Annotated in this window: 116 protein-coding genes and 3 tRNA genes (1 of these 119 cut by a window edge); 64 read left to right on the top strand and 55 right to left on the bottom strand. The window is 70.3% G+C overall.

The window, feature by feature from the left end; all coding sequences use genetic code 11:
* The 4 genes in view from acs to ACFUCU_RS11335 are tightly spaced (at most 8 nt apart) and all read left to right on the top strand, a layout consistent with a single transcriptional unit that may run on beyond the window.
* On the top strand, window positions 1-35 hold the 3' portion of the coding sequence (acs, locus tag ACFUCU_RS11350; RefSeq protein WP_377972663.1) for an acetate--CoA ligase. Its footprint begins 2,014 nt before the window's first position; only the last 35 of its 2,049 coding nucleotides appear in the window; the start codon falls outside the window, past its left edge; it ends in the stop codon at window positions 33-35.
* 8 nt (window positions 36-43) lie between these two features.
* Entirely contained in the window at window positions 44-1,228 is a 1,185-nt protein-coding gene (sfnG, locus tag ACFUCU_RS11345; protein ID WP_377972662.1) for a dimethylsulfone monooxygenase SfnG, read from the top strand.
* Window positions 1,228-2,583, top strand: a complete 1,356-nt coding sequence (locus ACFUCU_RS11340; RefSeq protein ID WP_377972660.1) for an O-acetylhomoserine aminocarboxypropyltransferase/cysteine synthase family protein — start codon at window positions 1,228-1,230, stop codon at window positions 2,581-2,583. The genes sfnG and ACFUCU_RS11340 overlap by 1 nt, the downstream gene beginning before the upstream one ends.
* Window positions 2,583-3,077, top strand: coding sequence for a CoA-binding protein (locus ACFUCU_RS11335; protein WP_377972658.1), 495 nt, complete (start codon window positions 2,583-2,585; stop codon window positions 3,075-3,077). Before ACFUCU_RS11340 ends, ACFUCU_RS11335 begins: the two co-directional genes overlap by 1 nt.
* A 7-nt stretch (window positions 3,078-3,084) precedes the next feature.
* Here ACFUCU_RS11335 and ACFUCU_RS11330 read toward each other — a convergent pair whose 3' ends face one another.
* The 4 genes from ACFUCU_RS11330 to ACFUCU_RS11315 form a co-directional block, all read right to left on the bottom strand.
* Complete coding sequence (locus ACFUCU_RS11330; protein WP_364136364.1) at window positions 3,085-3,831, bottom strand: hypothetical protein; 747 nt, start codon at window positions 3,829-3,831, stop codon at window positions 3,085-3,087.
* Window positions 3,828-4,376 (bottom strand): RNA polymerase sigma factor, encoded by a 549-nt coding sequence (locus ACFUCU_RS11325; protein WP_364136362.1) that lies wholly within the window; start codon window positions 4,374-4,376, stop codon window positions 3,828-3,830. The genes ACFUCU_RS11330 and ACFUCU_RS11325 overlap by 4 nt, the downstream gene beginning before the upstream one ends.
* Window positions 4,377-4,466: 90 nt before the next feature.
* Complete coding sequence (locus ACFUCU_RS11320) at window positions 4,467-4,934, bottom strand: hypothetical protein (protein WP_364136360.1); 468 nt, start codon at window positions 4,932-4,934, stop codon at window positions 4,467-4,469.
* A 430-nt stretch (window positions 4,935-5,364) separates the two neighbouring features.
* A complete protein-coding gene (locus tag ACFUCU_RS11315; protein WP_377972656.1) occupies window positions 5,365-6,654 on the bottom strand; it encodes an adenylosuccinate synthase in 1,290 nt (429 codons plus the stop codon).
* 363 nt (window positions 6,655-7,017) lie between these two features.
* Between ACFUCU_RS11315 and ACFUCU_RS11310 the strand changes: the two genes are divergently transcribed.
* Window positions 7,018-8,238, top strand: a complete 1,221-nt coding sequence (locus ACFUCU_RS11310) for a cobalamin-independent methionine synthase II family protein (RefSeq protein ID WP_377972654.1) — start codon at window positions 7,018-7,020, stop codon at window positions 8,236-8,238.
* A gap of 160 nt (window positions 8,239-8,398) precedes the next feature.
* The gene (locus ACFUCU_RS11305; protein WP_364136354.1) at window positions 8,399-9,028 is read left to right on the top strand and encodes a uracil-DNA glycosylase; all 630 of its coding nucleotides are present in this window, start codon (window positions 8,399-8,401) and stop codon (window positions 9,026-9,028) included.
* A gap of 147 nt (window positions 9,029-9,175) precedes the next feature.
* Here the strand turns inward: ACFUCU_RS11305 and ACFUCU_RS11300 are convergent, their stop codons facing one another.
* Window positions 9,176-9,601, bottom strand: a complete 426-nt coding sequence (locus ACFUCU_RS11300) for a DUF3151 domain-containing protein (RefSeq protein WP_364136352.1) — start codon at window positions 9,599-9,601, stop codon at window positions 9,176-9,178.
* A 2-nt stretch (window positions 9,602-9,603) separates the two neighbouring features.
* Complete coding sequence (gene fbaA, locus ACFUCU_RS11295) at window positions 9,604-10,623, bottom strand: class II fructose-bisphosphate aldolase (protein WP_290256778.1); 1,020 nt, start codon at window positions 10,621-10,623, stop codon at window positions 9,604-9,606.
* A gap of 161 nt (window positions 10,624-10,784) precedes the next feature.
* On the opposite strand from fbaA, the gene ACFUCU_RS11290 reads away from it, so the two are divergent.
* Entirely contained in the window at window positions 10,785-12,026 is a 1,242-nt protein-coding gene (locus tag ACFUCU_RS11290; RefSeq protein ID WP_377972651.1) for an N-acetylglucosamine-6-phosphate deacetylase, read from the top strand.
* A 21-nt stretch (window positions 12,027-12,047) separates the two neighbouring features.
* On the opposite strand, the gene ACFUCU_RS11285 is transcribed toward ACFUCU_RS11290, so the two are convergent.
* Window positions 12,048-12,710, bottom strand: coding sequence for a TrmH family RNA methyltransferase (locus tag ACFUCU_RS11285; RefSeq protein ID WP_377972649.1), 663 nt, complete (start codon window positions 12,708-12,710; stop codon window positions 12,048-12,050).
* Between the two features lie 52 nt (window positions 12,711-12,762).
* On the opposite strand from ACFUCU_RS11285, the gene ACFUCU_RS11280 reads away from it, so the two are divergent.
* Window positions 12,763-13,626: an HAD-IIA family hydrolase gene (locus ACFUCU_RS11280; protein WP_290256781.1), complete on the top strand. Its 864-nt coding sequence runs from the start codon at window positions 12,763-12,765 to the stop codon at window positions 13,624-13,626.
* Between the two features lie 4 nt (window positions 13,627-13,630).
* On the opposite strand, the gene ACFUCU_RS11275 is transcribed toward ACFUCU_RS11280, so the two are convergent.
* The 4 genes from ACFUCU_RS11275 to pyrE form a co-directional block, all read right to left on the bottom strand.
* Window positions 13,631-14,668, bottom strand: coding sequence for a thioesterase domain-containing protein (locus ACFUCU_RS11275; RefSeq protein WP_377972648.1), 1,038 nt, complete (start codon window positions 14,666-14,668; stop codon window positions 13,631-13,633).
* 87 nt (window positions 14,669-14,755) lie between these two features.
* Window positions 14,756-15,298 (bottom strand): hypothetical protein, encoded by a 543-nt coding sequence (locus tag ACFUCU_RS11270; protein WP_290256783.1) that lies wholly within the window; start codon window positions 15,296-15,298, stop codon window positions 14,756-14,758.
* Between the two features lie 84 nt (window positions 15,299-15,382).
* The gene (locus ACFUCU_RS11265) at window positions 15,383-16,156 is read right to left on the bottom strand and encodes a GAF and ANTAR domain-containing protein (protein WP_377972646.1); all 774 of its coding nucleotides are present in this window, start codon (window positions 16,154-16,156) and stop codon (window positions 15,383-15,385) included.
* Window positions 16,157-16,263: 107 nt separating this feature from the next.
* Window positions 16,264-16,848, bottom strand: a complete 585-nt coding sequence (gene pyrE / locus ACFUCU_RS11260) for an orotate phosphoribosyltransferase (RefSeq protein WP_364136340.1) — start codon at window positions 16,846-16,848, stop codon at window positions 16,264-16,266.
* Between the two features lie 156 nt (window positions 16,849-17,004).
* Between pyrE and acsA the strand changes: the two genes are divergently transcribed.
* The 9 genes from acsA (at window position 17,005) to ACFUCU_RS11215 (ending at window position 24,637) form a co-directional block, all read left to right on the top strand.
* Window positions 17,005-18,828 carry an acetate--CoA ligase gene (gene acsA / locus ACFUCU_RS11255; protein WP_377972645.1) on the top strand — a complete coding sequence of 608 codons (1,824 nt, stop codon included), beginning with the start codon at window positions 17,005-17,007 and terminating at the stop codon, window positions 18,826-18,828.
* The gene (gene pdhA / locus ACFUCU_RS11250; protein WP_377972644.1) at window positions 18,825-19,823 is read left to right on the top strand and encodes a pyruvate dehydrogenase (acetyl-transferring) E1 component subunit alpha; all 999 of its coding nucleotides are present in this window, start codon (window positions 18,825-18,827) and stop codon (window positions 19,821-19,823) included. Before acsA ends, pdhA begins: the two co-directional genes overlap by 4 nt.
* Entirely contained in the window at window positions 19,820-20,800 is a 981-nt protein-coding gene (locus ACFUCU_RS11245; protein ID WP_377972643.1) for an alpha-ketoacid dehydrogenase subunit beta, read from the top strand. Before pdhA ends, ACFUCU_RS11245 begins: the two co-directional genes overlap by 4 nt.
* A gap of 7 nt (window positions 20,801-20,807) precedes the next feature.
* The gene (locus ACFUCU_RS11240; RefSeq protein WP_377972642.1) at window positions 20,808-22,235 is read left to right on the top strand and encodes a 2-oxo acid dehydrogenase subunit E2; all 1,428 of its coding nucleotides are present in this window, start codon (window positions 20,808-20,810) and stop codon (window positions 22,233-22,235) included.
* A gap of 23 nt (window positions 22,236-22,258) precedes the next feature.
* Complete coding sequence (locus tag ACFUCU_RS11235) at window positions 22,259-22,501, top strand: phosphopantetheine-binding protein (protein ID WP_364136330.1); 243 nt, start codon at window positions 22,259-22,261, stop codon at window positions 22,499-22,501.
* Window positions 22,502-22,519: 18 nt separating this feature from the next.
* On the top strand, window positions 22,520-22,792 hold the full coding sequence (locus tag ACFUCU_RS11230) for an SHOCT domain-containing protein (RefSeq protein ID WP_377972640.1): 273 nt from the start codon (window positions 22,520-22,522) through the stop codon (window positions 22,790-22,792).
* On the top strand, window positions 22,789-23,370 hold the full coding sequence (locus ACFUCU_RS11225; RefSeq protein WP_377972638.1) for a sulfocyanin-like copper-binding protein: 582 nt from the start codon (window positions 22,789-22,791) through the stop codon (window positions 23,368-23,370). Before ACFUCU_RS11230 ends, ACFUCU_RS11225 begins: the two co-directional genes overlap by 4 nt.
* Window positions 23,371-23,440: 70 nt before the next feature.
* The gene (locus ACFUCU_RS11220) at window positions 23,441-23,881 is read left to right on the top strand and encodes a DUF6153 family protein (RefSeq protein ID WP_377972876.1); all 441 of its coding nucleotides are present in this window, start codon (window positions 23,441-23,443) and stop codon (window positions 23,879-23,881) included.
* Window positions 23,882-24,010: 129 nt separating this feature from the next.
* Complete coding sequence (locus ACFUCU_RS11215) at window positions 24,011-24,637, top strand: DUF305 domain-containing protein (protein WP_377972637.1); 627 nt, start codon at window positions 24,011-24,013, stop codon at window positions 24,635-24,637.
* A gap of 3 nt (window positions 24,638-24,640) precedes the next feature.
* Here ACFUCU_RS11215 and ACFUCU_RS11210 read toward each other — a convergent pair whose 3' ends face one another.
* Window positions 24,641-25,894 carry an FAD-dependent oxidoreductase gene (locus tag ACFUCU_RS11210; protein WP_377972636.1) on the bottom strand — a complete coding sequence of 418 codons (1,254 nt, stop codon included), beginning with the start codon at window positions 25,892-25,894 and terminating at the stop codon, window positions 24,641-24,643.
* Window positions 25,895-26,101: 207 nt separating this feature from the next.
* On the opposite strand from ACFUCU_RS11210, the gene nadE reads away from it, so the two are divergent.
* Window positions 26,102-26,926, top strand: coding sequence for an ammonia-dependent NAD(+) synthetase (gene nadE, locus ACFUCU_RS11205; protein WP_377972635.1), 825 nt, complete (start codon window positions 26,102-26,104; stop codon window positions 26,924-26,926).
* Between the two features lie 4 nt (window positions 26,927-26,930).
* Here the strand turns inward: nadE and ACFUCU_RS11200 are convergent, their stop codons facing one another.
* On the bottom strand, window positions 26,931-27,704 hold the full coding sequence (locus tag ACFUCU_RS11200) for an IclR family transcriptional regulator (protein ID WP_377972633.1): 774 nt from the start codon (window positions 27,702-27,704) through the stop codon (window positions 26,931-26,933).
* Between the two features lie 225 nt (window positions 27,705-27,929).
* On the opposite strand from ACFUCU_RS11200, the gene ACFUCU_RS11195 reads away from it, so the two are divergent.
* Genes ACFUCU_RS11195 through ACFUCU_RS11180 form a run of 4 tightly spaced genes read left to right on the top strand, consistent with a single transcriptional unit; the run spans window position 27,930 to window position 30,798 of the window.
* Complete coding sequence (locus ACFUCU_RS11195) at window positions 27,930-28,652, top strand: CoA transferase subunit A (protein ID WP_290256799.1); 723 nt, start codon at window positions 27,930-27,932, stop codon at window positions 28,650-28,652.
* 34 nt (window positions 28,653-28,686) lie between these two features.
* Window positions 28,687-29,382 (top strand): CoA transferase subunit B, encoded by a 696-nt coding sequence (locus tag ACFUCU_RS11190; RefSeq protein ID WP_364136316.1) that lies wholly within the window; start codon window positions 28,687-28,689, stop codon window positions 29,380-29,382.
* Window positions 29,379-30,563: an acetyl-CoA acetyltransferase gene (locus ACFUCU_RS11185; protein WP_377972631.1), complete on the top strand. Its 1,185-nt coding sequence runs from the start codon at window positions 29,379-29,381 to the stop codon at window positions 30,561-30,563. Before ACFUCU_RS11190 ends, ACFUCU_RS11185 begins: the two co-directional genes overlap by 4 nt.
* Entirely contained in the window at window positions 30,550-30,798 is a 249-nt protein-coding gene (locus ACFUCU_RS11180; RefSeq protein WP_377972630.1) for a hypothetical protein, read from the top strand. Before ACFUCU_RS11185 ends, ACFUCU_RS11180 begins: the two co-directional genes overlap by 14 nt.
* Before the next feature lie 151 nt (window positions 30,799-30,949).
* Here ACFUCU_RS11180 and ACFUCU_RS11175 read toward each other — a convergent pair whose 3' ends face one another.
* The 3 genes from ACFUCU_RS11175 to ACFUCU_RS11165 form a co-directional block, all read right to left on the bottom strand.
* Window positions 30,950-31,495, bottom strand: a complete 546-nt coding sequence (locus tag ACFUCU_RS11175) for an NAD(P)H-dependent oxidoreductase (protein ID WP_377972629.1) — start codon at window positions 31,493-31,495, stop codon at window positions 30,950-30,952.
* A 92-nt stretch (window positions 31,496-31,587) separates the two neighbouring features.
* A complete protein-coding gene (locus ACFUCU_RS11170; RefSeq protein ID WP_377972627.1) occupies window positions 31,588-32,448 on the bottom strand; it encodes a 3-hydroxyacyl-CoA dehydrogenase family protein in 861 nt (286 codons plus the stop codon).
* 11 nt (window positions 32,449-32,459) lie between these two features.
* Entirely contained in the window at window positions 32,460-33,671 is a 1,212-nt protein-coding gene (locus ACFUCU_RS11165; RefSeq protein ID WP_377972625.1) for an MFS transporter, read from the bottom strand.
* Window positions 33,672-33,765: 94 nt separating this feature from the next.
* Between ACFUCU_RS11165 and ACFUCU_RS11160 the strand changes: the two genes are divergently transcribed.
* The 5 genes from ACFUCU_RS11160 to ACFUCU_RS11140 all read left to right on the top strand — a co-directional run bounded on the left by ACFUCU_RS11160 (window position 33,766) and on the right by ACFUCU_RS11140 (window position 40,456).
* Window positions 33,766-34,338: a TetR-like C-terminal domain-containing protein gene (locus tag ACFUCU_RS11160; RefSeq protein WP_377972623.1), complete on the top strand. Its 573-nt coding sequence runs from the start codon at window positions 33,766-33,768 to the stop codon at window positions 34,336-34,338.
* A gap of 39 nt (window positions 34,339-34,377) precedes the next feature.
* Window positions 34,378-35,433 carry a zinc-dependent alcohol dehydrogenase family protein gene (locus ACFUCU_RS11155; RefSeq protein ID WP_377972622.1) on the top strand — a complete coding sequence of 352 codons (1,056 nt, stop codon included), beginning with the start codon at window positions 34,378-34,380 and terminating at the stop codon, window positions 35,431-35,433.
* A 124-nt stretch (window positions 35,434-35,557) separates the two neighbouring features.
* A complete protein-coding gene (locus ACFUCU_RS11150) occupies window positions 35,558-38,350 on the top strand; it encodes a PEP/pyruvate-binding domain-containing protein (RefSeq protein WP_377972620.1) in 2,793 nt (930 codons plus the stop codon).
* A gap of 93 nt (window positions 38,351-38,443) precedes the next feature.
* Entirely contained in the window at window positions 38,444-39,463 is a 1,020-nt protein-coding gene (locus tag ACFUCU_RS11145) for an alpha/beta hydrolase (RefSeq protein ID WP_377972618.1), read from the top strand.
* A gap of 45 nt (window positions 39,464-39,508) precedes the next feature.
* Window positions 39,509-40,456, top strand: a complete 948-nt coding sequence (locus ACFUCU_RS11140) for an alpha/beta fold hydrolase (RefSeq protein WP_377972616.1) — start codon at window positions 39,509-39,511, stop codon at window positions 40,454-40,456.
* On the opposite strand, the gene ACFUCU_RS11135 is transcribed toward ACFUCU_RS11140, so the two are convergent.
* Window positions 40,440-41,189, bottom strand: coding sequence for a glycosyltransferase family 2 protein (locus ACFUCU_RS11135; protein WP_377972615.1), 750 nt, complete (start codon window positions 41,187-41,189; stop codon window positions 40,440-40,442). The genes ACFUCU_RS11140 and ACFUCU_RS11135 overlap by 17 nt on opposite strands.
* A 155-nt stretch (window positions 41,190-41,344) precedes the next feature.
* On the opposite strand from ACFUCU_RS11135, the gene ACFUCU_RS11130 reads away from it, so the two are divergent.
* On the top strand, window positions 41,345-41,548 hold the full coding sequence (locus ACFUCU_RS11130; RefSeq protein ID WP_009357211.1) for a cold-shock protein: 204 nt from the start codon (window positions 41,345-41,347) through the stop codon (window positions 41,546-41,548).
* 350 nt (window positions 41,549-41,898) lie between these two features.
* Entirely contained in the window at window positions 41,899-42,504 is a 606-nt protein-coding gene (locus ACFUCU_RS11125) for a PAS and ANTAR domain-containing protein (RefSeq protein WP_290256814.1), read from the top strand.
* A gap of 48 nt (window positions 42,505-42,552) precedes the next feature.
* Here ACFUCU_RS11125 and ACFUCU_RS11120 read toward each other — a convergent pair whose 3' ends face one another.
* Window positions 42,553-44,529: an amino acid transporter gene (locus ACFUCU_RS11120; protein WP_290256815.1), complete on the bottom strand. Its 1,977-nt coding sequence runs from the start codon at window positions 44,527-44,529 to the stop codon at window positions 42,553-42,555.
* A 386-nt stretch (window positions 44,530-44,915) separates the two neighbouring features.
* On the opposite strand from ACFUCU_RS11120, the gene ACFUCU_RS11115 reads away from it, so the two are divergent.
* From ACFUCU_RS11115 to ACFUCU_RS11080, 8 genes are all read left to right on the top strand, one after another.
* The gene (locus ACFUCU_RS11115; protein WP_290256816.1) at window positions 44,916-45,014 is read left to right on the top strand and encodes a potassium-transporting ATPase subunit F; all 99 of its coding nucleotides are present in this window, start codon (window positions 44,916-44,918) and stop codon (window positions 45,012-45,014) included.
* A 7-nt stretch (window positions 45,015-45,021) separates the two neighbouring features.
* Window positions 45,022-46,689, top strand: coding sequence for a potassium-transporting ATPase subunit KdpA (gene kdpA, locus ACFUCU_RS11110; protein ID WP_364136290.1), 1,668 nt, complete (start codon window positions 45,022-45,024; stop codon window positions 46,687-46,689).
* Window positions 46,686-48,812: a potassium-transporting ATPase subunit KdpB gene (kdpB, locus tag ACFUCU_RS11105; protein ID WP_364136288.1), complete on the top strand. Its 2,127-nt coding sequence runs from the start codon at window positions 46,686-46,688 to the stop codon at window positions 48,810-48,812. Before kdpA ends, kdpB begins: the two co-directional genes overlap by 4 nt.
* A 9-nt stretch (window positions 48,813-48,821) precedes the next feature.
* Window positions 48,822-49,451: a potassium-transporting ATPase subunit C gene (locus ACFUCU_RS11100; RefSeq protein WP_364136286.1), complete on the top strand. Its 630-nt coding sequence runs from the start codon at window positions 48,822-48,824 to the stop codon at window positions 49,449-49,451.
* A 12-nt stretch (window positions 49,452-49,463) separates the two neighbouring features.
* On the top strand, window positions 49,464-52,124 hold the full coding sequence (locus ACFUCU_RS11095) for a DUF4118 domain-containing protein (RefSeq protein WP_364136284.1): 2,661 nt from the start codon (window positions 49,464-49,466) through the stop codon (window positions 52,122-52,124).
* Window positions 52,121-52,795, top strand: a complete 675-nt coding sequence (locus tag ACFUCU_RS11090) for a response regulator (RefSeq protein ID WP_364136282.1) — start codon at window positions 52,121-52,123, stop codon at window positions 52,793-52,795. The genes ACFUCU_RS11095 and ACFUCU_RS11090 overlap by 4 nt, the downstream gene beginning before the upstream one ends.
* Before the next feature lie 65 nt (window positions 52,796-52,860).
* Window positions 52,861-53,370: a MarR family transcriptional regulator gene (locus ACFUCU_RS11085; RefSeq protein WP_364136280.1), complete on the top strand. Its 510-nt coding sequence runs from the start codon at window positions 52,861-52,863 to the stop codon at window positions 53,368-53,370.
* A gap of 174 nt (window positions 53,371-53,544) precedes the next feature.
* Window positions 53,545-55,305, top strand: coding sequence for a diguanylate cyclase (locus ACFUCU_RS11080; RefSeq protein ID WP_377972611.1), 1,761 nt, complete (start codon window positions 53,545-53,547; stop codon window positions 55,303-55,305).
* 27 nt (window positions 55,306-55,332) lie between these two features.
* Here ACFUCU_RS11080 and ACFUCU_RS11075 read toward each other — a convergent pair whose 3' ends face one another.
* Window positions 55,333-56,466: an acyl-CoA dehydrogenase family protein gene (locus ACFUCU_RS11075; RefSeq protein ID WP_377972609.1), complete on the bottom strand. Its 1,134-nt coding sequence runs from the start codon at window positions 56,464-56,466 to the stop codon at window positions 55,333-55,335.
* A gap of 266 nt (window positions 56,467-56,732) precedes the next feature.
* Between ACFUCU_RS11075 and ACFUCU_RS11070 the strand changes: the two genes are divergently transcribed.
* The 3 genes from ACFUCU_RS11070 to ACFUCU_RS11060 all read left to right on the top strand — a co-directional run bounded on the left by ACFUCU_RS11070 (window position 56,733) and on the right by ACFUCU_RS11060 (window position 59,963).
* Window positions 56,733-58,487, top strand: a complete 1,755-nt coding sequence (locus tag ACFUCU_RS11070) for an AMP-binding protein (RefSeq protein ID WP_290256825.1) — start codon at window positions 56,733-56,735, stop codon at window positions 58,485-58,487.
* Window positions 58,488-58,492: 5 nt separating this feature from the next.
* Window positions 58,493-59,008 (top strand): MarR family winged helix-turn-helix transcriptional regulator, encoded by a 516-nt coding sequence (locus ACFUCU_RS11065; protein WP_377972874.1) that lies wholly within the window; start codon window positions 58,493-58,495, stop codon window positions 59,006-59,008.
* A gap of 97 nt (window positions 59,009-59,105) precedes the next feature.
* On the top strand, window positions 59,106-59,963 hold the full coding sequence (locus ACFUCU_RS11060) for a response regulator transcription factor (RefSeq protein WP_377972607.1): 858 nt from the start codon (window positions 59,106-59,108) through the stop codon (window positions 59,961-59,963).
* Window positions 59,964-60,012: 49 nt separating this feature from the next.
* Here the strand turns inward: ACFUCU_RS11060 and ACFUCU_RS11055 are convergent, their stop codons facing one another.
* Window positions 60,013-61,407 (bottom strand): MFS transporter, encoded by a 1,395-nt coding sequence (locus ACFUCU_RS11055; protein ID WP_377972605.1) that lies wholly within the window; start codon window positions 61,405-61,407, stop codon window positions 60,013-60,015.
* Window positions 61,408-61,574: 167 nt separating this feature from the next.
* Between ACFUCU_RS11055 and ACFUCU_RS11050 the strand changes: the two genes are divergently transcribed.
* Window positions 61,575-62,207, top strand: a complete 633-nt coding sequence (locus tag ACFUCU_RS11050; protein WP_366171954.1) for a class I SAM-dependent methyltransferase — start codon at window positions 61,575-61,577, stop codon at window positions 62,205-62,207.
* 16 nt (window positions 62,208-62,223) lie between these two features.
* On the opposite strand, the gene ACFUCU_RS11045 is transcribed toward ACFUCU_RS11050, so the two are convergent.
* The 7 genes from ACFUCU_RS11045 to ACFUCU_RS11015 form a co-directional block, all read right to left on the bottom strand.
* The gene (locus ACFUCU_RS11045; RefSeq protein ID WP_364136266.1) at window positions 62,224-63,594 is read right to left on the bottom strand and encodes an EAL domain-containing protein; all 1,371 of its coding nucleotides are present in this window, start codon (window positions 63,592-63,594) and stop codon (window positions 62,224-62,226) included.
* 251 nt (window positions 63,595-63,845) lie between these two features.
* On the bottom strand, window positions 63,846-64,349 hold the full coding sequence (locus ACFUCU_RS11040; RefSeq protein WP_377972603.1) for a hypothetical protein: 504 nt from the start codon (window positions 64,347-64,349) through the stop codon (window positions 63,846-63,848).
* 55 nt (window positions 64,350-64,404) lie between these two features.
* The gene (locus ACFUCU_RS11035; protein ID WP_290256831.1) at window positions 64,405-64,935 is read right to left on the bottom strand and encodes a MarR family winged helix-turn-helix transcriptional regulator; all 531 of its coding nucleotides are present in this window, start codon (window positions 64,933-64,935) and stop codon (window positions 64,405-64,407) included.
* A gap of 189 nt (window positions 64,936-65,124) precedes the next feature.
* Window positions 65,125-65,901: an enoyl-CoA hydratase gene (locus tag ACFUCU_RS11030; protein WP_377972602.1), complete on the bottom strand. Its 777-nt coding sequence runs from the start codon at window positions 65,899-65,901 to the stop codon at window positions 65,125-65,127.
* Window positions 65,898-66,878 (bottom strand): 3-hydroxyisobutyrate dehydrogenase, encoded by a 981-nt coding sequence (mmsB, locus tag ACFUCU_RS11025; protein ID WP_377972600.1) that lies wholly within the window; start codon window positions 66,876-66,878, stop codon window positions 65,898-65,900. Before mmsB ends, ACFUCU_RS11030 begins: the two co-directional genes overlap by 4 nt.
* Window positions 66,871-67,953, bottom strand: a complete 1,083-nt coding sequence (locus ACFUCU_RS11020; protein ID WP_377972599.1) for an enoyl-CoA hydratase/isomerase family protein — start codon at window positions 67,951-67,953, stop codon at window positions 66,871-66,873. The genes mmsB and ACFUCU_RS11020 overlap by 8 nt, the downstream gene beginning before the upstream one ends.
* Window positions 67,953-69,452 carry a CoA-acylating methylmalonate-semialdehyde dehydrogenase gene (locus ACFUCU_RS11015; protein ID WP_290256837.1) on the bottom strand — a complete coding sequence of 500 codons (1,500 nt, stop codon included), beginning with the start codon at window positions 69,450-69,452 and terminating at the stop codon, window positions 67,953-67,955. The genes ACFUCU_RS11020 and ACFUCU_RS11015 overlap by 1 nt, the downstream gene beginning before the upstream one ends.
* 155 nt (window positions 69,453-69,607) lie before the next feature.
* On the opposite strand from ACFUCU_RS11015, the gene ACFUCU_RS11010 reads away from it, so the two are divergent.
* On the top strand, window positions 69,608-70,414 hold the full coding sequence (locus ACFUCU_RS11010) for an exodeoxyribonuclease III (protein WP_377972597.1): 807 nt from the start codon (window positions 69,608-69,610) through the stop codon (window positions 70,412-70,414).
* A 31-nt stretch (window positions 70,415-70,445) separates the two neighbouring features.
* Window positions 70,446-71,381 (top strand): hypothetical protein, encoded by a 936-nt coding sequence (locus tag ACFUCU_RS11005; RefSeq protein WP_377972595.1) that lies wholly within the window; start codon window positions 70,446-70,448, stop codon window positions 71,379-71,381.
* A 36-nt stretch (window positions 71,382-71,417) separates the two neighbouring features.
* Here the strand turns inward: ACFUCU_RS11005 and ACFUCU_RS11000 are convergent, their stop codons facing one another.
* The 14 genes from ACFUCU_RS11000 to ACFUCU_RS10935 all read right to left on the bottom strand — a co-directional run bounded on the left by ACFUCU_RS11000 (window position 71,418) and on the right by ACFUCU_RS10935 (window position 79,661).
* Window positions 71,418-72,476 carry a LacI family DNA-binding transcriptional regulator gene (locus ACFUCU_RS11000; RefSeq protein ID WP_377972593.1) on the bottom strand — a complete coding sequence of 353 codons (1,059 nt, stop codon included), beginning with the start codon at window positions 72,474-72,476 and terminating at the stop codon, window positions 71,418-71,420.
* A 149-nt stretch (window positions 72,477-72,625) separates the two neighbouring features.
* Entirely contained in the window at window positions 72,626-72,880 is a 255-nt protein-coding gene (locus tag ACFUCU_RS10995) for a hypothetical protein (protein ID WP_364136252.1), read from the bottom strand.
* Window positions 72,881-72,899: 19 nt separating this feature from the next.
* On the bottom strand, window positions 72,900-73,790 hold the full coding sequence (locus ACFUCU_RS10990; RefSeq protein ID WP_290256842.1) for a carbohydrate ABC transporter permease: 891 nt from the start codon (window positions 73,788-73,790) through the stop codon (window positions 72,900-72,902).
* Complete coding sequence (locus ACFUCU_RS10985) at window positions 73,787-74,827, bottom strand: carbohydrate ABC transporter permease (RefSeq protein WP_290256843.1); 1,041 nt, start codon at window positions 74,825-74,827, stop codon at window positions 73,787-73,789. The genes ACFUCU_RS10990 and ACFUCU_RS10985 overlap by 4 nt, the downstream gene beginning before the upstream one ends.
* Before the next feature lie 6 nt (window positions 74,828-74,833).
* Window positions 74,834-76,126, bottom strand: a complete 1,293-nt coding sequence (locus tag ACFUCU_RS10980) for an ABC transporter substrate-binding protein (RefSeq protein ID WP_377972591.1) — start codon at window positions 76,124-76,126, stop codon at window positions 74,834-74,836.
* 142 nt (window positions 76,127-76,268) lie between these two features.
* Complete coding sequence (locus ACFUCU_RS10975) at window positions 76,269-76,880, bottom strand: hypothetical protein (RefSeq protein WP_377972589.1); 612 nt, start codon at window positions 76,878-76,880, stop codon at window positions 76,269-76,271.
* A complete protein-coding gene (locus ACFUCU_RS10970) occupies window positions 76,877-77,503 on the bottom strand; it encodes a DUF6286 domain-containing protein (RefSeq protein WP_377972872.1) in 627 nt (208 codons plus the stop codon). The genes ACFUCU_RS10975 and ACFUCU_RS10970 overlap by 4 nt, the downstream gene beginning before the upstream one ends.
* 38 nt (window positions 77,504-77,541) lie before the next feature.
* Window positions 77,542-77,910, bottom strand: a complete 369-nt coding sequence (locus tag ACFUCU_RS10965) for a hypothetical protein (protein ID WP_377972588.1) — start codon at window positions 77,908-77,910, stop codon at window positions 77,542-77,544.
* Window positions 77,907-78,098, bottom strand: a complete 192-nt coding sequence (locus tag ACFUCU_RS10960; protein ID WP_377972586.1) for a hypothetical protein — start codon at window positions 78,096-78,098, stop codon at window positions 77,907-77,909. The genes ACFUCU_RS10965 and ACFUCU_RS10960 overlap by 4 nt, the downstream gene beginning before the upstream one ends.
* A complete protein-coding gene (locus tag ACFUCU_RS10955) occupies window positions 78,095-78,553 on the bottom strand; it encodes an Asp23/Gls24 family envelope stress response protein (RefSeq protein WP_377972584.1) in 459 nt (152 codons plus the stop codon). The genes ACFUCU_RS10960 and ACFUCU_RS10955 overlap by 4 nt, the downstream gene beginning before the upstream one ends.
* A gap of 80 nt (window positions 78,554-78,633) precedes the next feature.
* Window positions 78,634-79,098 (bottom strand): hypothetical protein, encoded by a 465-nt coding sequence (locus tag ACFUCU_RS10950; protein ID WP_377972583.1) that lies wholly within the window; start codon window positions 79,096-79,098, stop codon window positions 78,634-78,636.
* Window positions 79,099-79,278: 180 nt separating this feature from the next.
* Window positions 79,279-79,354, bottom strand: a tRNA-Phe gene (locus ACFUCU_RS10945).
* Between the two features lie 48 nt (window positions 79,355-79,402).
* A tRNA-Asp gene (locus tag ACFUCU_RS10940) sits at window positions 79,403-79,476 on the bottom strand.
* Between the two features lie 112 nt (window positions 79,477-79,588).
* A tRNA-Glu gene (locus ACFUCU_RS10935) sits at window positions 79,589-79,661 on the bottom strand.
* A gap of 194 nt (window positions 79,662-79,855) precedes the next feature.
* Between ACFUCU_RS10935 and ACFUCU_RS10930 the strand changes: the two genes are divergently transcribed.
* A complete protein-coding gene (locus ACFUCU_RS10930; protein WP_377972581.1) occupies window positions 79,856-80,890 on the top strand; it encodes a PHP domain-containing protein in 1,035 nt (344 codons plus the stop codon).
* Window positions 80,891-80,909: 19 nt separating this feature from the next.
* Here ACFUCU_RS10930 and ACFUCU_RS10925 read toward each other — a convergent pair whose 3' ends face one another.
* Entirely contained in the window at window positions 80,910-81,512 is a 603-nt protein-coding gene (locus ACFUCU_RS10925; RefSeq protein ID WP_377972579.1) for a LysE/ArgO family amino acid transporter, read from the bottom strand.
* A 68-nt stretch (window positions 81,513-81,580) separates the two neighbouring features.
* Between ACFUCU_RS10925 and ACFUCU_RS10920 the strand changes: the two genes are divergently transcribed.
* The 4 genes from ACFUCU_RS10920 to ACFUCU_RS10905 all read left to right on the top strand — a co-directional run bounded on the left by ACFUCU_RS10920 (window position 81,581) and on the right by ACFUCU_RS10905 (window position 85,644).
* Window positions 81,581-82,462: an ArgP/LysG family DNA-binding transcriptional regulator gene (locus ACFUCU_RS10920; RefSeq protein ID WP_377972577.1), complete on the top strand. Its 882-nt coding sequence runs from the start codon at window positions 81,581-81,583 to the stop codon at window positions 82,460-82,462.
* A gap of 89 nt (window positions 82,463-82,551) precedes the next feature.
* On the top strand, window positions 82,552-83,544 hold the full coding sequence (locus tag ACFUCU_RS10915; protein ID WP_377972575.1) for a DMT family transporter: 993 nt from the start codon (window positions 82,552-82,554) through the stop codon (window positions 83,542-83,544).
* Window positions 83,545-83,553: 9 nt separating this feature from the next.
* Window positions 83,554-83,988, top strand: a complete 435-nt coding sequence (locus ACFUCU_RS10910) for a metallopeptidase family protein (protein ID WP_377972574.1) — start codon at window positions 83,554-83,556, stop codon at window positions 83,986-83,988.
* Between the two features lie 195 nt (window positions 83,989-84,183).
* Window positions 84,184-85,644 (top strand): C40 family peptidase, encoded by a 1,461-nt coding sequence (locus ACFUCU_RS10905; protein WP_377972572.1) that lies wholly within the window; start codon window positions 84,184-84,186, stop codon window positions 85,642-85,644.
* 13 nt (window positions 85,645-85,657) lie between these two features.
* On the opposite strand, the gene ACFUCU_RS10900 is transcribed toward ACFUCU_RS10905, so the two are convergent.
* From ACFUCU_RS10900 to ACFUCU_RS10885, 4 genes are all read right to left on the bottom strand, one after another.
* Complete coding sequence (locus ACFUCU_RS10900) at window positions 85,658-86,407, bottom strand: ABC transporter permease (protein WP_377972871.1); 750 nt, start codon at window positions 86,405-86,407, stop codon at window positions 85,658-85,660.
* 172 nt (window positions 86,408-86,579) lie between these two features.
* Window positions 86,580-87,554 carry an ATP-binding cassette domain-containing protein gene (locus tag ACFUCU_RS10895; protein WP_377972571.1) on the bottom strand — a complete coding sequence of 325 codons (975 nt, stop codon included), beginning with the start codon at window positions 87,552-87,554 and terminating at the stop codon, window positions 86,580-86,582.
* Between the two features lie 80 nt (window positions 87,555-87,634).
* A complete protein-coding gene (locus tag ACFUCU_RS10890) occupies window positions 87,635-88,771 on the bottom strand; it encodes an outer membrane lipoprotein carrier protein LolA (RefSeq protein WP_377972569.1) in 1,137 nt (378 codons plus the stop codon).
* A 66-nt stretch (window positions 88,772-88,837) separates the two neighbouring features.
* Window positions 88,838-89,875, bottom strand: coding sequence for a universal stress protein (locus ACFUCU_RS10885; RefSeq protein ID WP_364136219.1), 1,038 nt, complete (start codon window positions 89,873-89,875; stop codon window positions 88,838-88,840).
* Window positions 89,876-90,182: 307 nt separating this feature from the next.
* On the opposite strand from ACFUCU_RS10885, the gene ACFUCU_RS10880 reads away from it, so the two are divergent.
* On the top strand, window positions 90,183-90,854 hold the full coding sequence (locus ACFUCU_RS10880; RefSeq protein ID WP_377972567.1) for an FAD-binding protein: 672 nt from the start codon (window positions 90,183-90,185) through the stop codon (window positions 90,852-90,854).
* A 25-nt stretch (window positions 90,855-90,879) separates the two neighbouring features.
* Here the strand turns inward: ACFUCU_RS10880 and ACFUCU_RS10875 are convergent, their stop codons facing one another.
* Window positions 90,880-91,515, bottom strand: a complete 636-nt coding sequence (locus ACFUCU_RS10875) for a copper resistance protein CopC (protein WP_377972565.1) — start codon at window positions 91,513-91,515, stop codon at window positions 90,880-90,882.
* A gap of 113 nt (window positions 91,516-91,628) precedes the next feature.
* On the opposite strand from ACFUCU_RS10875, the gene ACFUCU_RS10870 reads away from it, so the two are divergent.
* A complete protein-coding gene (locus ACFUCU_RS10870) occupies window positions 91,629-93,071 on the top strand; it encodes an NCS2 family permease (RefSeq protein ID WP_290256863.1) in 1,443 nt (480 codons plus the stop codon).
* Between the two features lie 170 nt (window positions 93,072-93,241).
* The gene (gene hutG / locus ACFUCU_RS10865) at window positions 93,242-94,234 is read left to right on the top strand and encodes a formimidoylglutamase (RefSeq protein WP_377972564.1); all 993 of its coding nucleotides are present in this window, start codon (window positions 93,242-93,244) and stop codon (window positions 94,232-94,234) included.
* Between the two features lie 58 nt (window positions 94,235-94,292).
* On the opposite strand, the gene ACFUCU_RS10860 is transcribed toward hutG, so the two are convergent.
* Window positions 94,293-95,597 carry a cation:proton antiporter gene (locus ACFUCU_RS10860; protein ID WP_377972562.1) on the bottom strand — a complete coding sequence of 435 codons (1,305 nt, stop codon included), beginning with the start codon at window positions 95,595-95,597 and terminating at the stop codon, window positions 94,293-94,295.
* Between the two features lie 191 nt (window positions 95,598-95,788).
* On the opposite strand from ACFUCU_RS10860, the gene ACFUCU_RS10855 reads away from it, so the two are divergent.
* A complete protein-coding gene (locus ACFUCU_RS10855; RefSeq protein WP_290256866.1) occupies window positions 95,789-96,043 on the top strand; it encodes a hypothetical protein in 255 nt (84 codons plus the stop codon).
* Window positions 96,044-96,130: 87 nt separating this feature from the next.
* Here the strand turns inward: ACFUCU_RS10855 and ACFUCU_RS10850 are convergent, their stop codons facing one another.
* The 4 genes from ACFUCU_RS10850 to ACFUCU_RS10835 all read right to left on the bottom strand — a co-directional run bounded on the left by ACFUCU_RS10850 (window position 96,131) and on the right by ACFUCU_RS10835 (window position 100,873).
* Window positions 96,131-96,367 carry a hypothetical protein gene (locus ACFUCU_RS10850; protein ID WP_290256867.1) on the bottom strand — a complete coding sequence of 79 codons (237 nt, stop codon included), beginning with the start codon at window positions 96,365-96,367 and terminating at the stop codon, window positions 96,131-96,133.
* 190 nt (window positions 96,368-96,557) lie between these two features.
* Window positions 96,558-98,150, bottom strand: coding sequence for a histidine ammonia-lyase (gene hutH, locus ACFUCU_RS10845; RefSeq protein ID WP_377972560.1), 1,593 nt, complete (start codon window positions 98,148-98,150; stop codon window positions 96,558-96,560).
* 9 nt (window positions 98,151-98,159) lie between these two features.
* Window positions 98,160-99,887 (bottom strand): urocanate hydratase, encoded by a 1,728-nt coding sequence (gene hutU, locus ACFUCU_RS10840; protein ID WP_377972558.1) that lies wholly within the window; start codon window positions 99,885-99,887, stop codon window positions 98,160-98,162.
* Window positions 99,888-100,048: 161 nt separating this feature from the next.
* Window positions 100,049-100,873, bottom strand: coding sequence for an IclR family transcriptional regulator (locus ACFUCU_RS10835; RefSeq protein WP_290256870.1), 825 nt, complete (start codon window positions 100,871-100,873; stop codon window positions 100,049-100,051).
* A 270-nt stretch (window positions 100,874-101,143) separates the two neighbouring features.
* On the opposite strand from ACFUCU_RS10835, the gene ACFUCU_RS10830 reads away from it, so the two are divergent.
* Genes ACFUCU_RS10830 through ACFUCU_RS10815 form a run of 4 tightly spaced genes read left to right on the top strand, consistent with a single transcriptional unit; the run spans window position 101,144 to window position 102,949 of the window.
* Window positions 101,144-101,437, top strand: coding sequence for a hypothetical protein (locus ACFUCU_RS10830; RefSeq protein ID WP_290256871.1), 294 nt, complete (start codon window positions 101,144-101,146; stop codon window positions 101,435-101,437).
* 43 nt (window positions 101,438-101,480) lie between these two features.
* Window positions 101,481-101,672, top strand: a complete 192-nt coding sequence (locus ACFUCU_RS10825; protein WP_290256872.1) for a helix-turn-helix domain-containing protein — start codon at window positions 101,481-101,483, stop codon at window positions 101,670-101,672.
* A gap of 56 nt (window positions 101,673-101,728) precedes the next feature.
* Window positions 101,729-102,307 (top strand): hypothetical protein, encoded by a 579-nt coding sequence (locus tag ACFUCU_RS10820; protein WP_377972555.1) that lies wholly within the window; start codon window positions 101,729-101,731, stop codon window positions 102,305-102,307.
* A 51-nt stretch (window positions 102,308-102,358) separates the two neighbouring features.
* Entirely contained in the window at window positions 102,359-102,949 is a 591-nt protein-coding gene (locus ACFUCU_RS10815) for a DinB family protein (protein ID WP_290256874.1), read from the top strand.
* On the opposite strand, the gene ACFUCU_RS10810 is transcribed toward ACFUCU_RS10815, so the two are convergent.
* The gene (locus tag ACFUCU_RS10810) at window positions 102,946-103,398 is read right to left on the bottom strand and encodes a hypothetical protein (protein ID WP_377972553.1); all 453 of its coding nucleotides are present in this window, start codon (window positions 103,396-103,398) and stop codon (window positions 102,946-102,948) included. The genes ACFUCU_RS10815 and ACFUCU_RS10810 overlap by 4 nt on opposite strands.
* 171 nt (window positions 103,399-103,569) lie before the next feature.
* Between ACFUCU_RS10810 and ACFUCU_RS10805 the strand changes: the two genes are divergently transcribed.
* Together ACFUCU_RS10805 and ACFUCU_RS10800 are read left to right on the top strand one after the other, a co-directional pair.
* Window positions 103,570-104,205, top strand: coding sequence for a hypothetical protein (locus tag ACFUCU_RS10805; protein ID WP_377972552.1), 636 nt, complete (start codon window positions 103,570-103,572; stop codon window positions 104,203-104,205).
* The gene (locus ACFUCU_RS10800) at window positions 104,202-104,345 is read left to right on the top strand and encodes a hypothetical protein (protein WP_290256877.1); all 144 of its coding nucleotides are present in this window, start codon (window positions 104,202-104,204) and stop codon (window positions 104,343-104,345) included. The genes ACFUCU_RS10805 and ACFUCU_RS10800 overlap by 4 nt, the downstream gene beginning before the upstream one ends.
* On the opposite strand, the gene trxA is transcribed toward ACFUCU_RS10800, so the two are convergent.
* Entirely contained in the window at window positions 104,342-104,707 is a 366-nt protein-coding gene (trxA, locus tag ACFUCU_RS10795; RefSeq protein ID WP_377972550.1) for a thioredoxin, read from the bottom strand. The genes ACFUCU_RS10800 and trxA overlap by 4 nt on opposite strands.
* Before the next feature lie 134 nt (window positions 104,708-104,841).
* On the opposite strand from trxA, the gene ACFUCU_RS10790 reads away from it, so the two are divergent.
* The 6 genes from ACFUCU_RS10790 to ACFUCU_RS10765 all read left to right on the top strand — a co-directional run bounded on the left by ACFUCU_RS10790 (window position 104,842) and on the right by ACFUCU_RS10765 (window position 107,967).
* On the top strand, window positions 104,842-105,153 hold the full coding sequence (locus ACFUCU_RS10790; protein WP_377972549.1) for a rhodanese-like domain-containing protein: 312 nt from the start codon (window positions 104,842-104,844) through the stop codon (window positions 105,151-105,153).
* A 2-nt stretch (window positions 105,154-105,155) separates the two neighbouring features.
* Entirely contained in the window at window positions 105,156-105,503 is a 348-nt protein-coding gene (locus tag ACFUCU_RS10785) for a metal-sensitive transcriptional regulator (protein WP_377972547.1), read from the top strand.
* Between the two features lie 83 nt (window positions 105,504-105,586).
* Complete coding sequence (locus ACFUCU_RS10780) at window positions 105,587-105,889, top strand: rhodanese-like domain-containing protein (RefSeq protein WP_377972545.1); 303 nt, start codon at window positions 105,587-105,589, stop codon at window positions 105,887-105,889.
* A 181-nt stretch (window positions 105,890-106,070) separates the two neighbouring features.
* Window positions 106,071-106,679 (top strand): rhodanese-like domain-containing protein, encoded by a 609-nt coding sequence (locus tag ACFUCU_RS10775; protein WP_377972544.1) that lies wholly within the window; start codon window positions 106,071-106,073, stop codon window positions 106,677-106,679.
* Window positions 106,676-107,437: a sulfite exporter TauE/SafE family protein gene (locus tag ACFUCU_RS10770; protein WP_377972542.1), complete on the top strand. Its 762-nt coding sequence runs from the start codon at window positions 106,676-106,678 to the stop codon at window positions 107,435-107,437. The genes ACFUCU_RS10775 and ACFUCU_RS10770 overlap by 4 nt, the downstream gene beginning before the upstream one ends.
* Before the next feature lie 146 nt (window positions 107,438-107,583).
* Window positions 107,584-107,967 (top strand): STAS/SEC14 domain-containing protein, encoded by a 384-nt coding sequence (locus ACFUCU_RS10765; RefSeq protein ID WP_377972540.1) that lies wholly within the window; start codon window positions 107,584-107,586, stop codon window positions 107,965-107,967.
* 40 nt (window positions 107,968-108,007) lie between these two features.
* On the opposite strand, the gene ACFUCU_RS10760 is transcribed toward ACFUCU_RS10765, so the two are convergent.
* Complete coding sequence (locus ACFUCU_RS10760; RefSeq protein ID WP_290256885.1) at window positions 108,008-108,214, bottom strand: DUF4177 domain-containing protein; 207 nt, start codon at window positions 108,212-108,214, stop codon at window positions 108,008-108,010.
* Window positions 108,215-108,340: the final 126 nt, after the last annotated feature.

Here is a 108,340-nt window from a genome sequence, read left to right as displayed (position 1 = left end):
TCCGCGAACGCAGCACAGAACCCTCCCGGAAGTAAGGAACACCATGACCGAGAACAGCACCGTCGCCCGCCTCTCCGAACCGCTCAAGTTCGCCTATTGGGTCCCCAACGTCTCCGGTGGCCTGGTGGTCTCCACCATCGAACAGCGCACCGGCTGGGACTTCGATTACAACAAGAAGCTGGCCCGCATCGCCGAGGTTTCCGGTTTCGAGTACGCCCTGACCCAGACCCGCTACGCCGCCTCCTACGGCGCGGACAAGCAGCACGAGGCCACCTCGTTCAGCCTGGGCCTGCTGGCCGCCACCGAGCGGCTGAAGGTGATCGCCGCCGTCCACCCCGGCATGTGGCACCCCGGCGTCCTGGCGAAGTACCTGATCACCGCGGATCACATCTCCAACGGCCGCGCCGCCGTGAACATCGTCTCCGGCTGGCTCAAGGCCGAGTTCGAAAACTTCGGCCTCGAGTGGCTGGAGCACGACGAGCGCTACGTCCGCACCGAGGAGTTCATCCGGGTGCTCCGCGGCCTGCTGACCCAGAAGAACTTCAGCCAGGCCGGCAAGTACTACAACATCACCGACTTCACCCTGCAGCCGGCCCCGGTGGACGTCCCGGGCCGCGCGCACCCGGAGATCTTCTTCGGCGGCAACTCCACCGCGGCACAGGCCACGGCCGGCCGCGTGGCGGACTGGTACTTCTCCAACGGCAAGGACCTCGAAGGCTTCAAGGAGAACATCGCCGGCGTCGTCGCCGCGGCCGGCGAAGCCAGGCGCGGGACCGGCGGCGCCCTCGGTTTCCCGCGGTTTGGCCTGAACGGCTTCGTCATCGCCCGCGATTCCGAAAAGGAGGCCCGCGAGACCCTCCGCGAGATCGTCGCCAAGGCGCACAAGCCCGCCGTCGAGGGTTTCCGGGACGCCGTCCAGGAGGCCGGGGCGTCCACCAAGGACGGCAAGGGCATGTGGGCGGACTCCAGCTTCGAGGACCTGATCCAGTACAACGACGGCTTCAAGACCCGGCTGATCGGCACCCCCGAACAGATCGCGGAACGGATCGTCAAGTACAAGAAGATCGGGGTGAACCTGCTCCTGACCTGCTACCTGCACTTCCAGGAGGAGGTGGCCGCGTTCGGCAAGGACATCCTACCGATCGTGCGCGAACTCGAGGCCGACCTGGCCCGCAAGCACGGCACCGAACTTTCCACCCCTGCCACCAAGATTGAGGTGAACGCGTAATGGCCGACCGTACCTTCGGATTCCGCACCCGAGCCCTGCACGCCGGCGGCACTCCCGACGCCGAACACGGCGCCCGGGCCGTGCCGATCTACCAGACCACGTCTTTTGTCTTCAAGGACACCCAGGACGCGGCCAACCTCTTCGCCCTGCAGAAGTACGGCAACATCTACTCCCGGATCGGCAACCCCACGGTGGCCGCGTTCGAGGAGCGCGTCGCCTCCCTGGAAGGGGGCATCGGCGCCGTCGCCACGTCCTCGGGCATGGCCGCGGAGTTCGTCACCTTCGCCGCGCTCACCCAGGCCGGGGACCACCTCGTGGCCTCCTCCCAGCTCTACGGCGGCACCGTGACCCAGCTGGATGTCACGCTCCGCCGCTTCGGCGTGGACACCACCTTCGTCCCCGGCACGGACCCGGCGGACTACGCCGCGGCCATCAGGGAGAACACCAAGGCGATCTTCGTCGAGGTCGTCGCCAACCCCTCCTCCGAAGTCCAGGACCTCGCCGGGCTGGCAAAGGTGGCGCACGACGCCGGCATTCCGCTCGTCGTCGACGCCACCCTGAGCACCCCGTACCTGGTGCGGCCGATCGAGCACGGCGCGGATATCGTGATCCACTCCGCCACCAAGTTCCTGGGCGGGCACGGCACCACCCTGGGCGGCGTCGTCGTCGAAAGCGGCCGCTTCAACTGGGGCAACGGCAAGTTCCCCACCATGACCGAGCCGGTGGCCTCCTACGGCAACGTCTCCTGGTGGGGGAACTTCGGCGAGTACGGGTTCCTCACCAAGCTGCGCTGCGAGCAGCTGCGGGACATCGGTCCGGCCCTGTCACCGCAGTCCGCGTTCCAGCTGCTGCAGGGCATCGAGACGCTGCCGCAGCGGCTGGACGAGCACCTGAAGAACGCCCAGGCTGTGGCCGAATGGCTCGAAGCCGACGAGCGGGTGGCGTACGTGAACTACTCCGGCCTGCCGTCCCACCCGCACTTCGAACGGGCGCGGAAGTACCTGCCGCTGGGCCCGGGGTCCGTGTTCTCGTTCGGCGTCAAGGGCGGCCGCGCCGCGGGGCAGAAGTTCATCGAGGCCCTGCAGCTGGCCTCGCACCTGGCCAACGTGGGCGACTCCCGGACCCTGGTGATTCACCCGGGCTCCACCACCCACCAGCAGCTCAGCCCGGAGCAGCTCGAATCCGCGGGCGTGCCCGAGGACCTGGTCCGCATCTCGGTGGGCCTGGAAGACATCGAGGACATCCTCTGGGACTTGGACCAGGCCCTGGCCGCGGCCTCGAAAGTGCCGGCCGCCGGCGTATCCGCGGAACCGGAAGAACTGCCCGCCGAGGCCTGCACGATTGGAGCGAACTGATGACTGACGCAACCCGCACCTGGACCGGACCGTCCGCGCCGGAGCGGCTGAACCTGCTCCGGCAGGCGAAGTCCATCGCGATTGTGGGCGCCTCGGACAAGCCGTCCCGGGCCAGCTACTTCGTGGCGACGTACCTGCTGTCCTCCACCCGGTACAAGGTCTACTTCGTGAATCCGGTGGTCAAGGAAATCCTGGGCCAGCCGAGCTACGCGTCGCTGGCGGACCTGCCGGAGAGCCCGGACATTGTGGATGTGTTTCGCAAGCACGATGACCTGCCGGGCGTGCTGGACGAGGCGATCGCCGCCGGCGCCAAGACGCTCTGGCTGCAGCTGGGGTCCTGGCATGAGGACGTGGCCAAGGAGGCCGAGGCGGCCGGGCTGAACGTGGTGATGGACCGGTGCGTGAAGATCGAGCACGCCCGTTTCCACGGCGGCCTGCACCTGGCCGGCTTCGACACCGGCGTCATCTCCTCGAAGCGGCAGGTCCTGGCCTAAGCCGGGATCAGCGCTGCCCCGTCCCGTCCGGAACCTCGGGGATGGCCGGGACGGTGGGCAGCGGGCTGACCGGGATGCCCCGGCCGTCGGCGCCGGGGACCACGGGCGTAACCGGCCGCTGCGGCGGGGTCGGCAGCACGCCGGTCCGGCCGACGTCGCGGCCGAGGCCCGGCTGCGTGGCCGAAGTGCTGGGCCGGACCGGTTCGGGGACCGCGCCCGGAGCCGTTGCCTGCAGGGTCGGTGCCGTGACCGTGCCGGCCGGCGCGGGGGCCGGTGCCGGAAGCGCCGGCAGGTCCGACGGCGACGGGCGGACCGACGACGGAGCGGGGGCCGGGGCGTTGCCGGCGGGCTGGAAAATACTGCCCACGGTGTGGCCGACGCTGTCGCGGAAGTCCTGGCTGGCGGCGGCCACGGCACCCGCACCGAGGGTCATGGCACCGACGACGGCGCCGCCCACCAAAGCCATCCGGCGCCGGTTTCCCCGGCTGCGGCGGTGTGCCGCCAGGCTGGCAACGCCCGCGGGGAGCGGGGGCTCCTCGACGGAGGAGGCGGATTCTTCGGAAGAGGCGGCTGCTGCGGGGGCGCCGGCGGCGAGCAGGGCCGCGAGGTCGGCCCGCGGGGCGGGGGCCTGGTCCGGGACCAGGGCCTGGAGGTTTTCCAGGGCGCCGCGGAGTTCGGCGGCAGATTCCAGGCCGGCATCACGGAGCACCGCCTGGATGCTGCCATCCTGCTGGGGTTTGCGGGTGCCGGTCATGATGCTGCGTGGTCCTTTTCTGTTACCAGTTCGCGCAGGGCACTGAGCCCGCGCCGCTGAAGCTGTTTGATGGCACCCGGGCTCTTGCCCATGATGCTGGCCACCTCGTCGATGGCGAGGTCCGCGACGATCCGCAGGACCAGGACTTCCCGTTGCTCCTCGTTGAGCAGGGAGAGTGTGTGGGTCAGGCCCCCGAGCGATCCGAGTGCCTCGTCCTCCGCGGAGACCGTGTGCCGGTCATCCGTCAGGGGGTCGTAAGGGGTGTGGTGCGGGGCCCGCTCCGAGCGGCGGTAGTGGTCCACCAGGCGGGCGTGGGCCACGGAGAAGATAAAGGTCCGCAGCCCCTTGTGGCCGCCGGTGACGCCGCCGAGCCGGGGCAGGATGTCCACGAACACGTCCTGGGTGAGGGCCTCGGCATCGTCGACGCCCTTGGCCCGGAAGTAGCCCAGCACTGCCGGGGACATCACGGTGTAAACGGCGCTGAATCCTGACGGGTCGCCAGCCAAGGCGGCTGACAGTTCGTCATCGCTCAGCTGGTCTGCCAAGAGGCTTTCCTTCCGTTTACTGCTGTGGGGTGCGGCCCCCAAGATCTTAGCGGCCGCACCCCGTCACCTCCGAAAGGAGATGGGCAGTGCTTACTTCTTCACCTGCGGGACATCCACCGACGGGACGGCCGGGACGGCCGGGGTAGCCGGGAGGTCCTTGGCACCCGGGACGGCCGGGGTGGCCACGGTGACGCCGGCGTGGGCCTGGGCCTCTGCGGCGCCCTTGGCGTTGGCGGCGCCGTCGACGGTCACGCCGTCCTTGTCGGCGGAGACGGAGCCCTCGGCGGACTCGTCGGCACCCTTGACGGAGGCGTCGCCCTTGGCGGCACCGTCAACGGCGGGGGCGGACGGCACAGCCGGAACGGCCGGGGTAGCCGGAACGGCGGGCAGCGACGGGGTCGCCGGAACGGCCGGGGTGGCGGGCGTAGCGTTGCTCACTTCAGCCTGCTGGGTGTTCGAGACCTGGGCCGCGTTGGCCAGGCCGATTCCGGAGAAGCCTCCGACCGCGAGAATGGCGGCGCCGACAGCAATCTTGGTGGTCTTGCTAACACTCTTCATGAAAATTACATCCTTTGGTTGTGGAGGGCCGGCGGCGCCCGATGGGGGCGGGCGCCCGCCGGCTCTTACAGTTGGGATCCCGTCGGCACCTGATGGGGGCAGGTGCCCGTCGGATCCTTCCGGCGAAGCCCGCGGCGCCCGATGGGGGCGGGTGCCGTGCGGTAGCTTCGCGGCCGCGCCGCGGAACGTGGTTGGGGTCCAGGTCCCATGCGGCGCTTACATAGGGGTAATCGCCGGGAGGGCCGAAAAGGTTACGCGGATCCGGAAAATTCTTTTGTTTCTTTTTCCCAGGACCGTTCCGCCGCGGATTTCCGGGGTTTTTCTGGAGTTTTCCAGGGTTGCCCCGGGGTTAAACGGCGACGGCGGCGCCCCACCGTTCCGGGCGGGACGCCGCCGTCGGGCGCTCGAAGGGCGTTAGCCCTTAATCAGGTCAGTCGTTGATCAGATCGTTGACCACGATCGTCTGGTCGCGGTCCGGGCCGACGCCGATCGCGGAGAACCGGGTGCCGGAGAGCTTCTCGAGCGCCAGCACGTAGTTGCGGGCGTTCTCCGGCAGGTCGTCCAGGGTGCGGGCGCCGGTAATGTCCTCGGTCCAGCCGGCGAAGTACTCGAAGATCGGCTTCGCGTGGTGGAACTCGGTCTGGGTCATCGGCATCTCATCGTGCCGGACGCCGTCGACGTCGTAGGCCACGCAGACCGGGATCTGCTCGATGCCGGTGAGCACGTCCAGCTTGGTGACGAAGTAGTCGGTGAAGCCGTTGACGCGGGAGGCGTGCCGGGCCAGCACGGCGTCGTACCAGCCGCAGCGGCGCGGGCGGCCGGTGTTGACGCCGAACTCACCGCCGGTCTTCTGCAGGTAGACGCCCATCTCGTCGAACAGCTCGGTGGGGAACGGTCCGGCGCCGACGCGCGTGGTGTACGCCTTGATGATGCCGATCGAGCGGGAAATCCGGGTGGGGCCGATGCCCGAGCCCACGGACGCGCCTCCGGCGGTCGGGTTGGAGGAGGTCACGAACGGGTAGGTGCCGTGGTCGACGTCGAGGAACGTGGCCTGGCCGCCCTCCATGAGGACCACCTTGCCCTCGTCCAGCGCCGTGTTCAGCAGGAAGGTGCTGTCCACGACCAAGGGGCGGAGGCGCTCGGCGAAGGAGAGGAAGTAGTCCACGATCTCGTCCACCTCGATGTCGCGGCGGTTGTAGACCTTGACCAGCAGTTCGTTCTTCTGCCGCAGCGAGCCCTCGACCTTCTGGCGCAGGATGGACTCGTCGAAGACGTCCTGGACGCGGATGCCGAGGCGGGCCACCTTGTCCATGTAGGCCGGGCCGATGCCGCGGCCGGTGGTGCCGATGGCGCGGCTGCCGAGGAACCGCTCGGTGACCTTGTCCAGCACCTGGTGGTAGGGCGCCACGAGGTGGGCGTTGGCGGAGACACGCAGCCGGGACGTGTCCGCCCCGCGGGCCTCAAGCCCGTCGATCTCTTGGAACAGGGCCTCGAGGTTCACCACGCAGCCATTGCCGATCACCGGGATGGCGTTGGGGCTGAGGATGCCGGCAGGAAGGAGCTTCAGCTCGTACTTCTCACCGCCTACGACGACGGTATGGCCGGCGTTGTTGCCGCCGTTGGGCTTGACGACGTAGTCGACGCGGCCGCCGAGAAGGTCGGTGGCTTTACCTTTGCCCTCGTCGCCCCACTGGGCTCCGACGATCACGATTGCTGGCATGGGATCCTCCCCCATTCGTTCGGGCCGTGCTTCGGTCCACCAGGTGGTTCCGCAGTCCGGCACCGTTCATGAGAATGCCCCGACTCTACCGCTGCGGGCAGTCAGGGGCTCTTACCACCCAAGTTTAGCCGACGACGGAGCCGGGGGCGCGTTTTCGGCCGCCACCACGGGCCCGTGACACATTATGGGCATGACTTGCGGGCGGAGCACGGGTGGAATGTAGTGGGAGTGACCATCCCGAGCGGCCGAGGGACCTGGACCGTTGACGCCGCAGCAACCCCGCCGGACCCGGACCGCCCCCAGGGCGGCTGCCGCGGCCGGCCACGGTGCTACCGCCAGGACCGATGGAAAGGAAACCGAGCCATGACCCCTACCTCCGCCCAGAACACCGACCACATCCGCGTCACCCACGCCGGGTCCTTGCCCCGCACCCCGGAGCTGATCGCCGCGAACGAGGCCAAGGAAAAGGACGGGATTACCCCCGAGTTCCTGGACCTGCTGGAAACCTCGGTCAAGGACGTGGTGCAGCGCCAGAGCGATCTGGGCATCGACATCGCCAACGACGGTGAATACGGCCACACTATGTCCAGTTCCGTGGACTACGGCGCCTGGTGGAACTACTCCTTCTCGCGCCTCGGCGGCCTGGAACCGACCAATGTGGACCGCTGGGCCGACGCCCAGGTGCACCGCTCCTCACCGGGCCACATCGTCCTGACGTCTTTCCCGGACCGCCGGGACCGGCAGAAGTTCAACGAGGCCTACAACGACCCGTCCTCGGGCATCCTCTCGCACCGCAAGTCGGTCACCCAGCCCAAGATTGCCGGTCCACTGACCTACACGGGCCAGGACCTGGTGGCCTCCGACGTCGCCAACCTCAAGACCGGCCTCGCCGCGGCAGGCCTGACGGAGGGCTTCGTCGCCTCCCTCTCCCCCGGGTCCTGCGCCCGGGTGGCCAACGAGTACTACCAGAGCGACGAGGAACTGCTCTACGCCTGCGCGGACGCCATGCGCGAGGAGTACAAGGCCATCATTGACGCCGGCCTGACCGTCCAGCTGGACGACCCGTCGCTGGCCGAGAGCTGGGACCAGATCAACCCCGAGCCCAGCCTGGAGGACTACCTGAAGTTCATCCAACTGCGGGTGGAGGCCACCAACTGGGCGCTCCGGGACCTGCCGCAGGAGCAGATCCGGTTGCACGTCTGCTGGGGTTCCTGGCACGGCCCGCACACCACGGACATCCCGTTCCGGGACATCGTCGGCTCGGTGCTGCAGGTCAACGCCGGCGCGTACTCCTTCGAGGCTGCCAATGTCCGGCACGAGCACGAGTGGCGGGTCTGGGAGGACACCAAGCTTCCCGAGGGCAAGTCGATCATCCCCGGGGTCGTCTCCCACGCCACCAACGTCGTCGAGCACCCGGACCTGGTGGCGGACCGGATCGTGCGGTTCGCCGAACTGGTGGGCCGGGAGAACGTGATTGCCTCCACGGACTGCGGCCTCGGCGGCCGCGTCCACCCGCAGATCGCCTTCGCCAAGCTTGAGGCGCTGGGTGAGGGAGCACGGCGGGCCACCAAGCGACTTTGGTGACCGGCGGCCGGCCGGCGGGATCTTGGTAGACTGGTAACGGCCGGACAGGTTTCCGGCCCACACCACATTTCCACACCACATCGGCCGCGGCGCGCCTTCCTTTAGCGCGCCCGCGGCCGGTCTGGCGGCGTTACCAATCCCGCAGGAGACCCAGCACCACATGACAGCCCTGGCCACTGAAAATTTCCGCGAACAGCTCTTTAACCGCCGCTACGAGGCCAATGTCGCCCCGGTCAACGAGCTGTGCGACGCCCTCCAGACCGCCAAGGCCGGCACCACCGTCCCCTACGTCGATCCCGCCCACGACGTGGACGAATGCCGCATCGTGAGCCTGTTCTCCAACATCGGCACCGCGGACCCGTCCGGGTTCATCACCGCCGGCGATTCCGACGCCGCCACCCGCCTGCTGGGCATCCAGTGGAAGCTGGGCCTGCGCCCCGAGTTCGTGATGCCGTGGAATGTCCACCCGTGGCACGTCGAGGGCGAGCCCAACGGCAAATTCACCCCGGACCAGATCGCCGCCGGACTCAAGCCGCTGCTGAAGTTCCTGGCCCTGGTCCCCCGCGCCTCCGTGATCGTCGCCCACGGCACCGAGGCCAACCGGCTGGCCAACCTGCTGCTGAAGACCGAGGTGCCGATGATCTGGCGCCGCGGCCTGAAGACCTACAAGGTGCGTTCGCTCAGCGGCCGCGCCTTCGCCGGCACCCCTGCACGGCAGGAGCAGTACCTTGAGGACATGCGCGTTGCCTACGCGGACGCGATGGCCCGCACCGGCCTGGCGAAGGCCTGATCGTCCCCACCCGCTCCCTAACCTCGCAAGCTCGGCCAGGGAACCCTGCGGGCGTGGGCCCAGATTAAACCGCGACGGCGGGTGTCCACCTTTCGGTGGGAACCCGCCGTCGTCGTCTGGTCCCGGGTCAGCCGGGGCGGCGCAGCGTCAGCCGCGCGCCTCGATGGCGGCCTTGGCCGTGGGATCGGACTCGGCCAGGAACTTCTCGATCCGCTCCGGCTCCTCGGCCTCACCGATCGCGGCGGAGGCCCGGCCGAGCGAGTACAGGGCCCGCAGGAAGCCCTGGTTCGGCTCGTGCTCCCACGGGATCGGGCCGGCGCCGCGCCAGCCGTTGCGCCGGAGGGCGTCCAGGCCGCGGTGGTAGCCTACGCGGGAGTAGGCGTAGGAATCGATGGTCCGGCCCTCTTTCCACGCTTCCTCGGCCAGCACGGCCCAGAGCAGCGAGGACGTCGGGTGCTTCTCCACCAGGTCCAGGGCCTCGTGCCCGGCCTCCAGGCCCGCGGTGACCTCGGTCTCGGCGGGCAGGAGGGTGGGTTCGGGGCCCAGCAGGTTCTTCCGGAATTCGTCCGACACGGTTAGAACGTCTTGCCGGTGGAGCCGAGCTGCTGGGCGGCTTCGACCACGCGGGCGGCCAGGCCGGCCTCGGCGGAGGCGCCCCAGACGCGGGGGTCGTACATCTTCTTGTTGCCGACCTCGCCGTCGATCTTCAGGACGCCGTCGTAGTTGCGGAACATGTGGTCCACCACCGGGCGGGTGTAGGCGTACTGGGTGTCGGTGTCGATGTTCATCTTGATCACGCCGTAGGAGACCGCGTCGGCGATTTCCTTCTCGGAGGATCCGGAGCCGCCGTGGAAGACCAGGTCGAACGGGTTGGCCTTGCCGATCTTGGCGCCCACCTGCTCCTGGATGTCCTTGAGGATCTCCGGGCGCAGCTTCACGCCGCCGGGCTTGTACACGCCGTGCACGTTGCCGAAGGTCAGGGCGGTGATGTAGCGGCCGTTCTCGCCGGCGCCAAGGGCGTCGATCGTGGCGAGGGCGTCCTCAACCGTGGTGTAGAGCTTGTCGTTGATGGCGTTCTCGACGCCGTCTTCCTCGCCGCCGACCGTGCCGATCTCGACCTCGAGGATCATCTTGGCGGCCGCGGTGCGGGCCAGCAGGTCACGGGCGATCTTGAGGTTCTCCTGCAGGGTTTCGGCGGAGCCGTCCCACATGTGGGAGTTGAAGAGCGGGTTGCGGCCGGCCTTGACCTCGGCCTCGGAGGCGGCCAGCAGCGGCAGGACGAAGCCGTCCAGCTTGTCCTTGGGGCAGTGGTCCGTGTGCAGGGCGATGTTGACGCCGTAGTTCTTGGCGACCTCGCGGGCGAATGCGGCGAAGCCCAGGGAGCCAGCCACCATGTCCTTGGTGGAGGCGCCGGACCAGTAGGCGGCACCGCCGGTGGAGACCTGGACGATGCCGTCGGACTCGGCCTCGGCGAAGCCGCGGAGGGCGGCGTTCAGGGTCTGGGAGGAGGTCACGTTGACGGCGGGGAAAGCAAAACCGCCCGTCTTCGCGCGGTCGATCATCTCGGAGTAAATCTCTGGGGTTGCAATGGGCATGCTGACTCCTTAGGTGAATTTCGTCTGCGGGCTGGGCTGACCCCTGGGGTGAACCTCGTCGGCTACGCACCATCCTAGCCATTCCCGCCGGACGGCAGTGGTTCCGCTCACTCCCGGTTGTAACACTGCCCCCGGACCGGAGCGGATAGGGTGGCAGCATCATGCCCGGCCAGCCCACCCGCATCATCCACTCGGCCCGCCTCGTCTCCGGCGGGTCCATCACCGCTGACGCCTGGGTGGCGTTCGCCGGGACCGCGGTCGCGGCCGTCGGGTCCGGGGACGGTTGGCGGGAGCTGGTGCCGAAGGCCGGCGGCGCCCTTTCCGACAACGGGGCCGGGGACGGTCTTGATGCTCCGGGCGCCGGGTGCGCCGTCACGGACGCGGCCGGCCGCTGGCTGACGCCGGGTTTCATCGACCTGCACTGCCACGGCGGGGGCGGCGCCGCGTTCGACGCCGGGGCCGGCGACGGCGGGGCGGCCGCGATCGGCCGGGCCCTGGCCACCCACCACCGGCACGGCACCACCCGACTGGTCCTCTCCCTCGTCACCGCAGCCAGGCCGGACCTGGAAGCCCGGCTCGCCGCAGTCGCCGACGCGGCCGAAACAGACCCGCTCATCCTGGGCGCCCACCTGGAGGGCCCCTTCCTCGCCGACACATTCCGCGGCGCCCACGACCCCGCCCTGCTCCGCGCCCCGGGCCCGGAGGACGTCGCTGCGCTGCTGGCGGCGGGACGCGGCACGCTCCGGCAGTGGACCCTCGCCCCGGAACTTCCCGGCGCCATGGCGGCCCTCCGCACCCTGCTGGACGCCGGCGTCGCGGTCGCCGTCGGACACACCGCCGCCGGGTACGACGCCGCCCTCGCCGCGTTCGACGCCGGCGCTTCCATCCTCACGCACGCCTTCAACGCGATGCCGGGGCTGCACCACCGCGAGCCCGGGCCCGTTGCCGCGGCGTTCCGCTCCCCCGGCGTGACCCTTGAGGTGATCAATGACGGCGTCCACGTCCACCCGGAGATGGTGCGGCTGGCCTTCACCGGAGCCCCCGGCCGGGTGGCGCTGGTCAGCGACGCGATGGCCGCCGCCGGCGCCGCGGACGGTAGCTACGGGCTGGGCACGCTGCCCGTCACGGTGCGCGGCGGCGTGGCGCGACTGGCCGGGACCGGGGACGCGGAGGGCCCCATCGCCGGGTCCACCCTGACGCTTGACGAGGCCCTGCGCCGGGCGGTGCGGGACGCGGGCATCCCGCTGACCGATGCGGTGACGGCGCTGACCGGGACGCCGGCTCGGGCGATCGGCCGGGGCACGGACCTGGGGCTGCTGGCGCCGGGGTACCAGGCGGACGCGGTCCTGCTGGATGAGGACCTGGCCGTCACGGCGGTGTTCGCCGCGGGCCGGCCGATCTAAAGAACGGTCCTTACTGCCGGCCTAGCCCGTGACCTGGTTGAAGACGTGCCGGCGGATCCAGGCGTGCATCGCGATCGCGGCGGCCGAGGCGGCGTTGATGGAGCGGGTGGAGCCGAATTGCTCGATGGAGAGGGTGTCCACCGCGGCGGCGTGCACCTCGGGGGTCAGGCCGGGACCCTCCTGGCCGAACACCAGCACGCAGTCGCGCGGGAGTTCGTAGGTTTCCAGCGGCACCGAGTCCGGGAAGATGTCGATCCCGATGATCGCGAGGTTCTCCCCCTGCGCCCACGCCACGAAGTCCTCCACCGTGGGATGGTGGCGGACGTGCTGGTAACGGTCGGTGACCATGGCGCCGCGCCGGTTCCACCGCCGTCGTCCGATGATGTGCACCTCCTTGGCCAGGAAGGCGTTCGCCGTCCGGACCACGGTGCCGATGTTCATGTCGTGCTGCCAGTTTTCGATGGCGATGTGGAAGTTGTGGCGGCGCGAGTCCAGCTCTGCGACGATCGCCTCGTGCTTCCAGTACCGGTACTTGTCCAGGACGTTGCGGCGGTCCCCGTCGGCCAGCAGGTCCGGGTCCCAGTGGTCCCCCTCGGGCAGCGACCCGGTCCAGGGCCCGACGCCGATCTCCGGTTCCTGCCCGGGTTCAGGCTCTGCTGCTGGCGTTACTTCTGGCTGGGTCACTCCTCAACATTAGACTGGGAGCAGTAGCGGAACACTATCGGCGGAGGGCACCATGGCGGAGCAGTCAGAGCACCACTCAGAGCAGCGGCAGGACGCGGACGAGACCCGTTCCACCGCGTCGGTGTACCGCAGCGGCCAGGACATCGAGTGCTGGCTGACGGACATGGACGGCGTGCTGGTGCACGAGAACCAGCCCATCCCCGGCGCGGCCGAACTGATCCAGCGCTGGGTGGACACCTCCCGGCGCTTCCTGGTGCTGACCAACAACTCGATCTTCACTCCGCGCGACCTCGCCGCCCGGCTGCGCAGCTCCGGCCTGGAGATCCCCGAGGAGAACATCTGGACCTCGGCGCTGGCCACGGCCCAGTTCCTCAAGGACCAGGTCCGCGGCTCCGACTCCGGCAACCGCGCCTACACGATCGGCGAGGCGGGCCTGACGACGGCGCTGCACGAGGCGGGCTTCATCCTCACCGACCAGGATCCGGACTTCGTGGTGCTCGGCGAGACCCGCACCTATTCCTTCGAGGCCATCACCATGGCCATCCGGCTGATCCTGGGCGGGGCACGGTTCATCGCCACCAACCCGGACGCCACCGGCCCCTCCAAGGACGGCCCCATGCCGGCCACCGGGGCGATCGCCGCCCTGATCACCAAGGCCACCGGCCGGGAACCCTACATTGTCGGCAAGCCGAACCCCATGATGTTCCGATCCGCGATGAACCAGATCGACGCCCACTCGGAGACCACGGCCATGATCGGGGACCGGATGGACACGGACATCATCGCCGGCATGGAGGCGGGCCTGCACACGGTGCTGGTGCTCAGCGGCATCACCCACAAGGACGACATCGCCGCCTACCCGTTCCGGCCCAACCAGATCCTGAACTCGGTGGCGGACCTCAAGAACCAGATCTAGGCCGCTAGAACGCCACCTTCCGGCCGCCGCCGGCCGGAAGGGGCAGGATCTGGTCCTGGAGCTGCTCGACCAGCTGCTTGTAGATCCCCGGGTTCCACTGGGGGCTGGCGTGGGCCGGCCGGGCGCCGTCGGTCTGCAGCGAGTCGGAGACCATGTTGCCCGCGAACCGCAGCATCCAGGAGTCCCGGGCCGTCTCGTAGCTGACGGTCTGGTCCGCCGGGTTGCCAATGAACGCCATCCTGGCGTCGCCGAGCTTGCCCACAAACCGGCCCGGATCGAAGTGGTAGATGTAGGCGGACTCGCTCTGGATCAGGACGCTGGACGGCGCGATCGGGGAAAGCTGCTCGAGTGTCTGGTCAACGATCTGGCCCCAAGTGCGCTCGTGTTTGTTGAGCACCCGTTCGCCGAGCTCGTAGCCGCCGCGCAGCACCGTGGGGAACCGGACGCCGCTCTCGTAGAGGAACACCACGCCCTCGAACCAGCTCTGGTCCAGCACGTCGCTGCGGGTTGCGGGGCTGGAGTCCAGCAGGATGAAGGCCACCTTGACGCCGTGCAGTTCAAGCAGCCGGGCGGCCACCTGCACGGCGACCATCCCGCCGAAGCTGTGGCCGTAAAAGTAAAGGGTCTCCAGCTTGTGGGCGCGCACGTGCTCGATCACGGCGATCACGATCTTGTCGATCTCCAGGCCCACGTTGGAGTAGCCGACGGCGGCCAGCTGGCCGCGTTTGTTCATGGCGCCACGCAGGGAGTTCAGGATCCACTGGGCCTCCTCCCAGCTGGTCTTGAAGCCCGGGAAGAGGATCCAGCTGGCGCGCGGGTAGTAGCGTTCGGCGACGTCGTCGGGCACGGTCAGGATCTTGTTCACCCGGCGCTCGGCCTGGACGCGGCGGGTGAAGAGCATGTCCGCGGCGAGGAGTCCCGCGGTGCCGGCGCCGATCAGGAAGTTCCGCCGGGAGAACCGTTCCAGTTCGGCGGCGTGCCGGAGGAGCCGGGCATCCGCCTTCGCGGTTCCGCCCTCCGTCACTTCGGTCTCACGCGGCACACCACAACCGTAACCACTCCGGTGGCCACGGGAAAATGCGCCGATCTAGGGTGTAGGGGGCCGCCGGGTCCGGGGCGCCCGGACAGGTCAGAGGGTTTCGGTTTCGCGGTCGAATTCGCGGCGGGACATCTCGAACCGGATGTCCTCGTAGTGGGCCAGCAGCTCGGAGGCGGCGCCGCGGGCGGGATCGTCGAGCTTGCTGAAGGCGTCGTCCGAGGCCGCCAGCAGTTCGGCGTCCGAGTACCGGCCCAGCGGACGGATTTTGGCGGCGTGGAAGTCGCCGGCGGCGAAGTCCAGGTCCTCGAAGACGCTGCCGGACGCGTCGGCTGAGCACTGCAGTTCCAGCGAGACCCCGGCGGAAAGGGGCGGCGCGCCGGAGAGGTCCAGCTGGCGGCTCTGGCCGTCGATGGCGTTGAGGTCGTGGCGCAGGCCGGCGAGGGCGGCGGATTCGACGAAGGGCGAGCGGGAGAGATCCACGCGGATGTGCCAGGTGAAACCGGAGCGGCGGATGCGCTGGATCAGCTGCAGGAGGGCCGGACGGGTTTCGCGGTTAAGGGTGCCAATAACATCGATCCGGACGATGTCGAGACCGACGTCGAGCTTTACGTGAGCGTTCAGGGATTGGTCCATAGGTACTCCAAAGAAGGTATCTTTGGCCGACGGCTCAACCTCGCCCAGACTATCGGCCGAATACTAGCGGCACAAGTTCCCGGATCAGCCCGCGGCTTGCCGGCCCGGCTCCTGATAGTGGGTCCGGGTGCCGGAACCGCCCACGGACTTCACCAGCGAGGTCGCCACCTCACGGAGTTTGATGTTCCCGTGGTTGGAGGCGTCCGTCAGGATCCGCACCGCGGTCTCCTGGTCGCAGCGGTTCTGGGCCATGACGATGCCGATGGCCATGTCGATCACCGTGCGGGACTCCAGGGTGGCGCGCAGATTGCTGGCGCTGTCCGCGTGCAGCGAGCAGCGCACGGCCATGCGCAGCGCCTGGCTGATCTGCCGGGTGTAGTGGCGGGCCTTGTCGGCTGCCTCGCCGTCGAACTTGTGCGGGACGTCGGAGTACAGGTTCAGCGCCGCCTGCGCCTCGCCCTGCAGGTGGAACGGGACGGAGAGCACCGAGCGCAGGCCGAACGAGGCGACGGCGTCGGCGTACTCGGGGCCCCAGCGCTCCTCGTCCAGCAGATCGGGGACGTAGACCTCGCGTTCCTCCTGCGCCGCCGTCAGGCAGGGACCCTGGGCCAGCCGGTACTGGATCTCGTCGATCGCCCGGGCGTCGTCGCTGCTCCAGCCGATCGTGGCGGCCTTCCGGTCGCGCAGCAGGGTGATTCCGCAGAGCGCGTCCTCGCCGTCGCCGGCGACCTGGTGTGCGGAGAACCGCGCCAGGTCGTTCAGGAACTCCTCGAAGTCGCTGCTGTCGAGGATGAGGTCCTGGACCTGGTCCACCAGCGTTCCAGGGTCGGTTTCGGTGTGGTCATGGGATGGGAGCATGGGCGGTGTTCTCCGGCTGCAGGCGCCGGGATGCCGGCGCGGGTGTTGAGGAAATGATAAGTCGGACCCCAAACCCGGTCCAGAGGATTCCGCTGCAGGGAAAACCCTTAGTCCAGGCCCAGTTCGTCCTTGCCGAAGGCAAACAGGTAGGGCACGCCGGCCTCGGCCTCGATCTTTTCCTTGGCACCGGTGGCCCGGTCCACGATCACGGCGACGGCCACCACGTTGCCGCCGGCCTTCCGTACGCCCTCGACCGCGGTCAGCGCGGAGCCGCCGGTGGTGGAGGTGTCCTCCAGGACCAGGACATTGCGGCCCTCCACGGAGGGGCCTTCCACCTGGCGGCCCATGCCGTAGGACTTCTGCGCCTTGCGGACCACGAACGCGTCCACCGGGCGGCCGGCGTCGACGGCGGCGTGCATCACCGCGGTGCCCACAGGGTCTGCGCCCATGGTCAGGCCGCCGGCGCATTCGAAGTCGATGCCGGCGTCGTCGAGCAGGGACAGCATGACCTGGCCCACCAGGCGGGAGGCCTCATGGTGCAGGGTGATGCGGCGCAGGTCGATGTAGTAGTCGGCCTCGGCGCCGCTGGAGAGGATGACCTTGCCGCGGACGACGGCGAGTTCCTTGATCAGTTCCAGGAGGCGGGCGCGGGCGGCGGCGGCGTCGGCCGCGGTGTCAGTGGAGGCTGTCATGGCACCCAGTTTAGTGGCAGTACAGGCTCGGACGTGCCGCCCCGACCGGCCCCACGCGGCGCCGCTCGGCCCCCGCATTGTCCGCTCCCGGCCCCCGCTCTGGCGCCGGGACTAACGGCTCTTGGCACCGGCGGGGAGCGGGCGTCCGATGTAACCATGACGGCAGGAACCGCGTCCTCGCTCCGCTGGCCGGCCATCGGGAAAGATCCCGACAGCTTCCGGGTCCGCCCCCATCTGGCCGATTACGATGCCGCCCGCGCCGCGTTCAGCTGGGACGAGGCCCGGCGGCAGCTCTCGGGGCTGCCGGGCGGCCGGGGCCTGAACATCGCGTACGAGGCGGCGGACCGGCACGTGGCGGCCGGGCTCGGCGGCCGGGAGGCGCTGCGGTTCATCCGGGCCGACGGCGGCGCCCACGCGCTGACCTACGCGGACCTGGCCGAGCGGAGCAACCGGTTCGCCGCGGCACTGCGGGGACTCGGCGTCGGCCGCGGCGAGCGCGTCTTCTCACTCCTGGGCCGCAGCCCCGCCCTCTATACCGCCATGCTGGGCACGTTCAAGAACGCCAGCGTCTTCTGCCCCCTGTTCTCCGCGTTCGGCCCCGAACCGGTGCGGCAACGCCTGCAGCTGGGCGGCGCCCGCGCCCTGGTCACCACCCGGGCGCTGTACCGGCGGAAGATCGCCCCGCAGCGGGACGCACTGCCGGAGCTGCGGCACGTCCTGCTCGCTGACGCGGACGGCCACCCGGAACCGGGCACGCTGGACCTGGCCGCGCTGCTGGCGGAGGCGCCCGCGGACGAGGAGATCGCCGCCACGCAGCCGGAGGACATGGCGCTGCTGCACTTCACCTCCGGGACCACCGGAACGCCCAAGGGTGCCATCCACGTCCACGACGCCGTCACCGCTCACCACGCCACCGGCACCTTCGCCCTGGACCTGCACCCGGAGGACATCTACTGGTGCACCGCGGACCCGGGCTGGGTCACCGGCACCTCTTACGGTGTCCTGGCCCCGCTCAGCCACGGCGTGACCAGCATTGTGGACGAGGAGGAAATGGACGCGGACCGCTGGTACCGGATCCTCGCCGGCGAGCGCGTCTCGGTCTGGTACACGGCGCCCACGGCCCTGCGGATGCTGATGAAGGCCGGGGCGGAGCGCGCCGCCGGCCATGACCGGTCCGCGCTGCGGTTCGTCGCCAGCGTGGGCGAGCCGCTGAACCCGGAGGTGGTCCTCTGGGGCCGGGAAGCCTTCGGCCAGCCCGTGCACGACAACTGGTGGCAGACCGAGACCGGCGGGATCATGATCGCCAACTTCGCCGCGACGGAGATCCGGCCCGGGTCGATGGGGCGGCCGCTGCCGGGCATCGAGGCGGCCCTGGTGGTCCGGGACGAGGCGGACAGGCCGGTGGTCCGGGACGGGGCCGCGGTGCTGGTCACGGACCCGGACACCATGGGCGAACTGGCGCTGCGGCCGGGCTGGCCCTCAATGTTCCGCGGCTACCTGAACGAGGAGGAGCGCTACCGGAAGTGCTTCGCCGGCGGCTGGTACCTCACCGGCGACCTGGCCCGGCGCGACGCCGACGGCTACTACTGGTTCGTGGGCCGCGGCGACGACGTGATCAAGTCCTCCGGGCACCTGATCGGCCCCTTCGAGGTGGAGAGCTCGCTGATGGAGCACGACGCCGTCGCCGAGGCGGGGGTGATCGGCGTCCCGGACCCGGTGGCCGGGGAGGTGGTGAAGGCGTTCGTGGAGCTCCGCCCCGGCGTCGAACCCTCCGAGGAGCTGCGGCTGGACATCATCGCCTTCGCCCGGAAGCGGCTGGGGCCGGCCGTGGCGCCGCGGCTGCTGGACTTCACCACGGCGCTGCCGAAGACCCGCAGCGGCAAAATCCTCCGCCGGCTGCTGAAGGCCCGCGAGCTGGGCCTGCCGGAGGGCGACACCTCCACCATCGAGTCCGGTCCGGCGTCCAGGGACCCGGCGTGAGCGGCCCGGACGCCGTGGAGCTGCTGCGGCAGATGCTCCGGGTGCGCCGGCTCGAGGAGAAATGCGTCGAGCTCTACAGTGCCGCCAAGATCCGCGGGTTCCTGCACGTCTACATCGGCGAGGAGGCGGTGGCCGCCGGGGTGCTGTCCGCGCTGGGTCCGGAGGACGCCGTCGTCGCCACCTACCGCGAGCACGGCCATGCCCTCCTGCGCGGGGTGTCCGCCGGCGCCATCCTGGCCGAGATGTACGGCAACGTCGAGGGCTGCTGCCGGGGCCGGGGCGGGTCCATGCACCTGTTCGACGCCGCCACCCGTTTCTACGGCGGCAACGCGATCGTGGCCGGCGGACTGCCGCTCGCGGTGGGCCTGGCGCTCGCGGACAAGCTGGCCGGCCGGCCCCGCGTCACCGCCTGCTTCTTCGGCGAGGGCGCCGTCGCGGAGGGCGAATTCCACGAAAGCATGAACCTCGCGGCGCTCTGGCAGCTGCCGGTGCTGTTCTGCTGCGAGAACAACCTCTATGCGATGGGCACCGCGCTGGGCCGCTCCGAGTCGCAGACGGACATCGCACTCAAGGCCGCCGGCTACGAGATGGCCGCTTGGGCGGTGGACGGGATGGACGTGCTGGCGGTGGAGGACACCGCCCGCCGCGCGGTGGACGCGGTCCGGGCCGGCGGCGGGCCGCACTTCCTGGAGCTGCGCACCTACCGGTTCCGGGCCCACTCGATGTTCGACCCGGAACGCTACCGGGACAAGGCCGAGGTGGCGCGGTGGCAGGAGCGGGACCCGATCGCACTGTTGCGCACCTCGCTGGCGGGTTCCGGCGATCTTTCCGACGCGGACTGGGAGCAGCTCCAGGCCGACGCCGACGCCGAGATCGCAGCCGGCGTCGCGTTCGCGGAGGCCGGGACCCCCGAACCGGTCGCGGGCCTGGAACGGTTTGTCTACAGCGAGGCCGGCGCTTCCGGGAGTTCCGGCGCCGCCGGGAGCCGGCCATGAAGTCCAGCTACCGGGAGGCCCTCCGCGCCGGAATCCGGGACGCGCTGCAGCGGGACAGTCGGGTGTTCCTGATGGGTGAGGATGTGGGCGCGTACGGCGGTTCGTTCGCCGTCAGCCTGGGCCTGCTGGAGGAGTTCGGGCCGGAGCGCATCCGGGACACCCCGCTCTCCGAGTCCGGGTTCGTCGGCGCCGGGATCGGGGCGGCCCTGGGCGGGATGCGTCCGATCGTCGAGATCATGACGGTCAACTTCAGCCTGCTGGCCCTGGACCAGTTGATGAACAACGCCGCCTCGCTGCTGCACATGTCCGGCGGGCAGTTCCACGTCCCGCTGGTGGTCCGGATGACCACCGGGGCGGGCCGGCAGCTCGGCGCCCAGCACTCGCACAGCCTCGAGGGCTGGTACGCGCACATCCCGGGGCTGCGGATCCTCGCCCCCGCCACCCTGGAGGACGCCCGCGGGATGCTCTGGACCGCACTGCAGGACCCGGATCCGGTGCTGATCTTCGAACACGGCTCCCTCTACAACGTCCAGGGCGAGCTCGCCGAGGATGCCGGCGCCGTCGACATCACCACCGCCGCGATCCGCCGGCCCGGCACCGACATCACCCTCATCACCTACGGCGGGACGCTGCCGCTGACCCTGGAGGCCGCGGACCGGCTCGCCGGGGACGGGATCGACGCCGAGGTGCTGGACCTGCGCACCCTCCGCCCGCTGGACGAGGCCACCATCCTCGCCGCCGTGCGCCGGACCCGCCGCGCCGTCGTCGTCGATGAGGGTTGGCGCAGCGGCAGCATCTCCGCGGAGATCTGCGCCCGGCTTGGCGAGCAGCTTTTCTACGAGCTCGACGCCCCGGTGGCCCGGGTGTGCAGCGCCGAGGTGCCCATCCCGTACTCAAAGCATCTGGAACTGGCGGCCCTCCCCTCGGCCGAGCGGGTGGTGGCGGCCGCGCAAGGGGCGGTGGGGGCGCGTGGGTGACTTCCTGATGCCTTCCCTGGGGGCGGACATGGACCACGGGAAGATCGTCGAATGGCTGGTCAAGCCCGGGGACTACGTCCGCCGCGGCGACCTGGTGGCCGTGGTGGACACGGACAAGACCGTCATGGACATCGAGTCCTTCCAGGAGGGGGTGGTGGCGGAGCTGCTGGTGGGGCTGAATCAGACCGTGCCGGTGGGAACACCGGTGGCACGGATCACCCAGACCCCGGCCGAGGTCCCCGGGCCGACGCCGGAGACTCCCCCGGCGTCCGTTGCCCGGACTGGCGCTGTGGTACCACCGCCGGCCCCGGCACCGGTCGCGCCGCCGGTCCGGCACCTGGCCCACCGGCTCGGCGTGGACACGGACCGGATCCACGGCACCGGCCGCCTCGGCGCCATCACCCGGGCCGACGTCGAACACGCCGCAGCGGCAAGACCCGGCCCTACCCGAGCTACGGCCGGCCCGCCGGAGCAGGGCCAGGCGGAAACGGGCACGGTGGAACCGAGCCGGGTGCGCGCGGCGCCTCGCGCCCGCCGCCTGGCCGCGGAGCTCGGCGTCGACCTTTCCAGGCTCGCCGGGACCGGCCCGGACGGCGCCATCACCGCCCAAGACATTCAACGCGCCGTCCAAGCGCGGCAGACACCGCCCGCTGCTCCACTGGCGGAGCCGCCCGCGGCGCCCGCCGCTCCCGAACAAGGCGGACAGCGACAAACCGTGCCGGAGCCGGCCGCCTCCGCACAGGTCGGCACCGAAACCCCGGCGACGGACCGGACCGCCGCGCTCCGGCGGGCGATCGGTTCGCTGATGTCACGCTCCAAACAGACCATCCCGCACTACTACCTCAGTGCCACGCTGGACCTGCGCGCGGCCATGGACTGGATGCAGCACGTCAACGCGCAGCGGCCCGTTGCCGCCCGGCTGGTCCCGTCCGCGCTGCTGCTCAAGGCCGCGGCGCTCGCCGCCCGGGACGTACCGGAGGTCAACGGCTTCTATGTCGACGACGAATTCCGGCGCAGCCCCGCGGTTCACCTGGGCGTGGCGGTGGCCCTGCGGCAGGGCGGCCTGGTGGCGCCGGCACTGCACGACGCGGACACCCTCACCCTGGACGAACTGATGGCCCAGCTGCGCGACCTGGTGGGCAGGGCCCGGGCCGGGCGGCTGCAGCGGGCCGAAATGGCGGACCCCACGCTCACCGTTACCAACCTGGGCGACCTCGGCGTCGACAGCGTCTTCGGCGTGATCTACCCGCCGCAGGTGGCGCTGCTGGGCCTCGGCCGGGTGCAGGAACAGCCGTGGGCGGAGAACGGGATGCTGGGCGTGCGGCACGCGGTGACCGCCACCCTCTCGGCCGACCACCGGGTCAGCGACGGCCTTCGCGGCGGCCGCTACCTGGCCCGGATAGGGGAACTGCTGCAAACGCCCGAAGAGCTTTGACCACGAGCGGGAACGGAGAGGCCATGAACGAACAGGACGCCCGGGAGGCGGTCCGCGCGGCGTTGCGGAAGGTGGCGCCCGACGTCGAACTGGACGACGTCGACGGCGGCGCACGGCTGCGCCAGGACCTGGAGCTGGACTCGCTGGACTTCCTCCGGCTGGTGGAAGTGATCGACACGGACACCGGGGTGGACATCCCCGAGCGCGACTACCCGGCCGTCGCCACGGTGGACGGACTGGTCGGCTACCTCGGCAGCCACGGGTAGGGATAGAGAGGCACTGTCATGATGAATGGTTGGTACGGAAACGGGTGGGGCCTCGGCGGCTGGATCGTCGTGGCCTTGCTGATGCTGATTTTCTGGGGCGGCGTGATCACGGTAGTGGTGCTCCTCCTGCGGCGGCCCCATCACCCCGGCCACGGCTTCCCGGAGCGCGGCTTCCCGGAACAGCCCGCGCACGATGACGCCGAGCGGATCCTCAACGAGCGCTTCGCCCGAGGGGAAATCGACGAGCAGGAACTCACCGCGCGGAGGGCGGCCCTGAGGCGCCGGGAGTGAGCGGGCTCTCCCGGCGGGGCCAGAACCTTGTGGCGGGCGCCGCCGTCGTCCTCTTGACCGTGCTGAGCCTCTTGGCCGTCGGACTCCTGGGCACCCCGGCCGGCCCCGGTCCCGGCGTCGGCCCCGGCGGGCGGCCCGCGGCCGGGTGCACCGTCCCGGCCCTGACCGGAACCCAGGTCAACGTCACGTTGACGAACATGGGCGGACCGGTCATGCGCCCGCGGAACGGCATGATGGGCGGGGCGATGCGGCTGCGGGCGGACCGCGGCACCGTCACCCACGGCACGGTCTCCTTCCTGGTGACCAACGCCGGGAACATCAGCCACGAGATGGTGATCCTCCCCCTGCCCGACAACCAGGTCCCCGGAACCCGTCCGGTCGGGCCGGACGGCACCATCGACGAAAGCGGCAGCCTCGGGGAGGTCTCCGCCAGCTGCTCCGAAGGCTCCGGTGACGGAATCCTGCCCGGCACCTCGGGCTGGGTGACCCTCACTCTGCCACCGGGCCGGTATGAGCTGGCCTGTAACCTCCCCGGCCATTACGAGGCCGGCATGTACACCCAGCTCACCGTCACCTGAGAGCCCGCCCCCAGCGAGATAGCCGCCGGTGGAAAAGGTAGCCTTGGATCAGCAGCTTCCACCAGGAGGGATGATCGCCGTGACCGGACAGGCCGCCAGCATGATGGCCGTCCTGCACCGTGCCCGGATGGTCCTGCTGTCCGTGGCCCTGATGGCCGGCATCCTCGGAATGCACGTCATGTCGCTCGCACCGATGTACGGGCACGGCACCCCGGCGGAGGCCTCCGCCGCCGTCCACAGCGCCGCAGTGCCCGACCACAATCACGGTGGCCAGCAGCAGCCGGGGACTGCGCCGGACGACCATTGCACCGGCCCGCACGGCGGCACCGGCATGCACACCATGGACCCCTCCTGCACTCCTGCCGCGGCGTCGGCGTCTTTCGCGGCCCCGCCGCCAGGCACCGGTGTCGCCATCGCCACCCCGCCGTCCGGCGTCTTCGTGGCGGCCCCGCGCTGGTCCTATCTTCCCGGGAGCCCATCCCCCGGGGACCTTTGCATCAGCCGGACGTAAAGGGAAAGGCCGCGCCGTGAAGCTCCCGGCGCCAGCCCCGCCGGCCACCCGTAGGGCCTGGCCGGCGCGTCAATGACGCGTACCTCTTCCGCGGGCGCCCGAGCGCCCGAAACGATCCGAAGGACCCCGATGAAAACCCAAAAGTACCCTGCCCTGTCCGCCACCGCCGTCGCCGCCGCTCTTGCCCTCGCCGGCTGCGCCTCCGGCTCCAGTACAGGCTCCGCCCCGATGAATTCCATGAACGGCATGGATCACGGAAGTATGTCCGGCAGCGCACCCGCCAGCACCGCGCCAGCCGCCGCGGACCACAACGACGCCGACACGATGTTTACCCAAGGCATGATCCCCCACCACCAGCAGGCCGTGGAGATGAGCGACCTGATGCTGGGCAAGAGCGGCATCCCCGCGCCGGTCAAGGACCTCGCCACCAGGATCAAGGCCGCCCAGGGCCCGGAGATCGCCACCATGACCGGCTGGCTCAAGGGTTGGAACGAGTCCGCCACCATGGCGCCCGGCCACACCATGGAGGGCATGATGGGCGACGACGACCTGAACGGCCTGAAGGCCGCCCAGGGCACCGAAGCGGCCAAGCTGTTCCTAACCCAGATGATCGCTCACCACCAGGGCGCCGTCACGATGGCCAAGACCGAGATCGCCCAAGGGAAGAACGCCGACGCGGTGGCGCTGGCCAAGAGCATCGTCACGGCCCAGGAAGCCGAGATCAAGGAGATGCAGGGCCTGCTGCCGACGCTCTAGGCGCTAGGCCCGGGCCTGCGGGCTTGCCCCGGCGCGGCGCGCGAACGCCGGGGCATGCTCGGGCAGCGGCCCGAAGCCGATCAGCCGTGGCATCAGGCCGCGGATGGCCGGGAGCCGGCGGGCCAGCAGGATCACGATGCCCGGGATCCGGGTCCGTTTCCCGGCCATCACCGGCCCAAAAATCGCCCGGTGCATCAGGCGTTGCGCGGTCTGCACGATCACGGTGGGCGGGCGGCGCCGTCGTTCCACCTTCTCCAGGTCCTCGGCACTGACGGTTCCCCGCAGCAAGGCGGGGGCCAGCAGTTTAGCGGCGGCGACGGCGTCCTGGATGGCGAGATTGATGCCGACGCCGCCCGCCGGGGACATCGCGTGGGCCGCATCGCCGATGCAGAGGAGGCCGTTCAGGTGCCAGGACCGCAGCCGGTCCAGCCGGACGTCCAGCCAGTGCAGGTCATCGAGGGAACCGATGGCATCCACGCGGTCGGCGAGGTCGGGCCGCAGCGCCGCGATCCGCCGTCGGAAGGCCTCCACCCCCTCGACCCGGATCCGCGCGTCCGCTCCCTTGGGGGCCAGGTACGCGATCTGGTAGTAATCGGTGCGGTTGAGGGCGATCAGGGCCTCGCCCGGGCCGAGCGCCGGGATCAGTCCGGCCACCTCGCCGGCTTCCTCGGCGTGGCGCGGGAGCCTGAACCACCAGGTGTCGAAAGGGACGGGAAACTCCACCGGGGCGAGCCCGGCCGCGGCCCGGAGTGCCGAATGCCGGCCGTCGGTCGCAACCACCAGGTCCGCCCGCAGGTCCTCCTCGCCACCGTCCGGCCGGCGCAGGCGGATGCCGCGGACCCGGCCGCCGTCGCGGATCAGGCCGGTGGCGGAGTGGCTCATCAGCAGCGTGAAGCCCGGTTCCTCGGCCGCGGCGGCCGCCAGGAAGTTCAGGAAATCCCACTGCGGCATCATGGCGATGTAGTCGTACGGGGGCTTCAGCAGTCCGAAGTCGCCCAGGGTCACCGGCGGCCCGCCCGGTACCGGCAGGACCACGCTCCGCAGCTTGCTCTGTGGCAGCCGGCGGAACTCCTCACCGAGTCCCAGCTCATCGATCAGCCGGACCGTGGACGGATGGACGGTGTCGCCCCGGAAGTCGCGGAGGAAGTCTGCGTGTTTTTCCACCACCGTCACGCGCACGCCGGCCCGCGCGAGCAACAGGCCCAGCATTAGGCCGGCCGGACCGCCGCCCGCCACCACACATCCCGTGGACTCCATGGCCATACGCTACGCCGGTCCGGACCCGGGCGGCAGTGCCTTAGCGGGAGCATTTCCGCGCCGGTTCCGGACCGCCGCGGCGGAAACGGACCGGGGCACCCCGGGTCTGCGGTGCCCCGGTCCGAAAGCGCCGCGGATACCGCCCCGGGAGCCCAGTTAGCCGGCAACAGTTGAGCCCGGGGGATGCCGCTGACTAGGCTGAGGGACATGCGTGAACTCCAGGCGAAGATCATCGAGGAAATGGGCGTGCAGCCCCGGATCGATCCGGCCGGGGAGGTGCGCAAACGCGTCACGTTCTTGAAGGAATACCTCAAGGCCAGCCACACCAAGGGCTTCGTCCTGGGCATCTCCGGCGGACTCGATTCCTCGCTGGCCGGCCGGCTGGCGCAACTGGCGGTCGAGGAGCTCGAGGCCGAGGGCACGGAGGCCGACTTCGTGGCGGTGCGGCTGCCCTACGGCGTCCAGCACGACGAGGAAGACGCCCAGGCCGCGCTCGACTTCATCAGGGCCAAGACCGAGTGGACCTTCAACATCTCCGCCGCCGTCGACGGCTTCGAGGATGAGTTCGAGAAGACCACCGGCGACGGCATCTCCGACTTCCACAAGGGCAATACCAAGGCCCGCACCCGCATGACCGCCCAGTACGCCCTGGCCGGCGAGCGCAACTATCTGGTGATCGGCACGGACCACGGCGCCGAATCCGTCACAGGGTTCTTCACCAAGTTCGGCGACGGCGGCGCGGACATCCTCCCGCTGTTCGGCCTGAACAAGCGCCAGAACCGGGCCCTGCTGGCCGAACTCGGCGCCCCGGCGCGGATCTGGGAAAAGGTGCCGACGGCGGACCTGCTCGACAACACGCCCGGCCGCGCCGACGAGGACGAGCTGGGCCTGAGCTACGACACGATCGATGACTACCTTGAGGGCCGCGACGTCCCCGAGGCGGCAGCCGAGGCGATCGAGAAGCGCTACCTGCAGACCCGGCACAAGCGGACCGTGCCCGTCTCCATCTTCGACACCTGGTGGAAGCAGTAACCTCCTAGGCGCCCTGGAGCTGCAGTGAGATTCGGTGCGCCTCGTCCAGCAGCAGGCGGCCCAGCTGTTCGCCCCGGTCGCCGCGGAACCGGGGTTCGATGCCGGTCAGGGACAGCGCCCAGGCCGGGCGTCCCCGCCGGTCGAACACGGCCGCGCCCATCCCCCAACTGCCCTCCAGGACCAGCCCCGGATTGACCGAGTAGCCCGTGGACCGGGTCAGCTCCAGGTTGGCCCGGACCCGTTCCTCCGTGTGCCCGGCGGCGAAGCTGCCCGCGTGGGCCTCCCAGTCCGACAGGATCTCCTCCTGCTCCTCGTGCGGCAGGAACGCCATGATGGCCGTCCCGGCGGAGGCCACCCCCAGGGGGAAGCGGACCCCCTCGTGCAGGACGAAGGACCGCACCGGGAAACTGCCCTCCTCCCGGAGCAGGCAGACGGTCTCGGCGCCGCGGCGGATAGAGAAGAAGGCGCTCTCCCCCGTCTCCTCGGCCAGCCGGCGCAGGCTGGGCCGGGCGATGTCCTCCAGCGGGAACCGGGCCGAGGCCACGGACCCAAGAAGCAGGATCTCCGGGCCCAGCACCCAGTGCCCACTGACCGGATCCTGATCCAGCAACCCCTCCGCGGCAAGCGAGCTCAGCAGCCGGTGCACGGTGGGCCGGGTCAGCCCGGACTCGCGGACCAGCTCGGCCAGCCCGGACCCCTCCGGCTTCCGCCCGACGATCCGCAGCAGCGCCGCCACCCGGCTGACCACCTGCGCGCCCTGCACCGGAACAGCACTCATCCGAACCCTCCAACCGCTCAAAAACATCCTAATCATCCACAATATGGACAGCTCACAGCCTACCGTCCACACTGTAGAAGTCCACAGAATTCCGGGAATTTCCCGCGTTGACAGTGTTCCACGCCACACCCTAAGCTCCTTCATCAGGTCGCCAGTCCACAAAGTGGATGGCGGCTCCGGCCCCGTCGGCCCGCCAACAGCTCGAACGCTCAACGAGGAGATGCCATGTCCAAGCTCAGAACCAGCGCCGCCGCCGCCCTGCAGGATGTCCTGCGGGACGGCATGACGCTCGCCGTCGGCGGCTTCGGCCTCAGCGGCATCCCGGCGGACCTGATCGAGGCCGTGCGGGACTCCGGCGTCAAGGACCTCACGGTCGTCTCCAACAACATGGGCGTGGACGGCAAGGGCCTGGGCCTGCTGATCGAGGCCGGCCAGGTCCGCAAGGTCATCGCCTCCTACGTGGGTGAGAACAAGCTCTTCGCCGAGCAGTACCTGGCCGGCAAGCTGGAGGTCGAATTCACGCCGCAGGGCACGCTCGCGGAGCGGATGCGCGCCGGCGGCGCAGGCATCCCCGCCTTCTACACCAAGACCGGCGTCGGCACCTTGGTGGCCGAAGGCAAGCCCCTCGCGGAGTTCGACGGCGAAACGTACGTCCAGGAGCGCGCCATCAAGGCCGACGTCGCCCTGGTCCACGCGCACACCGCAGACACCGACGGCAACCTGATCTACCGCTACACAGCGCAGAATTTCAACCCCGTCGTCGCCACCGCCGGCGCCGTGACCATCGCCGAGGCCGAGGTGATCGTCGAACCCGGCCAGCTGGACCCGAACCACATCGTCACCCCCGGCGTCTTCGTCCAGCGGCTGGTCCAGGCCACCGACCGGGTCAAGGACATCGAACAGCGCACCGTCCGGCCCCGCGCCGAAGCCGCCCCGGCCGCGGTCTGATCCGCCCCACCGACACTTTTCCAGGAGACTCACCATGGCTTGGACCCGCAACGACATGGCCGCCATCGCGGCCGAAGAACTCAACGACGGCGATTACGTCAACCTCGGCATCGGCATCCCCACGCTCGTGGCCAACAACCTGCGCGAGGGCGTGCGGGTGGTGCTGCAGAGCGAGAACGGCCTGCTCGGCATGGGCCCGTTCCCCTACGAAGGTGACGAGGACGCGGACCTGATCAACGCCGGCAAGCAGACCGTCACGGTCCTGCCCGGCGGCAGCATCTTCGACTCCGCCACCTCCTTCGGCATGATCCGCGGCGGCCACGTCAAGGTCGCCATCCTCGGCGCCATGCAGGTCTCCGGCGCCGGCGACCTCGCCAACTGGACCATCCCCGGCAAGATGGTCAAGGGCATGGGCGGCGCCATGGACCTGGTGGCCGGCACCCCGCGCGTCGTCGTCCTCACAGAACACAACGCCAAGGACGGCACCGCCAAAATCGTCAAGGAATGCACCCTGCCGCTGACCGGCCTCAGCTGCGTGGACCGCATCATCAGCGACCTTGCCGTCTTCGACTTGGTAAAGAACGAAGACACCGGGAGCCGCCGGCTCACGCTCACGCGCCTCGCCCCCGGCGTCACGGTCGAGGAGATCCGCGGGAAGACCGAGGCGGAGTTCGACGTCGACCCCGCCCTGGAAGAGACCACGGACGCGCTCGAGGAGGCCCGGGCATGAGCCTGAAGGACCAGTTCGGCAAGGACGTCCTGCTCACCGGGTGGGGCCACAGCCGCTTCGGCAAGCTGACCGAGGAGACCCTCGAGTCCCTGATCGTGCAGGTCGCCACCGAGGCGATCGGCAACGCCGGGATCGAGCCGGGCCAGATCGACGAGGTCTACCTGGGCCAGTTCAACTCCGGCATGATGCCGCTGGCGTTCCCGTCCTCGCTGGCCCTGCAGGTCTCCGAGCAGCTCGCCAATGTGCCCTCCACCCGGGTGGAAAACGCCTGCGCCTCCGGTTCGGCCGCCTTCCAGCAGGGCACCAAGTCGCTGCTGGCCGGCACCGCCAAGACCGTCCTGGTGATCGGCGCGGAGAAGATGACGCAGGCCGGGGCCGACGTCGTGGGCGCCGCCCTGCTGGGCGCCGACTACGACATGGCCGGCAAGCCCTCCACCACCGGCTTCACCGGGCTCTTCGCCGAGGTCGCCAAGCACTACGAGAAGCGCTATGGCGCCGTTTCCGACGCCCTGGGCACCATCGCGGCGAAGAACCACCGCAACGGCGTCGACAACCCCTACGCCCAGCTCCGCAAGGACCTCGGCGAGAAGTTCTGCCGGACCGTGTCGGATAAGAACCCGATGGTCGCCGATCCGCTGCGCCGCACCGACTGCTCCCCCGTCTCCGACGGCGCCGCCGCCGTCGTCCTCTCCGTCGCCCCCACCGGCGGGGCCACCGCCCCGGTCCGGCTGGCCGGCTTCGGGCAGGCGAACGACTTCTTCCCCGCCGAGCGCCGGGACCCGACGGCGTTCGCCGCGACCCGCGCCTCCTGGCAGCGGGCCCTCGACATGGCCGGCGTCGGGTTGGAGGACCTTGACTTCGCCGAGGTGCACGACTGCTTCACCATCGCCGAGCTGCTGATGTACGAAGTGATGGGCCTGACCGAGCCGGGCCAGGGCGCCCGGGCGATCGAGGAAGGCTGGGTGTTCAAGGACGGCAAGTTCCCGGTCAACGTCTCCGGCGGCCTCAAGGCCAAGGGCCACCCGGTCGGCGCCACCGGCGTCTCCCAGCACGTCATCGCCGCGATGCAGCTCACCGGCACGGCCGGGGACATGCAGCTGGCGGCGCCGCGCCGGGCAGCGGTACAGAACATGGGCGGCGTCGGCATTGCGAACTATGTCAGCGTGCTTGAAGCCGTCTAAGCCGGCGCCCGCCGAACTGGTCTGGGCCACCAACTGGCTGGGCCTGCCGGCCGGGGCACCCGTGATGGTGCTCCGGCCCGGCGGCGTGCCGGTCCCCGCCACCGTGGAGCTCGCCACCCCGGACGGGAAGATCCTCTGGGTCCGCTACCGGTCCACGGGCGAGCGCACCATGCTTTTCAAGTCCGACGGCACCCAGATCTGGTGCGCGAACCCCGATTCCCCCGCCAACCATTGAGGCGGGAACCCCACAGGCTGGCGGTGGGGCACCGGACGATCACCCGGATCGTCAACCTATCGCAACGTTGCGGTGCCCACCCCATTTATAGGTCTCCGGCCGGAGCCGTGACGGCCATCCCCGCGCAGTCCCCCCACCCGGCCTAGAAAGGTCAGTTGGCGGCGGCGGGGACGGCGGAGAGGAGCTCCCGGTAGCGGGCGGCATGGTCCGCCACGTCCTCCCGGGTCGCCCGCGGCGCCCCGTGCAGGACCAGCGGTTCGGCCATCTCCAGCCCGCAAAGATGTGCGGTGGCCTCCAGCGGACGAAGCAACTCCGCCATGGTGAAGCGGTTGTGCCCCGTCGGCGTGTACGCAGCCTCGGGGCCGCCGGTGGAGATGACCAGCTGCAGGCGCTTGCCGTGCAGGGCGTCCCCGCCGGCACCGTAGGCGAAGCCGTAGGTGAGGACCTGGTCCATCCACTCCTTCAGGACTCCGGGGACGGAGTACCAGTGCCAGGGGAACTGCAGGACGATGGTGTCGTGCCGGCGCAGGAGTTCCTGCTCCGCGGCGGCGTCGACGCGCCGGTCCGGATAAACGGAGGCGATCTCCCGGACGGTCACGCCGTCGATGTCCCTGATCGCCGCGGCCAGCTGCGCGTTGATTCCGGATGTGGCCAGGTCGGGGTGGGCGACGACGACGAGGGTGCGGTGCGTGCTCATGGAGGGTGGGTGCTTCTCTCGGTAGACAAGTCTGTCTGTTACGACATCGAAGGTACCAGACAGACCTGTCCGTTCACAATCGAACAGGCGGCTCAGACGTAGTCGCTGTAGAAGCCGCGCCCGGACTTGATTCCGAGCCAACCCTTGCCGATGTACTCCTGCAGCAGCGGGGCGGACTTGTTCTCCATGCCGGCCAGCTCGCAGTAGTGGTTCTCGATGTCGAGCACCACATCCAGGCCCACCTGGTCCATGAAGCGGAACGGTGCCGTGTCCGCCTTGAAGACGTCCACGAATAGGGCATCCACGTCCTCCGGCTCGGCCACGCCTTCGGCCACCACCAGCAGTGCCTCGCGCTTGATCGCGGCCCAGACCCGGTTGAAGATGAAGCCGGTGCTTTCCTTCCGGACCAGGTGCGGCGCCAGCGCGTAAGCGGGCAGTTCGGTCATCAGCAGGTCCAGGACGGCCGGGTCGGTCCGGCCGCAGGACATCAGTTCCACCGAGCGGACGGCAGGCGGCATGTAGAAGTGCATGTTCAGGACTCGCTCCGGGCTGGCCACGCCGCCGATGAACTCCGAGGACGCGAACGACGACGAGTTGCTGGCCAGCAGGGCATCCGCCGGGGCCAGCCGGTCCAGGTCGGCGAAGATCCCGCGCTTGAGCTCGAGCTTTTCGGGCACCGCCTCGACCACGAGCCAGGCGTTGTCCAGGGCTGCGGCGAGATCGTCGCCGGAGGTGATCCGGCCGGCCGGCGCGGCGCCGTGCTCGGCCGCGACGGCGGGGCGCTCGGCCTCGATGAAGTCGACGGCGGCCCGGCCCACAGCCGGGTTGAGGTCGAAGATGCGCACGTCGGCGCCGCGCAGCGACAGCATCAGGGCCACGCGGCGGCCCAGGGTGCCGCCGCCGATGACGGTGATGGGCCGGACGGCGGTGTCGGCGGGGAGGGTGAAGGTCATGGCGTTTCCTTTCAGGACGCTGCCGGGGAACCGGCAGCGAGGGTGGGACGGTGGGCGGGGTTTCTCCGGAGGGTGCGGAACAGAGCCGGAATGGCGGCGAGCACCAGGGCAGCGCCGTAGATCAGTGTGGTCCCCTTCATGCCGGCCACGGCCACCAGCAGCCCGGCGGCCACGGCGGGGACGCTGAAGCCGAGATAGCAGATCAGGTAGATGCTGGAGAGCATGCCCACCCGCTCGTGCGGACCGCAGAGCGGCAGGGTCATCCGCATCGCGCCGAAGTACCCGCCGCCGAAGCCGACGCCGGCCACGACGGTGCCCGCGAAGTACAGCGGCGCGGATCCGAGCTGGACGGCCAGCACGGTCAGGGAGATGCCGGTGATCAGGGAGACGACGCCTGTCAGCAGCGTGGTCCGGTCCGAGCGGCGGCGGACCACCAGGATGGCCAGGGCGCCGGGAACGAAGAGGGCAAACAGGGCCAGGCCGCCCACCAGCACCGAGTTATCCCGGGTAATGGCGTGCGCCAAGGCCGGGCCCAGCGAGAGGTAGAACCCGGCCAGGGCCCAGGTGGCCGCGGCCACCGGCATGGTGGCGGCCATGGTTTTCCGGGCGGAGCCGGGGATCCGGGCCTCGGGCATCAAGGACCGCAGCCAGCCCGGGGCCACCTGCCCGGCGCTCGGCAGCCGGAGCAGCGCCACACCAAGGACCAACAGGAGCGCGGCAAGGAAGAAGTAGACGGTCTTGGTGGGCTCGGGGAGGAACCTGACCACGGAGGCGGACCCGAGCGCGCCAATGGAGAGCCCGATCGGCGAGGCGGCGCTGTTGACCAGGGACCCGCGGCCGCGGCGCTTCGGGCCTTCGAACGCCAGCAGCGCGGCGCCCGCGGCACCCATCGCGGCACCGGTCGCCACGCCCTGGAGTGCCCGGGCGGCCAGCAGCACCTCCGGCCCCGGAGCGAAGGCGAAGGTCATCATCGCGCCGATCTGCAGCGCCACCGCCCCCAGGAGCACCGGCCGGGTACCGAGGTGATTGGCCAGCGAGCCGACCACCAGCAGGGTCAGCAGCACGGCCACGGCGTAGACGGCGAAAATCACCGTGACCGCCGCGGAGCCGAGGCCCCACTCGCGGGCGTAGAACTCGTACAACGGCGACGGCGCCGACGAGGCGCCGATGAAAACCGTCAAGAGCGCCGCGTGAAGCCAGAACGCGGTACCGGTGTTCTTCACAACTCATCCTGCCTACTCGAAACAACCAAACGCACAATCTGTGCATTAAGAGGCTATACCCGCTAAAGCGGATAATTTGCCTTAGGCTGGTGTGATGATGACGACAGCGACCCCCCGCCCCGGCGGCCGGAGCGCCCGCGTCCAGCAGGCCGTGCACCAGGCCGTGCGCACCCTGCTGGCGGAGAACGACGGCGACCGGACCGCGCTGTCGGTCCCGCTGGTGGCGGACCGGGCCGGCGTGAACTCCTCCACCATCTACCGCCGCTGGGGGGACCTCCCCCGGCTGCTCGCCGCCGTCGCCTCCAACCAAATGCTCCCCGAGCAGGTGGAGGACACCGGTTCGCTCCGCGGCGACATGGAGGCCTGGTTCATCCCGTACGTGGAGGAGTTCTCCTCCGAACTGGGCCGGCAGGTGCTGTTGGACATGCTGGCCGACGGTGCGGTCACCCGGGACTACTTCGCCCTGATGCAGGGCCACGTCGAGGAGCTGCGCAGGCTGGCCCGGGCGCGCGGGGAGACGGCACCGGACGCCCGCGAGATCGTCGACGCCGTCGTCGCCCCGGTGATCTACCGGATCCTGTTCAACCACGAATCCGCCGCGGAGCTGGACGTCCGGACCCGGATCGGGCGTCTCCTCGACGGACCACGGACCGCTGGCCGGGACTAAAATCGGTCCATCCCCATCACACCCAGAGCAAGGAATCCCATGCGCGCCACCATCATCCACGGTCCGGGCGATATCCGGGTCGAAGACCGCGACTACCCCACCGTCCAGCAGCCCACCGACGCCGTCGTCAAGGTCACGGCAGCCTGCGTCTGCGGCTCCGACCTCTGGCCCTACCGTGGCGTGAAGCCCACCCACAAGCCCTCCGCGATCGGCCACGAGTTCATCGGCACCATCGAGAGCCTGGGCGACGAGGTCACCGGCCTCGCCGTGGGCGACCTGGTCATTGCGCCGTTCGTGATCAGCTGCGGCGAGTGCCCGCAGTGCCGCAACGGAGTGACCGTCGCCTGCGACCGGCTGGCCGGCTGGGGCGGCACCGACGACGCCGGCCACCCGGTCGACGGCGGTCAGGGCCAGGCCGTCCGCGTCCCGCTGGCCTCCTCCACACTGGTCAAGGTCCCCGGCATCACCGAACCCGACGACGCCCTCCGCGCCAGCCTGCTCACCCTCTCCGACGTCATGGCCACCGGACACCACGCCGCCCTCGCGGCGCAGGCCGGCCCCGGCCGGACCGTCGTGGTGGTGGGCGACGGCGCCGTCGGCCTCTGCGGCGTGCTGGCCGCCAAACGGCTGGGTGCCGAGCGCATCATCGCAATGTCCCGGCACGCTGACCGGCAGGCGATCGCCCGCGAATTCGGCGCCACGGACATCGTGGCCGAGCGCGGGGACGAGGGCATCGCCAAGGTGCGCGAACTCCTGGGCGGCGTCCTGGCGGACTCCGTGCTCGAATGCGTCGGCACCAAGGAATCGATGGACCAGGCGCTGCGCAGCGTCCGTCCCGGCGGCGCCATGGGCTTCGTCGGCGTCCCCACCGGGGGCGCCGAAATCCCGGTCCGCTACCTGTTCGACACCAACATCACCATCGGCGGCGGCATGGCCCCCGCACGCACCTACATCCCGGAACTGCTGGAGGACGTGCTCAACGGCAGGATCAATCCGGGCCGGGTGTTCGACGCCGTCATGCCACTGGAGGAGGCACCGGAGGCCTACCGCGCCATGGACGAACGCCGCGCCATTAAGGTGCTCCTCACCCCGTAACATCCCGATCCGCGGCGGGGGCCGACCGGCCCTTGCCGCACCGGAACGGCCGGGGCTAGCGTGTGCCCACGGGCAGCCCGCCCGAACCCCCGCCCGCATTGCCCTCCCGTATCCAGGAGCCGTCATGGCCTCACCGTCCGCGCCCGGACCTGCCCCGGAGCCGCACGCACCCGGGGGATACGTCCTGGACCTGGCGGAGGCGGCCACCGCACCGCTGTCACGGGTGGGCGGCAAGGCCCTGAACCTGGGGCGGATGGTGGCCGCGGGCCTGCCGGTGCCCCGCGGTTTCTGCCTCACCACGGACGCCTACCGCCTGGCTGCCCCGCCGGAGCTGGCCGACCTGGCGGCCGCGCTCGACGCCGGAATCCCACGGGCCGGACGTGAGGGCGGAACCGAATCCGGGCACACCCCTGCGGCGCAGGCGGCTCGGGCCCGGGACCTGGTCGGCGCCGCCCCGATCCCTACCGCCGTCGAGTCCGCGGTCCGCGCCGCCTACGCGGGCCTTGGGCCGGACACGCCCGTGGCGGTGCGGTCCTCCGCCACCGCCGAGGACCTTCCCTTCGCCAGCTTCGCCGGCCAGCAGGACTCCTTTACCGGAATCGTCGGCGCGGACGCCGTGCTGGAAGCGGTCCGCCGCTGCTGGGCCTCCCTCTGGACCGACCGTGCCGTCGCCTACCGCACCGCGAACGGCATCAGCCATACCGGGGTGGGGCTCGCCGTCGTCGTCCAGGCCATGGTGGAGGCGTCCACGGCGGGGGTCATGTTCACAGCGAACCCGGTCACCGGGACCCGCACCGAAATGCTGGTCAACGCCAGCCCTGGCGCCGGGCAGGCGGTGGTTTCCGGCGCCGTAAACCCGGACCAGTTCACCGTGCGGACGGCGACGGCGGAGGTGCTGAACCGGGTGGCGGGCGACGACGACCCGGACCGGGGCTGGAGCTTGGACGATGCCGGACTCGCCGAACTGACCCGGCTGGGCGCGTCCGTCCAGAGGCTCTTCGGTTCGCCCCAGGACGTGGAATGGGTGGTCGACGCCGCCGGCAGGACCTGGCTGACGCAGTCCCGGCCGATCACCACGCTGTACCCGCTGGAGGACCCGATGACCGGCGAGCCGCTGCCGGTTCCGCCGGGGGGACAAACCCGGGTCTACCTCTGCGGGACGCTGCTCCAGGGCCTGACCCGGCCCATCACCCCGATGGGCCTGACCGCGCTGGAACTGCTCCGGAACCAGCAGGGACTCTGGCGCTATGTGAATCCCGGCCTGCGGATGTTCGTGGACCTGACGCCCCTGACCCGGAGCCGGTGGGGGCGCCGCTACCTGACCCGGGTGCTGCCGCTGGCCGACAGCCGGTCCGCGGCGCTCGTCCCCGGCCTGCTCGCCGACCCGCGATTCGCCGCCGGGGAGGGCCCTTCCGCGGGTACTGACCTGGGCCGCGTTGCCCGGCGCCTCCTGCCCGGACGCGGCCGCGCCGACCATCCCCGTATGGACCGGGCCGCCCCGGCAGAGATCCCGGCCCCGGGAGTGGGACCAACTCCGGCAGAACGCCCCGCCCGGGTCGGCACCAGCCTGGGCATGCTGGCGGACCAACTCCCCCGGCTGGCCCGTGCCATCCTGGATCCCCGGGGCGAGCTGCGCCGCACCGACGCCTACGCCCGCCGGCTCGACGCCGTGCTGCAGCTGCCGGGCCCGGCGACGGCAGAGGAGCGCCTGCACTTCGCGGAAAACCTGGGACTGCGCACCACTGGGGGGCTGCTCAAGGCCACCCTGCCCGGGTTCTCCGCCGGCTACCTGATGCTGGCCGTAGCCCGCCGGCTGCTGCGCGGAATCGCCCCGCCGCGGGAGCTCGAGGCGGTGCTGCGCGGGTTGCCGCACAACGTGACCACCGAGATGGACCTGGAACTCTGGCGGCTGGCCGTCACACTCCGGGACGATCCCGAGTCCCGGGACGCCTTCCTGGCCACCGGGCCGGCCACCCTCGCCGCCAGGTACCGCGCCGGCACGCTGCCGGACACGGCCCAGTCCGCCGTCCGGGATTTCCTGGCCCGCTACGGGCACCGCGCCGTGGCCGAGATCGACCTCGGCATGCCGCGCTGGGCCGAGGAGCCCGACCACATCCTCGGCGTGATCTCGAACTACCTGCGCCTGGACGATCCGGACCAGGCGCCGGACCGGCAGTTCGGCCTGGCCGCCGCCCACGCGGAAGAACGGATCCGGAGCCTGGTGGACCGCGCCGCCGCCCACGGGCGCTGGCGGGCCCGGCTGCTGGGGCTGGCCCTTCGCGAGGTCCGGGAACTCGCCGGCCTGCGCGAACTGCCCAAGTTCCACATCGTCCGGATCCTGGCCGAGGTGCACCGCCAGCTGTTGCTGGTGGGCGAGGACCTGGTGCGCCGCGGCGCGGTGGCCGCCCCGGCGGACGTGTTCTTCCTGGACTTCGGCGAGCTGCGGACGGGCCTGCGCGGGGCCCGGCTGCAGGAGACGGTGGCCGCCCGCCGCCGCCTGTACGACGTCGAACTCCGGCGCCGCCACATCCCCCGCCTGCTGCTCTCCGACGGCACGGACGTGGAGGCGGCCGCCCTGGCCGCGGCGCCGCCGTCGGGCGCCCTGGCCGGCACCCCCGCGTCCGCCGGCTCCGCCACGGGAACGGTCAGGGTGGTCCTGGACCCGGTGGGCGCCCGACTGGAACCCGGGGAAATCCTGGTGGCGCCGTCGACGGACCCGGGCTGGACGCCGCTGTTCCTCACCGCCGGGGCGCTGGTGATGGAGATGGGCGGGGTGATCTCCCACGGGGCGGTGGTGGCCCGCGAATACGGCATTCCCGCGGTGGTGGGCGTCCCGGACGCCACCACCCGGCTGCGGACCGGGCAGCTGGTGACGGTCGACGGCGCCGCGGGCACCGTCCGGGTAGTGCCGGACTGAGGCTGCGGCCGCCGTCGGCGGGGCGGCCGTCTTCGGGGCGACGGGGCCGGGCACCCAGCGGTTCTAGCACGGGCGTGCCAGTAGAATGGAGGCATGACTTCGGCGGCTGCCTCCCGGCCCCGGTCGGGCCACGGAGCGTTCGGCCTCGCCCGGCGCGCGCGGCGTGTCCTGCGCCGCGTCCCGGTCTGGGCCTGGCGGGCCCTGATGGGGATCGTCGGCCCCGGCGAGAGGGCACGGTTCAACGCGGACCCGGTGACCGGCGTCGACTACTTCCATGACGTCGACTTCGCCGGCGACGGACTCCTTGCGCACCAGCTGGACGTGATCACCCCCGCCGGGATGGCCGGTACGGCGGGATCAGCGGGCACCGGCCTCCCCGTCTACGTCTACTTCCACGGCGGCGGCTGGACCTCCGGGGATAAGGCGGCGCTGACTAAATACTGCGCAAGCCAGGCCGTCGCCGGCATGGTGGTGGTCAACGTGAACTACCGCCACGCACCGCGCTTCCACATGGGCCACGTCCTGCAGGATGCCAACGCCGCACTGGCCTGGGTGCGGGCCGCTATTTCCGGGTACGGCGGGGACCCGGACCGGATTGTGTTGGGCGGCGACTCCGCCGGCGGCCAGATCGCCGCGCTGCTGACGGCGTCGACGTTCCACACCGACCTGGCGGAGCACTACGGCCTGGAACCCGCGGCGCCCGCCGCGAGCCTGCGGGGGCTCGTGCAGCACTGCAGCGTGGTGGACTTCTCCGTGTTTTTCGAGCGCGGCTTCGTCCTCAGCCTTGCGTTCGTGAGGATGCTGCTCCCCCGCAGCGCCGGCCCGGGCGCAGAGTCGCTGCGGCGGGCGGCCCGCCACCTGTCCCCCATCGAATGGCTGGATTCGCGGCACCCGCCCGTGTTCCTGACCACCTCGGAGCGCGACTTTTTCTACACCGCCAACCTGAACTTCCTCGACCGGCTTCGGCAGCACCGGGTCCCGGCGGATGCGCTGGTCTACGGATGGGAGGCCGCCAACGCCGAGCACACCTGGCAGCAGGACGCCCGCCTCCCCGAGTCCCAGGAGGTCTACCGCCGGCTGCACGCCTTCGTGGCGCGGGTGGCCGGAACCTAGCAGCGGTTCAGCCGGCCGGGCCGGGCTGGGGGCTATCGTTGACCCATGGCGAGAACCGGCCGCCGGATCCCCGGCGTTCCCGAACCGGACCCGGGGGCGTTTGGCTCCGGGCTGGTTGACGAGGCCGCCCGCCTGGACGCCGCGCAACCCGACGTCGACTGGTCCGTCCCGCCGCCCGGCGCGGTCCGCGGGGTCTTCGAGGCGCCAAGTGGAACCCTGGCCACCCTGGCCATGGGCAACCCGGATGCTCCACGGGTGCTGCTGATCCCGGGCGCCACCGGGTCCAAGGAAGACTTTGCCCTGATGCTTCCCCAGCTCGCCGAGGCCGGCTATTACGCGCTCAGCTGTGACATCGCCGGCCAGTACGAGTCCGCCGGGGCCGGCCCGGAACACCTCGTACCGCCGCGCAAACACTACGACTACGCCCTCTTCACCGACGACCTGCTCGCCCTGCTGGAGTCCGGCGGGGGGCCGGCCCACGTCGTCGGGTATTCCTTTGCCGCGATTGTCGCGCAGCTGGCCTTCGAGCGGCGGCCGGAGCTGTTCCGCACGCTGACGCTGCTCAGTTGCCCGCCGGATCCGGGGAACAGCTTCCGCGGGGTGCAGCGGATCGGCCGGTTCAGCGGGCTGGCCAGCCCCCGGGTGGGGGCGGCACTGATGATCTGGGGCATCCGCAGCAACGTGGTCAAGGTGGCCCCGAACCGGATCCGCTTTGTCCGCTCCCGGTTCCGGCTCACCCGGCGGCAGTCGGTCCGGGATATCTTCGGCCTGATGCAGCACGCCCCGGACCTACGGCCGGTCCTGGCGGCGGCCACGCTGCCCAAGCTGGTGGCCGTCGGGGAGCACGATCTCTGGCCGCTGGCCCTGCACCGCCGGTTCGCCCAGGCGATCGGCGCGAAGATCGCCGTCTATCGCGGCGGTCACAGCCCCAGCGAGACCTCCCCGCACCAGATGAGCCGGGACCTGCTCGCTCTCTTCAGTTCGGCCGGGTGAGCCCCCGCCGGTAGTCGCGCCGCCGCCGTCGTCGGGCCAGCGGCGGGTCCGCCGCGAATTCGACGGCGAACGTCGTCCACGCCATCGCCAGACGCCGCCCCACCGCCCCGGCGCTCTCGAACGGCCGGGCGGAAACCCCCACCCGCAGGGTCGGTTCCCAGATCACCTCCACCTGGGGCGGGAGCTGGTAGGAGATGTCGAGATCGTCATGCACCGCCGGCAGGCCGCGGTGCACCGTGTCCCGGATCAGCGCCCACGCCGCCGAATGCATCGCGAAGTTGGAGCCGAAGAGCGGCGGGTGTCCCAGGAGCAGCCCCACCACGCGGTGGTACCCGGCGATCCAGATGCTCCGGCCCGCCCACCGGGCCAGCGCCGTGCCGCCGTAGAAGTCGCCCGGGCCGCTGACGGCGGCGGGCGGGGCGGCCCCGGCGAGGAGGGTTTCGACCCGCTCCAGCCAGTTAGCCGGCGGGATTGAGTCGGTATCCAGGCGGGCGATGATGTCCGTGTCCGCGGCGTCAAAACCGAGGGCCGTGGCGGCCGCGATACCCGCGACGTCGGCGGAGATCCGGTGCACCCCGGCGGCGGCGCAGACGGCGTCGGTCCCGTCAGTGCTGCCGTTGTCCACCACGATTACTGCGTCCGGACGGCGGCTCTGGCGGGAGAGGGCGGCGAGGCACACGGCCAGCGGCTCGGCGTCGTTGCGGGTGGGGATCACCACCGTGATGGTTGCCATGGTGGGCAGACTATAGCCTCGGGCCGGGCAGAACTGCCCCGCGTGGCTCTTGCACCCTGGCCCCCCGCCCCGTACGTTGGGGACAGCGGACGAATGTCTCCGCAGCCGTTGGCCTTGCGTGGCCGCCGGAGATCAGCATTTCAGAAGGATAAAGCATGGCTACTGGCACAGTTAAATGGTTCAACGCCGAAAAGGGTTTTGGCTTCATTGCCCCGGATGACGGGTCCGCTGACGTTTTCGCCCACTACTCGGCAATCGCCACCAGCGGCTACCGCTCGCTGGACGAGAACCAGAAGGTCGAGTTCGACGTCACCCAGGGCCCCAAGGGCCCGCAGGCCGAGAACATTCGCCCGCTCTAAGCTTTCGGGAAAGCCCGGCCAGCCGGACTGCTTCTCCTAGAAAACACAAGCCCCTTCGGAACTCCCGGAGGGGCTTTGTTTTGCCCATCCGGCCGTTTGGATCGGACGGACGGTGCCGCACCCGCCTAAGCTCGGGCTCCACGAGCGGGTGGGATTCCGCAAGGTGGGCCGCAACGGCGGCTCGGACACCCTCCTGCTGGAACTCCCCCGGGACTCCGCCGCCGGGTAACAGATCCGGCGATCCGGCTTAGGCACTCCATGCTTTCCACTGAGCGTGGCGGACGGATATTCTTGTCTTTTCAGGCCCTGGCGCGGTGACGCCGGGCGCAGCACGTCGATCGGCCCCGCCCATGTCTGTGAACCACAACCATCGCGGACCCCTTTCGGGCGGGGACGCCCAGGATGGATTCCTGGACTGCCCCACCGGATTGGTGGAGCACTACTTCGCCGACGGGATCTTCCGCTGGTCCGACGGCCTCTACCGGATCTACGGCTACGAGCGGGGCGAGGTGGTCCCCTCGATGGAGATGGTGATGCCCCACATCGAGCCCGAAGATCGGCCCCGTGTGCTGGCGTACTGGGAACGGGTGGCCTCGCGCGGCGGTCCGTCCTCCCTCTACCTCTCGATCCGGGACAAGAAGAACCGGCAGCACAAGCTGCTGTACTCCGCGGATTACATTATGGACGGGAACGTCCCCGTCGGTGTCTGGGGTGTGGTGGTGGATCTAACCAAGTCGATCCACACGGACCGGCATCGGCTCGCCAACGAATCGGTCGCCGCAGCGTCCCGCACCCGGGCCGTCATCGAACAGGCCAAGGGCATCCTGATGGGCCGCACCGGCGTCAGCGCCGAGGACGCGTTCGAGCTGATGAGCAAGTTGAGCTCGGAGACGAACCGAAAGGTCGCGGTGCTCGCCAAGGACATCGTCGCCGGCGCCACCGACGTGCAGCGCTAACACCCCGGCCGGGAGGCGCCAGCCAACCGGCCCCGCAAACCCGGCGAACTACCCCACGTGCACCCAGGGCCGCCGGGTCACGTCCGGCTCGGCCTCCCGCAGCACCTCACGGGTCACCGGGGCGATCTCGCCCTCGCCGAACGCCAGGAAGCGGAGCAGGTTGGTGACCGGGTTGCCCTCGGTCCAGCGGAAGTAGATGTGCGGCATCAGCCCGGTCACGTCGCGGATGTGCAGCAGCACCGAGGCGATCGTGTTCGGCACCACCGGCCCGTGCACCTCCAGGATCCGGTACCCGTGGCGGGTGATGCCCTTGACCTCGAGTTCGGTTTCGAAATCCGAGGAGTCGTCCACCACCACCTCGAGGAACACGGCCTGGTAATCCAGCGGCAGGTGGCTGACCTCGATCGCGGATTCCAGCTTCTCCCTGTACGCCTCAGGGCTGAGCCGCAGCGGTTCGTGCGCCACGATGCTCAGCGGGCCGTCCAGTTCGGCGGACAGGAACTCCAGCGCCTGCCGGTCCAGGTGGACGTGGGTGGCGTGCAGTTCGAACGACCGCCGAGCCCGGGACAGCAGCGAGATGACGATGATCCCGAGGATGAAGATCGACGCGATCCGGATGCCCTCGGGGCGTTCGACGACGTTCGCCACCGTGGTGTACACGAAGACCACGGCGATCACGCCGAAGCCCACCGTGCGCTTGCGCTGCCGCTTCCGGCGGGCGGACAGAGTGACGGCGATCGCCGCGGAGGTCATCAGCACCAGCACGCCGGTGGCGTACGCGCCGCCCTGCGCGTCGACGTCGGCGTCGAAAATCCAGGTGATCAGGAAGCCCACCAGGGTGAAGACGAGCACCAGCGGACGCACCGCACGGGCCCAACCGGGGGCCATGCCGTAGCGGGGCAGGTAGCGGGGCACCAGGTTCAGCAGCCCGGCCATCGCGGACGCCCCGGCGAACCAGAGGATGGCAATGGTGGAGATGTCGTAGACGGTGCCGAAGCCGATGCCGAGCTGTTCGTGGGCGAGGAACGCCAGGGCGCGGCCGTTGGCCTGTCCGCCGGGCTGGAACTCGTTTTCCGGGATCAGCACCACGGTGGTGAAGCTGCTGATAATCAGGAACGTGCTCATGATCAGGGCCGCGGTGGTCAGCAGCTTCCGGGCGCCCTGGATCCGGCCGGCCGGGTTCTCCTCGGTGTCGTCCGGGTGGCCCTGGATCTGCGGCATCACCGCGACGCCGGTCTCGAAGCCGGAGAGGCCGAGGGCCAGCTTGGGGAAGACCAGCAGCGCGAAGCCGACGGCCAGCAGCGGATTCCCGTGCGATGTGGCGATCGCCGCCCACCAGTTGCCGACGGCCAGCGGGTGCGTCAGCACCTCCCAGAGTGAGACGCCGACGACGACGACGTTCAGGGCCAGGTAGACCCCGACAATCGCGACGGCGACGCCGATCGCCTCCTTGAAGCCGCGGAGGAAGACGGCGGCCAGCAGGGCCAGGAGGAACAGGGTGATGGCGACGTTCTGGCCCTGCATCCAGCCCGGGCTGATGGGGTTCTCCACCAGGTGGGCGGTGGCGTCCGCGGCGGAGAGGGTCATGGTGATCATGAAGTCCGTCGCGGCGAAGCCGAGCAGCACCAGCACGAAGAGCTTGCCGCCCCAGCGCGGCATCAGCCGCTCCAGCATGGCGATCGATCCCTCGCCGCGGTGGCTCTCGCCGGCCACCCGGCGGTAGACCGGGAGCGCGCCGAACAGGGTGATGGCCACCAGGACCAGGGTGGCCAGCGGCGAGATGACGCCGGCGGCGAGCGCGGCGATGGCCGGCTGGTAGCCCAGGGTGGAGAAGTAGTCGACGCCGGTCAGGCACATCACCTGCCACCAGGTGTGCTTCTTTTCCTCCGCGGCCCGCACGCCGTGCGGACCTTGGTGGGCGCCCTTGCTGTCCTGCAGCCCCACCAGGAGCCACTTCCGGAGTGCTGTGCTGCGGGCCGGCCGGGGTGCCGAGGGGTCGGCCGGGGGCCTGCTCAGGGTGGTCATGGGGTGCCTTTCCTCGCGGCACGCCGCGGCGCACCGCATTGCGATCACCCGCAAACGTAGCACCGGGCCGGGCCCGGAACCGGCCAAATCCGCGGATCTTGACGAATCCTTGACGCACCCTCCGTGCCGGCCGGGGACCCACGCGTCAAGGATCCGTCAAGATCCGGCCCGCCCCCATCAAGGAACCGTTAGCACCTGCCGCGGAGCCCCGGCGAAGGTCTTCACTGGTCTCAGGCCCCGCAGACGGGGCGCAGATGAAAGGAACCTGTGATGGCCGACGCGGCTGTGATCGGAATCCTCATGGTCTCCATGGGGTTCGTGATGTGGGTCGGGCAACGCCTGGCCCGGATGCTCGGCGACGACGCCGGGCGGACGGAAGGTGGACGGTGAACGCCGAGGCCGTGATGTGGGTGGTCCTGTTCCTGGCCGGACTGGGCCTGACGGGCTACCTCCTGGCCGTCCTGATCAACCCCGAGAAGTGGTGACCGCCCAATGACCTTCAACACTCTCTCCTTCTTGCTCCAGGCCGGCGCCCTGCTGGTGGCGCTGGCCGCGGTGCACAAGCCGCTGGGGCTCTACCTGGCCCGGGTGGTCGCAGGCACCCGCACCGCCCGCGCCGAGCGCCTCCTCTACCGGCTGACCGGCGTCGACGCCGGCACGGAGCAGACCTGGCCGGTGTACCTGCGCGGCGTGCTGGCCTTCTCCGCCGTCTCGATCCTGCTGGTCTTCGCGCTACAGCGGCTCCAGGGCGTCATCCCGGGCACCGGACCGCTGACCGGCGTGGACCCCTGGGTGGCCATGAACACGGCCATTTCCTTCGTGACCAACACCAACTGGCAGGCGTACGCCCCGGAGGCCACGGTGGGCATCTTCGTGCAGATGGGCTTGCTGGCGGTGCAGAATTTCCTCTCCGCCGCCGTCGGCATCGTGGTCGCCGTCGCCCTCATCCGCGGCCTGGTGCGGGTGCGCACCGACCGGCTGGGCAACTTCTGGGTGGACCTGACCCGCGTGACCTACAGGGTGCTGCTGCCCCTGGCGTTCGTTTCCGCCGTCCTGCTGGTGCTGGGCGGGGTGGTGCAGAATTTCTGGTCCACCGACGTCGCCAACCAGGCCATGGGCGTGAACCAGACCATCCCCGGCGGCCCGGTCGCCTCGCAGGAGGCCATCAAGGTCCTTGGCACCAACGGCGGCGGCTACTTCAACGCCAACTCCGCCCACCCCTTCGAGAACCCCAACGCCGCGGTCAGCCTGTTCCAGGTCTTCCTGCTGCTGCTCATCCCCTCCGCGCTGCCGTACACCTTCGGCCGGCTGGTGGGCGACCGGCGGCAGGGCTTCACCGTTGCCGCGGTCATGGGCACGCTCTGGCTGGCCTCCACCCTGCTGACCGGCTGGGCGGTGTCCTCCGCGCAGGGCACGGCGACGGCGGCGGCCGGCGGGCTCGGGGAGGGCTTCGAACAGCGCTTCGGCCCGGTACCGGCCGCGCTGTACGCCGCGTCCACCACCCTGACCTCCACCGGCGCGGTCAACGCCGCCCACGACTCGCTGCCGCCCCTGGCCGGCGGGATGACGATGATCAACATGATGCTGGGCGAGGTGGCCCCCGGCGGCACCGGTTCGGGGCTGTACGGGCTGCTGATCCTCTCGATCATCGCCGTGTTCATCGCCGGCCTGATGGTGGGCCGCACCCCCGAATACCTGGGCAAGAAGATCGGCCCCACCGAGATGAAGCTCGCGGCCCTGTACATCCTGGTCACCCCCACCCTGGTCCTGGCCCTCGCCGGGGTGACCGTGCTGCTGCCCGACGCCGTCGCCAACGCCCCGGCCACCGGACCGCACCAGTTCAGCGAGGTCCTGTACGCCTTCACCTCCGGGGCGAACAACAACGGCTCCGCGTTCGGCGGCATCACCAGCTCCGGGCCCCTGCTCTCCACCCTCCTGGGCCTCGCCATGCTCCTGGGCCGGTTCCTGCCGATCGTCCTGGTCCTTGCCCTGGCCGGTTCCCTGGCCCGGCAGGGCAAGATCCCGGTCTCCGCCGGCACCCTCCCCACCCACGGCCCCCTGTTCGCGGTGCTGCTGCTGGGCGTGACGGTTATCCTCACCGCCCTCAGCTACTTCCCCGCCCTCGCCCTGGGCCCCCTCGCAGAAGGATTGATCCGATGACCCCGTCCCCCGCGGACACCTCCAGCCGGACCTACGCCGACGGCAACCCCCTCGGCACCCCCGGCGAACACAAGCACCACACCAAGACCCCGGCCAAGCTGACCCTGGCCACCGTGGCCGCCGCCCTGCCGCTGGCGGTGCGCAAGCTCGCCCCCCGCCAGATGGTCCACTCCCCGGTGATGTTCACCGTGCTGGTGGGCGCCGCACTGTGCACCGTCATCTGCGTGCTGAAACCCTCCGTCTTCGGCATCGCGGTCACCGCGTGGCTATGGCTGACCGTCCTGTTCGGCACCCTGTCCGAGTCGATCGCCGAGGGCCGCGGCAAGGCCCAGGCGGACAGCCTGCGCGCCAGCCGACAGGGCGTGGAGGCCACGCTGCGGCTGCCCGACGGCGGCACCCGCCGCGTCCCGGGCACGGATCTGTCGCTCAACGACGTGATCATCTGCGAGGCAGGGGACGTGATCGCTTCCGACGGCGAGATCATCGAGGGCGTCGCCAGCGTCGACGAATCGACCATCACCGGCGAATCTGCCCCCGTCATCCGCGAATCCGGCGGCGACCGGTCCTCGGTGACCGGCGGCACCCGGGTGCTCTCGGACCGGATCGTCATCCGGATCACCGCAGAGGCCGGCCAAACCTTCGTGGACCGGATGATCAAACTCGTGGAGGGCGCCGTCCGGCAGAAGACCCCCAACGAGATCGCCCTGCACGTGCTGCTGGTGTCCCTGACCATCGTCTTCCTGATCGTCACCATGGCGCTGGCCCCGTTTGCCGCCCTCGCCGGTGCCACCCCGTCCCCGATCGTCCTCGTGGCGCTGCTGGTCTGCCTCATCCCCACCACCATCGGGGCACTGGTGCCCGCCATCGGCATCGCCGGCATGGACCGGCTGGTCCAGCACAACGTCCTGGCCACCTCCGGCCGGGCCGTGGAAACGGCCGGGGACATCACCACCCTGCTGCTGGATAAGACCGGCACCATCACCTACGGAAACCGCCGCGCGGTGGAATTCCACCCCGCGGACGGGGTGGGCATGGACCGGCTGATCGAGGCGGCCCGGCTCTGCAGCCTGGCCGACGAGACCCCGGAGGGCCGGTCCGTCGTGGACCTGGCCGCCGAACGCGGCGTCGCCGGGGCGGACCTGGCCGCCCTGGAAGCCGGGAGCCGGGACGTCGCCGTCGTCCCGTTCAGCGCCGCGACCAGGATGTCCGGGCTGGACCTGGACGGGCGGATGATCCGCAAGGGCGCCGCCTCCACCGTGGGCACCTTCGTCGAGGAACATGGCGGCCGCACCGGCGCGGGGGTGGATGCCCGGGTGCGGGAGATCGCCGCGCACGGCGGCACCCCGCTGCTGGTGGCCGAGGTGGCCGCCGACGGACGCCCCGAGGTGCTCGGCTGCGTCCACCTGGCCGACGTCGTGAAGCCCGGCATGCACGCCCGCTTCGCCGAGCTGCGCCAGATGGGCATCCGCACGGTCATGATCACCGGCGACAACCCCATCACGGCCAAGGCGATCGCCGCCGAAGCCGGCGTGGACGACTTCCTGGCCGAGGCCACCCCGGAGGACAAGCTCGCCGTCATCAAAAAGGAACAGTCCGCCGGCCGGCTGGTGGCCATGACCGGGGACGGCACCAACGACGCCCCGGCTCTGGCCGCCGCGGACGTCGGCGTCGCGATGAACTCCGGGACCCCGGCGGCCAAGGACGCCGCCAACATGGTGGACCTGGACTCGGACCCCACCAAGCTGATCAACATCGTGGGCATCGGCAAGCAGCTGCTGATCACCCGGGGCGCGCTGACCACCTTCTCGGTGGCCAACGACGTCGCCAAGTACTTTGCGATCGTCCCGGCACTGTTTGCGGCCACATTCCCGGGCCTGGGCCTGCTGAACATCATGGGCCTGACGACGCCGGCCTCCGCGATCCTCTCGGCGGTGATCTTCAACGCCCTGATCATCATCGCCCTGGTCCCGCTGGCGCTGCGCGGCGTGAAGTACCGCGCCGTCACCGCCAACCGGGCGCTGTCCCGAAACCTGCTGATCTACGGCCTCGGCGGCCTGGTAGCACCCTTCATCGGCATCAAGATCATCGACCTCGTGATCTCCCTCATCCCCGGAATCGGCTAGGAACACCCCATGACCACCATCTTCGGATACCTCCGGCAGGCCGGCACCGCCCTGCGCTTTCTCGTCGCCGCCACCCTGGTGCTCGGCTTCGCCTACCCCCTTGCCGTGTTCGGCGCCGGGCAGCTGATCGCCCCCGACCAGGCCAACGGCTCCATCCTCCGGGACAGCGCCGGGCGCCCGGCGGCCTCGGCCCTGATCGCGCAGGCCTCCGCCGGCGACGGCGGGGCCCAGGACCCGCGCTGGTTCCATGCCCGGCCCTCAACGGTGGCGTGGGACCCGGCGTCATCCTCGGCCAGCAACCTCGGTCCGAACGACGCTAAACTGCTGGACTCCGTGCAGCAGGGCCGCGCCGCGGTGGCGGCGGCGGAGCATGTCTCCGTGGACCAGGTCCCGGCCGACGCCGTCACCGCCTCGGCCTCGGGCCTGGACCCGGACATTTCCCCGGCCTACGCGAAGCTCCAGGTGGCCCGGGTTGCCGCCGCGCAGGGGCTGGACCCGGCCGCCGTTGAGGAGCTGGTCCGCGGAAACACCCGCGGCGGGGTCACGGCGTTCCTCGGCCAGCCCTCGGTCAATGTCACCGCCCTGAACCTGGCCGTCGCGGATGCTGCCGCGGCGGCGCAGCCGGGCCGAACCAAGTGAGAGAATGACGGCATGGCACGAGGAACGCTGCGGATCTTCCTGGGGGCCGCGCCCGGCGTCGGGAAAACCTACGAGATGCTCGAAGAGGCCCACCGGCTGGCGCAGCGCGGCATCGACGTCGTCGTAGCCTTCGCCATGGACCACGGCCGCAGCGAGACCCGTGCCCTGCTGGACGGCCTGGAAATCGTGCCGCCGCGCCGCCTCCCCTACCGCGGCACCGAGTTCGAGGAAATGGACCTGGACGCGGTCCTGGCCCGCGCCCCGGAAACCGCGATCGTGGACGAGTACGCCCACTCCAACATCCCCGGCAGCCGCAACCCGAAGCGCTGGCAGGACGTCGACGCGCTGCTGGAGGCCGGCATCGACGTCCTCTCCACCGTCAACATCCAGCACCTGGCCTCGCTCGGGGACGTCGTCAGCGCCATCACCGACGTCCGCCAGGCCGAGACGGTGCCCGACGACGTCGTCCGCCGCGCGGACCAGATCCACCTCGTGGACATCTCTCCGGAGCTGCTGCGGCAGCGGCTGGGCGACGGCAAGATCTACGCCCCGGAGAAGATCGACGCGGCGCTCTCGAACTACTTCCGGGTGGGCAACCTGACCGCGCTGCGGGAACTGGCGCTGCTCTGGCTCGCGGACCGGGTGGACGAGGGGCTGGCCAAATACCGGGCCGAACAGGGCATCGAGGAGAGCTGGCCGGCCCGGGAACGGATCGTCGTGGGACTGACCGGCGGCCCAGAGGGCGAGGTACTGATCCGCCGCGGCGCCCGGATCCTCAACCGGGTCAACGGCGGGGACCTGCTGGCCGTGCACGTCCGGGTGGCCGACGGCGTCGCCAGCGAATCCCCGCAGGCCCTCGAGGCGCAGCGGCACCTGATCCAGGACCTGGGCGGCAGCTACCACACGGTCGCCGGGGAGGACCCGGCCGCGGCGCTGCTGGACTTCGCCCGCAGCGTCAATGCCACCCAGATCGTCGTAGGGATCTCCCGGCGCCGGAAGATCGACTCCCTCGCCGGCTGGCTGCTGGGCGGCGGCGTCGGCACCCGGGTGGTCCGCGACTCCGGCGACATCGACGTTCACATGGTCTCCCACCCGCTGGTGGGCCGCGGCGCCCGCCCGGTCCGGCCCCGGGACCTGGGCCGGATCCGGGTGCTGGTGGGCTTCGCCTTGGCGCTGCTGCTGCCGCCGGCGGTCCAGGCGCTGCTGGTGCTCGACCCGGAGCGGAACGTCGCCACCGTCATGCTGGTCCAGCTCAGCGGCTCCGTGGCCGTCGCCTTGGTGGGCGGCCTGTGGCCGGCGATCCTCGCCGCCGTGCTCAGCAGCCTGCTGGTCAACTACTTCTCCACCCCGCCGGTGGGCACCCTGACCATCAGCGACTCGCAGAACCTGCTGGCGCTGCTGGTGTTCGTCGGGGTCTCCGCCGCGGTCGCCGTCGTCGTCGACGTCTCCGCCCGCCGCTCCAAGGAGGCCGCCCGGGCCCGCGCCGAGGCCACCACCCTGGGCGACCTGGCCCGCAACGCCGCCGGTTCGGAGGACACGCTCGCGGCCCTGCTGGAGCAGGCTCTCAGCGTCTTCCAGGTCCGCGCCGCGGCGCTCTACGTCCGGCCCGCACCCGCGGAGGGCGGCGGAAGCTCGGGCGAGTGGGAGCTGATCGCGACGGCCGGATCGCCGGGAAGCGCCGAGACGGCCGACGGAGGTGCGGCCGGCGACAACGTCGAGGAAGTCGGCTCCGGTGCCCGGCTGGTGCTCTACGGCAGGGTGCTCCCGGCGAGCGACCGGCGGCTGCTGGCCGCGTTCGGCGTCCACCTCGAGGCGCAGCTGGAACGCCAGCAGCTGGTGGCCAGCCGGCGGCAGATGCTGCGCCTGGCCGAGAGCAACACCATCCGCACCTCCATCCTGCGCGCCGTCTCCCACGACCTGCGCACGCCTTTGGCCGGCATCAAGCTGGCCGTCGGCGGCCTCCGCCACGACGCGGACCGCTACCGCCCCGAGGAAAGGGAAGAACTGCTGGCCACCATCGAGGAATGCTCGGACCGCCTGGACGCCCTGGTGGGGAACCTGCTGGACATGTCCCGGATCAGCGCCGACGCCGCCCACCCCCTGCTCCGCCCGGTCCGCTGGTTCGACGTCATTCCCGGGGCGCTGCGCGCCGTTCCGCCGGGCCGGGTCCGGGTGGAGCTGCCGCCGAACATGCCCGAGGTCGACGCCGACCCCGGCATGCTGGAGCGTGTGGTGGCAAACGTCGTCGAGAACGCCGTGAAATACGCGCCGGAGGCGGACATCGTCCTGGTCGGCGCCGGCGGCGGACTGAGCCCGGTGGCCCTGGGCGGCCGGCCCGCCGGGGAGCTGCGGATCATCGACCACGGCCACGGCGTCCCGGCCGAACGCGTGCTGGAGATGTTCCGGCCCTTCCAACGGCTCGACGACGCCCCGCAGGCCACCGGAATCGGCCTGGGCCTGGCCGTGGCGAAGGGCTTCACCGACGCGATGGGCGGCAGCCTTACCGCCGAACCGACCCCCGGCGGCGGCCTGACCATGGTGATCCGGCTGCCGCTCTCTACCGGCGCCCCCTTCGAGCCCGGCCACCGGCAGGCCCCGCTGGAACCGCAGTCCACCCTGGACCACCGGGCACACCGCCTGCCCGCCGCCCCGAACCGGACGGAGGCCGGATGACCGCCGTCCTCGTCGTCGACGACGACCCGCACCTGCTCCGGGCACTGCGCATCACGCTGCAGGCGCACGGCTACGACGTCACCACCGCCGCGGACGGGCACTCCGCCCTACTGGCCGCCACCCAGCACCCGTTGGCGCTGGTGATCCTGGACCTGGGCCTGCCGGACCTGGACGGTACCGAGGTCCTCCGCGAGCTCCGCACCTGGAGCCAGGCGCCGGTGCTGGTACTCTCGGCCCGGCACGGCTCCGAGGACAAGGTGGAGGCGCTCGACGCCGGCGCGGACGACTACATCACCAAGCCGTTCGGGCTGGACGAGCTGCTGGCCCGGCTCCGCGCCCTGCTGCGCCGCACCGCCGACGTCGATGTCCAGCCGGTGGTCGCCACCGAGACGTTCACCGTGGACCTCGGCAAGCACCGGGTCACCCGCGGCGGGGAGGACATCCGCCTGACCCCCACCGAGTGGAAGATGCTGGAGGTGCTGGTCCGGAACCCGGAGAAGCTGATCCCGCAGCAGCAGCTGCTCTCCGAGGTCTGGGGCCCGGCGTACGCGAAGGAGACCAATTACCTACGGGTCTATATGGCGCAGCTGCGGCGCAAGCTTGAGGCGGACCCTGCCGCCCCGCGGCACCTGCTTACGGAGGCGGGGATCGGCTACCGGTTCGTGCCGTAGGCACCGGACCGGGTGATACGTTTAGGGCCTACGCATGCTTGCCAGTGCGCTACCAAGGGATTCCGATGGATACGCACGACGCAGGCCCCAGTTCCGTTCCCGTACCCGCTGGTGACACGGGTCCCCGCGCACTCAGCGTTCTCGAGGCACTGAGGGAGTACCGGGTTGCCGAGGCCGCCATGCAGCGCCGGACCCGCCCGACCAGGGACATGAACGAATCGGATCTCCTTGCCCTCCGGCATCTTCTGGACGCCGAGGCGGACGGCGCCCAGGTGCGGCAGAAGGACCTCGCCGTTCGCCTGGGAATGAGTTCCGCCGCCGCTACCTCGCTGGTGGACCGCCTCGTCAGGTCCGGGCACATCACCCGCGAACCGGATCCGGCCGATCGCCGGGCGGTCAACCTCCTGCCGATGCCTTCCGCCAGGGTTGTCGTCCGGGAAGCCCTGGGAAACATCCACCCGCTCCTGATCCGTGCCGCGGCGGAGCTGACCCAGCAGGAAGCCGAGACGGTCAAGCGGTTCCTGACGCGGATGCGCGAAGCCGCCGACGCCGTCGCTCCTCCCCTGCGGGGATAGCCGCTACCAGGCCAAACCCTGTAGCTGCACCGGCGGGGGTCGGGATGCCCATCCCGGCCCGGGCTGCGCGGCGAGGCCAACGACCATGCCGGGATGGTCGTCCCGGAACTTTCCTTCCCCCGTTTTCGTTGTGCCGGTTTTTCGCGGGGCCCCGCCGCCATAGATACTTGGGCAATGAATATTCACAGCGCTCTCGATCGTGAGAACGCGAACCATCCGCCGGCGATGCCGGAGGTCCCCGCCCAGATGCGCGCGGTGCTCAATGGAATTCCGGCGATGGTGGCGTACTGGGACGCGGAGCTGAGGAACCGGCTGGCCAATGATGCCTACCTGTCCTGGTTCGGCGTCGAGGCTGAGCAGCTGTACGGGATGCACATCCGCGAGCTGCTGCACGAGGACGTCTACGCGGCGAACCGCGGGTACATCGAGAAGGTTCTTGGCGGCGAGCCGCAACTGTTCAAGCGCACGCTCACCGACGCCGGCGGCGGCACCCGCCACGCCGAGGTCTCCTACATGCCCGATGAGCGCGACGGCGCCGTTCTGGGCTTCTTCGTCATGATCACCGATGTCACGGATCGGGTCCTCGCGGAGCACCGGCAGCGCCGCGACACGGACCGCTACCGCGCCCTGGCCGGCAGCATCCCCGGCGTCTTCGTCCTGCTCTTCGATGCGGATCTCCGCTATCTGATCGCCGAAGGCCAGGAGTTGCACGCCTTCGGTTACCGCCCGGACGAGCTGGAGGGCCGCCGCATCCACGATGTGCTGGAGGGCTGGCTGGCCGAGGAACTGGAACCCCGCTACCGGGCGGCCCTGGCCGGCGAGGAGGTCGCCTGGACCCGGCGGATCGGCCCCCGCACCTACCGGCTCAAGGCCGGGCCGGTCAACTCCGACGGTGCCACCGCCGGAATGGTGGTGGCCGTGGACGTCACCGAGCGGCTGCAGCAGGAGCAGACCTGGGCGGCGCTGCACGAGATCGCCACCGCCGTGGCCCGCAACGCGGCGCCGGAGGACATCTCGGTGCAGCTCGCGTTTATCCTCAGGGACCTCTTCGCCGTCGACTCCGCCGCCGTCGTCCGCTACACCGGGCCCCTGTCGGCCGAGATCGTGGCCATGGCCCCGGCTATGCCCTCGACGCTGAGCCGGGAGCATGTCTTCGCTCTCACCGACAATTCCGCCACCGTTCGGGTGGCGGTGACGGGGAAGCCCGCCCTGGTTGTGTACGGCACCAAGAGCGGTGGCGTCGCGGAGGGGCAGATGCTCGCCGGCGGCTTCCGATCCGCCGCGGCCGCCCCGATCCGGGTGCACGGCAGCCTCTGGGGCGTGGTGAGCCTGACCTCCAAGTCCAGCACCGGCGTCACCGCGGCCATGTTGGAGCGGCTGGCGCAATTCGCGGAACTGGTGGAAATCGCCATCGGCAACACCGAGGCCCGGGCCCAACTGGAGCGCCAGGCCACCACGGACGAGCTCAGCGGGCTGCCCAACCGCCGCTCCCTGGAGCAGCACCTGGCCCACGAGATCGAGCGGGCCGCCGCCCGCGGCACCCACCTCAGCGCCATCGTGCTGGACATCGACCACTTCAAGAAGGTCAACGACACCTTCGGGCACCTGATGGGCGACGTGGTGCTGGCCGACGTCGCGGCCCGGCTCCGGGCGGTGGCGCGAAAGGATGAAATCGTGGCCCGCTTCGGCGGCGAGGAATTCGTCTGGCTGCTCCCGGAAACCGACGGGGTGGAGGCGTTGCTGGCGGCGGAAGGGGCCCGGGTGGCGATCGGCTCCGAACCGTTCGGCGATGTCGGGCACATCACCGTCTCGGCGGGCGTCTGCGAACTGTCCGACGCCGGCAGCCGGGGCCTGCTGGCCTGCGCGGACCGGGCACTGTACGCGGCCAAGCACGCCGGCCGCGACCGCAGCGAACGCTACGGCGCGGCCGGCTGACCGCCGGCCCGCCGTCGTCAGCAGGCGTTAGACGAACGCGGATTTCCCGGTGACGGCCCGGGCCACGATCATCGAATTGATCTCGTAGCTGCCCTCGTAGGTGTAGAGGATCTCGGCGTCGCCGAAGAGCTTGGCCATCTCGAAATCGGTGGTGATGCCGTTGCCGCCCAGCAGCGCGCGCCCCATCGCCACGGAGGCGCGGGCCAGGCGGGTGGTGGTGGATTTGGCCATGGCGGCCTGTACCATTTCCAGCTTCCCGTCCTGCTGGATCCGCGCCAGCTGCGCCATCAGGGCCAGCGAGACGCTGGCGTTGCCCAGGATTTCGGCCAGCTGCTGCTGGACCAGCTGGAACCGGGCCAGTTCGCGGCCGAACTGGAACCGCTCCAGCGCGTAGGCACGCGCGATGTCGAAAGCCGCGAGCTGGATGCCGGCGCCCTGCCAGCCCACCCAGGCCCGTGAGTCGCGCAGCAGGTCGTTGGCGCGGGAGAAGCTGGTGGCCCCGGGCAGCAGGTTTTCGGCCGGGATACGGACCTCATCGAGGACGATGTCCGCGTTCTGCATGATCCGCAGGCCGATCTTGTTGGCGATCTTGGTGGCCGTGTACCCGGGCCGGTCCGTCTCGACGATGAAGCCCTTGATCTGCTGGTCCGCCTCGTCCCGGGCCCAGACCAGCGCGAAGTCGGCGATTGTGCCGGCGCCGATCCAGCGCTTGGCGCCGCTGATCACCCATTCGGACCCGTCCCGCCGCGCCGTCGTCGCCAGTCCCCCGGCGATGTCCGAGCCGTGGTCCGGCTCGGTCAGGGCGAACGCGCCCAGCTGGGTGAAGGCGGTCAGCCCGGGCAGCCAGCGGGCCTTCTGCTCCTCAGAGCCGAGCTCGTCGATCATCCCCACGATTAGTTCGTTGTGGATGCCCACCAGCGCCGAGAGCGAGACGTCCGCCCGGGCCACCTCCACGTACATCAGGCCCTTGAACAGCTTCGAGGTCCCGTCCGTCTGGATCCCGCCGAGGCCGTGCTTGCCCAGTTCGGAGAGCAAGCCGAAGGGGAACTCCTCCCGGTTCCAGAAGTCGATCGACGCGGGCCGGATCCGGGTCTGCAGGAACTCCCGGATCTCCTCGTAGCGGCTCCGTTCCGCCGGGGGCAGGAGGTCAGCGATGTACATCAGGTCCGCGTCCGGAAACGGGGGAGCTCCGATGGCTGGTCCGTCGACACTTCGTTGTGGCTGCACGGGCAGGTATCCCTTCGTCGGGTGCCGCCGGCGGCGGCGCAGGCTCTTCCAAACCCTTGGATGTCCTAGTATATTGCACAGTGATATTCGTCACTAGGGGGCGCCGGCAATCACGGACCTCCCGGTGGCGGTGGATATGCCCGGCCAACGGCGGCCGCCACTGGACCGCCGGGCCGCAACCGGCTGTGAAAGGTGCACCCATGACCGTGACTGACGAATTCCGGGCCGCGAGGGACAGGCTGCTCGCCCTACGCGGGGATTACGAGGCCGCCCGGGACGAGTTCGAATGGCCACGGTTCGAGGAATTCAACTTCGCCCTGGACTGGTTCGACCAGATCGCCGCGGACCCGGAGCGCGGCGCGAAGCCGGCGCTGGTGATCGTGGAACAGGACGGCTCCGCCACCCGCCGCAGCTTCGCCGACCTCTCGGCCCGCTCCGCCCAGGTGGCCAACTGGCTCCGGGCGCAGGGCATCCGCCGCGGGGACCGGATGATCATCATGCTGGGCAACCAGGTGGAGCTCTGGGAGCTGATGCTCGCCGGCATCAAGCTCGGGATCGTCATGATCCCCACCACCACGCTGATGGGCCCGGCGGACCTGCGCGACCGCGTGGAGCGCGGCGGGGCCGGCTGGGCCGCCGTCGGCAGCGCCAACATCGGCAAGTTCGACGGCGTCCCCGGGGACTACCGGCTCATCGAGATCGGCGCGGGCACGGCAGGCACGGGCACCGGCGACGGGACCAGCGACGACGGGAAGAAGGACGCCCTGCGGTACGCCGACGCCGACGGCGCCCCGCTGGAGTTCACCCCGGACGCCCCCACCCGGGCCGACGAGACGCTGCTGCTCTACTTCACCTCCGGCACCACCTCCAAGGCCAAGCTGGTGGAGCACACCCACACCTCTTACCCGGTGGGGCACCTGTCCACCATGTTCTGGATCGGCATGGAACCGGGCGACGTGCACCTGAACGTCGCCTCCCCCGGCTGGGCCAAGCACGCCTGGTCCAACGTCTTCACCCCGTGGATCGCCGAGGCCTGCGTCTTCATCTACAACTACGACCGCTTCGACGCCAAGGCCCTGATGGAGCAAATGGACCGCGAGAAGGTCACCAGCTTCTGCGCGCCGCCCACGGTCTGGCGGATGCTGATCCAGGCGGACCTGACCCTGCTGCAAAACCCGCCCACCAAGGTGGTCTCCGCCGGCGAACCGCTCAACGCCGAGGTCATCGACCAGGTCAACCGGGCCTGGGGCCAGACCATCCGGGACGGCTTCGGCCAGACCGAAACCACCGTGCAGATCGCCAACACCCCCGGCCAGCCAATCAAGATCGGCGCCATGGGCAAGCCGCTGCCGGGCTACGACGTCGTCCTGGTCGACCCGGCCACCGGCGAGGAGGGCGACGACGGCGAGCTCTGCCTGCGCCTGGATCCCCGCCCGGTGGGCCTGATGAAGGCCTACTACGGCGACCCGGAGAAGACCGCCGAGGCCTTCCGCGACGGCTACTACCACACGGGCGACATGGCCAGCCGGGACGAGCGCGGGATCATCACCTACGTCGGCCGCGGCGACGACGTGTTCAAATCCTCGGACTACCGGCTCTCCCCGTTCGAGCTGGAGAGTGTCCTGATCGAACACCCCGCGGTGGCCGAGGCCGCCGTCGTCCCCTCCCCCGACGCGCTCAAGCTCTCCGTCCCCAAGGCGTTCGTAGTGCTGGCCTCCGGGCACCAGCCGGGGCCGGAGCTGGCTGAGGACATCCTGCGCTACTGCCGCGACCACCTGGCCCCCTTCAAGCGGATCCGTCGGCTGGAGTTCGCCGAACTGCCCAAGACCATCTCCGGCAAGATCCGCCGGGTGGAGCTGCGGCACAGCGAAGAACTGCGGCACGGCAACGGGACGCCGCCGGAGGGACTGGGCACGGAGTACTCCGAGGCGGACTTCCCGGGGCTGAAGGGCTAGCCGTGGTGGGCGCCCCGCTGCCGCGCGATCCGATTGCCGACGCCCGGCGGAACTGGGAGCGGCACGGTTGGTCCGACGTCGCCGCTCCCATGGCGGCGATCACCGCGATCATGCGCACCCAGCAGATCCTGCTGGCCCGGATCGAGGCAGTGCTCAAGCCGTTCGGGCTGACCTTTGCCCGGTACGAACTGCTGGCGCTGCTCAGTTTCGCCCGCAGCGGGGCCCTGCCCATGAACAAGGCCAGCGCCCTGCTGCAGGTCCACCCCACCTCGGTGACCAACGCCGTGGACCGGCTGCAGGAAGCCGGCCTGGTACTCCGCTCGCCGCACCCCACCGACGGGCGCACCACCCTGATCGAGCTCACCTCGGGCGGGCGGACGCTGGCGAAGCGGGCGACGGCGGCACTGAACGGCGAGGTCTTCGCGCAGTCAGGCTTCGGCGCGGAGGACGTGGACGCGCTGATCCGGATCCTGGGCGACTTCCGGCGCGGGGCCGGAGACTTCGCGGACGAGGCGGACTAGGCCGCACCGCCGCCCCGGCGGCAACCAGCCACACACCAACTACCACACAACCCCATGAGAGCGCGGCGGCAGCCGGCGCGGCACCAGGAGACGACTCATGCAGCCGAACCCCTACTCCCGGCCGGACGACCGGGAGCTGCTCCGCGCCTCCCTTCGTGCGCTCTCGGGCAGGTTCCGGCCGGCCGTGCTCTTCGCCGGACTGGCCAGCGGTGAGCGGCTGCAGCTGACCGACTTCCTCGGTACGGCGACCTCCAGCCTGCACCAGGTGGTGGTGGTTCCCGGCGCGGGCCTCGGCGGCCGGGTCTTCGCCCAGCAGCGGCCGTTCCTGGTCGCTGACTACCTTGCCTCGGACGGCATCACCCACGAGTACGACGTCGCCGTCAGCCGGGAACGCCTGTCCTCGGTGGCGGCCGTGCCCGTGGTGGTCAGGGGAACGTCGCGGGCCGTCCTGTACCTGGCCAGCCGGGACAGCTCCCCGCTGGGCGAACGCGCCGTCCGGGAGGCGATGGAGGCCTCCGCCGGGATGGCCGAGGAACTCCGGGTCCGGGATGAGGTGGACCGCAGAGTCTCGATCATCGCGAGCGCCGGCACCGGCACCGCCCCGACGCAGGACCCCAGCTGGCTGGAGCACGTCCGCGAGGCGCACGCCGAGCTCCGCTCGCTGGCCGGAACCGTCGCGGACCCGCACCTGGCCCGGCAGCTGGAGATCATCGGCGACTACCTCTCACCCCCCGCCGCGGCCCGGGCCCTCCCGGTGGGCGCCAGGCTGGCCCGCCGCGAGCTGGACGTACTGTCCCTGCTCGCACTTGGCTGTTCGTACCAGGAGACCGCCGACCGGCTGGGGCTCAAGCCCGCCACGGTGAAGAGCTATCTGCAGAACGCGATGGCCAAGCTCTCCGTGCACAACCGGCTCGAGGCCGTGTCCGCGGCCCGCAGGCTCGGCCTCATCCCATGAGAAAGGGGGCCGCCGGCGTCCGCCGGCAGCCCCCTTTGGGTTCTGGTTCCTAACGTCGAGCCGCCGGGGCCGCGTTCGCCGCCGTCGCGGGTTCCGCCGCGGCGTGTACCGCGGCGCCCTCCAGTCCACGGTTCTCCCGGTTGGGCAGGGCGAGGCTGCAGAGGACGCTGAATACGCCGATCCCGGCGAGCAGCACCCCGACGGACCAGGCCCCGGAGGTGCCTGCGAGCTGGGCCGCGACCAGCGGCACGATGCCGCCGCCCACCACGCCGGCCAGGTTGTAGCCCATGCCGGCGCCGGTGTAGCGGTAGCGGGTCTCGAAGAGTTCGGGCAGCAGCGCCCCTGCCGGACCGTACGCGACGGCGAAGATCACCAGGGTGACGGTCAGTCCGACACCGAAGGCCAGCACGGTGTTGGCACTGAGAATCGGGAAGAGCACCAGCGACCACGGCACGGCGAGCAGGCAGGACGCGGCGATGACCTTCTTGCGGCCGAAGCGGTCCGAGAGGATGCCCGAGGCGAGGGTGGCGGCGGCGACGAACACGGAGGCGACCATGCCGGCACTGAGGACCTCCACCCGGCCCAGCTTCATGCCGGTGGGGCTGGTGGCGAAGCTGGTGAGGTAGGCGGTGCCCATGTAGAAGAAGGCGAAGAGCAGCGTCAGGGCGCCGCCGGCCAGGAGGATCTCCCGCGGCTGGCGGCGCAGGGACTCGAGGACGGGCAGGCGTGTGGTGGTTGCACTGGCGCGGGCCGCGTTCTTGAAGACGGGGGTCTCCTCGATGCTCAGCCGGACCCAGAGGCCCACCAGGACCAGGACGGCGCTGAGGACGAACGGGACCCGCCAGCCGATGGAGATGAAGGCCTCGGACTTGTCGCCCAGGGTGAGGTTGGTCAGCAGGAAGGTGCCGCTGGCCAGGAAGAAGGCCACCGAGGGGCCGATCTGCGGGAAGGACCCGAAGAGTCCCCGTTTGCCCTGCGGGGCGTACTCGGCCACCAGGAGGGTGGCGCCGGCCCACTCCCCGCCGACGGCGAGGCCTTGCACGAAGCGGAGCACCACCAGCAGGATCGGGGCGGCCACGCCGATGGTGCTCGCGTCCGGGATGAAGCCGATCAACACGGTGGCGGTGCCCATCATCAGCAGGGTGGTGATGAGGGTCTTCTTCCGGCCGATCCGGTCGCCGAAGTGGCCGAACACGATGGCGCCGAGGGGGCGGGCGAAGAAGGCTACGGCGAAGGTGCCGAAGGAGGCGACGGTGCCGGCCGCGGCCCCGAGCGCGGGGAAGAAGACGACCGGAAAGACCAGCGCCGCGGCGGTGCCGTAGATGAAGAAGTCGTAAAACTCGATAGTGGTTCCGGCGAAGCTCGCGAACGCCACCCGGCGCAGTGTCTTGCGGCTTGGCGCCGCCTGCCGTCCCGCCGGGGAAATGGGTGTTGCTGAGGTCATGGCAATCTCCTTTGATGTCAGCCTCGAGGCACGCTGTTGTGACCTGGCTCACTGTAAGAAGATTTGCGGACCGCAAACTACCTCCTAAAAGAGGTAGTGCCGCGGACCCCTACACTGGATTGACCACCGGATTCCGCCCCCGCGACGAGCAGCCCAAGGAGAGCCGCATGGACTACGACGAATCGTTCTGGGACGAACGGTACCGGCAGCACGGCCTCCACGGTTCGGTCTGGAGCGGGCAGCCCAATCCCCAGCTCGTCGCCGAGGTGGCGGGGCTGGAACCGGGGTCAGCGCTCGACGTCGGGGCGGGTGAGGGGGCCGACGCCGCCTGGTTGGCCCGGCGCGGCTGGCGGGTCACCGCCGTCGACATCTCCTCCGTGGCACTCTCCCGCGCGGCCGACGCCGTGCGGGACGATCCGGCCGCGGCGTCCCGCATCACTTGGCAGCACGCGGACCTGACCGTGGCCCCGCCGCCGGCCGGGACGTTTGATCTGGTCACCGCCCAGTACCTTCACCTGCCGCCGGAGCAGCGCCCGGACGTGTACCAGCGCCTCGCGGCGTCGGTGGCGCCCCGCGGGACCCTGCTGATCGTCGGCCACCACCCCTCCGACCTGGAGACCACCGTCCGCCGGCCCTCCCTGCCGGGGCTGCTGTTCACCGCCGAGCAGATCGCCGCGGAGCTGGACGGGGAGGACTGGGAAGTCGTCACCTGCGCGGCGAGGGCCCGGGCGGCGTCCGACGCCGAGGGCACGCCGGTGACGGTGCACGATGCGGTGCTGCGCGCCCGCCGGAGGCCCTGAGACCTTGCTGGCAAGGTCAGCGGGACAGTGCGCCGCCCGGCCCGAGGTCCCCGGAGCCTGAGTCACCGGAGCCACGGTCCCCGGCGTCTCGCCCGGACGAGCCGCTCCATTGTTCCCAGTCCCCCGGATTCACGGACGGCCTGCCCAGATGGTAGCCCTGGGCGGCAGCCATGCCGAGTGCGGTGACGGTCCGCAGTTCGGCGTCCGTCTCCACCCCCTCGGCCAGCAGGGATGCTCCAATCTCGGCCGCGAACCCCGCCATCGCGGCGCCCAGGGCACGGTGGGCGGTCTCCGTGTCGATGTCCCGCACAATGGCGCGGTCCAGCTTGATCAGGTCAGGGGTGAGCTTGATGATGTGCCGCATCGAGGCGAAGCCCGAGCCGGCGTCGTCGATGGCCACCCGCAGGCCCGCCGCCCGCAGCGGGGCGAGCGCGTTGGAGAGCGCGGCGTAGTCGTTGACCTCCTGGCGCTCGGTCACCTCGATCACCACCCGTGCGGGGGCGATGGGCGCCTGCCAGAGGACCTCGTGCACCTCGGGGTCGAGGCAGGCTTCCGGGGACAGGTTAAGCGCCACGTACAGCTCCGCCGGGAGGCGCCGGGAGGCGCGCAGCGCGGTGCGCAGCGCCAGCAGTTCCAGCTGCACGCCGAGCCCCACGGAGGAGGCCTGGACAAACCACGCCTCCGGTGAGGTTCCTTCGGAGGCGGGGAAGCGGCTGAGGGCCTCGACGCCGATCACCCGGCCGGAGGCGAGGCAGCGGATGGGCTGGAAGGCGGTGACGAGGCGGGCCGCGGCGAGCTGCTCGGAGACCCGGCGGCGGACCTGTTCGGTCTCGTACGCGGTGGATGGCAGGTCCTCGACGGCGCGCGCCATGCCTTCGAAGCCGGCGAGGTTACCGTCGTCGTCGAGGATTGCCTCCCCTGTGACCTCCATCAGGACGCCGGTGCCGTTGCGATGCCGGCAGACCAGCACCAGCCCGGTGAAGGTCCTGTCGTCCCCGGCCGACGGCTGGGTGCGCAACGCGGCGGCCAACTCCGACGGGTCCAGGACCAGCCCAATGGGGCTGCCGACCAGCTCCTCCGGTGCGTAGCCGGTGAGCTGTTCACACATCGGGCTGGAGAAGGTGATGGAACCGGTATTGTCGACGGCCCAGAGCCATTCGCGGCTGGCCCTGAGCATTGTGTGGACCTGCCGGGAGCTGCGGCTGGCCTGCAGACGCTCGGTGCGCCGCTGGCGGGTCAGGCGGACGGCGGAGTAGACGACGATCGGCACGAAGGAAAGCATCACCGCGTCGAGGACCCACTGCCAGCGCTCCGTGTCCCCCAGCGGCTCAATACCCAGCAGGGAGGGAATGCGTACCGCCAGGGCCAGGACCAGGTCGATGGTCACGATGAGGCCAAGCCACGCACCGGGCGGCAGCCCCATCCGGGTTTGCGGCCGTGACCGGTGGTGCACCTGATCCGGCTGCCTGACCATAGCTATGACGTCCCCTCCAACCCAAAAGTTGCGGCAATCTTGTCACATATAGGCAAGATTTCCGGAATGGCGCGGCCGGGTTCGGAAAACGTTCACCAACGCGGTCCGGCCTGACCCCGTCGATGGCGACGGGCCGTCAGGCCGGATACGTGGTGTTAGGGCGTTTAGGCCAGCATGTCTTCGAGCTCGGCGGCGCTGATGCCGGCGGCGACGCCGAGGCTTGAGCGCTCGGCACCGGTCTGGTCCGCGGCACGGACGGCGGTGGCGAGGGCCGCCTGAGCGGCGTCCATCTCCCACTGCAGGCTCTCCAGCCGGCCGGAGGCGGCGCGGACGGCGGCCAGCGGATCCGCAACCGGGGCGACGTCCTGGCGGAAGCCGCACGGGCAGACCCACTCGCCCAGGCCGGTGTGGAACTGCGCCCAAGGCAGGGACGCATCCGGATCAGGCGACATGGTCATCTCAGCGCCGCAGTGCGAGGGGGCTACGGACGAGGCGGTGCGCTCCTTGTCCTTCGGGGTGCCATGCCCGGCGAAGGACTCATCCAGGTTCACGGTAAAGTCAGCCACCGGGGCCTGGGTGGCCTTCGGGGCCGACGCCGTTCCGTCTGCCGCTGCGCCGCGGCCGGAGTCCGGTTCTTCGGAGGTCTTGCGTTCGATTACAGCAGTCATTCGATCCATCGCCTCTAGATAGCTAGCTAATTACCTAGCTAGACTATCTAGTTTTCTAACTTTGTCCAGCGGAGACGAGATCGGGGTGTTCGGCATCCACCGTATCAACCGCCTCGCGCATCCGCTGCAGGAAGAAGGTGACCGCTTCGGCCTGTTCCGGCGTCAGCGATTCGGCCACCTCGATCATGCGCTGGTGCATTTGGCTGAGCGTGTGCCGCACCTCTTCGTCGGCCCCGGGAGTGGGCCTCAGGATAATGGCCCGGCGGTCCACCGGATGCGGCTCACGGGTGACGAACCCGCCGCTCACCATCCGGTCCACCAAAGCCGTCATGGACGCCGACGTCATGCCCAGGCGTGCGGCAAGTTCCTTGGGGCGGATGCCATGTCCGGCCTTTTCGGCGTCGAGCAGGTAGCGCAGCGCCAGCAGGTCCGTCTCCCCCATGGCCATGGAGGAGCGGGTCCGGCGGCGCATGGCCGTCTCGGAGGCCCGGTATTCCCTGAGCGCATTCAAGACCCGCACGGCGGTGGCTCGTCGGCTCTCGTCGGGCGGGTACCAGTAACCTTCTCCGGTACCTAGAGGTTTCATTGCGAAATTCCTTGATCGCCTAGATGTACGACAGTCTAAGGAATAGATGGTATCCGAGATCGGCCGCGTGTTCCAGACCGTGCCGGCCCGCGCGTGTCCGGGAACGCGAAAGCCGCCCCGCGTGGGCTGCGGGGCGGCTTCGACCGCGGTGTGGAGAGTCGCGGTGTGGAGCGTCAGTGCTGCGGTGCGTCAGCGGTGGCTGAAGTCCGGCTGGCGCTTCTCGCTGAACGCCGCCATGCCCTCCTTCTGGTCTGCCGTGGCGAAGAGGGAATGGAAGATGCGGCGTTCGAACAGGACGCCCTGGGCCAGGCCGGTCTCGAAGGCCGCGTTGATCGCTTCCTTGGCCAGCATGGCGACCGGCTTGGACTTCGACGCGATGACCTCGGCGGCCTTCAGGGCTTCCGCCACGACGTCGTCGGCCGGGACCACCCTGGAAACCAGCCCGGAGCGCTCGGCCTCGGCGGCGTCCATCATGCGGCCGGTGAGGACCATGTCCATCGCCTTGGCCTTGCCCACTGCACGGGTTAGCCGCTGCGAACCGCCCATGCCCGGGATCACGCCCAGATTGATCTCCGGCTGGCCGAACTTGGCGTTGTCCCCGGCGATGATGAAATCGCACATCATGGCCAATTCGCAGCCGCCGCCGAGCGCGAAGCCGGAGACGGCGGCGATCAGCGGGATCCGTAGCCGGGTCAGGTCCTCCCATCCGCGGAACCAGTCGGAGGCGTACATGTCCATGTAGTCCTTGGACTGCATCTCCTTGATGTCGGCGCCGGCGGCGAAGGCCTTGGCGGAACCGGTGAGCACGACGGCACCGACCTCCGGGTCGGTATCCATCGTGGAAACCGCCGCGACGACCTCGTCCAGGGTGGCTTTGTTCAGGGCATTGAGCGCCTGTGGCCGGTTGAGCGTCACGAGGCCCACGCGGCCGCGGCGCTCCACCAGAATGTTTGCGTAGTCGGTCATGCCTGTCCCCTCGGCTGTTCTGATTTGTCCCGGATGTCGGTGATGATGCCGGAGAAGTCCCGCCCGGCACCGCCCTCCGCGGCAAAAGTATCGTAGATTTCGGAAGCCATCGGTCCCAGCCGGGCGGCCACGCCGGTGCTCTCCAGGGCGTTCAGTGCCAGTTTCAGGTCCTTGGCCATCAGCGCTCCGGCGAATCCGGGCTGGTAGTCCCGGTTGGCGGGGCTGGTGGGCACCGGGCCGGGCACCGGGCAGTTGGTGGTGAGCGCCCAGCACTGCCCGGAGGCGGCGGACGCCACGTCGAAGAGGGCCTGGTGGGTCAGCCCGAGCTTCTCGCCGAGGACGAAGGCCTCGCTGACGGCGATCATGGAGATGCCCAGAATCATGTTGTTGCAGATCTTGGCGGCCTGGCCGGCGCCGTGGGCACCGCAGTGCACCACCCGCTTGCCCATCACCTCGAGCATCGGCCGCACGGCCTCAAAGTCATCCGGGTCGGCGCCGACCATGAAGGTCAGCGTCCCGGCTTCGGCGCCCACGACGCCGCCGGAGACGGGGGCGTCGACGGCCCGGTGACCGGCCTCGACAGCCAGGGCGGAGGCCTCGCGCGCCTCGTCCACGTTGATGGTGGAGCAGTCCAGGAACATGGTCCCCGGCGCCGCCGCGGCCAGGAGACCGTCCTGCCCCGGCTGTCCCGGTCCGTCAGGGGTGCCCCGGTAGGCGTCCAGGAGGTGCTTGCCGCTGGGCAGCATGGTCAGCACGACGGCGGCCCCGGCGACGGCGTCCGCCGCGGTGTCCGCCGTGGCGATGCCGTGCGCCCGCGCCGTTTCCAGGGCGGCCGGGACGACGTCGTAGCCTGTCACCGTGTACCCGGCCTTAACCAGGTTCACCGCCATCGGGCCGCCCATGTGCCCCAGGCCCAGGAAGGCAATGGGGCCGATGGGCGCGCCGGGCTGCACCCCGCCGGTCGGTGTTTCAGACATTGTCGCGCTCCTTCGTCAGTTCCAGTTCGCGTTCGCCCAGCGGGGCGAAGCAGGCGTCGACGTCGGCGTCGCTCACCTCGTCCAAGCTGGCCGGCTGCCAGTGCGGGGTCCGGTCCTTGTCGATGACCTGGGCCCGGATGCCCTCGCGGAAGTCAGGTCCGTCCAGGAAACGGAGGCCCACCCGGTATTCCTGTTCCAGCGCGCCCGCCAGGTCCAGTCCGGCGGCGCGGCGCAGCGACGCGAGCGTGACCTTGACGGCCATCGGGGATTTCGTCTCGATGGTGTCCGCGGCGTCGACGGCCTCCCCGCCGACGGTGCGCAGCCGGCGCACGATCTCCCCGGCTTCGTTCCCGGCGTAACACGCATCGATCCACTCGCGCTGCGCGGCCAGCACCGAGGCCGGTGCGGGTTCGGCGACGCGGGCGACCGCGTCGGCCACGGGCTCGGTTTCCAGCGCGGCGGCGAGTTCCTCCAGCTGGTCCGACGGGACGAAGGTGTCCGCAAGGCCCAGGAAGATCGCGTCAGCCCCGTTCAGGTGGGCCCCGGTCAGGGCCGCGTGAGTACCGGTCTCCCCCGGCGAGCGGGAGAGCAGGAACGTCCCGCCGACGTCGGGCACGAACCCGATGGTGGTCTCCGGCATGCCGGTGCGGGTCCGTTCGGTGACGATCCGGACCGAGCCGTGGGCGGAGATGCCGACGCCCCCGCCCAGGACCAGTCCGTCCATGAAGGCGATGTAGGGCTTGGGGTACTCCGAGATCAGCAGGTTGAGCCGGTACTCGACGGCCCAGAAATCCGCGGTGGCGCGGCCGGCCTCGGCCATGTCCCGGTAGATGGCCACGATGTCGCCGCCGGCGCACAGCCCGCGGTCGCCGGCGCCGCGGACCAACACGGCGGCCACGGCGTCGTCCGTCGCCCAGTCGGTGAGCGTCTCCAGCATGGCCGCGGCCATCCCGGCGGTGAGTGCGTTGACGGCCTTGGGCCGGTTCAGGGTGACGACGCCGAGCCGGCCGCGGCGCTCGAACAGGACCTCTGCGGCCGGTTCCGTGGTTGCCCCGGCGGCCGCCTGCTCCGCCATCAGCTGCCTTCCGGCATCACGAAGCTGGCGCCCTGGCGGATGCCGGAGGGCCAGCGGGTGGTGACGGTCTTGGTCTTGGTGTAGAACCGGAACGCGTCGGCACCGTGCTGGTTGAGGTCGCCGAAACCGGAGGCCTTCCAGCCGCCGAAGGTGTAGTAGGCGATCGGGACCGGGATGGGGACGTTGATGCCCACCATGCCCACCTGGACGCGGCTGGCGAAGTCGCGGGCGGCGTCGCCGTCGCGGGTGAAGATGGCTACGCCGTTGCCGAACTCGTGCTCGCTGCAGAGGCGCAGCGCCTCGTCGTAGCTTTCCGCGCGGAGCACACTGAGGACCGGGCCGAAGATCTCTTCCTTGTAGATCGACATGTCCTTCGTGACGTTGTCGAACAGGGTGGGGCCCACCCAGAAGCCGCCCTCGTAGCCCTCCACCGCGAGGCCGCGGCCGTCGGCCAGCAGAGTGGCACCGGATTCGACGCCGGCCGCGATGTAGCCCTCGATCCGTTCCTTGGCGGAGGCGGCAACCACCGGCCCGAAGTCGGAGTCCTTGGCCAGGCTGTGGCCCACCTTCAGGTCGGCGATGCGCTCCTGCAGCTTGGCCACCAGGGCATCACCGGTTTCCTTGCCGACGGGCACGGCGACGGAGATGGCCATGCAGCGCTCACCGGCGGAACCGAAGCCGGCGCCGATCAGGGCGTCCGCCGCCATGTCCAGGTCCGCGTCCGGCATGATCACCATGTGGTTCTTCGCGCCGCCGAAGCACTGGGCGCGCTTGCCGTGCGCCGCGGCGGTGGCGTAGATGTACTGCGCGATCGGGGTGGAGCCGACGAAGCCGATGGCCTGCACGCGCGGGTCCTCCAGCAGCGCGTCCACCGCTTCCTTGTCCCCGTTGACCACGTTGAACACGCCGTCCGGCAGCCCGGCCTCGGTGAAGAGTTCGGCGAGCCGCAGCGGCACCGAGGGGTCCCGCTCGGAGGGCTTGAGCACGAAGGAGTTGCCCGCGGCCAGTGCGGGGCCGGACTTCCAGAGCGGGATCATGGCCGGGAAGTTGAACGGGGTGATCCCGGCGACGACGCCGAGCGGCTGGCGGAGCGAGTGGACGTCGATGCCGGTGCCGGCGCTGTCGGAGAACTCGCCCTTGAGCAGGTGCGGGGCGCCGGCGGAGAACTCCACCACCTCGATGCCGCGCTGGATGTCACCCTTGGCGTCCAGGAAAGTCTTGCCGTGTTCGGAGGAGAGCAGGGTGGCCAGTTCGTCCATGTTCTCGTTGACCAGGTCCACGAACTTCAACAGGATCCGGGCCCGGCGCTGCGGGTTCATGGCCGCCCACTCCAGTTGGCCCTTCTCGGCGTTGGCCACGACGTTGCGGACCTCCTCCGCGCTGGCCAGCGGCAGCCGGGCCTGCACCTCGCCGGTGCAGGGATCGTAGACGTCGCTGAAACGACCGGACGTGCCGTCGACGTGCTGGCCGCCGACGTAATGGGAAAGCTCACGAACCATGAGGGAATGCTCCTTTGCATGTGACCTAGATCATCTCGAACCCGAATATACTCGGACTTCCTAGTAATCTCCAGAGCCTCCGCGGGCCGCGCTGCGGCGTCCTCGGGCGCCCCGCCCCGCCCCCGCCGTCGGCCGCATTGGGTAAGTTAGGGTCTGTGAAGATTGCTACCTGGAATGTGAACTCCCTCCGTGCCCGCGCCGACCGTGTGGAGGCCTGGCTGCAGCGCAGCGACTGCGACGTGCTGGCCATCCAGGAAACCAAGTGCAAGGACGAGAATTTCCCCTGGGAGCTCTTTGAGCGCATGGGCTACGAGGTGGCCCACTTCGGCCTTAGCCAGTGGAACGGCGTGGCCATCGCCTCCCGGGTGGGCCTGGACGACGTCGAACGCACCTTCATGGACCAGCCCGCCTTCGGCAAGGGCGGCAAGGATGAAACCCAGGAGGCCCGCGCGATCGGCGCCACCTGCGGCGGCGTGCGGGTCTGGAGCCTCTACGTCCCCAACGGCCGCGCCCTCGACGATGAACACATGCCCTACAAGCTCAGCTGGCTGGACACGCTACGGTCCCACGCCGAGGGCTGGGTCAAGGCGGACCCGGCCGCACAGATCGCCCTGATGGGTGACTGGAATATCGCCCCGCGCGATGAGGACGTCTGGGACATCGACTACTTCCGCTCCGCGGGCCTCACGCACGTCAGCGAGCCCGAGCGCGCCGCGTTCCGCGCTTTCGAGGACGCCGGGTACACCGACGTCGTCCGCCCGCACACCCCCGGCCCGGGCGTCTACACCTACTGGGACTACACGCAGCTGCGCTTCCCGAAGAAGGAAGGCATGCGGATCGACTTCGTCCTGGCCTCCCCCGCGCTGGCCGCCCGCGTCACCGGCGCGGCGATCGACCGCGAGGAACGCAAGGGCAAGGGCGCCTCCGACCATGCGCCCGTGCTCGTGGACCTGGCCGACTGATGACCGGGCGCCGGGGAACCGCGGGACAGCGATGACGGGCAACCTCTACCGCGGCCAGGCCGGGTTGCCGTTCTCCTCGGCGCTACGCGTCTACGAGCCCTTGGAGGCCTTCCCCGCCGCGCAGCGCGAGGCCCTGCAGCAAGCCGGCGAGCGGGGCGAGACCCGTGCGGCGGTGGAAAACGCCGAACTGCAGGCCTCCCTGGGGCGGATCACCCGGGCCGACGGGGATCCCTTCCCCACCGGGCAGACGGACCTGGTGCGCGTGCTGGCGGTCACCGCCTCCGGTGCCGCGCCCCGCGGCGCCGGGAGCCTCGACGGCGGCGCCGCGGCCGCCTCCGCCGCCTCGGCTCCACACTCCGCGACGGCGCCGGCGCGGCTGCTGTACTGCCCCAGCCAGCTGGTGCTGCGGGCCGGCCTCGCCGCGAACGCCCTGATGGAAGGCATCCACGGCCCGCTGGCCCAGCTGCTGATCCCGGAGGACGTCCGCGACCGGCACCAGGAAAGGATCGACCAGGTCAAGGCCCGCGAGGGCTCGGCCCGCGTGCACACCCGGGCCTCCACCTGGGGTATCCCGTTCAGCTGGTTCTGCCTGTTCCAGGAATCCGATCCCACCGACGTCGTCGAAGCCGACGGGCGGATCGTCACCGTGCGGATCCGGGCGTCCCTGGCCGCGGCCACGGACCGGGCACGGACCGCCGTCGCGCACCTGGCGCTGGCCGCCCCGGAACTGGACATGCTCGAAGACCTGACCCAGCTGACCGAATGGCTGGAGCTGTTCCACCCGGACTCGGTAGTGGAGCTGGACTACGGCGCCGTGGCGGACAAGGTCTACCCGGACGAATCGCCCTTGGATGTGCGGCTGGGTATCGAGTGCCTGGCCGAGGGGGACATGACCGGCGCCGCCGCGGCCTACCGGCGGCTGGCCTCGCGCTGGATCCCGATCCGGCAGCTGGCCCGCGCCTCCTAGCGGCAGGGCAACACGTCCGGACCCGGTTCCAGCGCCCTACGCCGTCGCGCGGGGCGGCGCCGTCGACGTCCGGACGATCAGCGCGTGCGGCGCCACCGTGGAGCGCACCGCCCCGGCCACGCCGTCGAGCTCGTCCAGCAGCATGCGGGTGGCGAGCTCGGCCTGGTCGTCCGGGTGCTGGGCGACGGTGGTGAGCCCGACGCTGGCGGAGAATTCGTGATCATCGATGCCCACCACGGAGAGGTCCTCGGGGATCCGGACGCCGGCCTGGTTCGCGGCAAACATCAGGCCCATGGCCATCTCGTCGCTGGCGCAGAAGACGGCGGTGGGCTTGGGGCCGGGGCGGTGCCACAGCCGCTGGAAGGCTTCCTGGCCGCTGCGGACGGTGAAGTCACCCCATTCGTCCCATTCGGACCGGACCGGCAGGCCGGCCTCGGCCATGACGTCGTGGAAGGCCCGGATGCGGACCCGGGGAACATCGAAGTTGAGGTCGGTCTCGTCGTCGCCGTGCAGCAGCGCGATGTCGCGGTGGCCGATGTCGATCAGGTGCCGCACCGCGGTGGAGGCTGCGGCGTAGTCGTCGATCCCGATGTAAGGGCAGCCCTCCACGTGGCCGCCCACCACCACCAGCGGGATGTCGATCTTCTGGAGATGGTCCAGTTCGTCCTCGCTGAGCGCCATACAGAGCACCAGCAGCGCGTCGATCTGCTTGTAGACCATGGTTTTGCTGAAGAGCCGCTCGCGCCGGCTGCCGTGGCCGCCAAGGTTGAACAGCGAGAGGTTGTACTGTCGGCCGTGGAGTTCGCGGTCCGCGCCCTCGATGGCCTTGGAGAAGAACCAACGGCTGACGAAGGGGGCGAGGACACCGATGGTGCGGGTACGGCCCGTGGCCAGGCCCGACGCCGAGGACGACGCCACGTAGCCGAGGGTCTCGGCGATATCCAGGATCTTCTCCCGGGTGGCGGGCGAGACGCGGGGCAGGCCGCGGACGGCGCGGGAGACGGTGGCGGTGGAGACGCCGGCCGCGGCCGCGACGTCCTCAATGCTGACGCCGGTATGGCCGCCGCGCTGCGCCCTGTCTGTTGTCCGTCCCACCATTTCCCCTTGTCGTCCGGCCGCGCGGGCGTCCGGCGGGGCAGCCTCGCGGCTGCCCGTTTCAATTCTTGATCCTGCGCGCTGCCGGGCAGGCTCCTGAAGCGGCTCCCGGACCGGGTCCGGGGTCCGGCTGCGTGTCAGCGCCGGGGTCAGCGCCGGCGGGAGCCGGTGCGCTCCGGCAGCCGCCGGCGCAGCCGTACCATTCCGTACAGCGCCAGCAGCGTCACTAGCAGGCCCAGCGCCCAGCCGAGGGCCGGCTGGGCGGTCACCTCCATCCAGACGGTGACCGCCAGCAGGACCACGGCCCAGAAACCAAGGAACCCGATGATGATGTCGAAGTCCTCGCCGGAGCGGACGCGGCGGTTGGCGCCGCGAACCTGACCCTGGTTTCCGGGCGTTGCCATCAGGACCCCGTTCCCGGGATCACTTGACCGCGCCGGCGGTGAGGCCGGCGACGATCTTGCGCTGGAACACCAGCACCAGAATCACGAGCGGAATCGTGACGATGGTGCCGGCGGCCATGATGGCCGTGTATGGGATCTGGTTCGGCTGGGCCCCGGCGAAGCTCGCGATCGCGACGGTGACCGGCTGGGTCGCGTCGGACGAGAGCTGGCTGGCGATCAGGAATTCATTCCAGGAGGAGATGAACGCCAGGATCGCCGTAGTGAAGATGGCCGGTGCCGCGAGCGGCATGATCACCTTCCGGAACGCCTGTCCCTGCGTGCAGCCGTCCACCCGGGCCGATTCCTCGAGCTCCCACGGCATTTCGCGGAAGAACGAGGTCATGGTGTAGACGGTCAGCGGCAGCACGAACGAGATGTTCGGGATGATCAGCGCCTGGTAGGTACCCATCCAGCCGATGTTGGTGAACAGCTGGAACAGCGGGGTAATGAGGGCCACGCCGGGGAACATCGAGGCGCCCAGGATGAAGCCCAGGACCAGGAATTTGAACCGGAAATTCAGCCGGGCCAGGGCGTAGGCCGCGAACACGCCGATCAACAGGGACACCACGGTGACGACGACGCCGATGAACACGCTGTTCAGCAGGGCCTGGCCGAAGTGGTTGCCGAACGAGGTGTCGAACGCGGTATTGAAGTTATCCAGCGTCACGTGCGAGGGCAGGATCGAGGTGTCGTAGGTGAACCCGACCTCGCGGAAGGCCGTCACCACCATCCAGTAGGCCGGAGCCAGGCACCAGATGAGGATCACCGCGGCGCTGATGTACGTCCGGCCCTGGGCCCACTTCTCCCGGTTCTGCGCTGCCCGGCGCCCGCGGTCCTGCTGGGCGCGGAGCTCGGTTGCGGCGGCGGTCATTTCTTCCCCCTCGAGGCGCCGGTCTGCTGCTCAACCACGTTGGCTCCGAGGAACCGGACGAAGATGAACGCGACCAGGAAAATGATGATGAAGGTGATCGTTGACAGCGCTGCAGCCACATTGAAGCCCTGCCTGATCTGGTTGATCACCAGGATGGACAGCGTTGTGGTGTTGTTCGCGCCGCCGGTGAGGATGTACGGCAGGTCGAACATGCGCAGCGCGTCGAGCGTACGGAACAGGATCGCCACCATCAGCGCCGGGCGGACCAGCGGCAGGGTGATCATCCGGAACCGCTGCCAGGCAGTGGCACCGTCCACCTTCGCCGCCTCGTACACCTCGGCGGGGATCATCTGCAGGCCCGCCAGGATCAGCAGTGCCATGAACGGCGTCGTCTTCCAGACGTCGGCGATGATAACCGCCCACTTGGCCGGCCACTCGCTGCCGGTCCAGAGGATGGTGGTGTTGAACAGCTTGTTGGCAATGCCCTCGAACGCGAAGATGAACAGCCAGAGCTTGGCGGTCACGGCCGTCGGGATGGCCCACGGGACCAGGACGGCGGCGCGGACCAGGCTGCGGCCCTTGAAGGTGCGGGCCATGATCATGGCCATCCAGAAACCGAGGACGGTTTCCAGGGCCACCGTCACCACCGTGAAGAAGAAGGTGGTGGCGGTCGCGGACCAGAACTGCGAGCCCAGGGTACCGGGCGGGCAGGCCACGGTTCCGCCGTTGGGCGCGGAGCACTGCTGAGCGATCCAGTTGACGTAGTTGCTGAAACCGGCCGGGCCGCCCTCGGTGAAGAGGCCGGTGGCCGGGTCCAGGCCGGCGTCGGCCTGGAAGGACATCACGATGGCGCTGATGATCGGATAAACGATCACGACGGAGAGCGCCAGGATGGTGGGGGCGAGCAACCACGAAGCCCACTTGCCCTGGCTCGCGATGACGTTGTCCTCCCCCACGCCCTTCTTCGGGGCCCGCTGCGGGGCGGCCCCGCCCGACGCCGGTTTCTTAACCGGCGTCGGGCCTAGTTCGGTTGCCATGATGGACTACTTTGACTGGGTTTCGATGGACTTCTGCATGTCGGACAGTGCTGCGTCAACAGCCTTCTCGCCCTTGATGGCCGAGTATGCGTTGTCCTGGATGGCCTTGCTGACGGCCGGGTAGAACGGGGTCACGGGGCGCGGGACGGCGTTCTCGATGGAGGTCTTCAGCACCGGCAGGTACGGCAGCTTGGCGACTAGGTCCTTGTCGTCGTACAGCTTGGTCAGGACCGGGGCCAGCGAACCCTGGGTGGCGAAGAACTTCTGGGTTTCTTCGGTGGTGAGGAACTTCATGAAGTCCAGCGCAGTGGCCTTGTTCTTGGAGTAGACGCTCATGCCGGCGCTGTGGCCGCCGAGGGAGGAGGCGCCGGGGCCGGACTTACCCGGAAGGGCGGTCATGCCCAGGACGTCCTTGACCTTGGAGGAACCTTCGGTGGTGGCCAGGTTGTAAACGTAGGGCCAGTTGCGCAGGAAGAGCAGCTTGCCGTCCTGGAATGCCTGGCGGGATTCCTCTTCCTTGTACGTGATGGCTTCCTTCGGGATGTTGCCGTCTGCGTAGGCCTTGGCCAGGTTGCTGAGGCCGGCCTTGGCATCATCCGTGGTCAGGCTCGGCTTGCCGTCCTTGTCCAGGACGGAGCCGCCGGCGGAGTTGATCGCCTCGGAGGCGTTCACCGTCAGGCCCTCGTACTTGGAGAACTGGCCGGCGTAGCAGCCCATGTTGTTGGACTTGGCGATCGAGCACATGCTCATCATCTCGTCCCAGGTCTTCGGCGGGGTGGGCACCAGGTCTTTGCGGTAGTACAGGATGCCGCCGTCGGAGGATTCGGGGGCCGCGTAGAGGGTGCCCTTATAGGAGGCGGCGTCGAGGGTCGGCTTCAGCATGCCTGAGGTGTCCAGCGCCATCTTGTCCTTGAGCGGCTGCAGCCAGCCCTTGGCGGCGAATTCCGCGGTCCAGACGACGTCGACGCTGACCACGTCGTAGTTGGCGTTCTTGGCCTGGAAGTTCTGGACCAGGTCATCATGCTGCTGGTCTGCCTGGTCGGTCTGCTCCTTGAACGTGACCTTCTCGTTCGGGTGCGCCGCGTTCCACTTCTCGATCAGCGGGCGGACGACGTTGCTGTTGTCCTTGCCCTGGACGTACGTGATGGGACCCCGGCCGTCCATGTTTGCGGCCGCGTCACCGCCACCCGAGTTGCCGCCTCCGCCGCCGCTGGAGCTGCCGCCGCCACCGCAGGCGGACAGGGAGAGGGCCAGCACACCGGCCGCGGCCACGGGAAGTAGATACTTACGGGTTTTCATACAGGTGCTCCTCGCTGAGTACCGGTGGAACCGGTGATGCATTCATGTGGTACCGATCACAGTAATCAGCCTTACCAATAAAATGCAAGCGTTTACATCGCGAGTTGAGGAAGAGTTTCACGAACGCGACACGAAGCAGGGGTCAGCGCACCCGTTCGGCTCGGCCGAACCTGGAGCGGGCCCCGGAGCCGATGTGGATGAGCACCGGGGTGCGCCGTCCGATCACCGCGTCCAGCGCTTCCACCAGCGCCGAAACCTCGGCCGCGAGGAGGTGGGGGGCGACACCTTGACGGGGCTGGACCCGGATTCGGAGGCCGGGCCGGCCCCTGAAGTCGTAGGTCGCCACGGTGGCGCCGGCCAGGTCGGGGCGGCCGGCGAGGGCGGCTCGGAGCGCCTGCTCGGCCACGCCGCCGCCGATCCGGACGTAGCCGGGGACCTCACCGGCGTCGTCCTCGGCCACGAGGATGTTGGAGCGGCCCTTGCCCTGCTGCGCCAGCCACGCCACCATCGCCACGATCACGGCCATGAGCAGGAGGACCATCACGATCCAGAGCCAGCTCTCGGACTGGCCGGGGATCCGCGTGCTCTCGGACAGGGTCCGGATGTTCGCCCAGGCGCCGGATGACCAGCCCTGCCACCAGGCGGCGACGGCGGGCACAGCGGCCAGCAGGACCAGCAGCAGCCCGACCGCCAGCAACAGAAGGCCGAAGATGCCTGCCAGGATCCGGTTCAGGACGCGGGGGGTGCCGTTCATGCGCCGATCACCCCCGAGGAGGCCACGTTGACCCGGACGGCGGGCATCGGTTCGGGCGCCATGTCGCGCAGTTCGGCCTCGACCGCGGCCTGGACGTCCCCGGCACTCAGCGGGACACCGGAGGTGGGCCGGACATTGACCTGGACCTCGCGGCGGGAGACCACCACCATCACCTGTTCCTGGGTCACGTTGGCAGCCAGACGGGCGCGCCGGGCAAGGGCGGAGGCGATCACCTCGTCGTCCACGACGACGGCGGCGCGCGGGTCCGCGAGGACGTGCCGGGCGCGGCGGCCCGGCAGGACGGCGGCCATGACGAAGCATGCGCCCGCGGCCAGCAGGATGGCCCCCACGATGCCCAGCAGGACCGGCGGGACCCCGGCGGGCAGGGCGGTGACCTGGTCCGCCGCGGTCTCCGGGTCGATCAGCCAGGGCGGCTGGCCCACGGCGCGCACCGCCGTTTCCAGCAGCGCGTAACCGCAGACGGCGATCACCAGGATGGCCGCCACCACGGCGGCACCGGCGCGGGAGGAGGTGGTCTCGCGAGCCAGGATCCGCTGCCTGCCGGCCTCGCCGGGGGAATCGGGATTGGTAAAGGTTGAGGGGTTTCCGGGCCGCTCGGGCAGGGGGCCCGGCGGGACGTCGTTCCGCTGCGCTGCGTGTGTCACCTAACCCGCCCTCCGTCGGTGATGGTGGCGCCGCTGATGCGGATGTCTACGCGGCTCAGCTGCGCGCCGCTGAGCTCCGTGACCCGGCGCAGGATCTGCGCCTTGGCCGCGACGGCACGGTCCTGGATGGGTCCGCCGAAGGACGCCACCCGGGACGGGTCGCGTAGCACGCTGGTCAGCGACGGGATGGCGATGGGGGTGACGAGCGAGAGGGCCAGCAGGCCGTCGTCGTCGGTCCAGTCAGCGCGCACGTCCTGCGCCGGGACGCCCAGCGCCTCGGCCGCCGCGGCGCGCGCCACCGACGTCAGCGCCTGGGTGTTGATCCGGTTGTGTCCGGCCAGCTGCCGCCCGGTGGCCACGCTCATGAGGAGGAGCGCCGGCCGGTGATGGCGTCGAGGACGCCGCGCAGGTCCAGTTTCCCTTCCGCCGCGCGGCCCAGCAGCCCGCCGATCGCCATGAAGAACAGGGAGCCCAGGAAGCCCCAGGCGCCGAACGCGAAGGACATGAAGGCCAGGAACGCTCCGGCGGCGATGCCGGCGATGGTGGGACTCATTGCAGGACCTCCCGGGTGGGACGCGCCTCCGCGGCCGCCGGCTTGGGCGGGCCCGGGACAAACACGTCGTGGATTTCGACATTGACCTCGATGACCTGCAGGCCGACGAGCTCTTCCACGGCGGCGTACACCGCGGCGCGGATTTGGTCTGCCAGCGGGTGCAGGGGCGTGCCGTAGAGGGCCACCAGGTCGATGTCCACGGCCACCTGGGTCTCGCCCACCTCGGCGCGTACGCCCGCGGCGTGGTCGACACTGCCTACCGCGTCGCGGATGGCACCCAGGGCACGGGACGGGCCGCTGCCCAGCGAGTAGACGCCGGGCACAGAGCGGGCGGCGATCCCGGCGACCTTGGCGACGGCGGTCTCGGAAATAACGGTGCGGCCGGAGGCGGCGGCCGCGGCGGCCGGAACCAGCGCGCCGTCGGCAGCGGCCGGGTGGGAATCCTGGTGGTCCATGGGGCACTCCCTTCTCTTTTCCACCACCCTAGCCCGTGGGGCCGACGATGGGGATGAGGCGGGAGGATCCGGCCGCCGGGCTACTTGCAGTTGGCGGCGATCCAGCCGGTGACGGGGGCCATGGCGGCCTGGAATTTGCCACTGCTGTACACGGTCTGGTCGCTCAGGCCGGCCACGGCCACCTGGTTCAGCTTGCTGAAGGCGGCCTTGAGGCTGTCCGGCACGCGCTCCGCGGTCCGGCTCAGCTCCGCCTTGTACTGCTCCAGCTCGGCCGTCTTGCCCTGCGCGGCGGACATCGGCAGCAGCGAGGCGCCGGTGGCCTGCTCGGAGATGGTCTTGCAGGCCTCGGCGGCCGACGGGAAGTCGCCCCACGGGCCGGAGGAGGCGGTGGCGCTGGACGTTGCGGTGGCAGAGGCCGTGGCCGGCGCGGGAGCGGACGACGCCGGGGCGGCGTCTTCGGGGGCCGAGCAGGCGGTCAACGCCAGGGCGGAGACGACGGCGGCGAGGGTCAGCGGGCGGGCAACGGCGGGCAGGATGTTCTTCACGGTCACTCTTCTGGTCGAGATTGCGCCACGGGGTCCGCAGGACCGGCCGTGGCCTTGGCGTTCTTCCCCAGCGTGCGAGTCTAGCCCGGGGTCCCGGCGTGTCCCCAAACGGGCGCCCCGGCCCTGGAATGGGCTTAAAAGAAGAAAAGCACCAGTCCGAAACGGACTGATGCTTCCCAGTGGTGGCTCCGACCGGCGTCGATCCGGTGACCTTTCGATTTTCAGTCGAACGCTCTACCAACTGAGCTACAGAGCCTAGGTGACATGTCACCATGACCGCCGGAATTTCTTCTGGCAACCAAAGCGACCCTGACGGGACTTGAACCCGCGACCTCCGCCGTGACAGGGCGGCGCGCTAACCAACTGCGCTACAGGGCCTTGCGTGTGCTGCTTATTACTGCGTTTTCTTGCCTGTGCCGTATCGCTACCGCACTTTTTCAAGGACTCTAGCTTACCAGACTTTTTTACCCGGTTTGACCAGCTCCCTGCGTACCCCCAACGGGATTCGAACCCGTGCCGCCGCCGTGAAAGGGCGGTGTCCTAGGCCGCTAGACGATGGGGGCCAGGACGCCGTCCGGCAAACCATTGATGCCGGGACAAAAGCCACACGCCGAAGCCGTGATTCCTGCGCCCGCCGGGTTCCTCCGAACTGGACCTCTAAAACTATAGGGCCAAGTTCCAGAAACTCCAAAATCGGTTGCCCAATCCGGGAATAAGCTCTGGACAGGGCCCGCCGGGGTGTGTGGATGATGGTCGGATGGACGCCGTCGCAGCCCTCAACGAGATCGCTTTCTGGCTGGAGCGCGAGCTCGCCGGGACGTACAAGGTGCAGGCCTTCCGGAAGGCGGCGGGCGCCGTCGCAGGCCTCTCCCCCGAAGAGCTCGCGGCCCGACGGGCGGACGGCCGGCTGAAGCGGATGAAGGGCATCGGCGACCGGACGTTTGAGGTGATCGCCCAGGCGGTGGACGGCCGGGTGCCCGACTACCTCGCCGACTTGAGGGAACGCGGCGCAACTCCGCTGGCCGAGGGCGGCCGCGAGTTGGCGGCCCGGCTGCGCGGGGACCTGCACAGCCACAGCAACTGGTCCGACGGCGGATCCCCAATCGAGGAAATGCTGGACGCGGCCCGCACCCTGGGCCGGGAGTACCTCGCCCTGACGGATCATTCGCCGAACCTCAAGGTGGCCAACGGCCTGAGCCCGGAGCGGCTGGGCGAGCAGCTGGACCTGTTGCCGGGGATCGAGGCGGACCAGGACGACGACGGCCGGGTGCGGACCCGCCTGCTGGCCGGCATCGAGGTGGACATCCTGGAGGACGGGACCCTTGACCAGAGCCCGGAACTGCTGGGCCGGCTGGACATGGTGGTGGCCAGTGTCCATTCGAAGCTCCGGGCGGACACCCGGACCATGACCGCCCGGATGCTCGGGGGTATCCGGGACCCGCACACCCGGATCCTGGGTCACTGCACCGGCCGGCTGCTCTCCGGATCACGGGGGACGCGGCCGCCGTCGGACTTCGACGCAAAGGCCATCTTCGCAGCGTGCGCCGACCACGGCGTGGCCGTGGAGATCAACTCCCGCCCCGAACGCCAGGACCCGCCGGATGAGCTGGTCCAGCTGGCCCTCGAGGCCGGCTGCTTGTTCAGCATCGACAGCGACGCGCACGCCCCGGGCCAGCTGGACTTCCTCCAGTACGGCGCGGAGCGGGCGGAGAGCAACGGGGTCCCCGCGGACCGGATCATCACCACCTGGCCGGTGGAACGGCTTCTGGAGTGGGCCGGGCGGGGGCGGTAGCGGACCGCCGCCCCGAACCTTAGGCCAGGAGGGCCACCGCCAGGGCCACCATGACGACGGCGACGCACGCGTCCAGCACCCGCCATGCGCCGCGGCGCCGGAAGAGCGGCGCGAGGTACCGCGCGCCGACGCCCAGGGCGGTGAACCAGAGGATGCTGCCCAGGCCGGCGCCGGCGCCGAACCACCACCGGCCGGGATCGCCCTGCGCCGCGGCGAGCGAGCCAAGCAGCAGCACGGTGTCGAGATACACGTGCGGGTTGAGCCAGGTGAAGGCCAGGCAGGCGCCCAGGATCGCCAGCCGCGGCCTGGGCTGGCCGCCGCCGGAAATCTCCATCCGCTCGCCCCGGAATGCGCGCCGTGCCGCCATCAGCCCGTAGGCCAGGAGGAACGCGGCCCCGGCCCACCGGATCACGGTGATGGCGGCGGGCGCCCGGTCCAGCAGGACCCCGATCCCGGCGACGCCGGCCAGGATCAGCACCAGGTCCGAGAGGGCGCACACGGCCACCACCAGGCCCACATGCGAGCGCTGGATGCCTTGCCGGAGGACGAAGACATTCTGCGCGCCGATGGCGACAATAAGGGAGAGCCCGGCGGACAGACCGGTGAGCAGCGGAAGGATCACCCTGCCACCGTAGGCCGCGCGGAAGATTCAAACCATTTAATGATTCTGCGGCAACATAAGCTGGGCTAATGATCGATATCACGCCGGAGCAGGCCCGCACGCTGGCGGCCATCGTGGCCGAGGGGAGCTTCGAGGCGGCCGCCGACGAGCTATCCGTCACAGGCTCCGCCGTGAGCCAGCGGATCCGCGCCCTGGAGACCGCCGTCGGACGGCCCGTGCTCACCCGGGCCCGGCCGCCGGTGCTGACCGACGCCGGCCACGTGGTGGTGCGCTACGCCCGGCGGCTGGAACTGCTCACCGCGGACTTGGCCGAGGAAATCCAGCCGGCCGGGCCCCATACCGCCCCAAGGCTGACACTGGTGATCAACAGCGATTCCCTGCACACGTGGGCGCTGCCGGGAGTGGTGGCGGCCGGTACCGCCGCCCGGCTGGAGATCCTGCGCGAGGACCAGGAACATTCACTCGACCTGCTCCGGTCCGGGGCGGCCGCCGCGGCCGTGACCGCCACCGCTGAGCCCGTGCCCGGCTGCACCTCCCGGCGGCTCGGCACCATGCGGTACCTGGCGGCCTCCACCCCGGACTTTGCCCGCCGCTGGTTCCCGGACGGAGTCTCCGCTGATGCCCTGGGCCAGGCGCCGATGCTGGCCTTCGACCGCAAGGACGACCTCCAGGACCGGTGGCTGGCCTCGATGCAGGCCTCCGGATCCCGGCCGCCGCGGCACTACATCCCCGCCGCGCAGGAGTTCGCCGACGCCATCCGGCAGGGCCTGGGCTGGGGCCTGATGCCGGACCTGGAGCTGGACGGGGACCTCCGGTCCGGCCGCCTCGGCCTGCTCTCCCCCAGGACCCCGGTGGACGTGACCCTCTACTGGCAGCAGTGGCGGCAGGGGTCCGCCGCCCTGACCGGGGTCGCGGACGCCATCCGGGCCGCCGCCAGCGTGCTGCACTGAGCGGCTACCACCCGGGCCTGGCAGGAACTCGACGAGACGTGGCCGATTTCCGCCAGCCGGGCCGCTCCGGCGGGAGCTAGATTGGCACTATGGCAACAACGGCCGGCAACGGCACTGGACTCCCCCAGCACAGCAACCTCACGGCACCCGCGGATCCCGCCCTCCCCGAGCCCCCGCACACCCCGGGCACGCCGCCCGCCGTCAGCGGCCGCGGCATTGCCGCCGTCGTCGTCACCGTGCTGCTGTGGGCGTCGGCCTTCGTGGGAATCCGCGCCGTCGGCCCCAGCTTCTCCCCCGGCAGCCTCACCCTGGGCCGGCTGGCCGTGGCCGTCGTCGCGCTGGGCGTGGTGGTGCTGCCCCAGCTGCGCCGCACCGGCATCATCCCGCGGGGCCGCGAATGGTGGCCCATCCTGGCCTACGGGGTGATGTGGTTCGGCGGCTACAACGTGGCCCTCAACGCCGCCGAGCACCTCCTTGACGCCGGGACGGCCGCGCTGCTGATCAACGTCAACCCGATCCTGGTGGCGGTGATGGCGGGGATCATCCTCAAGGAAGGCTTCCCGCGCTGGCTGATCATCGGCAGCCTGGTGGCCTTCGGCGGTGTCGCGGTGATCGCGCTCGGTTCCGGGCAGCAGTCGAAGGGGGACGTGGCCGGCGTGCTGCTCTGCCTGCTGGCCGCCGCCCTCGCCGCCGTCAGCGTCATCATCCAGAAGCCGGTGCTGCGCAAGGTCCCCGCCGCCCAGGCCACCTGGTTCGGCATCCTCGTGGGCGCGCTGTGCTGCCTGCCGTTCGCCGGCCAGCTCGTCACGGAGGTCCAGGCCGCCCCGCTGCCGGCCACCTTGGGTCTGGTCTATCTCGGCGTCTTCCCCACCGCCATCGCGTTCACCACCTGGGCCTATGCGCTGTCCCTGATCGACGCCGGCCGCCTGGCCGCCACCACCTACCTGGTGCCGGGCACCACCATCCTCATTTCCTGGCTGCTGCTGGGTGAGATCCCCACCGTGTGGGGACTGGTGGGCGGCGTGATCTGCCTGGCGGGCGTCGCGCTGACCCGCCGCCGGTCACGTCCGCGCCCGGCGTAGGGTTTTCCCATGACCGCTTCCCTGCCGCCCGGACTGCCGATCGTACCCGCCGGAAACGACGACGACGGCGGCGCCGGGTTCTCGATGTCGGCGGACGACTTCGAGACGGCGGTCACTGACGCCCTGGACCGGATCCCCCCGCGGCTGGCCGCGACGATGAACAATGTGGCCGTCTTTATCGAAGACGACTACGTCCCGCAGCCCGGCGAGGACCCGGAGACGGTCCTGTTGGGCCTCTACGAGGGCGTGCCCCTGACCGAGCGGGACTCCTGGTGGGACGCAGGATCGCTGCCGGACCGGATCACCATCTACCGCGGCCCCATCCTGGATCTCTGCGCCTCCCGCGAGGAGGTGGTGCACGAGGTCACGGTCACGGTGGTGCACGAGATCGCCCACCACTTTGGCATCGACGACGCGCGGCTGCATGAGCTCGGCTGGGGCTGAGCCGATGCCGCGACACGCCGGAGCAATCGCTCCCGAATGACACTCGTGTTGTTTATGTTATTCATGTGACCTCTGTTGCCAAAGTGGTTTTTGGCACGTAGCCTCAAGCCTGCTGGGCGATCCGCAGAGGGTCTTTTTTCGTTGCCATCACTCCTCCCCTCGCTCGCGCCAGCCTGACTGCAGCGAGGTTTTCCCATGATCTGGTCCGGAACCGGCGGCAGGGCCGCGGCCCTGTGTACCGCCGTCGTCCTCTTGGGTGCCGCCGCGCTCCCGGCGCACGCGGCCACAGCCGCCCCGGCCACCGTCCAGCGGGTCCCCGCCTCGCCCGAGCTGCCGTCCCCCGAGGAGATCGCCGCCGCGAAGTCCGACGCCGCCGCTGCCGCCGCCGAGGTGGACCGGATCGACGGCCTCCTTGCCGACGCCTCCGTGGCCCGCGACACCGGCATGGCCGCCTCCCTGGCCGCCAACAACGCCTACACCGACGCGCTGGTGCAGCTGCAGATCCGCAAGGATGCCGCCGCGCTGGCGGACGCGAAGGCCTCCGCCGCGGAGGCCGAGCAGGCCAAGGCCCGCAAGGTCATCGGGCAGCTCGCCGGCGACCTGTACCGCAACGGCGGCATGACTCCGGGCCTGGGCAGCCTGATGGGCGGCAACGGCGAGACCCTGCAGCAGGCCGCCACACTGGAATCCGTCGCGGCCAGCCGCACCCGGGCGTTCCAGGCCGCGGAAACCGCCGCCGCGGCAGCAGCCTCCACCAAGGACGCCGCCGCCGAGGCCGGCCGCGCGGCCGATGACGCCGCGGCCACCGCGGAATCCCGCAAGTCCGACGCCGAGCGGGCCAACACCGAGCGACAGCGGGCCGTGACCGAGGCCGCGGCGCAGAAGACCGTGCTGGTGGGCCAGCTCGCCACCCTCCGCAACACCACCGTCGCCCTCGAGACCGAGCGGGTGGACGGGCTGGAACGCCAGCGCCAGGAGGCGCAGCTGGCCGCGGTGACGGCAGCGGCGGCCAGGGCCCCGCAGCCGGGACCGGCGGGCACCGCCCCGTCCGCGCCGCAGGCGTCGGCGCCGCAGTCCGGGAACCAGCCGGCCGGCACCACCGGAAACACCCAGTTGAACTCTCCGGCGGCTCAACAGCCCGCACCCGCCCAGCCCGCTCCGGCCCAGCCGGCACCGCCGGCCGCCGCGCCGGCGCCGGTCGCGCCCGCACCGGTCCAGCCGGCTCCCGTCCAGCCCGCCCCGGAACAGCCGGCCCCCGCGCCGGTCCTGCCGCCGTCCACCGGCGGCTCCAACCAGGTGGCGATCTCCTCGGCCCTGGCCAAGGTGGGCGCGCCCTACTTCTACCAGTACGGCGGCACGGGAGCCTACGGCTTCGACTGCTCAGGGCTGGTCCAGAACGCCTTCGCCGCCGCCGGCAAACGCCTCCCGCGCACCGCGGCGGACCAGTTCGCCCAGGCGCCGGTGAAGGTTCCGCTCTCCGCCGCCCAGCCGGGCGACCTGCTGGTCTGGGGCTCCGCCCCAGGCTTCTACCACGTGGCCATTTACATGGGCGGCGGCCGGGTGGTCCAGGCCCTGAACCCGGACGCCGGGATCACCGTCACGGACATCGCCGCGATGTCCGGCATGCAGCTCTACCCTTACGCGGCCCGCTACTGACGCGGTCCGGGCGTCAGGACAGGACGTCCTTGGTGGCGAACCGGGCGTAGGCCAAGGCGCCGAACACCGCCACATACCCGGCCTGAAGCAACGCGTTGGCGCCGAACGAATCCCAGCCGACCGGCTGCCGGAGCAGGTCGGCGAAGTCCAGCCAGCGGTGGCTGAGCAGCCAGGGATGGAGCCAGTCCAGCTGCGGCAGCGCGTCAGCCACCTGCGAGACCACGGCCAGGACCACGGTGGCCGCCATAGCCCCGACCGGCACGTCGGTGAGGGAAGAAACGAACAGCCCGACGGCGGAGAGCCCCAGCAGGGACACCGCCAGATACGCGGCGATCAGGAGCAGCCGGCCCACCGCCTCGGCGACGCCGATGGTGTCCCCGGAGAGCAGCGTCACCGGCCCCACCGGGAAGAGCAAGGCGCCGATCCCCGCGCCGGCCAGGGCGACGGCGGCGGGGGCGGCGACGGCGAACGCCGCCGCGGCAAGGTACTTCACCAGCACCAGGCGGCCGCGTCCGGCCGGGGCCGCCAGCAGGTACCGCAGGGTGCCCTGGCCGGCCTCGCCGGCGAGGGTGTCCCCGGCCACCACGCCCACCGTAAGCGGCAGGAACAACGGGACGGCCACGACCATGGCCGTGATCCCGACGAACAGTCCGTTCTGGCTGATCCGGTCCAGGAAGGCGGGGCCGCGGCCCGGCGGCACGGCAGAGGAGAGCCTGACGGCGACGGCGATCAGGACCGGGATCGCCGCGAGCGCCAGCAGCATGGCCCAGGTACGCCGGCGGCGGAACAGCACGGCCAGCTCCGAGCCGAGCAGCCGGAGCACCGGCACGGGCCTGGTCGATGCGGACGGCCGGGGCGTTGTCCGGGGCTGGCGCTCGGACCGGGATTGGTCCGCGGGCCCCGATTCGGATGCAGGCGTCTCCCGCGGCGCCGGTTCAGCGGGCGACATCGAAGCCCTCCCCGGTCAGTTCCACGAAGCGGTCCTCCAGGCTGCCCTGCTCCACCGCGAAGCCCCGCACCCTGACGCCCGCGGCCACCAGGGCGGAGACCAGATCTTCCGGCGGGGGCTGCGGCGCCACGGCCGGGCTTTCCGGCAGCGGCGCGGTGACTTCCCCGTCCTGTCCGGCCGCGGCGGCAAGGCCCAGGCCGCGGAGGACCCGGACGGCGTCGTCCGGGTCGGGAGTACGCAGCCGCACCCGTGCGTGGCCGTCCTGCCGGAGCTGCGCCAGCGTCCCCTGGGCCACCACGCGTCCTGCGCTCATGATTGCGGCGTGCGTGCAGATTTGTTCCACCTCGGCCAGTAGGTGGCTGGAGACGAAGACGGTGGTGCCGTCCGCGGCGAGGGACCGCACGAGGTGCCGCACCTCGCGGGTACCCTGCGGGTCCAGGCCGTTGGTGGGCTCGTCCAGGACCAGGAGCTCGCGCGGGGCCAGCAGCGCGTTGGCGATGCCCAGCCGCTGCTTCATGCCCAGGGAGTAGGCCTTGACCGGCTTGTCCGCGGCGTGGGTCAGTCCCACCCGCTCCAGTGCCCGATGGACCCGGGCGTGCCGGGTCCGGGTCGGGGCCTCGGGGTCCGCTGCGTCGAACCGCAGCAGGTTCGCCGTGCCCGAGAGGAACGGGTAGAAGGCCGGGCCCTCCACCAGGGCGCCGACTCGTGGGAGCACGGACCTCAACTGCCGCGGCATCTCCTCGCCCAGGACGTGGACGGTTCCGGCGGAGGCCGCCGCCAGGCCCAGCAGGATCCGGATGGTGGTGGTCTTCCCCGAGCCGTTGGGGCCGAGGAACCCGAAGACGGAGCCCGTCGGGACGGCCAGGTCGACGCCGTCGACCGCCAGCTGGCGGCCGAACCGTTTACTCAGGCCGAGGGTCTCGATGCTGAGGCCGGACGGCCCGGGACCCGGTTCCGCCACACGCCCAGGGGCCGCCGCACTCCCCGGAGGCGTCTCCCGCACCGGGGAGACGGGGTTCCCGGCACGCCCGGAGCGGTCGGTCACTGGCCGCCGGCCGCGGCCTGCAGCCGCGCCAGCGGCACGGACCCCAGGAACACCCGTCCGTCGTCGAGAATCAGTACATTCAGCAGTGCCGTGGACAACAGCCGGCCACCCGCCACGGGGACCGCGGCCTGTTGGAGCAGGGCCGCCGCATTGCCGGGCGTGGCACCGGCGGCGCCGGATGCCGGGGGCGTCAGGGTGCCGGCGGGCAGTTCCAGCACGGAATCCCAGCCGCTGCCGCTGACCTTGCGCTTCCCAGCCTGCGGGTCCTTGCCGGTTCCGGACGGCTTTTTGGCGGCCTGGCCGGAGTGATCCTTCCCGGAGGGATCCCGGGCGGGAAGTTCCTTGACACCGGCGCCGGCCGGCGGGGTGAACTGGAAGATTCCGGCGTCCGGGGCCGTCAGCGAGATGGCACTGAACGCCACCCGGAAGGCGGGGTCCGCCTGGCCGCGGGCCTTCAGTTCCACGCCCAGCGGCAGCCCCGTCTGGCCGTCCACCATGATCGCCGCCGAGGCCATCAGCGTGTCCGGGCTCTTCGGGGTGAGGACCAGCTGGTAGGCAGAGCGGCCGGCGACGTCGACGTCCGGCGCGACGGCCACATCGCTGGTGGGTTCGAGCGCGGCCAGGAGCTTCGCTGCCAGCGCATCCGGCGTGGGGACCGCCCCGGCGTCGGTCCCGGATCCGGCGCCCTTGCCCATGCCCTGGTGTCCGGCGTCGGCGGGGATGACGGCGTGGGCGGCGGAGTTGTCCTTGGAGGAGTAGAGCCAGAGGTCGTTGCCGCTGCGGATGACGTCGCGTTCGGCGAGCCGGTCCAGCACCTGCACGCGGAGGTTCTCGGTTCCGTTGCGGTAGACGCGCGCCGTGTGCGGTCCGGTCAGCAGCTCGAGCCAGGCGGTCTCCGGGGAGCTTCCCGGCCCGGTGGTGGGCAGCTGTGGCAGGCCCAGGCTGGAGGCTTGGTCCAGCGTGCCGGAGAACGCGGCCTGGTGTTGCCCGGCCATGAGGGCGATCACCTCGGCCGGGGTCTTCGATGGCAGCGGATCCTTGGCGCTGGCCGGGACGGAGCCCGCCAGGACTCCGGCGGCGATCACGGCGGGGACGACGGCGGCTGGCATCCAGCGCAGCCACGTGCGGGTCATGACGACCGCGCTCCTGCATGGCAGTTCATGTATTAACTCTACGCCCGCCGGTGACGGGCATCACGCTCAGGAGCGGCCGAGCACCGGCCCGAAGTTGGCCCGGTCCGCCAGGCGCGGATCCTCCCGGTCCGGGACCACCATGACCGGTCCCTTGGTGTGGTGCAGGATGCCGTCCGAAGTCGAGCCCAGGAGCATTCCGGCAAAGCCGCCGCGGCCGCGGGTGCCCACCACCACCAGCTCCACGTGGCGGCTGGCTTCGACCAGGACGTCCACCGGCGAGCCGTCCACCAGGCTGGTCTCCACCTCCAGGTTGGGGAAGTGGCTCTTCACCCAGGCGACGCCGGCGTCGAGCTGGACCCGGATGTCGGCGAACAGGGCCTCCCGGTCCATCGGGGCGGGAACCCAGGCGAGCGAGCCGCTGTACTGCGGCACGGCGCAGACAATCCGCAGCTTCGCGGCGAGCCGCTCCGCCTCGGCGGCGGCCTCAAGGACGGCCACCCGGGCCTGGTCGGAACCGTCGACGCCCACCACCACGACGTTCTCCACCGGCTGGTGGCCCGACTTCTCGCGCTCCGCCCGGACGTGCCGGTCCTCGGTGGTCTCGCCCAGCCGGTCGCCGCAGACCAGCGGCACGGTCACGGTGGGGCACTTGGCGTGGGCGGGCAGGGCACTGCTGACCGACCCGAGCAGCCGGCCGACGAATCCGCCCCGGCCCCGGGTGCCGAAGACCAGCAGGTCCGCGGTCTCGGTCATCTCCAGCAGGACCCCGGAGGCGTCGCCGTTCTCCACCGAGGCGTCCACGTCGATCGAGTAGCCGGCCACCTTGTCCATGGCCTGCTTGAGGATGGCCTCGGCGCCCTCGCGGATGACGGAGTCGTCCACGGTGGCGTAGCCGCCGTCGAGTCCGGAGGCGGCGAAGACGGGCACCGAGTAGGCGGTGACGATGTGCAGCGGTTCCTGCCGTCGTTCGGCTTCCCTGGCCGCCCACACGAGGGCACAGTGGCTGTGCTCGGAGCCGTCGACGCCGACGACGATGCCGCGCACGGCGGGGCGTTCCCCGCCGGAATCGCCGTCGCGGTATGGGTGCGTCTGTTCCTCGGCCATGGGGTCCGCCTCCTCGCGAATGTGGCTGTGTTGCGGCTATTCTGCCAGATCGCAGGGGCGGCGGCGCGCACCTCAGCGGACCGCAGCCGGACCGCCCGCATGCCCGCTCCCGGGCATTGCGTCAAAGTCTTTAACGCGGGTCTGTTCACGGTCAGAATTGTTGGGTATCCTCTGAGGCATTGCTGAACCGAGACTCGTCTTTCAGATCTGATCATCCCTCTGGGATGCCCTGTGGCGGGTCCGGAAAGCTGTCCGGGCACGGGCCCGGATCCGGCATTATTCGAGGAGGGACCCTGCAGTGTCGAGCATGCCTGTGAACGGCGGAATCGAACGGACCAGCACTGTGGTCATCGGTACGGGTCTGTCCGGTTTGGCGGTGGCCAGCGAGCTACAGCGCCGCGGCGTCGACGCCATTGTGGTGGACGGCCTGGACCTCCTCGGGGCCGGCAACCCGGCCAACACCTCGTCCCTCCAGCGCTGCGACGCGGCCGACGCGGCCACGCTGCGCGAACGCAACGAAATCCTCCGCCACCTCCGCAACTACGCCGCCAGCCACAACCTTGACGTCCGCGGCTCGGTCCGCGCCCTGCAGCTGGACCGGCTGATGGCCGACGGCGCCGGGGCGGGAACCGCCTGCCTGGCGGGCACCTCCGGTTCCGACTACGCCATGGCGCCGTCCCAGGGCTGGGCGGTCCGGACCCCGGGCGGAATCCTCTACGCAGACCACCTGGTGCTTACCCGCTGCGCGCACAGCCAGCTGCGGCGCATGCTGGTGGAGCTCGGCGTCGCCGTCGGCCAGAACCTGATGGCCGCCATGCACGCCCTCGGCATGTACCTCGTGGGCGTGGGTGAACTGATCACCCCGACGCCGAAGGAGGTGCTGCGGCAGGCCAAGGTCGTCGGCCAGGCCATCTCGGCCAAGGTGCACCCGGAGGGCCTGCCGTCCCTGCTCGGCGGCCGGCTGGCGCTGCCCGCCTGACCCGCTCGGCGACAACGAGACCGGGTTAGGCCCGGTCGTCGTCTCCGGCCTGCAGCCGGCGCTTCGCCATCAAGCCCAGTGCCACCAGGATGCCGATGGCGACGGCCACGAAGATCACGATGCTCCACGGAAACGGCTCCGATGCGTCCTTCACCGGCGTCGGGGCGATGGTCGTCCCTGGCTCGGCGGTGCCCATGGTCGGGACGGTGTTGGCGCCCGTGGACGCGCCCGCCGACGCTGCCGCTCCCGGAGCCGCGGCCGCCGCGGTGAAGCCGAAGGTTCCCTCGATCGGGTGTCCGTCGGAGCTGGCCACGCGCCACTGCACAGTGAACCGGCCGGCGGGAGCGCCCGGCTTCAGCGGTTGGGACGCGACGTTGTCCACGATCTGCACGTCGCCGTCCGCCCAGTTGGTGCCGCCGGCGTCGTTGACCTTGATCTGCGAGCCGATTGCCAGGGGGTGGTTGCTGAGGGTGATGGAGACCTTTTCCGGCGGGGCGGGCAGGCTGGCGTCGGCCGCCGGGCTGGTGGATTCCACCGAGTCGTGGGCGGACGCTGGCGCTGCCGCCAGGACGGTCTGCCCCAGCGCGGCCGCGACGAATAGCAGCACCGCGGTCAGGCAACGGATCAGGGCGGAAGCGGGAGTGTAGCGGTAAGAAGGCATGACGGAGCGACTCCTTGAGTGTTGGCTTCCTTACAGACTAGGCGAATCTGGCAGGTGGGCGCCGTCACTCCTAATAGGATTTAGCCAACACCCTTTTCCCTCCCGGAGGACCAATGCTTAAGCAGGGCTCTGCACTCGATCGGTATTTCAAGATTTCCGAACGGGGGTCGAACTTCTCCCGTGAAATCCGCGGCGGGTTCGCCACGTTCTTCGCCATGAGCTACATCGTGGTTCTCAACCCGCTGATCCTCTCGGGCGCGGACTCATCCGGCGGCACCCTCGGCTTCCCCGCCGTCGCCGCCGTCACGGCCTTTGTGGCCGGCATCCTGACCATCCTGATGGGCGCCTGGGCCAAGCACCCGTTCGCCCTGGCCACGGGCCTCGGCGTCAACGCCTTCGTGGCCGTCACGGTCGCCACCAACCCGGGCCTGACCTGGCCGGACATGATGGGCCTGGTGGTCCTCTCCGGCGTCACCATGCTGATCCTGGTCCTCACCGGCTTCCGGACCGCCGTGTTCAAGGCCGTCCCGGAGGGCCTCAAGACCGCGATCGTGGTGGGCATCGGCCTGTTCATCGCCCTGATCGGCCTGGTCAACGCCGGATTCGTCCGCCGCATCCCCGACGTCGCCGGTACGACCGTTCCCGTGGGCCTGGGCTTCGACGGCAAGCTGCTCGGCTGGCCCACCTTCGTCTTCGTCGTCGGCCTGATCCTGACCATCGCGCTGGTGGTCCGCAAGGTCAAGGGCGCCATCCTGATCGGCATCATCACCTCCACGATCCTCTCCGTGATCCTGGAATTCACCCTGCACATCGGCCCCAGCTTCGACGGCAAGAACTACAACCCGCAGGGCTGGTCCCTGGTGGCTCCGAAGTTCTCCGAGTGGGCCGCCCCCGACCTCTCTCTGATCGGCAAGGCCAACCCGTTCGGCGCCTTCGAGCACCTCGGCGTCGTCGCCGCCACCCTGCTGGCCTTCGTGATCCTGCTCAGCATCTTCTTCGACGCCATGGGCACCATGGTGGGCCTGGCCACCGAGGCCGGCACCATCGACAAGGACGGCAACATCCCCAACGTGGACCGCGTCCTGCAGATCGATGCCCTGGGCGCGATCGTGGGCGGCGGCGCGTCCGTCTCCTCCAACCAGATCTACGTCGAGTCCGGCGCAGGCATCGGCGAAGGCGCCCGTACGGGCCTGGCCTCCGTGGTCACCGGCCTGCTGTTCCTCGTGGCCATGTTCTTCACCCCGCTGATCAACCTGGTTCCGTTCGAGGCCGTGGCCCCCGCCCTGGTGGTGGTGGGCTTCATGATGGTCTCCCAGGTGGGCAAGATCGACTGGCAGGACTGGGGCATCGCGATCCCGGCCTTCCTGACCTTCACCCTCATGCCGTTCACCTACTCGATCGCCAACGGCCTGGGCGCCGGCTTTATCTCCTTCGTGCTGATCCGCCTCTTCCAGGGCCGGGCCCGCGAGATCCACCCGCTGATGTGGGCCGTGGCCGCCGCGTTCCTGCTGTTCTTTGGCATCGGCCCGATCGAGGCCGCGCTGGGCATCCACTAGGAGCCGCGTGCTCTTCCGGAGGGCACCCCGCCGCAGTGTTTCACCGCGGCGGGTTGCCCTCCGGCGTTTAAGCCCCGGGTTGTCCCGGGCGCCGGGCGATTTCCGGGATTCCGGACAGGACGACGGCGGGTGCGCTGGTTTTCCGCCGGCCGCTGCGGTGAGCTAGGAGCATGCCTCCCCTCTCCCCCGCTCCCGACGTCGCGCCCCAGCCCTGGTTCGGAAGGTTCGACGGCGACGGCCCCGAGCACCGCCGCTGGTGGCAGGCGGTCACGCCCTACCCGGCGGCCTCCCCGGAAGCCTCCCCGGACCGGGCAGGAGGCACCCCCACACCCACGTCCGGGGATTCCCGCGCCGCGGTCCTGCTCGGCTTCGCCAGCGACGCCGGCGTCCGGCGGAACAAGGGCCGCCCCGGCGCGGCCGCGGCCCCGGCCGCCCTCCGCGCCGCCCTCGGCCCCCTGGCTTTCCACTCCGGCCGGACCGTCCACGACGCCGGGGACATCACCGTCGAGGGGGATGAACTGGAGGCCGGGCAGGTCCGGGCCGGGCGGATCGTCAGCGGCCTGCTCGACGCCGGTGCGCTGCCGGTGGTGCTGGGCGGTGGCCACGAAACCGCCTTCGCCAGCTACCTGGGCATTGCCGGGAGCGGAGCGGTCCGGGACGGGCTCCGCGTGGGCGTGCTGAATCTGGACGCCCACTTCGACCTGCGGGACGAACCGGTCCCCAGCTCCGGCACCCCGTTCCTGCAGATGGTCCGCGCCGAAACGGCCGCGGGGCGCGCGCTGGAGTACGCCGTCGTCGGCATCTCCGAACCCAACAACACCGCCGCCCTGTTCCGCACCGCCGAACGCCTGGGCGTGGAGTACCTGCTGGACGAGGATTGCACCGCGGACGCCGCTGCGGCGTTCGTCGCCCGCTTCCTGGACCGCGTGGATGCGCTCTACCTGACGATCGATCTGGACGTGTTGCCCGCGTCGGTGGCGCCGGGGGTCAGCGCCCCGGCCGCCTACGGGGTGCCGCTGGCGGTGATCGCGGCAGTCTGCCGGCAGGTGGCGGCGAGCGGAAAGTTGTTGCACGTTGACGTCGCGGAGCTGAACCCGGAGTACGACGTCGATGCGCGCACCGCCAAGGTCGCCGCGCGGCTGATCGACACGCTGCTCCGCTGACGCCGGGGCGGGGCACTGCCGCGGGTGCCCCGGCCACTGCCAAGGTCCCCAGACTTACCTAGATGGGGGTGTGCGGGGCGCGGTCCTCATCGCCGTGGACCTCGATCGCGCGGCGCTCGCGCAGCCGGTCCAGCCGGTTCATCACCGGGGCCGTGGTGGCCCCGTGCAACACGATCGACATCGCCACTACCAGGCCGACGAAGGCCCAGAGCTGCTGGGCCTGGGCGGCGAAGTTTCCGTGTGCCACGGCGAATGCCAGGTAGTAGAGCGAGCCGATGCCGCGGATGCCGAAGAAGGAGATGGCGATCCGTTCCCGCGGGCCGGTCTTGCCCCGAGCCAGCCCGAGCCACCCCGCCAGCGGCCGCACGATCAACAGGAACGCCAGCGCCACCAGCACCTCGGTCCAGCCGATTCCGGCCAGCAGGCCGCGGGCGATCGCGCCGCCCAGGAGGACCAGGATCACCACTGTCAGCAGCCGCTCAAGCTGTTCGACGTAGGAGTGCATGACCCGGTGGAAGCCGTGGGTGCGCTCCGCCGCGCGGATGGTGAGGGCGCAGACGAAGACCGCCACGAACCCGTAGCCATCCAGCAGCTGGGTGACGCCGTAGGCCAGGAAGGTGGCCGCGAGGGCCACGAAGCCCTCCGAGTGGTTGGAGAGCCGGATGGTCTCGTGCCGGGCGGTGAAGAAGAGCCGGCCCAGCAGCTTGCCCGTGCCGAAGCCGAGCAGGACGCCGATGACGATCCGCCACAGCAGGTCCACGGCCAGGAAGTGGCCCAACCAGGCCGAGGGTGCGGCGCCGACGAAGCTGATGGCGATGGCCAGGTACACGAACGGGAAGGCCAGACCGTCGTTGAGCCCCGCCTCGGAGGTCAGCCCGAACCGAATTTCGTCCTCGCGTTCGGTCTCCTCATCCTCGTCCGCCGGCTCCCCCACCTGGACTTCGGAGGCCAGCACGGGGTCCGTGGGGGCGAGGGCCGCGGCCACCAGGAGTGCCGCACCCAGTCCCAGGCCCAGGAACCAGAGCCCCAGCAGGGTCAGGCCCACAATGCACAGCGGCATGGCCAGGCCCAGCATCCGCCAGGTGGTGGACCACGCCTTCCGGCCGACGGGACGGTCCAGCGCCAGGCCCGCGCCCATCAGCGAGATGATGACGCAGACCTCGGTGAGGTGGGCGACGAAGTCCCCGTGCTGCAACGGGTCAGGGTCCGGCAGCGAGGGGATGAGCGTGAAGGCCAGCATGCCGCCGCCGAGGAAGACCATCGGCATGGACAGGGGTGCGTTGCGCAGGAGCTTCGGCAGGATGGCGGCCACGAAGACGGCGATCCCGGCCGCGGTAAAAACGATGCTGGGAGCTTCAAACATGCGCATGCCCTCCTGTGGAAACCGGATTGCGGGCCCGGGCCGGGGGTCCGGGCGCGGCCCCCGCAGGGGAGCGTGCCGTTGCCTCAATCGTGTACCGCTTCTTGCACCCTACCGGCTCCGGACAGGCCCATCGTGCCCCGCAGACTAGAATAGAGGGCGGCCAAACGGCCTGATTCAACGAAAGACCAGTAATGAACACACACACCATGCGGGCCGTCGGCCCCGATGCCACGTCCATCAGCCTCTCGTTTGACAGTGCGCGCGAAGTCCACAGCGGCCTCGAAAACGCCGTCAACACCCTGATCGCCTCGGCGTCCGTCGAACGACGCTGCGGCATCCGGGTCACCCGGCACCAGCCGGGCGCCTACACCGTGTCCCTCGATGACACCGTGCCCTTCGGCGAGACCCACGAGAGCCACGAGAGCCGCGAGGCCATCGCCGCGTAGCGGACTCCTGGACATGCGGAAGGCCGGTGAGGAACCTCCTCACCGGCCTTCCGCATGTCCGGGTCCGGGCAGTCTGCGTGTGCTGCGCTAGCTGCGCCGGACCTGGACGCCGTCGGACTTCAGGAACAGCTGCGCCTCGCCGGGCGCCGCCGGCACCAGCCAGAGGACGTTCCCGCTGTCCGAGACTTCTTCCACGGACCCGGCCGCGATCAGCTGGGCGTGCTTAAGGATGTCCACCCGGTCCCCCGCCGTGAGGCTCCGCCAGTCCGAGACCGTGGCCGCGAATGCCGAGCGCCTGGACAGGACCGTCCCGCGTGCTTTCATGAACGTCTACCCCTTTGTAGATCTTGTCGCTGTGTGAATCTGTGGTGTGAATCCATGCTCTGAATCCACTGCGCGCACCGGTGTGGCGCCGGTCATAGTTTTACTACATTCCGCCCCGCCTCGGCGGACCGGGCGCCGAACATTTCGGGGGGTCCCCGAAACGCCCGGCGTCCCTGCATTTTCTGCGCCGTCAGACCAGATTTCCGACGGCGGATTCGGCGGCGTCACGGACGGCGCCGGAGCCCACCAGCCGGTCCGCGGCCTCCAGTTCCGGCGAGAGGAACCGGTCCGTTCCCGGCCCCTCCACCACGCCGCGGAGGGCGGCGATCACGGCGGAGCCCGCCGGCCCCGGTTCGAGGGTGCCGTCGGAGAGCTGGGTTCGGATGTCCAGGGCCCGGGCGGAGGTGACCAGTTCGATCGCGAGCACCCGGCGCAGGTTCTCCACCGCGCGCCGCAGCTTGCGCGCGGCATGCCAGCCCATGGACACGTGGTCCTCCTGCATGGCCGAGCTCGGAATCGAGTCCACCGACGCCGGGACGGCCAGCCGCTTGTTGTCCGAGACCAGCCCGGCCTGGGTGTACTGGGCGATCATCAGGCCCGAATCCACGCCGGGGTCGGAGGCCAGGAACGCGGGCAGCCCGTGCGAGCGGGCCGGGTCCAGCATCCGGTCCGTGCGGCGCTCGGCGATGGAGCTCAGGTCCGCGACCGCGATCGCCAGGTAGTCCAAGACGTAGGCCACCGGCGCGCCGTGGAAGTTGCCGTTGGAGCTGACCCGGCCGTCCGGGAGCACCACAGGGTTGTCGATGGCGGCGGCCAGCTCCCGGGACGCCACCAGGGCGGCGTGGTCCACGGTGTCACGGACGGCGCCTGCCACCTGGGGTGCGCAGCGCAGGGAGTACGCGTCCTGGACCTTGGTGTCGTTGACCCGGTGCGAGGCCACGATCGGGGAGTTCGAGAGGACCCTCAGCATGTTGTCAGCGGAGGCTGCCTGCCCGGGATGCGGCCGGAGCGCGGCGTGCAGCTCGGGCAGGAACACCTGGTCCGTGCCGAGCAGCGCCTCGACGCTGAGCGCGGCGGTGATATCCGCCGTCGTCAGCAGCAGCCGCAGGTCCGCGATGGCCATCAGCAGCATGCCCAGCATGCCCTCGGTGCCGTTGACCAGGGCCAGGCCTTCCTTCTCGGCCAAGGTGACGGGTTCGATGCCGTGGGCGGCCAGCAACTCGGCGACCGGGGCCTCGCCGCGTCCGCCGTAGAGGGTGCCGTCGGGGCCGGTGGCCTCGCCCTCGCCCATCAGCACCAGGGCCACGTGGGACAGCGGCGCGAGGTCGCCGGAGCAGCCGAGCGAGCCGAACTCGCGGACCACGGGGGTGATGCCGGCGTTCAGGACATCCACCATGGTCTGCAGCACCACGGGCCGGACCCCGGTGCGGCCGGAGGCGAGGGTCTTGGCGCGCAGGAACATGATGCCGCGAACCACCTCGCGCTCCACGGCCGGGCCCATGCCGGCGGCGTGGCTGCGGATCAGCGATTTCTGCAGCTGGGTGCGCAGTTCGGCGGGGATGTGCCGGTTGGCCAGGGCGCCGAAGCCGGTGGAGATGCCGTACGCCGGGACCTCGCTGTTGGCCAGCCCATCGATGTGGGCGCGGACCTTCTCGACGGCGTCGAGCGCATCCTCGGCGATGGTCACCCGGGCGTCGTGGCGGGCGACGGCGACGACGTCCTCGGGCGTGACGCCGCTGGCGCCGAGGGTGACAGTGAGCGGCGAGTGGGCGGTAAGGGTCATCGGATGTACCTACTTCGTTGCTTCTGCGGAGTCTGCGGAGTCTGCGGACTCCTGCATGGGGATGCGGACGCCGCGTTCTCTGGCGACCTCGACGGCGCGGTCGTAGCCGGCGTCGGCGTGGCGGATGACGCCCATGCCGGGGTCGTTGGTCAGGAGGCGCTCGAGCTTCTGTGCGGCGAGGTCGGTGCCGTCGGCGACGGAGACCTGGCCGGCGTGGATCGAGCGGCCGATGCCGACGCCGCCGCCGTGGTGCAGGGAGACCCAGGTGGCACCGGAGGCGGTGTTGAGCAGGGCGTTCAGCAACGGCCAGTCGGCGATCGCGTCCGAGCCGTCGGCCATGGCCTCCGTTTCGCGGTACGGGGACGCGACGGAGCCGGAATCGAGGTGGTCGCGGCCGATCACGATGGGGGCCTTGACCTTGCCCTCCTTGACCAACTGGTTGAAGAGCAGGCCGGCTTTGGCACGTTCGCCGTAACCGAGCCAGCAGATGCGGGCGGGCAGGCCCTCGAATTCCACCCGTTCCTGGGCGGCGTCGATCCAGCGGTGCAGGTGCTTGTTCTCGGGGAACAGTTCCTTGATGGCCTCGTCCGTGACGCGGATGTCCTCGGGGTCGCCGGAGAGCGCCACCCAGCGGAACGGGCCCAGGCCCTCGCAGAACAGCGGCCGGATGTAGGCCGGCACGAAGCCGGGGAACTCGAAGGCCCGGGCGTAGCCGCCCTTGCGGGCCTCGTCACGGATGGAGTTGCCGTAGTCGAAGACCTCGGCGCCGGCGTCCTGGAATTCGACCATGGCCTGGACGTGGCGGGCCATGGAGGCCTGGGCCTTCTTGGTGAAGCCCTCCGGGTCCGCCTCCGCCTCGCGGTGCCATTCCCCGACCGTGATCCCCTCGGGCAGGTAGCTCAGGGGGTCGTGCGCGGAGGTCTGGTCCGTGACGATGTCCACGGTGAGTTCGCCGGCGTTGTGGCGGCGGAGGATCTCCGGGAACACCTCGGCGGCGTTGCCGACGTACCCGACGGACCAGCCGCGGCGCTCCTCCTTGGCCTTCAGGACCTTGGCGATCGCGGCGTCGAGGTCGGTTTCGACCTCGTCGAGGTAGCGCTTGCCGGCACGGCGGCGGAGCCGGGATTCGTCGACGTCGACGATCAGGCAGGCGCCGTCGTTGAGGGTGACGGCGAGCGGCTGCGCGCCACCCATGCCGCCGCAGCCGCCGGTGAGGGTCAGGGTGCCTGCGAGGGTGCCGTTTGCGTCCCCGGTGAGCTTGCGGGCAATCGCGGCGAAGGTCTCGAAGGTGCCCTGCAGGATGCCTTGGGTACCGATGTAGATCCAGGACCCGGCGGTCATCTGGCCGTACATCATCAGCCCCTCGGCCTCGAGCCGGCGGAATTCAGGCCAGGTCGCCCAATCGCCGACGAGGTTGGAGTTGGCCAACAGCACGCGCGGGGCCCACTCGTTGGTGCGGAAAACGCCCACCGGCTTGCCGGACTGGACCAGCAGGGTCTCATCCTTTTCGAGGGTTTCCAGGGTGCGGGTGATGGCGTCGAACGCGGCCCAGGACCGGACGGCCCGGCCGGTGCCGCCGTAGACCACCAGATCGTCCGGGCGTTCGGCCACCTCGGGGTCCAGGTTGTTCATCAGCATGCGCAGCGGGGCCTCGGTCTGCCAGCTTTTGGCGGTGAGCTCGGTGCCGCGGGCTGCCTTGACCGGGCGGGCACCGGTGGTGAAATCGGCGGGTGCCATGAGGGGCTCCTTCGTGGTGTGGGGTGGTTCCGGGGAGAGGTTCTATATCTACTAAAGCCTGCCGGTGGCGCCGGTCACAGGGCTTTGACGGGGGTGCTGTCCGGAATACCAGACCTAACCAACTCGCAGCTAAAGCCTTTTTCAGGGCCCACAACGGCCCGCTAGTGAGTCGGGCTGGGGCGGCCGTAGATCCGGACCGAGAGATCGTCGGCGGCCTTCTTGACCCGCGCGGCCAGTGCCGGCCATTGCTCGGCCGGCAGCTTGTCCTCGAGGAAGGTCACGGCAACGGCGGCCGTCGGCCAGCCTGCGTGGTCCGTGACGGCGGCGGCGATTGAGCCGAAGCCGGGGGTGACCTCGCCGTGTTCGGTGGCGTAGCCGCGCTGCCGGACTTGGTCCAGGTGCGAGGAGAGGGCCGAGTACTTGGTGATAGCGGTTTCACTCTCGTGCCGGACGCTGAACGCGGCGGCATTCGGGTAAAGGGCCCGGACCTGGGACTTCGGCAGGGCGGCCAGGATGGCGCGGCCGCTGGCGGTGAGGTGGCTGGGAAGCCGGACGCCGACGTCGGTCACCAGGGAGGGGCGGTTTTTGGCGCGCTCCTCCACGATGTAGAGGACGTCGCGGCCGTGCAGGACGGCCAGGTGGGCGCTTTCGCCGATCTTGTCCACCAGGGCGGCAAGCATGGGGCGGCCCAGACGGGATAGCGGCTCCTGCCTGGAATAGGCAGAGCTGAGCTCGAAGGCGCTGATGCCCAGTCCGTAGCGGCGTTCCTCGTGCAGGTGCAGCACGAAGCCGTTGGCCTCCATGACCCCCAGGAGGTGGTAGACGCTGGAGCGCGGCAGGTCCAGCGCTGTGGCGATGTTCGACGCCGCCATCGGCCCGCGCTTGGAGGCCAGCAGTTTGAGGATCCGCAGGGTGTTTTCGGCGGCGGGAACCTTGGAGGCAGCCCTGGCGGCGGGCGTGGCGGGGGCGTGCGGTGCAGTTGTCATGTCCGTCCTTCGGCAGGGGGTGTCCGGTATCCCGTACTTAAGAATGCATCGGCAGAAGTCCGGCGGCGGACCCCATGATTCTCAAGTGTCTGTAATCCCAGATAAGACCTCCACCGGAACCACGGCCGCCGCCGTCCCCCGGCGGGCGCTCCGCCGTCGGCGGCAAGCAAGTAGTCCGTGAGAAAGATGGGGTACCTGTTACTCGTGTGAAGGGTGGGTGCGGGTGCCTACCGTGGGGAGACGTTTCGATCCGCCGGAAGGAGCACTCCGATGGGCGTTCACGCCGCCAGCCACCTCCAGTCCGCTCCCCCTGAACCGCGCGGCGGGGCAGCCCCCGCCGCAGCCCGGGGACAACGCCGTCTCCGTGCCGTGATCAGCCGCCTGGGCACGCCCCGGGTCCGCTTCCGCGTGGGCCAGGTGGTGGTCGGGGATGACCCCTTCAACGGCCGCCGCGAGGGACGGGTGACGGTCATCCGGCCACCCTATGTGGGGGTCAGGGTCCCCGGCACGCCGGCAGGAACGCTCGTGTTCTTCGACCACCGCACCGTCCGCCTGCCCGACTGAGTACCGCATATTCCGTTCCCGCGTCCCAGAAGGAGTCTGTTCCATGCTTCCAGCCGACCGCCCCGCCTACCTGACCATCGCCGAGGTCGCCGACATCATGCGCGTGTCCCGGATGACCGTGTACCGCCTGGTCAAGTCGCACGCCCTGGCCGCCGTCCGGTTCGGCCGCTCCTACCGCATCTCCCAGGCTGCGGTGGAGGGGTACATCCGTCAGTCCGCCACCGGCGCGGTGTGAGCCGAGCCGCCGCGTTCCGCATTCTTTGTGGTTCGCTGACGCTGGGCCTTGGCCTTGTGAGCGTCATCTCGGGGCTCAGCATTGTGGGCGGCCTGTCCGGACGGGACGTGCTCACCATACTGGGAATGTCCGCCTGGGGGCTGGGCTTGGCCGGCGCCGGGCTGTGGCTGATCAGGGGCCGCTCCAAGGGCAAGGCCCTGGTGTTCGTCAGGGACCGCAGGCGCCTCATCATCGTCGGGGCTTTGTTTGCCCTGGTGGTCGGGCTCCTTGCGTACCTCATGGTGTCCGTCGACGACCGAGGGACCGTCACCGGCCAAATGATGTTGCAGACGATGTTCGCCAACCTGTTCGCATCGATCCCCTTCCTGCTCTTCGACCGGGAGGACTACAAGGAGCGGGACGCCCCCGTCCCGCTAAGGGCCGCCCAGCGGAAACGGGCCAGGACGCGCGTCATTCTGATAGCCGGGGGTGGGGCGGCCTTGGTCGCAGGCCGGATTTTCTTCGACCAGCAGTTGGACCGCTGGTGGGAGGGATTCCTTACGAACGCCGGAATGGCATTTATAGGTGCAGCCGTAGCCCTCGGATACCGCCTCAGGAAGGCACCGCGGCTGGATCCGGACCAGGAGACCCGCTGAGGCGCGCCCGTTGACTTGCAATCACCCCGCATCGCGGACAGGATCGCGGTCATGAGCGATGGAGCGAAAGCGGACCTGTGCCGCTACCTGCAGGAGGGCCGTGACGCACTGGTCTGGAAGCTCGACGGTCTTTCCGACTACGACATCCGCCGGCCGCTCACGCCCACGGGCACGAATCTGCTGGGGCTGATCAAGCATTTAGCGGGGGTCGAGGCCGAGTACTTCGGTTCGGTGTTCGACCGGCCGTTCCCGGAAACACTGAGCTGGCTCGCACCCGACGCCGAGCCGAACGCTGACATGTGGGCCACTCCCGGGGAGACCCGCGAGGACATCATCGGACTGTATCGGCGCGTCTGGGCCCATGCCGACGAGACCATCGCCCGGCTTCCGCTCACGGCCGCCGGGTTCGTTCCGTGGTGGCGCGAAGCCAGCAATCCCGTCACCCTGGCCCGCATCCTGGTGCACGTGACGGCGGAGACGCACCGGCACGCCGGGCACGCCGATATCGTGCGGGAGTTGGCCGACGGCAGCGCCGGACACCGGGACGGTTACAGCAACCTGCCCGCAGAAGACCAGGCCTGGTGGGGCAACTACTACAACCGCCTCGAAGCCGTGGCGCGCGGCGAGGGCACCCAGGGCTAAAGAGCCAGCCCGCCCCGCGCGCGGATCAGTTCCACACCGGCGTCCGGATCTGCGCAGGAGACCAGGACCCAGGCACCGTTGGCCCGTATCCTCAGCGTCGGGCCGCCCACCAGATAGCCGGTGCCGCCGCCACGGAGGACCCTCAGGCCCATCCCTTCGCCCAGGCCGGTCTCCGGCCCGGGCGTGACGTCAACAATGTCAGCGTAGGCAACGGTGGTGGAGAAGAGCCCGGCGACTTTGAGGTGCACTCCGGTCCCGTCGCAGCGGATGCGGGCGGTCATTCTCCCCACGGAGACAAAAACCAACAGCATCGCCACACCCGCCCACGCCTGACCGGTGGACAGGGTCACGACGGCGGCCGCCAGCAGCCCGATCACGGCCAGCACCGCCCGATATCTGACCGGCATGCCGGTGCGCAGTTCATCGCCAGCAATTTCTTCCCGCCCCATCCCGGCAGTCTTCCGGCTGGGCTCACTTGCTGCAACTCCCGCAGGGCAGGTCCGCAGCCGCTACCACCGCCGCGGCTAGACTGGGCGGCCTAGGACGGATTGGGGGATCCGGGGCCCACCACGCCCAGCGCCCCTCGGCCTGTCACAGCCAGCGGACGCAAAGGACCACCCGTGACCTTTTTCCAGGACTATCCCATTCCAGCCATGCCCCCACGGCCGCGGATGCCCGAGTTCGTGCCGCCGCCGTGGTCGGGACCACCGCGCTACGAGTTGCCGGCCATCGTCCCGGTCAGCCGCTTCCTTCACCGCTCCGCCGGCCGAGTCGTCGCCGTCGAGTCTGCGAGCGCCTATTCCACCGGGTGCACAATGAAGCTGACCTGGACCATTCGCCGGACCGACGAGGACGACCAGAAATGGGCCACAATGAACGCCGGCTTCTTTAACCGGCCCGGCGCACCGGGCCCCTCCGTCTCCCGCGAGGATCTCTTCCTTTTCGGCGTCCAATTTCCGGACGGCACGGCAGCAAGCAGCTCGACCTTTGACCAGTACGCGGGGCCGCCGATGGGGCAGGAACCGGAGGGCCCGGTGTTCACGTTCAGGAGCGGAGGCGGCCACGGCGGCGACCACGACCTCTCCGGCACCGGAATACTATGGCTCTGGCCATTGCCGCCGGCGGGAGACCTGCGCCTCGTGACGCAGTGGACGGCGATGGGCATCGAAGAAAGTTCCATCACCCTGGACGGGGCCGCCCTGCGCGACGCGGCCGTGGACGCCCAGGCCTACTGGCCCGACGGGACGCCCGAGTGAACGGCCTGGTCCTGACCGTTACCTTCGCGGCGATCTTCTTCTACGTCCTCCACGGCGTGGTCCGCTCTGCGGTCCGCGACGGCATCCTCCAGGCCGAGGAGAAGCGGCAGGCCGAGGAGCAGAACCAGGAAACCCGCTAGGAGGCCTGCGCCTCGGCCATCTTTGCGCGGACGTCGTCCATGTCGAGTTCCTTGATGGCGGTGATGAGCTGCTCAAGGCCGCTGGCGTTCATCGCGCCGGGCTGGGAGAAGACGAGGATGCCCTCGCGGAACGCCATCAGGGTGGGGATGGAGGTGATCCGGGCCGCCGCGGAGAGGGCTGGCTCGGCCTCTGTGTCCACCTTGGCGAAAACGATGTCGGGGTGGGCTTCTGAGGCTTTGCCGAATGTCGGGGCGAACATGCGGCAGGGGCCACACCAGGCTGCCCAGAAGTCGACCAGCACGATGTCGTTGCCGGAGATGGTGGACTCAAAGGTCTGTTCGGTGATGTCAATGGTCGCCATGCGTCCAAATTATACCCCGGGGGGTATTTTGGCAAGCATCAACGGTGACTTGCTAAATACCCCTGGGGGTATCATCATGGAAGGAGATGAAGGCCACCGCGGCGGCCTCCGCCCCCCATGAAAGGACTGTGGACATGAAGAGCATTTCCGTGGACGACCTGGCTGCCTTGGGTTCCGGCGTCCCGATCATCGATGTCCGCGAGAAGGAAGAGTACGCCGAGGCCTTCGTGCCCGGCACCAGGAACGTCCCGCTCTCCCGCTTCCAGCAGTCCATGGGCGACATCCCCGCCGACCGGACCGTGTACATCCTGTGCGCGTCCGGTGGACGGAGCTCGCGGGCGACGGCGGCGCTTACGGAGGCCGGGTATGACGCGGTCAACGTCATGGGTGGCATCACCGAGTGGTACCGCAACGGCCACCCCGTGACCTACCAGGCCGGACGCTAGGCATGTCCGCCACCGCGGCCGCGCCGTCGCCCGGAGCATCCCAGCACCGGACCGTCAACCGGCTCAAGCGGGCGCGCGGGCAGCTGACCGCACTGATCGACGCGATCGAGTCCGGCACGGACTGCCGGGCCGCCGTCACGCAGCTGGCGGCCGTCCGCGGGGCCCTGGACAAGGCCGGCTTCGAACTCATCTCCAGCGCCATGCGCGACTGCCTCGCCCCGGCCGTGAAGACCGGGACGACGCCGCCAGCCGCGATGGCCGCCGACGTCGGCACGGGCGCCACCGGCCCCGCCGCCGCGGCGCCGCCGACGCTCGAGGAACTCCAGGCACTCTTTCTTCGCCTTACCTGAGCCGCGGCACGGGCTTTTGCACCCCCGCGCATCGCCAATTTCCCCTGACCCCGAATCCCCTGGCACCCCCGAAAGGCCACACCATGGACATCACCACCAACGAACTGAATGCCCAGATCAACAACGGCACTGATGCCCAGATCGTCGACGTCCGCGAAGCCGACGAGGTCGCCGCGGGCATGATCGCCGGCGCGCGGCACATCCCCCTGGGCGAACTGCGGTCCCGGGTTGCCGAGCTGGACAAGTCCCGCCCCGTGGTGGCCGTCTGCCGCAGCGGCCGGCGCAGCGCCGCCGCCGCCGACCAGCTCGCCGCCGCGGGCTTCACCGCCTACACGATGACCGGCGGCATGCTCGACTGGTCCGCGAACGGCCTGCCGGCCGCCTAATCCCCACAGACCGCCCGGGCGGCGCCGACCCCCAACTGCGCCGTCCGGGCTTCCACCTGCCACGCCACCTGTACCCGGCATGCCGGGCACAGGAGCCGGCAGGCGGACGACGTCGTCCCCGCCTCCGTGGGTGCGCCGTCGGCACCACCCCGCTCCACCCCTTGCTAGACCGAAAGAGATTATGACTTCCACGAACGTCCCCACCCCCGCCGCCACGGCTCCCAAGTCCATCGACGCGGCAACGCTGAAGGCCTGGGAAGACAACCACGATGACCTGATGGTGATCGACGTCCGCGGCGGCGCCGAATTCGACTCGATGCACATCAAGGGCTCCTACCACGTGCCGCTGCCCCTGCTGAGCGAACATGCAGAGGAGTTCGCCGCCAAGATGGGCACCCGCGTGGTGCTGGTTTGCCAGTCCGGCAACCGCGCGGAACAGGCCCGCAAGCACCTCGACGCCGTCGGCCTCGGCAGCGCCAGCGTCCTCACCGGCGGGGTTCCCGCCTACGCCGCCGCGGGCGGCAACGTCGTCAAGGGCAAGAACACCTGGGCCCTGGAACGCCAGGTCCGGATGACGGCCGGTTCACTGGTGCTCGCCGGCGTCGTCGGCAGCAAGCTCCTCTCCCCCAAGCTCGGCCTGCTGGCCGGCGGGATCGGCGCGGGCCTGACCTTCTCCGCGGCGACCAACAGTTGTGCCATGGGCCAGATGCTCTCCAAGATGCCGTGGAACCGCTCCGCCAACGAGCCCACTGCCCACCAGGCTCTGCAGAACCTGGGCGCCAAGTCATGATCATCACCGCGGCGGCCTTCGGCCTGATCGTCGGCGGCCTCCTCGGCCTGGTCGGCGGCGGAGGCTCCATCCTCGCCGTTCCCGCCCTGGTCTACGGCGTCGGGCTCCCGCTTTCCGCGGCGATCCCGACCTCGCTGGTCGTCGTCGGCGCCTCCTCGGCCGTCGCGGTGGTTCCCCGGCTCCGCAACGTGAACTGGCGCCTGGCCGTGATCATCGGCGCCGCCGGCACCGCCACCGCCTACCTCGGCGCCTACGTCAACCGGCTGCTGGACCAGAAGGTCCTGCTCCTGGCATTCGCCGCCATCGTGGTGATCGCGGGCGTCCGCATGATGATGCCCGCCAAGGCCGCCGGCGGGTCCTGCGCCCTTCCCGGCGGCGGGGTGCACTGGCGCAGCTGCCTGCCCAAGGCGATCGCCACCGGCGCCGTCGTGGGCTTCCTGACCGGCCTGCTGGGCGTGGGCGGCGGCTTCCTGATCGTCCCGGCCCTGACGCTGGTCCTCGGCCTGCCGATGGCGGCCACCGTGGGGACGTCGCTGGTGATCATCGTGATCAACTCCATCGCCGGCTTCGCCGCCCACCTGGGCGACCTGCACATCGACTGGGCCGTCACGGCCGCCTTCGCCGTGGCAGCCATGGCCGCGTCCCTGCTGGCCGGACGGCTCGGCACGAACATCCCGGACCGGATCCTCAAGCGCAGCTTCGGCATCCTGGTCCTGGCCGTCGCCGCCTACGTCACCGCCCAGGCCCTGCTCACCTAGCGGCGTCGTCGGCGCCCCCGGCATCATCGACATCACCGGCACAGCGCACCGCGAAAGCGCCGGAAGACAACCCGTCTTCCGGCGCTTTTTCGTGCCCCCGCGCTGATCGTGACCCGCCCGGGGTAAGTTGGGCGCAGGAGGCGTAAATGAACGAGATTCTGATCGCGGACGGGAAGGGCCGGCTGGGCCTTCGCGGGCAATACTTCCACCTGGTCTGGGCCCCGGAGTCCGACGTCGACGCCGACGACGCCCGCGCCTCCATCGAGGCGATGCGCAGCCTGAGCTCGGCCCCGCGGCCGCTGCTGCTGGAGATCGCCGGAGTGACCCTGAGCAACCCTGCCCGGGCCGCCTTCGCCCACGCCCAGGCCGCCTCCGCGGTGGCGATGATCGGCTCCAGCGTGGTGGACACCATCATGGGGGCGGCCCTCAGCCGTCACGACCACTGCCCGCACGCCTACTTCACCTCCGAGTCGGAAGCCCTGGCCTGGCTGGACAGCCTCGCCGCCCAGCCAGCCGGCAACGCCCACTGAGCCTGCCCCTCTACCGACCACTCGGCCGGCCGCCGGAAGGCTATCCCAGGCTCTCGAACACCAGCGTCGCCTGGATCCGGTCCCCGCCGGCGAGCCCCTTGCTGCCGCTGCTCGCAGTCGTGATGGTGTGCAGCCGGTAGCCCTTGGCGGCCTGGTCATTGATGGTCTTCTCGAGAGACGTCAGGTTTCCCGATCCGGTTCCCCACAGTTTTTCCTTGAGGATGACCTGCAAAACGACGTAGTGCATGACGGGCGCCTTCCGTAACGGGACAAGTGGCAGCAAGCCTACAAGCCCGGCCCGGCGCCTCCCGGGAAGACCACGGCGGGTTGTTTCCGGGCACGCAAAAAGGGCGGCGGCCCGGTTTTCCCCCTG

The organism is Arthrobacter sp. NPDC057259 (assembly GCF_042668995.1).
Lineage (GTDB): Bacteria > Actinomycetota > Actinomycetes > Actinomycetales > Micrococcaceae > Arthrobacter.
This window is presented reverse-complemented; position numbering and strand designations above follow the sequence as displayed.

Excerpts from the sequence above, each read along its gene's own strand:
- ACFUCU_RS11075 (WP_377972609.1), bottom strand. The coding sequence starts at position 56,466 with ATGTACATCGCTGACCTCCTGCCCCCGGCGGAACGGAGCCGCTACGAG.
- ACFUCU_RS11185 (WP_377972631.1), top strand. The coding sequence starts at position 29,379 with ATGAGCCTGAAGGACCAGTTCGGCAAGGACGTCCTGCTCACCGGGTGG.
- ACFUCU_RS11290 (WP_377972651.1), top strand. The coding sequence starts at position 10,785 with ATGCCCGGCCAGCCCACCCGCATCATCCACTCGGCCCGCCTCGTCTCC.
- mmsB (WP_377972600.1), bottom strand. The coding sequence starts at position 66,878 with ATGTCTGAAACACCGACCGGCGGGGTGCAGCCCGGCGCGCCCATCGGC.
- ACFUCU_RS10965 (WP_377972588.1), bottom strand. The coding sequence starts at position 77,910 with ATGAGCGTGGCCACCGGGCGGCAGCTGGCCGGACACAACCGGATCAAC.
- ACFUCU_RS10855 (WP_290256866.1), top strand. The coding sequence starts at position 95,789 with ATGAACACACACACCATGCGGGCCGTCGGCCCCGATGCCACGTCCATC.
- ACFUCU_RS11090 (WP_364136282.1), top strand. The coding sequence starts at position 52,121 with ATGACCGCCGTCCTCGTCGTCGACGACGACCCGCACCTGCTCCGGGCA.
- trxA (WP_377972550.1), bottom strand. The coding sequence starts at position 104,707 with ATGGCGACCATTGACATCACCGAACAGACCTTTGAGTCCACCATCTCC.
- ACFUCU_RS11125 (WP_290256814.1), top strand. The coding sequence starts at position 41,899 with ATGTCTGTGAACCACAACCATCGCGGACCCCTTTCGGGCGGGGACGCC.
- ACFUCU_RS10810 (WP_377972553.1), bottom strand. The coding sequence starts at position 103,398 with ATGGGGCGGGAAGAAATTGCTGGCGATGAACTGCGCACCGGCATGCCG.
- ACFUCU_RS11320 (WP_364136360.1), bottom strand. The coding sequence starts at position 4,934 with ATGAAGAGTGTTAGCAAGACCACCAAGATTGCTGTCGGCGCCGCCATT.
- ACFUCU_RS11060 (WP_377972607.1), top strand. The coding sequence starts at position 59,106 with ATGCAGCCGAACCCCTACTCCCGGCCGGACGACCGGGAGCTGCTCCGC.
- ACFUCU_RS10990 (WP_290256842.1), bottom strand. The coding sequence starts at position 73,790 with ATGACCGCCGCCGCAACCGAGCTCCGCGCCCAGCAGGACCGCGGGCGC.
- ACFUCU_RS10825 (WP_290256872.1), top strand. The coding sequence starts at position 101,481 with ATGCTTCCAGCCGACCGCCCCGCCTACCTGACCATCGCCGAGGTCGCC.
- ACFUCU_RS10850 (WP_290256867.1), bottom strand. The coding sequence starts at position 96,367 with ATGAAAGCACGCGGGACGGTCCTGTCCAGGCGCTCGGCATTCGCGGCC.
- fbaA (WP_290256778.1), bottom strand. The coding sequence starts at position 10,623 with ATGCCCATTGCAACCCCAGAGATTTACTCCGAGATGATCGACCGCGCG.
- ACFUCU_RS11220 (WP_377972876.1), top strand. The coding sequence starts at position 23,441 with ATGATCGCCGTGACCGGACAGGCCGCCAGCATGATGGCCGTCCTGCAC.
- nadE (WP_377972635.1), top strand. The coding sequence starts at position 26,102 with ATGCGTGAACTCCAGGCGAAGATCATCGAGGAAATGGGCGTGCAGCCC.
- ACFUCU_RS10835 (WP_290256870.1), bottom strand. The coding sequence starts at position 100,873 with ATGACAACTGCACCGCACGCCCCCGCCACGCCCGCCGCCAGGGCTGCC.
- ACFUCU_RS11240 (WP_377972642.1), top strand. The coding sequence starts at position 20,808 with ATGCCTTCCCTGGGGGCGGACATGGACCACGGGAAGATCGTCGAATGG.
- ACFUCU_RS10875 (WP_377972565.1), bottom strand. The coding sequence starts at position 91,515 with ATGCCTTCTTACCGCTACACTCCCGCTTCCGCCCTGATCCGTTGCCTG.
- ACFUCU_RS10915 (WP_377972575.1), top strand. The coding sequence starts at position 82,552 with ATGGCAACAACGGCCGGCAACGGCACTGGACTCCCCCAGCACAGCAAC.
- ACFUCU_RS11245 (WP_377972643.1), top strand. The coding sequence starts at position 19,820 with ATGAAGTCCAGCTACCGGGAGGCCCTCCGCGCCGGAATCCGGGACGCG.
- ACFUCU_RS10975 (WP_377972589.1), bottom strand. The coding sequence starts at position 76,880 with ATGAACGGCACCCCCCGCGTCCTGAACCGGATCCTGGCAGGCATCTTC.
- ACFUCU_RS11055 (WP_377972605.1), bottom strand. The coding sequence starts at position 61,407 with ATGACCTCAGCAACACCCATTTCCCCGGCGGGACGGCAGGCGGCGCCA.
- ACFUCU_RS10980 (WP_377972591.1), bottom strand. The coding sequence starts at position 76,126 with ATGAAAACCCGTAAGTATCTACTTCCCGTGGCCGCGGCCGGTGTGCTG.
- ACFUCU_RS11315 (WP_377972656.1), bottom strand. The coding sequence starts at position 6,654 with ATGCCAGCAATCGTGATCGTCGGAGCCCAGTGGGGCGACGAGGGCAAA.
- ACFUCU_RS11005 (WP_377972595.1), top strand. The coding sequence starts at position 70,446 with ATGACGGGCAACCTCTACCGCGGCCAGGCCGGGTTGCCGTTCTCCTCG.
- ACFUCU_RS10870 (WP_290256863.1), top strand. The coding sequence starts at position 91,629 with ATGCTTAAGCAGGGCTCTGCACTCGATCGGTATTTCAAGATTTCCGAA.
- ACFUCU_RS10830 (WP_290256871.1), top strand. The coding sequence starts at position 101,144 with ATGGGCGTTCACGCCGCCAGCCACCTCCAGTCCGCTCCCCCTGAACCG.
- ACFUCU_RS10985 (WP_290256843.1), bottom strand. The coding sequence starts at position 74,827 with ATGGCAACCGAACTAGGCCCGACGCCGGTTAAGAAACCGGCGTCGGGC.
- hutG (WP_377972564.1), top strand. The coding sequence starts at position 93,242 with ATGCCTCCCCTCTCCCCCGCTCCCGACGTCGCGCCCCAGCCCTGGTTC.
- ACFUCU_RS11265 (WP_377972646.1), bottom strand. The coding sequence starts at position 16,156 with ATGCTCCCATCCCATGACCACACCGAAACCGACCCTGGAACGCTGGTG.
- ACFUCU_RS10900 (WP_377972871.1), bottom strand. The coding sequence starts at position 86,407 with ATGCTGCTGGCGCTCGCGGCGATCCCGGTCCTGATCGCCGTCGCCGTC.
- ACFUCU_RS11135 (WP_377972615.1), bottom strand. The coding sequence starts at position 41,189 with ATGGCAACCATCACGGTGGTGATCCCCACCCGCAACGACGCCGAGCCG.
- ACFUCU_RS10760 (WP_290256885.1), bottom strand. The coding sequence starts at position 108,214 with ATGCACTACGTCGTTTTGCAGGTCATCCTCAAGGAAAAACTGTGGGGA.
- ACFUCU_RS10930 (WP_377972581.1), top strand. The coding sequence starts at position 79,856 with ATGGACGCCGTCGCAGCCCTCAACGAGATCGCTTTCTGGCTGGAGCGC.
- ACFUCU_RS10765 (WP_377972540.1), top strand. The coding sequence starts at position 107,584 with ATGAACGAGATTCTGATCGCGGACGGGAAGGGCCGGCTGGGCCTTCGC.
- ACFUCU_RS10955 (WP_377972584.1), bottom strand. The coding sequence starts at position 78,553 with ATGGACCACCAGGATTCCCACCCGGCCGCTGCCGACGGCGCGCTGGTT.
- ACFUCU_RS11070 (WP_290256825.1), top strand. The coding sequence starts at position 56,733 with ATGACCGTGACTGACGAATTCCGGGCCGCGAGGGACAGGCTGCTCGCC.
- kdpA (WP_364136290.1), top strand. The coding sequence starts at position 45,022 with ATGACCTTCAACACTCTCTCCTTCTTGCTCCAGGCCGGCGCCCTGCTG.
- ACFUCU_RS11230 (WP_377972640.1), top strand. The coding sequence starts at position 22,520 with ATGATGAATGGTTGGTACGGAAACGGGTGGGGCCTCGGCGGCTGGATC.
- acsA (WP_377972645.1), top strand. The coding sequence starts at position 17,005 with ATGACGGCAGGAACCGCGTCCTCGCTCCGCTGGCCGGCCATCGGGAAA.
- ACFUCU_RS11080 (WP_377972611.1), top strand. The coding sequence starts at position 53,545 with ATGAATATTCACAGCGCTCTCGATCGTGAGAACGCGAACCATCCGCCG.
- ACFUCU_RS10885 (WP_364136219.1), bottom strand. The coding sequence starts at position 89,875 with ATGGCCGAGGAACAGACGCACCCATACCGCGACGGCGATTCCGGCGGG.
- ACFUCU_RS10785 (WP_377972547.1), top strand. The coding sequence starts at position 105,156 with ATGTCCGCCACCGCGGCCGCGCCGTCGCCCGGAGCATCCCAGCACCGG.
- kdpB (WP_364136288.1), top strand. The coding sequence starts at position 46,686 with ATGACCCCGTCCCCCGCGGACACCTCCAGCCGGACCTACGCCGACGGC.
- ACFUCU_RS11235 (WP_364136330.1), top strand. The coding sequence starts at position 22,259 with ATGAACGAACAGGACGCCCGGGAGGCGGTCCGCGCGGCGTTGCGGAAG.
- ACFUCU_RS10790 (WP_377972549.1), top strand. The coding sequence starts at position 104,842 with ATGAAGAGCATTTCCGTGGACGACCTGGCTGCCTTGGGTTCCGGCGTC.
- hutH (WP_377972560.1), bottom strand. The coding sequence starts at position 98,150 with ATGACCCTTACCGCCCACTCGCCGCTCACTGTCACCCTCGGCGCCAGC.
- ACFUCU_RS11160 (WP_377972623.1), top strand. The coding sequence starts at position 33,766 with ATGATGACGACAGCGACCCCCCGCCCCGGCGGCCGGAGCGCCCGCGTC.
- ACFUCU_RS10880 (WP_377972567.1), top strand. The coding sequence starts at position 90,183 with ATGCCTGTGAACGGCGGAATCGAACGGACCAGCACTGTGGTCATCGGT.
- ACFUCU_RS11190 (WP_364136316.1), top strand. The coding sequence starts at position 28,687 with ATGGCTTGGACCCGCAACGACATGGCCGCCATCGCGGCCGAAGAACTC.
- ACFUCU_RS10960 (WP_377972586.1), bottom strand. The coding sequence starts at position 78,098 with ATGAGTCCCACCATCGCCGGCATCGCCGCCGGAGCGTTCCTGGCCTTC.
- ACFUCU_RS10775 (WP_377972544.1), top strand. The coding sequence starts at position 106,071 with ATGACTTCCACGAACGTCCCCACCCCCGCCGCCACGGCTCCCAAGTCC.
- ACFUCU_RS10815 (WP_290256874.1), top strand. The coding sequence starts at position 102,359 with ATGAGCGATGGAGCGAAAGCGGACCTGTGCCGCTACCTGCAGGAGGGC.
- ACFUCU_RS11330 (WP_364136364.1), bottom strand. The coding sequence starts at position 3,831 with ATGACCGGCACCCGCAAACCCCAGCAGGATGGCAGCATCCAGGCGGTG.
- ACFUCU_RS10780 (WP_377972545.1), top strand. The coding sequence starts at position 105,587 with ATGGACATCACCACCAACGAACTGAATGCCCAGATCAACAACGGCACT.
- ACFUCU_RS10890 (WP_377972569.1), bottom strand. The coding sequence starts at position 88,771 with ATGACCCGCACGTGGCTGCGCTGGATGCCAGCCGCCGTCGTCCCCGCC.
- hutU (WP_377972558.1), bottom strand. The coding sequence starts at position 99,887 with ATGGCACCCGCCGATTTCACCACCGGTGCCCGCCCGGTCAAGGCAGCC.
- ACFUCU_RS11305 (WP_364136354.1), top strand. The coding sequence starts at position 8,399 with ATGACAGCCCTGGCCACTGAAAATTTCCGCGAACAGCTCTTTAACCGC.
- ACFUCU_RS11215 (WP_377972637.1), top strand. The coding sequence starts at position 24,011 with ATGAAAACCCAAAAGTACCCTGCCCTGTCCGCCACCGCCGTCGCCGCC.
- ACFUCU_RS11050 (WP_366171954.1), top strand. The coding sequence starts at position 61,575 with ATGGACTACGACGAATCGTTCTGGGACGAACGGTACCGGCAGCACGGC.
- ACFUCU_RS11195 (WP_290256799.1), top strand. The coding sequence starts at position 27,930 with ATGTCCAAGCTCAGAACCAGCGCCGCCGCCGCCCTGCAGGATGTCCTG.
- ACFUCU_RS10860 (WP_377972562.1), bottom strand. The coding sequence starts at position 95,597 with ATGTTTGAAGCTCCCAGCATCGTTTTTACCGCGGCCGGGATCGCCGTC.
- ACFUCU_RS11170 (WP_377972627.1), bottom strand. The coding sequence starts at position 32,448 with ATGACCTTCACCCTCCCCGCCGACACCGCCGTCCGGCCCATCACCGTC.
- ACFUCU_RS11015 (WP_290256837.1), bottom strand. The coding sequence starts at position 69,452 with ATGGTTCGTGAGCTTTCCCATTACGTCGGCGGCCAGCACGTCGACGGC.
- ACFUCU_RS11130 (WP_009357211.1), top strand. The coding sequence starts at position 41,345 with ATGGCTACTGGCACAGTTAAATGGTTCAACGCCGAAAAGGGTTTTGGC.
- ACFUCU_RS11200 (WP_377972633.1), bottom strand. The coding sequence starts at position 27,704 with ATGAGTGCTGTTCCGGTGCAGGGCGCGCAGGTGGTCAGCCGGGTGGCG.
- ACFUCU_RS11155 (WP_377972622.1), top strand. The coding sequence starts at position 34,378 with ATGCGCGCCACCATCATCCACGGTCCGGGCGATATCCGGGTCGAAGAC.
- ACFUCU_RS11085 (WP_364136280.1), top strand. The coding sequence starts at position 52,861 with ATGGATACGCACGACGCAGGCCCCAGTTCCGTTCCCGTACCCGCTGGT.
- ACFUCU_RS11035 (WP_290256831.1), bottom strand. The coding sequence starts at position 64,935 with ATGAAACCTCTAGGTACCGGAGAAGGTTACTGGTACCCGCCCGACGAG.
- ACFUCU_RS11140 (WP_377972616.1), top strand. The coding sequence starts at position 39,509 with ATGGCGAGAACCGGCCGCCGGATCCCCGGCGTTCCCGAACCGGACCCG.
- ACFUCU_RS11095 (WP_364136284.1), top strand. The coding sequence starts at position 49,464 with ATGGCACGAGGAACGCTGCGGATCTTCCTGGGGGCCGCGCCCGGCGTC.
- ACFUCU_RS11145 (WP_377972618.1), top strand. The coding sequence starts at position 38,444 with ATGACTTCGGCGGCTGCCTCCCGGCCCCGGTCGGGCCACGGAGCGTTC.
- ACFUCU_RS11175 (WP_377972629.1), bottom strand. The coding sequence starts at position 31,495 with ATGAGCACGCACCGCACCCTCGTCGTCGTCGCCCACCCCGACCTGGCC.
- ACFUCU_RS10770 (WP_377972542.1), top strand. The coding sequence starts at position 106,676 with ATGATCATCACCGCGGCGGCCTTCGGCCTGATCGTCGGCGGCCTCCTC.
- ACFUCU_RS11280 (WP_290256781.1), top strand. The coding sequence starts at position 12,763 with ATGGCGGAGCAGTCAGAGCACCACTCAGAGCAGCGGCAGGACGCGGAC.
- ACFUCU_RS11270 (WP_290256783.1), bottom strand. The coding sequence starts at position 15,298 with ATGGACCAATCCCTGAACGCTCACGTAAAGCTCGACGTCGGTCTCGAC.
- ACFUCU_RS10910 (WP_377972574.1), top strand. The coding sequence starts at position 83,554 with ATGACCGCTTCCCTGCCGCCCGGACTGCCGATCGTACCCGCCGGAAAC.
- ACFUCU_RS11100 (WP_364136286.1), top strand. The coding sequence starts at position 48,822 with ATGACCACCATCTTCGGATACCTCCGGCAGGCCGGCACCGCCCTGCGC.
- pyrE (WP_364136340.1), bottom strand. The coding sequence starts at position 16,848 with ATGACAGCCTCCACTGACACCGCGGCCGACGCCGCCGCCGCCCGCGCC.
- ACFUCU_RS11335 (WP_377972658.1), top strand. The coding sequence starts at position 2,583 with ATGACTGACGCAACCCGCACCTGGACCGGACCGTCCGCGCCGGAGCGG.
- ACFUCU_RS11150 (WP_377972620.1), top strand. The coding sequence starts at position 35,558 with ATGGCCTCACCGTCCGCGCCCGGACCTGCCCCGGAGCCGCACGCACCC.
- ACFUCU_RS11020 (WP_377972599.1), bottom strand. The coding sequence starts at position 67,953 with ATGGCGGAGCAGGCGGCCGCCGGGGCAACCACGGAACCGGCCGCAGAG.
- ACFUCU_RS11310 (WP_377972654.1), top strand. The coding sequence starts at position 7,018 with ATGACCCCTACCTCCGCCCAGAACACCGACCACATCCGCGTCACCCAC.
- ACFUCU_RS10905 (WP_377972572.1), top strand. The coding sequence starts at position 84,184 with ATGATCTGGTCCGGAACCGGCGGCAGGGCCGCGGCCCTGTGTACCGCC.
- ACFUCU_RS11030 (WP_377972602.1), bottom strand. The coding sequence starts at position 65,901 with ATGACCGACTACGCAAACATTCTGGTGGAGCGCCGCGGCCGCGTGGGC.
- sfnG (WP_377972662.1), top strand. The coding sequence starts at position 44 with ATGACCGAGAACAGCACCGTCGCCCGCCTCTCCGAACCGCTCAAGTTC.
- ACFUCU_RS11120 (WP_290256815.1), bottom strand. The coding sequence starts at position 44,529 with ATGACCACCCTGAGCAGGCCCCCGGCCGACCCCTCGGCACCCCGGCCG.
- ACFUCU_RS11340 (WP_377972660.1), top strand. The coding sequence starts at position 1,228 with ATGGCCGACCGTACCTTCGGATTCCGCACCCGAGCCCTGCACGCCGGC.
- ACFUCU_RS10995 (WP_364136252.1), bottom strand. The coding sequence starts at position 72,880 with ATGGCAACGCCCGGAAACCAGGGTCAGGTTCGCGGCGCCAACCGCCGC.
- ACFUCU_RS11210 (WP_377972636.1), bottom strand. The coding sequence starts at position 25,894 with ATGGAGTCCACGGGATGTGTGGTGGCGGGCGGCGGTCCGGCCGGCCTA.
- ACFUCU_RS11040 (WP_377972603.1), bottom strand. The coding sequence starts at position 64,349 with ATGACTGCTGTAATCGAACGCAAGACCTCCGAAGAACCGGACTCCGGC.
- ACFUCU_RS10920 (WP_377972577.1), top strand. The coding sequence starts at position 81,581 with ATGATCGATATCACGCCGGAGCAGGCCCGCACGCTGGCGGCCATCGTG.